General features: G+C 63.1%; 88 protein-coding genes and 4 pseudogenes (2 of these 92 running past the window's edge). 45 read left to right on the top strand and 47 right to left on the bottom strand.

Features of this window, described 5'->3' with window-relative positions; all coding sequences use genetic code 11:
* Positions 1-270, bottom strand: the 5' portion of a protein-coding gene (locus tag ACERK3_07350; protein MFA9478112.1) for a PEP-CTERM sorting domain-containing protein. Its footprint begins 444 nt before the window's first position; only the first 270 of its 714 coding nucleotides appear in the window; it begins with the start codon at positions 268-270; the stop codon falls past the left edge of the window.
* A gap of 149 nt (positions 271-419) precedes the next feature.
* On the bottom strand, positions 420-1,304 hold the full coding sequence (locus ACERK3_07355; protein ID MFA9478113.1) for a metallophosphoesterase: 885 nt from the start codon (positions 1,302-1,304) through the stop codon (positions 420-422).
* 383 nt (positions 1,305-1,687) lie between these two features.
* Here ACERK3_07355 and ACERK3_07360 point away from each other — a divergent pair, with 383 nt between their 5' ends.
* Positions 1,688-2,785 carry a substrate-binding domain-containing protein gene (locus ACERK3_07360; protein MFA9478114.1) on the top strand — a complete coding sequence of 366 codons (1,098 nt, stop codon included), beginning with the start codon at positions 1,688-1,690 and terminating at the stop codon, positions 2,783-2,785.
* Between the two features lie 68 nt (positions 2,786-2,853).
* Entirely contained in the window at positions 2,854-6,024 is a 3,171-nt protein-coding gene (locus ACERK3_07365) for an alpha-mannosidase (protein MFA9478115.1), read from the top strand.
* A 46-nt stretch (positions 6,025-6,070) separates the two neighbouring features.
* Here the strand turns inward: ACERK3_07365 and ACERK3_07370 are convergent, their stop codons facing one another.
* Positions 6,071-7,450, bottom strand: a complete 1,380-nt coding sequence (locus ACERK3_07370) for a glycoside hydrolase family 71/99-like protein (protein ID MFA9478116.1) — start codon at positions 7,448-7,450, stop codon at positions 6,071-6,073.
* Positions 7,451-7,723: 273 nt separating this feature from the next.
* On the opposite strand from ACERK3_07370, the gene ACERK3_07375 reads away from it, so the two are divergent.
* The 4 genes from ACERK3_07375 to ACERK3_07390 all read left to right on the top strand — a co-directional run bounded on the left by ACERK3_07375 (position 7,724) and on the right by ACERK3_07390 (position 13,287).
* Positions 7,724-9,361 carry a metallophosphoesterase gene (locus ACERK3_07375; GenBank protein MFA9478117.1) on the top strand — a complete coding sequence of 546 codons (1,638 nt, stop codon included), beginning with the start codon at positions 7,724-7,726 and terminating at the stop codon, positions 9,359-9,361.
* A gap of 95 nt (positions 9,362-9,456) precedes the next feature.
* Complete coding sequence (locus ACERK3_07380; GenBank protein ID MFA9478118.1) at positions 9,457-10,749, top strand: fibronectin type III domain-containing protein; 1,293 nt, start codon at positions 9,457-9,459, stop codon at positions 10,747-10,749.
* 105 nt (positions 10,750-10,854) lie between these two features.
* Positions 10,855-12,060, top strand: coding sequence for a fibronectin type III domain-containing protein (locus ACERK3_07385; protein MFA9478119.1), 1,206 nt, complete (start codon positions 10,855-10,857; stop codon positions 12,058-12,060).
* A 129-nt stretch (positions 12,061-12,189) separates the two neighbouring features.
* The gene (locus ACERK3_07390) at positions 12,190-13,287 is read left to right on the top strand and encodes a GntR family transcriptional regulator (protein ID MFA9478120.1); all 1,098 of its coding nucleotides are present in this window, start codon (positions 12,190-12,192) and stop codon (positions 13,285-13,287) included.
* Positions 13,288-13,492: 205 nt separating this feature from the next.
* On the opposite strand, the gene ACERK3_07395 is transcribed toward ACERK3_07390, so the two are convergent.
* From ACERK3_07395 to ACERK3_07405, 3 genes are all read right to left on the bottom strand, one after another.
* The gene (locus tag ACERK3_07395) at positions 13,493-14,689 is read right to left on the bottom strand and encodes a metallophosphoesterase (protein MFA9478121.1); all 1,197 of its coding nucleotides are present in this window, start codon (positions 14,687-14,689) and stop codon (positions 13,493-13,495) included.
* A 71-nt stretch (positions 14,690-14,760) separates the two neighbouring features.
* Positions 14,761-15,687, bottom strand: coding sequence for a hypothetical protein (locus tag ACERK3_07400; GenBank protein ID MFA9478122.1), 927 nt, complete (start codon positions 15,685-15,687; stop codon positions 14,761-14,763).
* The gene (locus ACERK3_07405; protein MFA9478123.1) at positions 15,684-16,976 is read right to left on the bottom strand and encodes a fibronectin type III domain-containing protein; all 1,293 of its coding nucleotides are present in this window, start codon (positions 16,974-16,976) and stop codon (positions 15,684-15,686) included. Before ACERK3_07405 ends, ACERK3_07400 begins: the two co-directional genes overlap by 4 nt.
* A 475-nt stretch (positions 16,977-17,451) precedes the next feature.
* Here ACERK3_07405 and ACERK3_07410 point away from each other — a divergent pair, with 475 nt between their 5' ends.
* The 6 genes from ACERK3_07410 (at position 17,452) to ACERK3_07435 (ending at position 24,595) form a co-directional block, all read left to right on the top strand.
* On the top strand, positions 17,452-18,213 hold the full coding sequence (locus tag ACERK3_07410) for a prepilin-type N-terminal cleavage/methylation domain-containing protein (GenBank protein ID MFA9478124.1): 762 nt from the start codon (positions 17,452-17,454) through the stop codon (positions 18,211-18,213).
* Positions 18,214-18,294: 81 nt separating this feature from the next.
* Entirely contained in the window at positions 18,295-18,996 is a 702-nt protein-coding gene (locus ACERK3_07415) for a lamin tail domain-containing protein (GenBank protein MFA9478125.1), read from the top strand.
* 142 nt (positions 18,997-19,138) lie between these two features.
* Positions 19,139-20,038 carry an alkaline phosphatase family protein gene (locus ACERK3_07420; protein MFA9478126.1) on the top strand — a complete coding sequence of 300 codons (900 nt, stop codon included), beginning with the start codon at positions 19,139-19,141 and terminating at the stop codon, positions 20,036-20,038.
* Between the two features lie 134 nt (positions 20,039-20,172).
* Positions 20,173-21,378 (top strand): metallophosphoesterase, encoded by a 1,206-nt coding sequence (locus tag ACERK3_07425; GenBank protein ID MFA9478127.1) that lies wholly within the window; start codon positions 20,173-20,175, stop codon positions 21,376-21,378.
* Between the two features lie 107 nt (positions 21,379-21,485).
* The gene (locus ACERK3_07430; protein ID MFA9478128.1) at positions 21,486-24,155 is read left to right on the top strand and encodes a metallophosphoesterase; all 2,670 of its coding nucleotides are present in this window, start codon (positions 21,486-21,488) and stop codon (positions 24,153-24,155) included.
* Positions 24,156-24,265: 110 nt separating this feature from the next.
* Entirely contained in the window at positions 24,266-24,595 is a 330-nt protein-coding gene (locus ACERK3_07435; GenBank protein ID MFA9478129.1) for a cupin domain-containing protein, read from the top strand.
* A gap of 118 nt (positions 24,596-24,713) precedes the next feature.
* On the opposite strand, the gene ACERK3_07440 is transcribed toward ACERK3_07435, so the two are convergent.
* Positions 24,714-26,126: a sigma-54-dependent transcriptional regulator gene (locus tag ACERK3_07440; GenBank protein MFA9478130.1), complete on the bottom strand. Its 1,413-nt coding sequence runs from the start codon at positions 26,124-26,126 to the stop codon at positions 24,714-24,716.
* Positions 26,119-28,113: an ATP-binding protein gene (locus ACERK3_07445; protein MFA9478131.1), complete on the bottom strand. Its 1,995-nt coding sequence runs from the start codon at positions 28,111-28,113 to the stop codon at positions 26,119-26,121. Before ACERK3_07445 ends, ACERK3_07440 begins: the two co-directional genes overlap by 8 nt.
* Positions 28,114-28,520: 407 nt before the next feature.
* Between ACERK3_07445 and ACERK3_07450 the strand changes: the two genes are divergently transcribed.
* From ACERK3_07450 to ACERK3_07465, 4 genes are all read left to right on the top strand, one after another.
* Complete coding sequence (locus ACERK3_07450) at positions 28,521-28,913, top strand: hypothetical protein (protein ID MFA9478132.1); 393 nt, start codon at positions 28,521-28,523, stop codon at positions 28,911-28,913.
* A 169-nt stretch (positions 28,914-29,082) separates the two neighbouring features.
* Complete coding sequence (locus tag ACERK3_07455) at positions 29,083-30,522, top strand: hypothetical protein (protein ID MFA9478133.1); 1,440 nt, start codon at positions 29,083-29,085, stop codon at positions 30,520-30,522.
* 104 nt (positions 30,523-30,626) lie between these two features.
* Positions 30,627-31,772, top strand: coding sequence for a YceI family protein (locus ACERK3_07460; GenBank protein MFA9478134.1), 1,146 nt, complete (start codon positions 30,627-30,629; stop codon positions 31,770-31,772).
* 139 nt (positions 31,773-31,911) lie between these two features.
* Complete coding sequence (locus ACERK3_07465; protein MFA9478135.1) at positions 31,912-32,697, top strand: YceI family protein; 786 nt, start codon at positions 31,912-31,914, stop codon at positions 32,695-32,697.
* A gap of 95 nt (positions 32,698-32,792) precedes the next feature.
* On the opposite strand, the gene ACERK3_07470 is transcribed toward ACERK3_07465, so the two are convergent.
* A complete protein-coding gene (locus tag ACERK3_07470; protein ID MFA9478136.1) occupies positions 32,793-32,933 on the bottom strand; it encodes a hypothetical protein in 141 nt (46 codons plus the stop codon).
* Positions 32,934-33,131: 198 nt separating this feature from the next.
* Here ACERK3_07470 and ACERK3_07475 point away from each other — a divergent pair, with 198 nt between their 5' ends.
* From ACERK3_07475 to ACERK3_07485, 3 genes are all read left to right on the top strand, one after another.
* Positions 33,132-35,207 carry a heavy metal translocating P-type ATPase gene (locus tag ACERK3_07475; GenBank protein MFA9478137.1) on the top strand — a complete coding sequence of 692 codons (2,076 nt, stop codon included), beginning with the start codon at positions 33,132-33,134 and terminating at the stop codon, positions 35,205-35,207.
* A gap of 90 nt (positions 35,208-35,297) precedes the next feature.
* Positions 35,298-35,732 carry a hypothetical protein gene (locus tag ACERK3_07480; GenBank protein MFA9478138.1) on the top strand — a complete coding sequence of 145 codons (435 nt, stop codon included), beginning with the start codon at positions 35,298-35,300 and terminating at the stop codon, positions 35,730-35,732.
* 132 nt (positions 35,733-35,864) lie between these two features.
* On the top strand, positions 35,865-36,626 hold the full coding sequence (locus tag ACERK3_07485; GenBank protein ID MFA9478139.1) for a hypothetical protein: 762 nt from the start codon (positions 35,865-35,867) through the stop codon (positions 36,624-36,626).
* 199 nt (positions 36,627-36,825) lie between these two features.
* Here ACERK3_07485 and ACERK3_07490 read toward each other — a convergent pair.
* The 6 genes and pseudogenes from ACERK3_07490 to ACERK3_07515 all read right to left on the bottom strand — a co-directional run bounded on the left by ACERK3_07490 (position 36,826) and on the right by ACERK3_07515 (position 42,514).
* A pseudogene (locus ACERK3_07490) lies at positions 36,826-37,485 on the bottom strand (TolC family protein).
* Positions 37,486-37,494: 9 nt separating this feature from the next.
* Positions 37,495-38,040, bottom strand: a complete 546-nt coding sequence (locus ACERK3_07495; protein MFA9478140.1) for a hypothetical protein — start codon at positions 38,038-38,040, stop codon at positions 37,495-37,497.
* A gap of 32 nt (positions 38,041-38,072) precedes the next feature.
* Positions 38,073-39,239: an ABC transporter permease gene (locus ACERK3_07500; GenBank protein MFA9478141.1), complete on the bottom strand. Its 1,167-nt coding sequence runs from the start codon at positions 39,237-39,239 to the stop codon at positions 38,073-38,075.
* A gap of 26 nt (positions 39,240-39,265) precedes the next feature.
* Complete coding sequence (locus tag ACERK3_07505; GenBank protein MFA9478142.1) at positions 39,266-40,420, bottom strand: ABC transporter permease; 1,155 nt, start codon at positions 40,418-40,420, stop codon at positions 39,266-39,268.
* Positions 40,407-41,117, bottom strand: coding sequence for an ABC transporter ATP-binding protein (locus tag ACERK3_07510; GenBank protein MFA9478143.1), 711 nt, complete (start codon positions 41,115-41,117; stop codon positions 40,407-40,409). The genes ACERK3_07505 and ACERK3_07510 overlap by 14 nt, the downstream gene beginning before the upstream one ends.
* The gene (locus ACERK3_07515; protein MFA9478144.1) at positions 41,114-42,514 is read right to left on the bottom strand and encodes an efflux RND transporter periplasmic adaptor subunit; all 1,401 of its coding nucleotides are present in this window, start codon (positions 42,512-42,514) and stop codon (positions 41,114-41,116) included. Before ACERK3_07515 ends, ACERK3_07510 begins: the two co-directional genes overlap by 4 nt.
* 958 nt (positions 42,515-43,472) lie before the next feature.
* Here ACERK3_07515 and ACERK3_07520 point away from each other — a divergent pair.
* Positions 43,473-43,907, top strand: a complete 435-nt coding sequence (locus ACERK3_07520; GenBank protein ID MFA9478145.1) for a hypothetical protein — start codon at positions 43,473-43,475, stop codon at positions 43,905-43,907.
* 191 nt (positions 43,908-44,098) lie between these two features.
* Positions 44,099-45,967 carry an esterase/lipase family protein gene (locus ACERK3_07525; protein MFA9478146.1) on the top strand — a complete coding sequence of 623 codons (1,869 nt, stop codon included), beginning with the start codon at positions 44,099-44,101 and terminating at the stop codon, positions 45,965-45,967.
* 299 nt (positions 45,968-46,266) lie between these two features.
* Here the strand turns inward: ACERK3_07525 and ACERK3_07530 are convergent, their stop codons facing one another.
* The 3 genes from ACERK3_07530 to ACERK3_07540 form a co-directional block, all read right to left on the bottom strand.
* Positions 46,267-48,126, bottom strand: a complete 1,860-nt coding sequence (locus ACERK3_07530) for a hypothetical protein (GenBank protein ID MFA9478147.1) — start codon at positions 48,124-48,126, stop codon at positions 46,267-46,269.
* 51 nt (positions 48,127-48,177) lie between these two features.
* A complete protein-coding gene (locus ACERK3_07535) occupies positions 48,178-48,927 on the bottom strand; it encodes a type II secretion system protein (GenBank protein MFA9478148.1) in 750 nt (249 codons plus the stop codon).
* Between the two features lie 157 nt (positions 48,928-49,084).
* A complete protein-coding gene (locus ACERK3_07540) occupies positions 49,085-49,348 on the bottom strand; it encodes a PEP-CTERM sorting domain-containing protein (GenBank protein ID MFA9478149.1) in 264 nt (87 codons plus the stop codon).
* A gap of 46 nt (positions 49,349-49,394) precedes the next feature.
* On the opposite strand from ACERK3_07540, the pseudogene ACERK3_07545 reads away from it, so the two are divergent.
* Positions 49,395-49,577, top strand: a pseudogene (locus ACERK3_07545) (aminotransferase class I/II-fold pyridoxal phosphate-dependent enzyme).
* Between the two features lie 110 nt (positions 49,578-49,687).
* Here the strand turns inward: ACERK3_07545 and ACERK3_07550 are convergent.
* Positions 49,688-50,323 (bottom strand): hypothetical protein, encoded by a 636-nt coding sequence (locus ACERK3_07550; GenBank protein MFA9478150.1) that lies wholly within the window; start codon positions 50,321-50,323, stop codon positions 49,688-49,690.
* 53 nt (positions 50,324-50,376) lie between these two features.
* On the opposite strand from ACERK3_07550, the pseudogene ACERK3_07555 reads away from it, so the two are divergent.
* A pseudogene (locus tag ACERK3_07555) lies at positions 50,377-50,487 on the top strand (integrase core domain-containing protein).
* 82 nt (positions 50,488-50,569) lie between these two features.
* On the opposite strand, the gene ACERK3_07560 reads toward ACERK3_07555, so the two are convergent.
* The 4 genes from ACERK3_07560 to ACERK3_07575 form a co-directional block, all read right to left on the bottom strand.
* Positions 50,570-52,402: a fibronectin type III domain-containing protein gene (locus tag ACERK3_07560; GenBank protein MFA9478151.1), complete on the bottom strand. Its 1,833-nt coding sequence runs from the start codon at positions 52,400-52,402 to the stop codon at positions 50,570-50,572.
* Between the two features lie 326 nt (positions 52,403-52,728).
* Positions 52,729-53,304, bottom strand: coding sequence for a SprT-like domain-containing protein (locus ACERK3_07565; protein ID MFA9478152.1), 576 nt, complete (start codon positions 53,302-53,304; stop codon positions 52,729-52,731).
* 36 nt (positions 53,305-53,340) lie between these two features.
* The gene (gene zwf, locus ACERK3_07570) at positions 53,341-54,873 is read right to left on the bottom strand and encodes a glucose-6-phosphate dehydrogenase (GenBank protein MFA9478153.1); all 1,533 of its coding nucleotides are present in this window, start codon (positions 54,871-54,873) and stop codon (positions 53,341-53,343) included.
* Between the two features lie 98 nt (positions 54,874-54,971).
* The gene (locus tag ACERK3_07575) at positions 54,972-57,059 is read right to left on the bottom strand and encodes a tRNA uridine-5-carboxymethylaminomethyl(34) synthesis enzyme MnmG (protein MFA9478154.1); all 2,088 of its coding nucleotides are present in this window, start codon (positions 57,057-57,059) and stop codon (positions 54,972-54,974) included.
* A gap of 56 nt (positions 57,060-57,115) precedes the next feature.
* Between ACERK3_07575 and ACERK3_07580 the strand changes: the two genes are divergently transcribed.
* Positions 57,116-58,117 (top strand): magnesium transporter, encoded by a 1,002-nt coding sequence (locus ACERK3_07580; protein ID MFA9478155.1) that lies wholly within the window; start codon positions 57,116-57,118, stop codon positions 58,115-58,117.
* Between the two features lie 31 nt (positions 58,118-58,148).
* On the opposite strand, the gene ACERK3_07585 is transcribed toward ACERK3_07580, so the two are convergent.
* A complete protein-coding gene (locus tag ACERK3_07585; GenBank protein ID MFA9478156.1) occupies positions 58,149-58,448 on the bottom strand; it encodes a Rho termination factor N-terminal domain-containing protein in 300 nt (99 codons plus the stop codon).
* A gap of 251 nt (positions 58,449-58,699) precedes the next feature.
* On the opposite strand from ACERK3_07585, the gene ACERK3_07590 reads away from it, so the two are divergent.
* Positions 58,700-59,845 (top strand): L-threonylcarbamoyladenylate synthase, encoded by a 1,146-nt coding sequence (locus tag ACERK3_07590; GenBank protein MFA9478157.1) that lies wholly within the window; start codon positions 58,700-58,702, stop codon positions 59,843-59,845.
* A 302-nt stretch (positions 59,846-60,147) separates the two neighbouring features.
* A complete protein-coding gene (locus tag ACERK3_07595) occupies positions 60,148-62,193 on the top strand; it encodes a heavy metal translocating P-type ATPase (protein ID MFA9478158.1) in 2,046 nt (681 codons plus the stop codon).
* A 104-nt stretch (positions 62,194-62,297) separates the two neighbouring features.
* Here ACERK3_07595 and ACERK3_07600 read toward each other — a convergent pair.
* A pseudogene (locus ACERK3_07600) lies at positions 62,298-62,639 on the bottom strand (four helix bundle protein).
* 72 nt (positions 62,640-62,711) lie between these two features.
* Positions 62,712-63,788 carry an ABC-2 transporter permease gene (locus tag ACERK3_07605; GenBank protein ID MFA9478159.1) on the bottom strand — a complete coding sequence of 359 codons (1,077 nt, stop codon included), beginning with the start codon at positions 63,786-63,788 and terminating at the stop codon, positions 62,712-62,714.
* Positions 63,789-63,980: 192 nt separating this feature from the next.
* Here ACERK3_07605 and ACERK3_07610 point away from each other — a divergent pair, with 192 nt between their 5' ends.
* The 8 genes from ACERK3_07610 to der all read left to right on the top strand — a co-directional run bounded on the left by ACERK3_07610 (position 63,981) and on the right by der (position 76,495).
* The gene (locus tag ACERK3_07610) at positions 63,981-66,137 is read left to right on the top strand and encodes an SPFH domain-containing protein (GenBank protein MFA9478160.1); all 2,157 of its coding nucleotides are present in this window, start codon (positions 63,981-63,983) and stop codon (positions 66,135-66,137) included.
* Between the two features lie 147 nt (positions 66,138-66,284).
* The gene (hflC, locus tag ACERK3_07615) at positions 66,285-67,319 is read left to right on the top strand and encodes a protease modulator HflC (GenBank protein ID MFA9478161.1); all 1,035 of its coding nucleotides are present in this window, start codon (positions 66,285-66,287) and stop codon (positions 67,317-67,319) included.
* Between the two features lie 108 nt (positions 67,320-67,427).
* Entirely contained in the window at positions 67,428-68,813 is a 1,386-nt protein-coding gene (locus ACERK3_07620; protein MFA9478162.1) for an SPFH domain-containing protein, read from the top strand.
* A 69-nt stretch (positions 68,814-68,882) separates the two neighbouring features.
* A complete protein-coding gene (locus ACERK3_07625) occupies positions 68,883-70,160 on the top strand; it encodes an ABC transporter ATP-binding protein (GenBank protein MFA9478163.1) in 1,278 nt (425 codons plus the stop codon).
* A gap of 57 nt (positions 70,161-70,217) precedes the next feature.
* Positions 70,218-72,041: a hypothetical protein gene (locus tag ACERK3_07630; GenBank protein MFA9478164.1), complete on the top strand. Its 1,824-nt coding sequence runs from the start codon at positions 70,218-70,220 to the stop codon at positions 72,039-72,041.
* A gap of 93 nt (positions 72,042-72,134) precedes the next feature.
* Positions 72,135-74,282, top strand: a complete 2,148-nt coding sequence (locus tag ACERK3_07635; GenBank protein ID MFA9478165.1) for a hypothetical protein — start codon at positions 72,135-72,137, stop codon at positions 74,280-74,282.
* Positions 74,283-74,347: 65 nt separating this feature from the next.
* Entirely contained in the window at positions 74,348-75,094 is a 747-nt protein-coding gene (gene tsaB / locus ACERK3_07640) for a tRNA (adenosine(37)-N6)-threonylcarbamoyltransferase complex dimerization subunit type 1 TsaB (protein MFA9478166.1), read from the top strand.
* 9 nt (positions 75,095-75,103) lie between these two features.
* Positions 75,104-76,495, top strand: coding sequence for a ribosome biogenesis GTPase Der (gene der, locus ACERK3_07645; GenBank protein MFA9478167.1), 1,392 nt, complete (start codon positions 75,104-75,106; stop codon positions 76,493-76,495).
* A 67-nt stretch (positions 76,496-76,562) separates the two neighbouring features.
* Here der and ACERK3_07650 read toward each other — a convergent pair whose 3' ends face one another.
* Positions 76,563-78,251, bottom strand: coding sequence for a UbiD family decarboxylase (locus ACERK3_07650; protein ID MFA9478168.1), 1,689 nt, complete (start codon positions 78,249-78,251; stop codon positions 76,563-76,565).
* Positions 78,252-78,404: 153 nt separating this feature from the next.
* On the opposite strand from ACERK3_07650, the gene ACERK3_07655 reads away from it, so the two are divergent.
* The 4 genes from ACERK3_07655 to ACERK3_07670 all read left to right on the top strand — a co-directional run bounded on the left by ACERK3_07655 (position 78,405) and on the right by ACERK3_07670 (position 81,627).
* Positions 78,405-79,169 (top strand): non-canonical purine NTP pyrophosphatase, encoded by a 765-nt coding sequence (locus ACERK3_07655; protein ID MFA9478169.1) that lies wholly within the window; start codon positions 78,405-78,407, stop codon positions 79,167-79,169.
* Between the two features lie 94 nt (positions 79,170-79,263).
* The gene (locus tag ACERK3_07660; protein MFA9478170.1) at positions 79,264-80,247 is read left to right on the top strand and encodes a hypothetical protein; all 984 of its coding nucleotides are present in this window, start codon (positions 79,264-79,266) and stop codon (positions 80,245-80,247) included.
* A gap of 107 nt (positions 80,248-80,354) precedes the next feature.
* Entirely contained in the window at positions 80,355-81,056 is a 702-nt protein-coding gene (locus ACERK3_07665; GenBank protein MFA9478171.1) for a lamin tail domain-containing protein, read from the top strand.
* A 103-nt stretch (positions 81,057-81,159) separates the two neighbouring features.
* On the top strand, positions 81,160-81,627 hold the full coding sequence (locus tag ACERK3_07670; protein MFA9478172.1) for a hypothetical protein: 468 nt from the start codon (positions 81,160-81,162) through the stop codon (positions 81,625-81,627).
* Between the two features lie 175 nt (positions 81,628-81,802).
* Here the strand turns inward: ACERK3_07670 and ACERK3_07675 are convergent, their stop codons facing one another.
* Complete coding sequence (locus ACERK3_07675) at positions 81,803-82,552, bottom strand: PaaI family thioesterase (GenBank protein MFA9478173.1); 750 nt, start codon at positions 82,550-82,552, stop codon at positions 81,803-81,805.
* An 86-nt stretch (positions 82,553-82,638) separates the two neighbouring features.
* Entirely contained in the window at positions 82,639-83,739 is a 1,101-nt protein-coding gene (dnaN, locus tag ACERK3_07680) for a DNA polymerase III subunit beta (protein MFA9478174.1), read from the bottom strand.
* Positions 83,740-84,078: 339 nt separating this feature from the next.
* Between dnaN and ACERK3_07685 the strand changes: the two genes are divergently transcribed.
* Positions 84,079-87,711: an AsmA-like C-terminal region-containing protein gene (locus ACERK3_07685; GenBank protein ID MFA9478175.1), complete on the top strand. Its 3,633-nt coding sequence runs from the start codon at positions 84,079-84,081 to the stop codon at positions 87,709-87,711.
* Between the two features lie 103 nt (positions 87,712-87,814).
* On the opposite strand, the gene ACERK3_07690 is transcribed toward ACERK3_07685, so the two are convergent.
* Both ACERK3_07690 and pheA read right to left on the bottom strand, forming a co-directional pair.
* Positions 87,815-88,189: a hypothetical protein gene (locus ACERK3_07690; GenBank protein MFA9478176.1), complete on the bottom strand. Its 375-nt coding sequence runs from the start codon at positions 88,187-88,189 to the stop codon at positions 87,815-87,817.
* A gap of 103 nt (positions 88,190-88,292) precedes the next feature.
* Positions 88,293-89,396 carry a prephenate dehydratase gene (gene pheA / locus ACERK3_07695; protein MFA9478177.1) on the bottom strand — a complete coding sequence of 368 codons (1,104 nt, stop codon included), beginning with the start codon at positions 89,394-89,396 and terminating at the stop codon, positions 88,293-88,295.
* Positions 89,397-89,575: 179 nt separating this feature from the next.
* Here pheA and ACERK3_07700 point away from each other — a divergent pair, with 179 nt between their 5' ends.
* The 3 genes from ACERK3_07700 (at position 89,576) to ACERK3_07710 (ending at position 92,239) form a co-directional block, all read left to right on the top strand.
* On the top strand, positions 89,576-90,478 hold the full coding sequence (locus ACERK3_07700) for a hypothetical protein (protein MFA9478178.1): 903 nt from the start codon (positions 89,576-89,578) through the stop codon (positions 90,476-90,478).
* A 132-nt stretch (positions 90,479-90,610) separates the two neighbouring features.
* Positions 90,611-91,378 (top strand): hypothetical protein, encoded by a 768-nt coding sequence (locus ACERK3_07705; protein ID MFA9478179.1) that lies wholly within the window; start codon positions 90,611-90,613, stop codon positions 91,376-91,378.
* 249 nt (positions 91,379-91,627) lie between these two features.
* On the top strand, positions 91,628-92,239 hold the full coding sequence (locus ACERK3_07710; protein ID MFA9478180.1) for a DedA family protein: 612 nt from the start codon (positions 91,628-91,630) through the stop codon (positions 92,237-92,239).
* Positions 92,240-92,401: 162 nt separating this feature from the next.
* Here ACERK3_07710 and ACERK3_07715 read toward each other — a convergent pair whose 3' ends face one another.
* From ACERK3_07715 to ACERK3_07730, 4 genes are all read right to left on the bottom strand, one after another.
* Positions 92,402-93,433 (bottom strand): 3'-5' exoribonuclease YhaM family protein, encoded by a 1,032-nt coding sequence (locus tag ACERK3_07715; protein ID MFA9478181.1) that lies wholly within the window; start codon positions 93,431-93,433, stop codon positions 92,402-92,404.
* A 72-nt stretch (positions 93,434-93,505) separates the two neighbouring features.
* Positions 93,506-94,387 carry an SMP-30/gluconolactonase/LRE family protein gene (locus ACERK3_07720; GenBank protein MFA9478182.1) on the bottom strand — a complete coding sequence of 294 codons (882 nt, stop codon included), beginning with the start codon at positions 94,385-94,387 and terminating at the stop codon, positions 93,506-93,508.
* Positions 94,388-94,573: 186 nt separating this feature from the next.
* Entirely contained in the window at positions 94,574-95,296 is a 723-nt protein-coding gene (locus tag ACERK3_07725; protein ID MFA9478183.1) for a hypothetical protein, read from the bottom strand.
* Between the two features lie 73 nt (positions 95,297-95,369).
* A complete protein-coding gene (locus ACERK3_07730) occupies positions 95,370-96,371 on the bottom strand; it encodes a D-2-hydroxyacid dehydrogenase (protein MFA9478184.1) in 1,002 nt (333 codons plus the stop codon).
* A 134-nt stretch (positions 96,372-96,505) separates the two neighbouring features.
* Here ACERK3_07730 and ACERK3_07735 point away from each other — a divergent pair, with 134 nt between their 5' ends.
* Together ACERK3_07735 and ACERK3_07740 are read left to right on the top strand one after the other, a co-directional pair.
* Positions 96,506-97,177 carry a DedA family protein gene (locus tag ACERK3_07735; protein MFA9478185.1) on the top strand — a complete coding sequence of 224 codons (672 nt, stop codon included), beginning with the start codon at positions 96,506-96,508 and terminating at the stop codon, positions 97,175-97,177.
* Positions 97,164-97,790, top strand: coding sequence for a trans-aconitate 2-methyltransferase (locus ACERK3_07740; GenBank protein MFA9478186.1), 627 nt, complete (start codon positions 97,164-97,166; stop codon positions 97,788-97,790). The genes ACERK3_07735 and ACERK3_07740 overlap by 14 nt, the downstream gene beginning before the upstream one ends.
* Here ACERK3_07740 and ACERK3_07745 read toward each other — a convergent pair.
* Positions 97,787-98,020 (bottom strand): hypothetical protein, encoded by a 234-nt coding sequence (locus ACERK3_07745; protein ID MFA9478187.1) that lies wholly within the window; start codon positions 98,018-98,020, stop codon positions 97,787-97,789. The genes ACERK3_07740 and ACERK3_07745 overlap by 4 nt on opposite strands.
* The gene (recJ, locus tag ACERK3_07750) at positions 98,017-99,852 is read right to left on the bottom strand and encodes a single-stranded-DNA-specific exonuclease RecJ (protein ID MFA9478188.1); all 1,836 of its coding nucleotides are present in this window, start codon (positions 99,850-99,852) and stop codon (positions 98,017-98,019) included. Before recJ ends, ACERK3_07745 begins: the two co-directional genes overlap by 4 nt.
* A gap of 172 nt (positions 99,853-100,024) precedes the next feature.
* On the opposite strand from recJ, the gene ACERK3_07755 reads away from it, so the two are divergent.
* On the top strand, positions 100,025-100,498 hold the full coding sequence (locus tag ACERK3_07755; GenBank protein ID MFA9478189.1) for a type II secretion system protein: 474 nt from the start codon (positions 100,025-100,027) through the stop codon (positions 100,496-100,498).
* A 214-nt stretch (positions 100,499-100,712) separates the two neighbouring features.
* Here the strand turns inward: ACERK3_07755 and xseA are convergent, their stop codons facing one another.
* From xseA to ACERK3_07805, 10 genes are all read right to left on the bottom strand, one after another.
* Positions 100,713-102,275: an exodeoxyribonuclease VII large subunit gene (gene xseA, locus ACERK3_07760; protein MFA9478190.1), complete on the bottom strand. Its 1,563-nt coding sequence runs from the start codon at positions 102,273-102,275 to the stop codon at positions 100,713-100,715.
* Between the two features lie 155 nt (positions 102,276-102,430).
* Entirely contained in the window at positions 102,431-106,738 is a 4,308-nt protein-coding gene (locus ACERK3_07765; protein ID MFA9478191.1) for a tetratricopeptide repeat protein, read from the bottom strand.
* 9 nt (positions 106,739-106,747) lie between these two features.
* On the bottom strand, positions 106,748-108,175 hold the full coding sequence (locus ACERK3_07770; protein MFA9478192.1) for a sugar transferase: 1,428 nt from the start codon (positions 108,173-108,175) through the stop codon (positions 106,748-106,750).
* Positions 108,176-108,214: 39 nt separating this feature from the next.
* Positions 108,215-110,776: a GumC family protein gene (locus ACERK3_07775; protein MFA9478193.1), complete on the bottom strand. Its 2,562-nt coding sequence runs from the start codon at positions 110,774-110,776 to the stop codon at positions 108,215-108,217.
* Entirely contained in the window at positions 110,773-111,462 is a 690-nt protein-coding gene (locus tag ACERK3_07780; GenBank protein MFA9478194.1) for an exosortase C-terminal domain/associated protein EpsI, read from the bottom strand. The genes ACERK3_07775 and ACERK3_07780 overlap by 4 nt, the downstream gene beginning before the upstream one ends.
* 72 nt (positions 111,463-111,534) lie before the next feature.
* Complete coding sequence (locus tag ACERK3_07785; protein MFA9478195.1) at positions 111,535-112,419, bottom strand: exosortase/archaeosortase family protein; 885 nt, start codon at positions 112,417-112,419, stop codon at positions 111,535-111,537.
* Between the two features lie 79 nt (positions 112,420-112,498).
* Complete coding sequence (locus tag ACERK3_07790) at positions 112,499-113,512, bottom strand: hypothetical protein (protein MFA9478196.1); 1,014 nt, start codon at positions 113,510-113,512, stop codon at positions 112,499-112,501.
* A 313-nt stretch (positions 113,513-113,825) separates the two neighbouring features.
* Positions 113,826-114,344: a glycosyltransferase gene (locus ACERK3_07795; protein MFA9478197.1), complete on the bottom strand. Its 519-nt coding sequence runs from the start codon at positions 114,342-114,344 to the stop codon at positions 113,826-113,828.
* Complete coding sequence (locus ACERK3_07800) at positions 114,341-114,859, bottom strand: UDP-N-acetylglucosamine--LPS N-acetylglucosamine transferase (GenBank protein MFA9478198.1); 519 nt, start codon at positions 114,857-114,859, stop codon at positions 114,341-114,343. The genes ACERK3_07795 and ACERK3_07800 overlap by 4 nt, the downstream gene beginning before the upstream one ends.
* Before the next feature lie 57 nt (positions 114,860-114,916).
* Positions 114,917-115,343, bottom strand: the final stretch of a protein-coding gene (locus ACERK3_07805; GenBank protein ID MFA9478199.1) for a glycosyltransferase. It continues 440 nt past the right edge of the window; the window shows 427 of its 867 coding nt (coding positions 441-867); the start codon falls outside the window, past its right edge; it ends in the stop codon at positions 114,917-114,919.

The raw sequence follows: 115,343 nt of genomic DNA on the forward strand, positions 1-115,343 counted from the left end.
CTTGTCCGGAATCGGATCACCCATGTTCCAACTGCTGAGACGGTTCCGATTGTTTGGGACACCCGGATCGTTGGGCGACCCGTCATCGGCAGGACTGCCCCACGAGGTATTCACGTTGTCGAGCACGCCTGCGCCGATGGATGGTTCGAACTGATTATCCAGATCATTGAAATCCCATTGAGCGATCACTTCCGCCCCCTCCGCCGTCGACGCCCCCAGCGCCAGACCAGCTGCGAGTCCCGCGGCCAGAATGCCTTTTCCGATATGCATTGCAAGTTCTCCTCGAAATGTGCGAGCGCCGTGCCCGCAATCCGCCAGGTGCCCAGCCGAGCCTACAACGTGCAGGCGACCGTCGATTGACACCAGAAACATGTGATTCATTCCTCGGCCTCGACAGGCCGACGTCATTCCCAACAAACCTATGTAAGCATTTGATTTTCGTGAGCGACTTTGCCCAACGGGTCAATGGTCAACATCGTCCATCCTTCAGGCTGGCGATCATGGGGCAAGCCGAATGAAATCGCCGGGGCGATGACATGCGGAATACCGTCGTGCTCGAAGGCACGCGGGTTGTGCGTGTGGCCGCAGACGAACAAATCCACGCCTCCTTGTTTCAGCAAACCCAGCATGCGCTGACGCGATTCAGGCTCGATGTTGAAATACGCGTCCTCTTCATCCACCTCCCGCACGAACAGCGGGTAATGCGCCATGAACACCGTAAAGTCATCCGTCGGCCGGGCGAGTTGCTCTTCAAGAAACGCCCACTGTGCCGGCTCGCCTTCGAGCCCCATGCCCATGTACGACGAATTGGCGACCACCAGGCGAACGCCCGGCACGAGTTGCGTCTCATAAAACGATCGGCCGAACACTTCCTCCCACTGCTCCACGCGACGGTCCGACAAGTGCGACGACCGCTCCGGCATCGGCTTGTTGCCGATGTCGTGATTGCCCGGCGTGCACCAGACCTTCTCCACGTTCAGCCAGGAGATGTATTCCTGAAAGTCTTCCACGCCCGCGGCGAAGCCATGTGTCGTGCAGTCACCCGCCATCAGCACCGCATCCACCTCCGCCGCGTTGACCTGCTCGATCACACGTTCAAAGTTGGCGCGAAACGCAGCGTGATCCTCCCGCAGCGACACGTGCGGATCCGCAAGCAGCGCGATCTTCCACCCGTTGCCTTCGGTCGTCTCGACCGACCGCTGAACCGCGGCAACCGGCGAATGCCCCACGAACGCCACTCCAAGCAACGCGCCGGAGAAGCCCTTGAGAAACCCTCGGCGATCAATTTGGAGCGATCTAGCCATACCAAACTCAACAGATGAAGACAGATGAAAGGCACTCAGAACAACCACAGATAAATATACCTACTTGGGCTAAACCTTGTCAACCCTAAACCTCACCCCATTGGCAATCCTGGATCCTGCCTGACACCCCGCCTGCGGCAAAGCGACACATCAGCCCTTTTCATTTTCAACATAAAATATTTATGTCTAGATGTTTACGCTTATAAATGATTCCTCGAAAGCGATCCTCAGAAGGAAACATAATACATCCGCACGTCCTGAAACACCGCACCGTGAAACAAATCACTCTTGTATTTCGCTTCATTTTGGTATAAAAAATTAAATAATGACCTTCACGCGGTCCATCAATGGGCGATCTCCCGTCTCACTTTGAGCGAAAGCCTATGAAATTGACGCAAGTCCAGACGATGCTGGAGCGGCGCATTCGGCTCGGCGACTACCTGCTTAAGGACATGCCGGGCGAACGCGAGCTCGCCGAGGAGGCCGGCGTGTCCCGCATGACCGTCCGCAAGGCTGTGCTCAACCTCATCAACACCGGCATCCTCCAGCGCGATACGAACGGCCGGGTGACGATGAACCGCAAACGAGCGGAGCATCCGGCCCGCATCGCATTCCTTGCCCCCTGCCTCTCGTCAACCGATTTCGAGCGGTGGCGACTCGCCCTTGATGCTCTGGCGAAAGAATTCACCGCCGTGACCCGCACCCTGCTCTATGCCCACTGGGACGACCCGGTCCTGCTGGATGCCATCGAGCGCTTCGATGGCGTCTTCATCCTGCCCATTGCCGAGCCGGTGCCCGGTCGCATCGTCGATCGCCTGTGCGAGGCACGGGAAGCCGTCGTCATCCTCGGCCAAGACATGATTGCCCAAGGCTTGCGGTCCATCCGTCTGCTTCCGCCGGCCGCGACGCACCGATTGTTGGATCTGCTCGCCGAACTTGGTCATCGACGTATTGACTGCTTCAACGTGCAGCATGTTGATCGAAGCATTGAAGAGCGCATCGACCAGTGGAAACTCTGGCGCGCGGCGCATCGCATGCCAGGCCAACTGCTCGGGCAGCCGGTGCAGCAACCTGCCTCGCCCGTGACCGAAGCATTCCAACAAATGCGGGGCATCCTCGATCGTGACGAACTTGAAACAACCGCCCTGCTGTGCACCACCGCATCCTCAGCCATTGGTGCGGTACGAGCCTTGCACAGCCGCGGGTACAAGGTCGGCCACGATGTTTCGATCTGCGTCGTCAACGACGAAAACATCGCCCGCATGTTTTCGCCGTCACTGACATCGTTGGAAATGCATGATCCGACGCCCTATCTGTCACTGTGCCTCACCCAAATGCAGCGCCACCACGACGGCTGGGCGGGCTCGCTGCTGATGCAGCCGACCGATGTCCCACTGTTCATCGGCGAATCCACAGGCCCGCCCGCTCGCAAGCCGATCACCGATTGTGATAATGTAAAGAAAGTGAAAGCCTCGCTATGACAACTATCCCCAAAGACACGATTGCCGCGGAGTCCGCTTCCCCCGCGAGCCTCAACGCAGGATCTCCCATGATCGAATACGCGCCCACGATCGATCAGCATCAAGCCGAGCGTCTGCTCAACGACGTGCTTCGCCCGCAGGTCTTTACCGATCTCATCCCGCTGAATGTTGCGGTTCATCAGTGCGACTCGCCCATCGGCTACGACGCGGCGATCTCGCAAGACTACCGCTCGGTGGACTTGAACTTCAACTGGGGCCCCGTCTGGTCCACCGCGTGGTTTCGGCTGCGCGGTGAAGTGCCACGCACATTCGCCAACCAGGACTTCCGCCTGCTCTTCGACACCGGCACCGAAGCGCTTTGCTGGTGGGACGGCAAGCCCTACCAAGGCGTCGAGCTGCATCGTCAGGATGTCAAGCTGCCCGCCAGCGTTCGTCCGGGCCAATCGCTGGAGGTTTTTATCGAGGCGGCGTGCAACCACATGCTCGGCATCGGTCCGCTCTACGGCGACCCGGGACGCATCGGCGACCTCGCCCGCACGCAGGCCGGCACACTCAAACAGGCTCACCTTGCCTGCTATCACCCCCATCGCGCTGCGATGGTCAATGAGTTTGAGATGTTGCTGGACCTGGCACGCTCGCTGCCGTCGGATACCTCGCGTGCCCGCCAGCTGAACCGCGCGATTCGACAGGTCTGCCAGGCCATCCGCCGTGACCAGTTCGACGTGGCGATCGCCTGCGCCCGGCACATCATCGGCCGCATGCTCGACGTGGCCGGCGAAGCCGACCGCAACACCGCCCACTGCATCGGGCACGCCCATATCGACCTTGCCTGGCTTTGGCCCGTCCGCGAGAGCAAGCGAAAGTGTGCTCGCTCGTTTTCCACCGTGCTGCGCTACATGGAGCGACATCCCGAGTATCGCTTCATCCAAAGCCAGGCCCAGGCCTACGAGTGGGTGCGCGAGCAGTATCCCGACCTCTTCGAGCAGATCAAACAACGCGTCGCCACCGGCCAGTGGGAAGCCGGCGGCGCGATGTGGGTCGAAGCCGACTGCAACGTCATCTCCGGCGAATCGCTCGTTCGGCAGATTCTCAAGGGTACACGCTACTGGCAGCAGCACTTTGACGTCGAGCAACGCTACCTCTGGCTGCCGGACGTGTTCGGCTACTCCGCCGCGCTGCCACAGATCCTCAAGCAGTCGGGCCTGGATGCATTCTTCACGCAAAAAATCAGCTGGAACCAGTTCAACAAATTCCCCCACCACAGCTTCAACTGGGTCGGCATCGATGGTACAAGCATCCCCGCTCACTTTTTCCCGACCGACAACTACAACTCGACCAACACCCCCAAAGAGCTCACCCACGGCGACCGCAACTACAAACAGGCCGGCTCGAGCCCGCACTTTCTACAGGTGTTCGGCTACGGCGACGGCGGCGGCGGCCCCACCGAGCCGATGATCGAACGCATCCGACGCGCTCCCGATACTGCGGGCCTGCCCAAAACCCGCTTCTCCCGCGTTGATGAATTCGTCGACATCCTCGTCGACGATGCGCCGAATCTGCCCGAGTGGGTCGGCGAGCTCTACCTCGAACTTCATCGCGGCACGTACACCACCCAGGCTCGCTGCAAAAAATTCAACCGCCTCGGCGAACGCCTGCTCCAGGATGTCGAATTCGCCCAATGCCTCGGCGGCGACACCGCCGACGAACGCGCCGAGCTTGATCGGTTGTGGAAGCTGCTGCTGCTGAATCAGTTTCACGACATCATCCCCGGCTCATCGATCCAGTGGGTCTACGACGATGCGCTGCGCGACTACAAAGACATTCTCACCTCGGGCAATGAGCTGCTGACCCGGGCGATGCAGCGCATCACGCCGAGCGACGGCGCGGGCGAGGCCGCGACGCAAGCCGATGAAGCCGTGCTTGTACTGAACAGCGGTTCGCATGATCGCGATGCCGTGTTATGCATGCCCACCGACGCGGACTCGGCCGGGCGGTCGTGGCAGATGAACGATGGTGAACATCTCACGACACAGGCGGTCCACGATTTCGACCAGCGCCAACAAATGCTCGTCCAGATGCGTGATGTCGCACCCTTGAGCGCCACGCTGATTGCCCCTTCGTCCAAATCGGCGGCAGACCACGGGACGCCGCCATCGCGCGTGCGCGTAGACGGCCTGACGCTGGAGAACGAGCTGCTCAAGGTGCGATTGAACGACGAAGGCCAGGTCACGTCGCTCATCCACAGGCCCACCGGCCGCGAAGCGATCAAGGCCGACGAGCCCGCCAACCAGCTCATGCTTTACGAAGACTTCCCCGCCGACTGGGACGCGTGGGATATCGACATCGGCTACCTCGGGCAGGGTGGCCCGCTCGATTCGCCGGTGGAATGCGAAATCATTGAGCAAGGCCCCGTCCGCGTCGCAATCGAGTTTCGTCGTGCTATCGGCAAAGCCAGTGAATGCGTCCAGCGCGTGCAGGTGACAGCCGGCCTGCCTTATGTCGAGTTCCACACGCAGGTGAACTGGCGTGAAAGCCATCGCCTGCTGCGCGCCCTGCATCCGGTCGACATCCACGCCGACTACGCCACGTACGAAATTCAGTTCGGCCACGTGCGACGGCCCAACCACTTCAACACCAGTTGGGACTACGCCCGCTTCGAAGTCGCCGCCCAGCGATGGATGGACCTTTCCGAAACCGGCTTCGGGGTGGCATTGCTCAACGACTGCAAGTACGGCCACTCCTGCCATCGACACGTCATGGGCCTCTCCCTGCTGCGCTCCCCGAAATCGCCCGATCCGGAAGCGGACATGGCGGTCCACGAATTCCGCTATGCGTTGATGCCACACGACGGCTTTGACGCCGGCGCGATCGTCGAAGCGGCCGAGCAACTCAACCAGCCGCTGCGCGTCGCACCCGCACAGGCCCCGGCACAGTACTTCCCGCAGGCAGACACGCACCAAAGCCCCGTGGCCAGCTTCGCACATCTCGAGGGCGAGCACGCGCCCGGCGTCGTCATCGACACCGTCAAGCTCGCTGAAGATGGCGATGGCATCGTGCTACGCCTGTACGAAATCCGCGGCGGCCGGGGCGAAGCCAACCTCGTATTCGACCGGCCCGTCTCGCATGTGGAAGAAACGGATCTGCTGGAACGAACGACCCAGACCCACGAAGCCACCGGCCGAGTACGACTCCGCTTTACACCGTTTCAGATTCGCACCGTAAAAGTCCGCCTGCGATAAGGCGAGCGACCACAACCTGAAAATTGCAAATCGCCCTGCGTCACGCTCAGCCCATCAACTCGCGTTGAATCGCTTCCGAGCCGACACGCAGGGGCATCGTCGCGCGATGCTCCGCCTCGCCACGAATCATGCGTGTCGCCTGACCGACAAGCCAGAGGTAGTGATCCGACGGCAGCCCCTTGTATGTGCGAAAGACACTCTCGCCCACCGGCGGATCGTTGGTGACCTTGAAGATCTGCGTGCCCTCATCGATCTCGTCAAACATCGCCTGGTAAACCATCGGCGCCCCCATCTCGCGCAGCGCCGCGTATTGCGACCAGAGAAACTGCCCTCCAAGCCGGGGAATCTGCTGGTCGGACGAGAGGCCCTTGAGATTCACCCAGCTGAAGCCGGGGAACACGACTGGCAGGTATGTCTGCCCGCGACCTTGACAGTAGTTCAGGTCGGGTTGCCAGAACAGTTCCGCATGCTCCGCGACATCGCTCGGATTGCGGAATCGCCCGACCGTCCAAGGTGAAATGATGTCCGCCTTCGCGAGCACGGCAGGCAACGCCCGGTCACTGCTCGCGTCGCGCTCCTGCTCGCGCCAGCCGGTCGGCACGCCGAGCATCAGCGTCACGCCACCATACTGTGGGTCGTTCTTGAAAAACTCGATCAACTCGTCACATTCCGCGACCGAGTACCGCCGACGATCCCCGAACCCCACGCCCCACACCGCCACCACCGGCCGATCGTCGTGATGCAGGTATTGCCGATCATCATCGCGCCGCAGAAAGCCCAGGTCGTCCACCAGATGACGCCAGTCAGCCTTGACGCGCTCCATCTCCCCGGCGCCCATGCCGCTGAGGTCGTACATCACCGCATACGCTCGGCCGTGCCGGTTGGCCGACGCGCGACAATGCTGCAAAACGACGTCATTCGAGTCGCGCCGCGCAATGCCTTCCTCGCCCGGCCGGGCAACCTCGACCACGAAGCGCTGCACGAACACGCCATCAATGCCGTAGTCTTTCATCCAGCGAAAGTGGCGGTCGACGGTCTTGGGATGCTGCGAGCTGAACGCGTACGCCGTCGATCCGTCGGCATGACGGAACGGCGTCGCGAACTTTTCGTCGTCGTCAAATTCCGAAAGGTCAGGCCAGAAGTCAATCGTGCAATGGCCCGGCTCGAATCGGTCGCCTTTTACGTAATGCTGCCACCCCAGCCCGCTGCCATCACCCGGGCTGCGAAACCACCCCTGGTAGCCACACATCACCTTGCCGTGCAGCCCCTTCGGATCAACGCGCGCCCCCGCCGGCGACGCCGAAGTCGTCGCCATGGCCATCGCATCGCCGCCGACACGTGACCCCACAACGCCACCCGCCGCCAGCAACGTCATGGCAGCAGCGGAAACGCGGTGATGAAACTCCCTGCGGGTGATCAAAGACATTCGCAAGTCTCCTTTCGAAGGGCTAAACAAGCAGATTGAACGGGACTGGACGGGTTGACACCAATTTTAAATCTTATACCATGTATGTACAAAAAATAGCAAGTCGTTCTACCTGAAACATTCGATTTTTAGATGAACCCCCTTAAATCAGGGTCGATACAGCGAAACACAGCGGTTGCGGAAGAAACATCCATGCGAATTTAGATTGTTTTGGTATAGAACCACTTTCATTCCGCTTCACCACAGCCCGGTTGACCTCGCGGGAGTCCCATCATGCGATTCATGCTCTTGATCGTCGGCTGGCTGCTGGCCAGTGTTCTTGCAAACCTCAACCCCGCCGCCGCCGAAGAGGCTGAGCCCCGCCCGCAGTTGCGCATCGCCCTGCTCGCCGACCCGCACATCTCCGTGCGACCCGACGCCGCCGAGCATCGCCGCAACTTCGAACGCATCATCGAAAAGGTCAACGCCGAGCAGGTCGACGCCGTGCTCATCGCCGGCGACTTGACCACGCACGGCTTCCGCATGGCCGTCGAAGATTTCCAGGGCTACATCGACCGCCTCGATGCCCCCGTCCACCTCGTGCCGGGCAACCACGACATCGGCAACAAGCCGCTGCCCGATCGCGAAACCAACCTCTCCAATGACCGCCTCGCCCACTACGAGTCCGCCTTCGGTCCATCGTTCTACGAAGCCCGACTCGCTTCCGGCGTCCGCCTCGTCGCCCTCAACAGCCTGCTCATGGGCACCGATCTCCAGCGCGAGCCGGACCAGTGGGCCTTCCTCGAAGAATCGCTCGCCGAGCCCGCCGACAGCTACACCATCGTGATGACCCATCACCCGCCGTTCGTCGAGCAACCCGACGAGCCGAACGACTACTTCAACATCGAACCCGAATCGCGCAGCCGGCTGCTCGCACTGCTTGCCCGGGCCGAGGTCGATCTGCTCGTCGCCGGCCACACCCACCGCCCGCTCGAACACGAGCATGACGGCACCCGCCACATCATCGCCCCTGCGATCTCCTTCGGCCTGCCGCACGACCAGCAACCCGAAGGCTGGACGCTGCTCACCCTCAACGCCGACAACTCGGTCACGCGCGAAGACCGCTTCCTCGCCCCCGAAGAAGCGGAGGTCGACGAAGACTGGCTCGCGAAGCTGGAGACGATCGCCCCCATCGCTGTGATGCCCATGGCCGAGCCGGGCAACCGTGTCGCCCGCTTCTTCCGTGACCGCGGCGTCGAAGAAGTGCTCGCCCCGCTCACCGGCGAACAGATGGTCGACGAAGAACACTTCACACCCGACCGCTATCCCGTCACGCTCTACCTCTCCGGCGAGGCGTTCCGCCGCAGCGTCCATGAGCCGGGCGACGTCGAACGTGCCCTGCTGCGTTACCTGCGGGCCGGCGGCGTGCTGGCCGTACTGCCCTCGCTGCCGTTTCCCTTCTATGCCGACGAGCGAGGCGAAGAGGTGCTCAGCGCCGGGCGATTCGGCCTCATGCTGCTGGCCAGCGGCGAACAGGAAGGCGACGCCTTCGGCTTCGAACGCCCCGAAGAAGACGAGCAGCTCCGCTTCATCGTGCACGATGCCACCCTCCGCGAGCTGGGCCTGCCCGAGTCGCTCGACTACCCCGAGCAGGGCGATCAACGCTGGCGGCCCCAGGTCGAACTGCGCAGCCGCGACGAGTACGAAGCGTTGATCTCGCTCGTGGATGAAGAAGGCCGCGCCCGCGGCGACGGCGCGGTATTCACCGAGCACTTCAACCTGCGCGGCGAACCGACCGGCCGAACGCTCTACGTCGCCTCCGTGCTCACGCACGTTCATCCGCAGCGCGACACGATCATCGAAGGCATCCTCACGTTCCTCGTCCAACGCGTCCGCGCCGATGCCGATGCACCGGCCACCGCGGACGAGTGAACGCACACTGATTTCCGGATGGCGGCCCGTCGCCTTGAATGCCTGGTGCACGTCCGCGCCATCCAAGCACTGTTTCACACATAGGGAACGATGCGATGCTCAAACGACCGATCGAATCAACCGGCGGGCTCGCCCGCTCGCTCACGCTCCTGCTCGCGCTGGTGGCCCTCACCCCGGCTGCCAGAGCCAACGATCCGCTCGCGCTCTATCTCACCTGGCAGCAGGACCCTACCACCACCATGACCGTGCAGTGGCATACGCTCATGGACGTCAGCGCCACGTCGCTGATGTACCGCCCGCTGGGTGAAACCACCTGGCAGACGCAGTCCGGCGCCTACACCCCCTTCCCCGACACGCCCCGACACATCCACGCCGTTGAGATCACCGGCCTCGATCCCAATCGTGACTACGAGTTTCGCCTGCCCGGCTACAGCGACACCTACAAGTTCCGCACCATGCCCGCCGACTCAAGCCAGCCGATCAACTTCGTCGTCGGCGGCGACATCCGACAGAGCCAAAGCCGATACCGCGACATGCACGACCAAGTCGCCAAGCTCGACCCCATGTTCGCCGTAATCGGCGGCGACCTCGCCTACGACGACGGCCGCGCCGACCGCGTCAACAACTGGCACCAGTTCTTCGACGCCTGGCGCGACCGCATGGTCACCCCCGACGGCCGACTCATCCCCATGCTCCCCGTCGCAGGCAACCATGAACTCACCGGCGGCTACACCGACTCAAACGACCCCAACGCCGGCCGAACCTACTTCTTCGACCTCTTCAAATTCCCCGGACAGCCCGGCCCCGTCGCCATGGACTTCGGCAACTACCTCAGCCTCGTCACCCTCGACACCGGCCACTTCGTCCCCGTGCCTGAACAGAACGAATGGCTCGACGAAACACTCGCCGAGCGACGCGAGCGCGACGTCGACCACATCCTCCCCATTTATCACATCCCCGCCTACCCCTCGTCGCGCGATTTCGACCACCGTCGCATCACCGAGGTCCGCGACGAATGGACCCCCATCTTCGACAAGTACGACATCGACATCGCCTTCGAGCACCACGACCATGCTTACAAGCGAACCCCGCGCATCCGTGCCGGCGAAATCGACCCCACCGGCGTGCTCTACATCGGCGACGGCGCATGGGGGGCCTCAACGCGAGATGTCCACGACCCGGACGAAGCATGGTGGCTCGACGAAGCCGCCAGCGTCAACCACGTCATCCACATGACCATCCTCGGCGAATACCGCTTGCTTCAGGTCATCGACATCAACGGCAACATCATTGATGAGTATGGCTTTATCCCGGAGCCCACATCAGCGGCACTGCTGCTCGCCGGTGGGCTGAGCCTGTTCGCCCGTCGACGACGACAGTCGGCTTGAACAAATCCCCCCATCGGTCGACCATCCGCCCCCCGTGCCGGCCGATGGGGGTCTTTTGTCTCACTCGCGCCCCGACGTTTCTGCCTAGATTTGGAGTGCTGCCCGATGAAACATATCCGCGTACTGATCTTCATGCTGATGCTTGCAATGCTCGGCGGGCCTGCTCATGCCGAGCCGTTCGACCCGCCCGCGCTCTACCTCACCTGGCAGCAGGACCCCACCACTACCATGACCGTGCAGTGGCACACGCTTGACGACAGCCGACCAAGCGAACTGGCCTACCGCCAGGCCGACGACCATGACGCCCCTTGGCAGCAGGCGATCGGCGAGCACTGGCCCTTCCCCCACACCGACCGCTTCATCCACGCGGTCGAAATCGTCGACCTCGAGCCGAACACCGACTACCTGTTCCGCTTCACCGACGCCGGCCCTGAGTACCGCTTCCGCACCATGCCCGCCGACGCCAGCGAGCCGGTCGTCTTCGTCGTCGGCGGCGACCTGATGCATCGACGCACGTGGATGGAAATCGTCAACGAGCAGATGGCTGCCCGCGAACCCATGTTCGCTGTACTCGGCGGCGACCTCGCCTACGAAGACGGCCACCCCGACAAGGTCGACCGCCTCTTCGACTTCTTCGAAGCCTGGAAAAATACCGCCGTCACCCCCGACGGTCGAATCATTCCCATGATCCCACTTATCGGCAACCACGAAGTCGACGGCGGCTGGCAACGCGACCGCGCCAAAGCACCGTTTTTCTACGACCTGTTCACCATGCCCGGCTGGCCCGGCTACGCGACCCTCGACTTCGGCGATTACCTCAGCCTTATCATCCTCGACTCCGGCCACATCATCCCCGTCGACGGCGAACAGAGCGACTGGCTCGACCAGCAACTCGCCGAGCGTCGCGAGCGCGGTATCACGCACGTCTTTCCAGTCTACCACGTGCCCGCCTACCCCTCCGTCCGACACTTCTACGACGGCCGAAGCCGCGACGTCCGCAACCACTGGCCACCCATCTTCGACAAGCATGATGTCGATATCGCCTTCGAAAACCACGACCACGCCTACAAACGCACGCACCGCCTCCGCGACGGCCAGGTCGACCCCACCGGCACGCTCTATGTCGGCGATGGCGCCTGGGGCGTTCAGCTTCGACCCGTCAAAACCGGTCCTGAAGAAGAAGTCTGGTACCTCGACGAAGCCCACAGCATCCACCACGTCATCATCGTCACGCTTCATGAGCAGGATCGCTGGCTCGAGGCGATCGACAACGAGGGCAAAACGTTCGATCGCTACCCGCCTGAGGAATGAGCGGGGGCCTCGGCCGTGCTTCGGACTAGACCAGACCGCCAAACAGCCCTTTGTGGTAAAAAAACTTGAATAATAGACCGATATAGGTTATTCTCTGAGGCGTTACACGCTTCTATGAGGGTATCTTAGATGTCCAAGGCCAAGCAGATTGAGCGGATTCTGGAACGCCGTATCCGCCACGGGGACTACCTGCTCAAGGAGTTGCCCGCGGAGCGGGAGCTGGCAGAGGAAATTGGCGTTTCGCGAATGACCGCACGCAAGGCCGTGCAGTTCCTCGTCAAGAAGGGGTTGTTGCAGCGCCAGCCCAACGGTCGGCTGGTCGTCAGCCGCGAAGCGGAGACGCGCCTGCTCCATGTCGCGTTTCTCGTGCCCTCGCTGGTATCCAGCGATGTCGAACAGTGGCGCCTGGCACTTGATCGCCTGGCTGAGAAGTTCAACATGGTCACCCGGACCATTCTCTATGTGCACTGGGACGACCCGGTGCTGCTCGACGCCGCCGAGGGCCTCGACGGCATGTTCCTCATCCCCAACTGCGAGCCGATGCCCGACCGCATCATGGAGCGCCTGCGCACCGCCGGCCGATCGCTGGTCATCCTCGGTCAGGACATGAGCACGCTGGGCCTGCCCTCAATCAACCTCTTCCCCGCCGTCGTCGTACAGCAATTGCTCGACCACCTCGCCGAGCTGGGCCACCGTCACATCGACTGCTTCAACGTCCAGACCGTCGACCCCGTGGTGCGCGCCCGCATCGACCAATGGAACCTTTGGCGTGCCAGCCACCGCATGGCCGGCCGCGTGCTCGGCGAACCGATCGAACCCTACGAACAACCGCTCATGTCCGCCTACAAGCAGATGGGCAAAATCCTTGATGAAGGCAAGCTCCAGGGCACCGGCCTGCTATGCCTCACCGCGCCAGCCGCCATCGGCGCCGCCCGCGCGATGGCCGATCGCAACATCCAGGTCGGCAAAGATATTTCCGTCTGCGTCATCAACGACGAGGGCCTCGCCCGCTTCATGACCCCCTCGCTGACCTCGATCGAAACCCCGGACCCCACGCCCTACCTCTCCGTCTGCCTCGACTGGCTGAGCGGCTCCAACGACCAGTGGGTCGGCTCACTCCTGCTCGAACCCAGCCGACTGCCGCTTTTCGTCGGCAGTTCCACAGGCCCCGCGCCCACCTCTAACCTTTCTGCCGCAAAAGATCGCGACCACGCCGACACCAAGTAATACAGCCTCAAGTCATCACTAGCGCGTGGCCTCACCCCGCCTTCCCTCCCAAGGGGAGGGCGGAGCCATCGTTGCGGGTTACGAACCCGATGTTGATACGAATTGCACTCCTGATACCTCCACGTACCATCGCGACGCGTTTTGTCGTCTCAGGCGGCTCCTCGGCGAGGTGGAGGATGCGGGGTTGCACGGCTCGCGACATCAGTCACGGCCTGGCCAAGTGGACCGCGTCGGCAGGCCTTCGAGCCTTGAGTATGGAAGTCAGGTCCAGCGTTTTCCATTTGCGTCTGCCCAGCCCGTTGTAAAGATCGACCGAAACCTTGCCGCCGTTCACCTGCACCATGCCGTAACCTTCGAGCTGTCCCGTTTCGAACTGATCAATGGCCTGCCTTTCCGCCCTCAGGTGTTCGCCTCGCGTCGGGTCGGTGTCCGACGAGAAGTCCGGCTCGAGCATCTCCATGTCCGGACGATGCTCCACTCCTTTCAGGATCCGGCGAGCCTCATGATCCTTCGATCGAATGATGCTGTTCATTGCCAGTTCCACGAAACGCCCCTGCTGCGTGTGTCGACGCACCAAGCCGTACCGATGCAAGTGACCACTGAGCACGATCGCCTCGTGTTCGCCGAGCATGTTCAGGAACTTCTGTCGATCTTCTTCCTGCCCCGGCTGGCCGTAGACCGCCCAGGCCGCCTGGCCGTGATACGGCACCACCGGCTGATGGACAATGACAAAGAGATGTTCTGCCGACCGTTGCCTCAACGCTTCCTCAAGCCAGGGGTTGATGCGTCCCCGGTCATAGGCGTCAACGAACACGAACATGGCGTTACGGTGTTCCACGATGAAGTTCGACGAATCAAGTCTTTGGTTTATCTGCCGGCTCATGTAAGGCAGTATCTTGTCTTCGTAGGCTTCGCGGGCGCCGGGCCCGGTGATGTCGTGGTTCCCGATGGTCATCAGGTACGGTGCCCCCCACCGGCTTTGCCTGATCCAGTCCAAAGCATCTTCGAACTGTTTCATCTGCAGGTCATAACTGCCACAAAGCCCCTGTACGAAGTCGCCGATGTTGATCACGTAATCGACGGGGTTGGGCGTGCCCGCGATGACCTGGCGAATCTCGGCCCCCAGGTGCGGGTAAAGCTCGGTCGTCACGCGCACGTAACCTTCAATCTGGCGGATGGAGCGGGGTTTTTCGCGCTTGACCCAGTCCATGTCATGATGTTCCCACAGGTCGTAGTGCAGGTCGCCCAGCAGCACGAACGACCACCCCTGCGCACCGGAGGCCTCGGATGCGACCGCTTGCGAAGGCAACCCCCACTGTCCTAAAAGCGCCGCTCCCATCAGAGCCCCCGTCGATTCGGCAAGAAACGCCCGGCGATTGATACTGGTCTGACGCTGATTCATACACATCTTTCTGGTTCGATATTTCCGGCCGGGCATTCGCCGACATCACATCACGTCACGCTGATGTCGCATCACGCCGCTTCGCCCTCCGCTGCACCTGCCCCCTGCACCACTGCCTCGCTCGCCCGCTCGTGAGCCGGACGCCGATACAACCGCACCGCCACCATCACCTGCCACAACGCCAACGGCCCAAGCACGTGCGAGCTGCGCAACAGCACCTCATGCCAGTGCCCCAGCCCCAGCGCCGTCGTCCGCGACAGCGCCGTCACCAGTCCCCAAAACGCCAGCCACCACAGCACATACCGCATCGGCAAAACAAGCACCGCCGCCGCCACCATCAAATCGATCACCCCGATCACGCGCAACATCACTCCCGCCTGGCTTTCGCTCACCCGGACGCCAAGCACGTTGTCCGCCGAGCCGATGATCAGGTCGACAAAGCCCGGGTGAAGTCGATACGCCTCCAACCCGTGCGTCGCGAACAGGCACGCAAGCCCCAGCCGCAGCCCCCACGCCGCAGCCATCGACCGCCGCCGCGCTGACCACCACCGCAACCCGGGCGCGACCACAAGCATCGCCAGCACCAGGGGCGCGACATACCGCATCACATGTGCCGCGACCGTCCACTCCGAAAAGTGATACCCGCCGAACACGTACCCGCACACCGCCTCCGTCATCACCACCGCCGCCACCGGCAGCAGCAGCAACACATGCGGCCGAACCACCGCCGCCACGATCACCACCGCCAGCACCACCGATACCCCCCGCTCCCACGTCGCCACCGTCGCATGCGGGATGCCATGATGCATGAACAGATAGCTGCCCGTCAGCGTGCCCATCTGCTGCCACACCTGCCCCAGCACGCCCACGGCGTAACCCAGCAGCGCCAGCCGAAGCAGCCAGCTCGCCCACGCCAACCGGCGCGCAGCCCGCGCGTCGTCGAGCACACCATGCGAGATGCCCGCATCGGGCGTCGAAGACGCCAAGGTGCTGCTCATCGCGACGCCTCAGCCGTCACCTGCACTTGTGGCTCGACCGTGAAGTCGTCGAGCGTTTCGCCGTCCATGCCGAACGCCTGCACACGAAGCGCATCGTGCTCGAACGTCAGCATGTGCACATGATGCGTCGGCTTCGCAAAGCCCGGCTCCTCAAACCACCATCGACTCGGGTCGGGCTCGCGCTGCGGCACACCCAGACCACCGTCGCCGATGTAGATGATCCCCGCCTCAAAGTCCGGCTGCCCATCGCGAATCGGCACCGTCCGCTTCAGTGCATGGTCATGCGACTCGCACACCAGGTCCACCCGGTACTGCTCGAACAACGGCACAAAGTTTCGCCGACGTGATTCGCCATCGGGAATGCCACGCACGCTCGAATACGCCGGCTTGTGATATTGCGCAAACAGCCACCGATTCGTCGGCCGAAGCTCCGACAACTCATCCGCCAGCCACGTACGCTGGTCGCCGCCGAGGCTGATCTCCGTGTTCAACGTGATCAGTGCAATCTGGCCGGTCAACTGCGTCGTGTAGTAATAGTCCCGCTCGCGACCGGGCCAGTGGAATTTCTCTTCGAACACGATCCCGCGATCATGGTTGCCTCGCGCCGGGATGATCGGCAGAATCCGCCCCTCGGCCGTGACGATCAGCTCATGATCGTCCAGCCACGGTTTGATGTAACGCCACTCCGCCCGCTGGCAGTAGTCACCGCCATGCGCAAACGCAAGAATGTCCGGGTACTGCTCCACCAGCCGAGCGATGCGGCGGTTCATGTTCCGCCGATCTTCATGCACGTAAGGCTCATCGCCCGCGATGCGCGAGTCGCCGCCGAAGATGATCCGCACCCGCCGGGGGTCGTCCGCCGGCGCGGTGATGAAGTGAAACTCCTCCGAAACTTCGCCATCCGTCACCGCCACGAAGTAGTAAACCGTGTCCGGCTCAAGCGTGTCCAGATGCGCGTGATGGTAATAGCCCGGCCCGAATCGCTCCCGGTCCGCACTGCGAAGCGTGTACGCGCCGCTCTCAAGGTCGCCCGCCTCGTAGGCGTAGTCATCCAGTTCGCCATAGCGCGGCTGCGTGTCGTAGTAGAGTCGATGCGCCTCGCCCGGCGCGTGCGTCGTCCACGACACCACCGCCTCATGCTGCGGCTGCTCCATCCACAACACCCGCACGTGCCGCGGCGAAGGATCCGCCTCCGCCGCTGCCGCGGACGTTCCGCCACCCACCCCCACCAGGCTCACCAGCAGACATAACAGAATCACATCGACACGTCCGGCACAAAAAAGCGACATGCAGGGCTCCTTAAAACAGAAAATCACGGCGGATCAACAGCCAAAACGCCTGCTGAGACAGGGCCACCAATAACTTGACCTCAATTCTATACCAATCGAGTATATTATAAAAGGGGTTTTTTACGACGATAATTTTGTTTTAGCTAACAATTAACGGGTTTCTTTCAGAAATTTAAGGGTTGACGGTTACATATCGTTAATGTACATTTTTGGTCGATGAATTCATTTTTGGAATAGGCTTTTCCGCTCAGCCCGCTTCATCAGTTGGCCGGTTCGAAAAAAACATCTTCACAACCGCTCATGCATGAACTGATTTTCCACTGCGTGTTGAACGTCCACGACCGGCCGGTCGACCACGCATCGGCATTGATGCGGAGCGGCCGAGCCCGTGGCACCGCCGTCTGCCCGTGGCGGGCGGTCGTGACAAAATGATCAAACAAGGTCCGCAAACCCCCTACTGGACCAGGAGTTACCGATGCGTCACTGCACAACCGATTCAAATGCCGCATTCACGTTGATCGAGCTTCTCGTTGTCATCTCTATCATTGCCCTGCTGATCGCCATCCTGCTGCCCGCCCTCGGCACAGCCCGCGCCACCGCCCGGACTATCCAGTGCGGCAGCAACGCCAAGCAGATCGTCATGGGCTTTCACATCTACGCCGCAGATCAGCAGGACTGGCTCCCGCCGTTCCTCATGCACCGGCCCGGCACCGGCCCCTCTACCAGCAACAACCCGGCCCATCCCTCCAACGGGCCGGCCTGGTACGAACTGCTCGCCGCCAACGCCCCCTCCTTGGAAAGTGGCGATGGCACGTTCGATGAAGGGATGTGGCACTGCCCCGAAGTCTCCGAAGAGGAAATGACCACGCGCCCCGGCTTCGCCACTTGGGGCGGCGGCTACGGCGCGAACCTCCGGCTTCTCCACTACGCCACCAACGACGGAGCCGCTATGTCCGGCGATGTCAAACGACTAAGCAATTTCCGCCGACCCACCCAGGTTTTCCTCACCGGCGACACCGGACGGCCCCTCTACGCCGACGGCACCAAGCGCTTCCGAACCTGGATGCTCGTCCGCGGTAACACGCCCAACCTCCTCAGTGCCTCGTCCGAAATGGCCGCCACCCGACATCCCAACCTCACCGCCAACATCGGCTACGTCGACGGACACGTGGCCAATATGGGATGGGATGCCATCGTCGAGGACGAAAAAGACATGTGGGCTCGCAATTCCTACTGAGCACCCCCCCTGGACTGTCGGCAAGTCAGACCAGTTCTGAGGTCCGCAAAAATTTCCCCTTTTCGTCAACGAAGGATTATCATGTTTCAACACCTGCACCTGTTTCACCAATTCCGATTGACCGTGGCGGCGGCCGCCTTCGGCCTGGCATCGATGTGCACCGTTTCACTAAGCCATGCCGATGTCATCATCTCCGAGGTCATGTACAACCCCCACGGGAATAATCAATGGGAATATCTGGAATTGTTCAATCGCGGCGATGTCGATCTCGACCTGACCGGCTATGAGCTCCAACGTGGCTCGAATGTGGCGACCATTGACGGGGGCCTGTTGCCCGCCAGCGGCGTAGCTGTGTTGATTCGATCAGACGGTTCGGGGGGGCGAACGCTTGAAGGTTATCAGGCCGCATGGGGCGAGGACATCAACTTTCTGGAGACGACGGATTGGCCCGGGCTGATTCTTGGCGGAGGGACCATCACCATCCGCGACCCGGCAGGGAACACCGTCGTTCAAATGACGTATGGCGTGGAAGATCCCTGGCCTGAAGCCGAAGGAGCTACGGCTGGCGGATGGTCTCTGACCATCGGGGGCGACCCCTTCCGCGAAGACTGGGATGCACCGGACAACTGGGTGCAAAGCGTGGAAGGGGAACTCGGTGCTTGGCGAGCCAACTCGCCCCGCGACAATGACATCGGCAGCCCCGGCTTTGTGATCCCCGAGCCGGCAAGCGCCGCCTTGCTGGGCATGTTCAGCGGCGCACTGCTATTGAGGCGAGCGAGCTAGTGGCAAGGCATATAGGACGACGCGCCTGCGATATGCCCGACGGCCGGGGTGAAGATCGCCTGAGCCTCGTCGCCACCCCGGCAAGGGCGCGTCTAGCGGGGTGGCTCGTATGGGTGCTGTTTCAATGGGAAAGGTAAAACTGATGAAGGCTAGCGTCGGCTTGTTTTTCGCATTGCTCGCCTTGGGGGCGGCAGGACTGGTGCCGGCGACGGCTGAATCGCGGGCGGCACAAGCAGAATATGTGGTCGTGATCGGTCTTGACGGTGCCCGACCGGAGATCATTCAGCAAGGGGCCGGCCCCGTGCTGCACGAACTGATCCAGCAGGGCAGTGTGTCCTGGAACGCCCGCGCGGTGCATCCCACCGTCACTCAGGTCAACTGGGCCTCCATGCTCACCAGCTCACGCCCCGACACCCACAGCATCAACATGCACCCGGTCACCCAGGAACAGTTGGCCGACCTCTCCCTCCAAGTGCCCACCGTCTTCCAGGTCGTCGCCGAGCACGGCGGCCTGGCCTCCGGGTTCCTCGGCCACTGGAAACTCTACCCCGTCGAATCCGACACTCCTGGCACGTACTTCCAACGCAGCCCCTACGAAGCCCACCGCGTCGCGCCCCTCGCCGCCGACCACATCGAAGAAAACCGACCCACGCTCTGCTTCATCTGGATGGGCAACCTCGACGGCCTCGGCCATCGACACGGCTGGCTCTCCGACGAACAGTTCGCCGCCATGCCCGTGATCGACCGCGCCATCGGTCAGATCGTCCAAGCCCTTCGCGATGCAGATATGTGGAACAAAACCCTCCTGATCATCAGCTCCGACCACGGTGGACACGGCCGCGGACACGGCCAGGGCACGGAAGAAGACACCATCATCCCATGGATCGCCGTTGGCCCCGGCGTCCGGCAAGGCCACGTCATCCAAAGCCCCGTTTCCATCATCGACACCGCCGCCACCGCACTCCACGCACTCGGCCTGCCACGTCCCGACGCATGGGACGGCAAGCCCGTTGACGAAATCTTCGAAACAACGAACGACTGATCGAGCCGCACTGCAGAATTGACACAAACGTAGTACACCAAATCCATCCAGGCCGCGGGCGGATGCTGCACGACACGCTTTGCTATCTCCCGTCGGCCCCATTCGTTTCCCCACCATGCCAACACGAAAGGGCCATGACCATGACCAACCCCGCTGATTTAAGCCGACGCGCCTTCCTCAAGGGGTCCACCACCGCCCTGCTCGGTGCCAGCTTCCTCGGCGGCTTGCCGATAACGCGCGCCCACGCCGCCGCGGCCGCCGCTCGCTCCAACGCCGCCTGGTCCTTCGGCCTGTTGGGCGACCTGCACTACGATCTGTGGGAACACCACGACATGGACTGGGTCAAGCGCGAAAAGCCCAACGACATCCGCCAGATCGAAGGCTACGTCCGCTTCACCACCGAAATCCTCCCCCACCTCGGCACGGAACTCCGCGACGTCATCGCCGCCACCCCCAACGACGTCGACTACGTCATTAACATCGGCGACTTCGTCGAAGGTCTCTGCGGCAGCTACGAACTTCAGGTCAAACAGTTCGAGGACGCCCTCGACTGGGTCCGCGAAAGCCAGTGGGGCGCCCCCTACCTCATCACCAAGGGCAACCACGACATCACTGGCCCCGGGGCAGACGAAGCCTTCGACGACTGCATGCTCCCGTTCATGAGTGAACAGGTTGGCCGCCAGCTCGACTCGGCCAACTTCGTCGTCGAACACAAAAACGCCCTGTTCGTCTACCTCGACTGCTACGACCGCCGACAGATCCTCCCCTGGCTCAGCGAAACACTCGAAAAGCACACCGGCCAGCACGAGCACATCTTCGTCGTCACCCACCAGCCCGTCGTGCCCTACCACGCCCGCGCCAACTGGACCGTGTTCGGCCATCCCAACCAGGCCGACGACCGCAAGCAGTTCCTCGACCTCCTTGGCAAGCACCATGTCATCGCCCTCACCGGCCACCTCCACCGCTACGGCTTTGTCCGACGACGCACCGACACCGGCCACTTCATCGAGCTCGCCGTCAACAGCATCGTCCGTTCGCCCGACAGTCGACCGCGACAAGTCTGGGAAGGCGTCAGCGAGTACGGCCCCGACATCGTCACCCTCGAACCACGCTTCTCACCCGACACCGAAGAAATGCGCCGCGAAATCCTCGCCAATGAACAGCCTCACATTGAACACTTCGAATGCGGCAACGTCGAAGGCTATGGCATGGTCCACGTCGACGGCAGTCAGGTTTCAGCCGACCTCTACTACGGCCTCGGCAAGAATCACTGGCGCACACTCGACCTCACTGCCGTTCTCCACGCCAAGGGCCCTACCCCCTTCGACGTGACCACCTGAGCCCCCGCAGCACGGTAGATGTGCAAAGCCCCTCGAAAACGACACTAAATACGTAACTCAATCACGAACCATCAGCGAATCATCAAACTCTGGAGTGACACGTGCCAATGACGACGACACGACTACATGCGAACTTCTGCCTTCTGCTGGCCATGGTGCTCATGGCTCTCACACCGGCGACCGATGCGAACGATCAGCCCCTGCGCATCGCTGTGATGGGCGATCTGCACCTGTCACCCGACGACGACCACCAGCCCTACCGCGACAACCTGGACCGCATCCTCGCCCAGATCAACGACGCAGCAGTCGACCTCGTCCTCGTCGCGGGCGACCTCACGCTCGACGGCCATGATGATCAATATGCGCAGTACAACGCCGCGATCGGTCAGCTCGACGCCAACGTGCTCGCCGTGCCCGGCAACCGTGATGTCGGACACAAGCCGCTGCCCGGCGGCGGCGCGAGCATCACCGCCGATCGCCTCGCCAGCTTCCAAAGTCACGTCGGCGACGCGTTCTTCACCGAACACGTCGCGCCCGACCTGCGCGTCATCGGCGTCAACGCTTCCCTCTTCACCTCCGGCCTCGACGACGAACAATCGCAATGGGACATGCTCGAACGCGAACTCGCCCAGCCCGACGACCGCGTCACCATTCTCCTCACCCACTACCCGCTCTTCCTCGAAGAGCACGACGAACGCGAAACCTACTTCAACCTCGACCGCGATTCACGCGACCGCCTGCTCGGCCTCATCGAGCAGGGCAACGTTGCCGCCGTGCTCTCCGCCCACACCCACCGCACATTCAAACTCACACACGCCAGCGCGACATTCATCAGCATCCCCCCCGTCTCCTTCGGCATGCCGCGCGACGAACAATCGCCCGGCTGGACGCTGCTGACCTTCGACGCCAATGGCCAACTCACCCACGAGCATCAATACCTCGACCCGCTCATGCATCGCTCCGAAGGTGAACGCAGCAGCTTCGGCGACAAGCTCGCCGCCGCTGGCCCCTTCGCCGTGCTGCCCGGACCAGATGAAGGCAACCATGTGCTCACCTTCCTCCGTCGCCACGGCATCGAAGAGAAACTGCACAACCTCACACCCGAACAGGTCATCGACCCCGACGTACTCAACCCCGAGCAGTATCCCGCCGTGTTCTATCTCTCCCCCGAGCAGTACCACGGCACGGCGGAAAAACCCGGCGACATCGAGGCCGCGCTGCAACGCTACATGCAGCAGGGCGGCGTGCTCGTGGTCCTCTGCTCCGGCCCGCTGCCGTTCTACGTCGACGAGCATGGCGAGTCGTCGCGCCGCGTACGCGATCGTCTCTCGCTGATGCTGCTCGGCTCAGGCGAGTCCGTCCACGCCGTCAGCGGCTTTGAAGCGCCCAACGCGGGCGACACCCTCGAACTCGTCGCCATGGCGTCTGCCATGACCGACGCCGACCTGCCGGACACCGTGCCCTTCCCACGCGACGGCGACCAGAGATGGCGACCCATGGTCCCGCTCACCAGCGCCGACCGCTACGATCGCCTGATCACACTCAAAGACCAGCACGGCGAATCGCGCGGCGACGGCGCGGTCTACACCGAACGTCTCGACTTCGACGGCAGCCGACGCACACGCGTGCTCTATGCCGCCTCACTGCTGACGCAGATTCACCCCGAGCGCGATCACATGATCGAAGGCACGCTCCGCTACCTGCTCAAGGTTCTCGACGAACCGGCGACCGAACGGCACATCACCACTCGCGCCACCGCCTCGCGCGAAGCCCCCGTCATCTCCGATCGCGTCCACGTGTTCTACTACAACTGGTACGGCGCCCCGCCCCACCAGGACAGCTACGTGCATTGGCAACAGGGCGGCCACACTCCACCGGAGCAGATCGGCGCTAACTTCTATCCCCTGCTCGGCGCGTACAGCTCTTCCGACCCCGCCGTCCTTCGGCAGCACATGATCTGGATTCGCCAGTCCGGTGCCGGCGTGCTCTCGCTGACATGGTGGGGCCGGGACAGCTATGAAGATCAGCTCACCCAGCCCGTCCTCGACGCCGCTGCCGAAGCCGGCTTGAAGGTCAACTTTCACCACGAACCCTACGAAGGACGAACCGCCGCCAGCACCATCGACGATTTCCGCTACATCATCGACCGCTACGGCGATCATCCCGCCTTCTACCGCGCCAGCGAGCTCGATGATCGCCCCATGTTCTACATCTTCCGCTCGCTCGACAGCGACGCGGCCGATTGGCGTGAAGCGATCGCCGAGATTCGCGGCACCGAATATGACAGTGTCGTACTTGCCCAGACCTCCGACCTGACCGTCGTCGTCGACGGTGATTTCGACGGCGGCTATACGTATGACACCATCCCGCTCTTCGAATCCGAAGAACGCCGACGACTGCTGCTGATTGATGTCGCCGAGCAATTCGAGGAAGAAGGGAAAATTTACGTGCCCTCGATCGGTCCTGGCTACGTCGAAGACCGTGCCGTGCCCGACGGCATCACCCCCGACATGCATGTGCAGACGCGAGATGACAATACTGGCCGAACTTATGAGGCATCATGGCAGGACGTCATTGAAGCCAATGCTCCCTACGTCAGCATCACATCATTCAACGAATGGCATGAAGGCAGCCAGATCGAACCCGCTGTGCCGAAGGCGACCGACACATACACGTACCAGGATTATGGCGACCTCGACCCGCGTTTCTATCTGCACCAGACTGCCAAGTGGGTCAAGCAGTACGAAGCTCACCGCCGCGCGAACGCCGATGAGTAACGCCGCCAAGTATTTTTCCAGTATGGCGGACGCCGCGCTCACCGACAGGGCCGACGGCCCACGCGTCCATTTTGTAAGAGTACTGCTCACCCTCAGGGAGTGATCTGTCCATGCCCAAAACCACGACAAGCGAAAACAAATTCCCCAGTTGGTGCGAGGTGTCTCACTACGGCATCGCCCGCCACGAACCTGGCGCGGAGATCGAACTGCACTTTCACGACTGCAATGAATGCTGGATCATCATCGAAGGCCGAGGCATTGCCACCAGTGAAGGCAAGACGTACGAACTGGGCCCCGGCGACATGCTCATGACCCGAGCCGGCGATGAGCACGCCATGAAGGTCACGGAGAAAATGACGACCGTGTTTCTCTACGGCGTCATGCCCCCGGGCGGACGCATCGGGCATCTGCACCGTGGCGTTGATCAACCTTTGCCGTAGGCAACCGCCCCGTCGATGGATCAGGCGTACGTGGCGCATGAGGCTGAGTTCGTGAGCCGACAATGCGTTCCTTGGATACGCTGCTTGCCGGCATAGATGAGGAGCGACCAACCCCTGCTCAGATCTGCTGGCCGGCATCGTCGAAGCGGAAGTCGGCTGGGTTCAGGTCATGCTTTTTCAAGAGCCGATAGAGCGTGCCGCGCGGCACCTTCGCCTCGCCCACCGCGGCGACCACGTCGCCCTGGTGACGCTGCATCAGTTGCGCCAGGTATTGCCGTTCGAAATCGGTGACGTGCTGATCGCGAAGCTCGAACAGGCCGTGGTCCTTGCCGCACCCGACGTCGCCGGCGGCGATGACGAGTTCCGTCGGCAAGTCATCGGGCCGCAGTTCGCTGTCGCGAGTCATCGCCAAGGCGCGGCGGATCGCGTTCTGCAATTCCCGCACATTGCCCGGCCAGCGGTAGCTGCACAAAACTTCAAGCGCCTCCGGCGTAATGTTGATCTGCTTGTGTCCCATCTCGCCGGCGTGTCGCTGCACAAAATGCCTGGCCAGCAGCGCAATGTCTTCCGCCCGGTCGCGCAGCGGCGGCAGATCGATCCGGGCGACATTGATGCGGTAAAACAGGTCGGCACGGAACCGCTGCTCGGCGATCTCCTGCTCCAGGTTCAGCGAGGTGGCGGCAATGACGCGCACGTCCAGTTCAATTTCCTGCGTGCCACCGACCCGCCGAATGCGCCGCTCCTGCAAGGCTCGCAATAGCTTGGCCTGGAGGTTGATCGGCAACTGCCCGATTTCGTCAAGGAAGAACGTGCCGCCGTCGGCAAATTCCATCAGGCCGAGGCTGCGCGTGTCCGCGCCGGAGAATGCACCGCGCTCGTGGCCGAAGAATTCGCTTTCCAGTAAGGCCTCGGGAATTGCGCCACAGTCGACGGGCACGAAGCGATTATCCTTGCGCCCGCTTTGCTGGTGAATGCTGCGTGCGACCAGTTCCTTGCCCGTTCCGGTTTCGCCGAGGATGAGTACGTCGACATCGTTGGGGGCGACGCGCTGCACGGTGTCGAACACACGTCGCATCGGTTCGCTGCAGCCAATCATGTCGCCGAAGCGGTTGCTTCGTTCAACCTGGCGTTGGAGCAGGTTGTTCTCTTCGCGGAGTCGGCGTTGTTCGAGCAATCGGCGAACGGTGGCGCGCAGGTCGTCGGGCAGGAAGGGCTTGGTGAGATAGTCGGCCGCGCCGAGTTTCATGCTTTCGACCGCTGTCTCGACCGTCGGAAAGGCGGTGAGCATGAGCACGACGAGGTTCGGGTCGTGTCGGCGGGCGATGCGCAGCAAGTCCACGCCATGGATGTCGGGCATGCGGATGTCGGTAATCAGCAGGTCCCAACTTTCCTCGCCGGTCAGCCGTTTCACGGCCTGGTTGCCGTTGGACTCCACAGCCACTTCGACATCGTCCAGCTTCGCCAGCGTATCGGCGCAGACTTCGAGCATGCCCGGCTCATCGTCCACGATGAACACTTTCGCTTTATGCATTGGTGCGATTCTCCCTGTCGGCGTCGATCGGCAGTTCCACGAAGACCTTTGCGCCGTCGCCGGGCTCGCTCTTGAGGTGAATGCGTCCGCCGTGACTGCGGATCAGCCCGGCACAGATGGACAGGCCCAGGCCCGTCCCCTTGCCATCGGTTTTGGTCGTATAGAACGGCTCGAACACCTGTTCTTGAATGGTCTCGGGAATGCCGACACCGGTGTCGGCCACGCTCAACACGAGTTGCGGCGGCGAAGCGTCGGCCGCATCACCGTTGCGCCGTTCGCCGGTGATGGTCAGCCGCCCCCCATCGGGCATCGCGTCCAGTGCGTTCAGCAGCAGATTGAGGAATACCTGCTGGATTTCGCCGGCGTTGGCGTGAACCGTCGGCATCACGTCGGGCAACTGGTCGTCGATCACGATGCTAAGGTTGCGGGCCCGGTGATCTATCGTGTGAATGGCGCTGCGGATCGGCTGGCGGACGTCGATCGGCTGGCGCGTCGCCGGTGAGGGTCGGCAATACGACAATAATCCCTGAGCGATCTGGGCCACGCGGTCCGCCAGTTCCGCGATCTTGGCCAGTTCCTCCCGGACCTTGGTCGGCATTTGCTGGGCATCGTCTTCGATGAGCAGGCGCGCCTTGGCGCTGATAATGGCAATGGGATTGTTCACCTCGTGGGCGACCTGCCCGGCCAGTTCACCCACCGCCGCGAGTTTGCCGGCCCGAATCAGGCGAGACTGGAGTTCATGTTGCTCGGTGACGTCATGAGCCAATGAGACGACATGACTGGGCTGGCCGTCCTTGCCGCTGAGCGGGGCCGTGGTGATCTGGAAAATACGTGGGCCAGCGTCATTTTCGCCCGCCGGGAGCGTGACTTCAATCGTGCGCCGTTGCCCGTCATGGAGAGCTTGCCGTGCGGGGGCGTCGTCGTCACAGCCGCAACGCTTGGCGACCGTGTCGACCGACGTGCCCTGGAACCATGTCCGCCAGCGCTGGTTGGTCCAGTACGGGTCGGCCTGACGGTTGCACACGCACAGGCCGGTCTCGGTGGTTTCCAAAGCTTGTTCCACGAGTTTCCGATGCGCCATCGCCTGCTCGGCGAGGTCGGCCAGTTGCGTTTCATCCTGGCGCATCCGTTCGCCGAGCGTGCTGACGAAGTAGGCGGCGAGGAACAGGATGACCGCGTGAAGACTGACGTGGCTGATCACGTACATCGGCTGATGGGCGGCATGGGGCAGATGTTCCGCTTCGTAGTGCGGGAAAATCTCCAGCGAGTAATGCGGCAAGACGCCGGTGGCTTCGCCGCTTGCCAGCAGCGCGAACAGCACACTGCCGGTGGTGGCCACCGCATAGCAATGCGCCCGACTGAGCACAATGCCGGCGATGATGACGTGAAAGAGCATCAATGGCGAAAGCGGATTCTCCACCCCGCCGGAAAGATGGAGCAGCAGGGTGAGAATGACCAGGTCGCCGTACGCCTGCATCGGCAGAAGGAAACGCGGCAGCGGATTCAGCCGCTGGAGATACATGTAGGCCAGATTCAGAATTGCCGTGACGATGATGACCACAACCAACGGCCACCAGACTTGCTCCGGCAGCAGGTGCAATACCCGAACGACGAGGTAGGCCAACACGATGGCAACGAGCACAGCGATCCATCGCATGACGATGAACCAGCGGGCGAAGTTGCGCTCGCGCTGCTGACGCGTGGGGCGTTCGCCCTGCGTCGACGCCGCTGCATGCGGCGGCCTGACGAGTAAGGATGGCGAGGCTCGCACGATCAGCCAGCCCACCAGCGCCGCCGCGATCAACGCCACCGTTACGCCCCGCACGCGGTGCAGTAGATGCAGCGTGCCCACGTCGAACCCCTGAAGCCAGAAGCGTTCCACGATCTCATAGACGATGAACAGCGCCGCCACGACGCCAGCGGCGACAAACATCGCCCGCCGGTGGCGTGCCTGCAGGCTCTGGTCGAGGGGCGGGGGGTTGGTCATGGACATCATCACGGTTCCACAGATGCGCATTCTCGCATGTGCAGGCAATGCTGGCGAACGGCACGCCGTGGCCTTTGACGGTCGCGCGTCACGGGGGCGTGAACGGCCGGGATCATCTGTCACATCTGCGTGACATCGATAATCCGTGCATTAAACGGCTTTTACGAAATCGGCAGCTTGTTCGCATCATTTCCGTTGTCACATCGGCGCGACAGGCCCGCCACGGCTCCCCTCAGCGCTCCCGCATTTGCGCGAGCGGAAGCAGCGTAAAAACCACATAAAACGCCTTTTTAGTCTTTTTATTTATTTATCGCCACTTCCGGCACTGCAGTTGCATCTTCTACCTCCACATGTGCGGCGACGCTGCTGTCTCCGCCCGGCCGAACGCGAACGAGGAAGCCGTTGCCATGAACCGCCTTCAGATTCTGGTCATCAGCCCAACTCCGTTCGTCGCCGCGTTCTTGACCGAGCACCTGGCGACGGATCGGTTCGCCGTTCAGTCGGTGCGGCCGGGTACGGAGGCGAACGCGATGGGTCGTGCGGCGTCACTGCACGTCGCGGTGGTGGACCGGATCGAACAGCGGCCGGAGGCCGCGCAAAAGGAGATCGCATTGCTCAAGGAAGCCCATCCGCAGGTGCGGATCATCGCGATCAGTTGGAACTCGTCGGCTCGCGATGCGGGCATCGTGGAGCAGGGACTTTTTTACTACTGGACCGGCAAGCCACGCCCTGAGTTGATCGAGCTGGTCGAAGCCGCAGCCGCCGAGCTGCAACGTGAAGGAGGGACGCTCATGAGATGACCGGCGACCTGACATGAGTCGGACCGTGACGTGGGCAAAGACCGGGCTGCGTGGCCACACACGGAGGTTTCACAACATGACAACAGACATTTGATTTCGGCTTGTCCTCGGTTTGATCGCAGCGTGTGCTCGGCGCTCCGAGGCAGGCAACAGAGAAAGGCAAACGACGATGACCCTCACAACCCCAGGCAAATGGACTGCCATGCTCGTCACCGGCGCCCTCGGCGCGGGCCTGCTGGCGACACCGGGGCAGGCACAGGACGACTACGTTCCCCGGGCAGAGCATGAGCAGCTCAGGGCCGACATGGAGACACTGCGTCTTCGTCTGGATGGCGTCGAGCAGCAGGCTGAGCAACCCGCCGCCCCGGCGGAAGCCAGGCAGCGCGATGGTTTCATGCTGGACACCGGCGACTTCAAGCCGGGCTGGGAACGCGTCCGCTACGACGGCTGGATGGAGCACGGCAAGCTCGATGAGATGAGTGTGCAGATCGGCCGCGGTGGCCCGATCGACCTGTACATGGGCCTCCAGACGGCCGGCCGACTGCAATATCTCCAGCAGCGCAACGTCGAGATTAACGGGGTGGGCCAGCGCGGCTCGCTTTCGCCGGGCTTCCAGACTGCCTGGGGCAGCGTCGACTTCCTGGCTGACCTTTACGACGGCGGGCTCGAAGTCTACTTCGACCTCTACCTCAGCAGCCCCACCAGCGCCGACAAGCTCCAGGGCCATGAAGGCTACATGATCATGCGCCACATCCCCGGCACGGAAGGCACGCTGCTGGGCAACTTGTTTGAAGTGGTCAACGTCAAGGCCGGCCAGTTTGAAATCGACTTCGGTGACAATCGGTATCGACGCACGGACAACGCCCGGTCACAGCGGAACATTCTTATCGGCAACCATGTGGTCGATCCCAAGACGACTGAAATCGGCATGGAAGTCTTCAATGCCGAGCCGGACGTGTTCAACTGGCTGGTCGGCTTCGGTAGTGGCTCGGAAACCGGCGGCTTCGACCCCGGTCGCGGCTTCAGCACGCACGGCAAGCTCTGGGCCAACCTCGGCGACCTGCGCGTCGCAGGCTCGGCCTACTACGTCGACCACGCCTCGGACACCGGCGTGCGGTCCAACCTCTTCCGCACCAGTCGCGGCGGCGGCGTCTACCAGGGCGTACTCACCGGTGACTCGCCGGGTCAGGTGTTCGCAGGCGGCGGCCAGAGCGTGCTCGCCTTCCAGGGCGACCTGACCTGGATCCTCAATGACCTCGAACTCTACGGCAACGTTGGCTGGGTCCGTGACGACGCCAACGCCGGCGGCCGCGACGAATGGCTCTACTACGGCGTCGAAGGCGCCTACTACCTCACCCCGCGCATGCATCTCGCCGCACGCTACAGCGGCGCGGCCGCCCAGCGACTCGCCGGCGAGTCCTCCAGCGGCCTCGTGCATCGCGGCCAAATCGGCGGCGGCTACTGGCTCTACGACACCGTGCTGGTCAAGGCCGAGTATGTCCACCAACTCTATGACGGCTTCTCGACAGGCCAGCGCGTCAGCGGCGTCGACGCCTGGAACGACCCGTCGTTCACCGGCTTCATGATGGAAGTCTCCTTCGGCTTCTGATTCACTCCCCTCGCACAAGGGCACAACCCGCGGACGGCCTGCCGGCGGTTCGCGGGATTCGAAACGAAACTTGTTCACACTGTTCAGCAAAGGAAGGTTCAGCCATGACCACGAAAACCATGCAAACGCTAACCGGCAGCATGATCGCCGCCATCGCGCTGGCCGCCACGCCGACGCTCGCCGCGCCGCCGATCCGCTACGAAAGCGACACCGGCCACAGCGTCCTCGTCGAAGGCACGTCCAACGTCCACGACTGGACTGGCACGACCGACCAGGTCCGCGGCTGGATCGAAGTGCCCGGCGACTGGATCGAGCAGGACGGTGAACTCCGTCTCGAACCCGCGTTGCAAGCCGACGACGCCACGCCACGCATCCAGGTGCAGATTCCGACCGGAACGCTGGAAGGCAATCGCCGTGGCCTGGCAAGCAACATGCACTCGGCGTTGAAGGTATCCACCCACCCGAACGTGACCTTCGCACTGGTGTCGCTGGAGAGCGCCACCGCTGCCGACAACGGGACAGCCTGGACAGCCATCGGCGACCTTGAAATCGCAGGCCACAGCCGCCTACTCGCGCTGGACCTGACGATCACACCGCTGACCAACGATCGGCTGCGCATCGACGTGGCCAAGGACCTGCTGATGACCGACTTTGGCATCGACCCACCCCGCGCGATGATGGGCATGGCCCGTGCCGCAGATGAAGTGCAGGTGCAGATCAGCTGGATCGTCAAGCGCCAGACCCCGCAGCCGACCGTGCCAAGCGATGCCGGATCGAGCGAACATCAGCAGGCGATGTCGAGCGTGCTCGACGGTTATGAGCAGGCCCGTGCCGCCCTCGCCGCGGGCGACCAGGCTCAAGCACAAAAGGCGTTGGATGAGTTGGCGCAGGTTGTCGAAGCCTTGGCGGTGCTGGATGCCGAGGCGCTCGACGAAGCCGTGCGGTCGGACTGGAGCATCTCGATCGCTCGCCTTCAGGGAACGGCGGCGAACGCGGCCGAGGCACAATCACTGTCGGCCAGCCGCGCGTCATTCGCCGTACTGTCGCAGGCAGTCGTCGGTGTGTTGAACATCGTCGGGCACGATCAGGACGACGCCCCGTTGGCCTATCGACACGCCGGCCAGAGCGGCCTGGCAGGGTCGATGTGGCTTCAGACAAACGGAGCCGCGCGCTCGCCGTATGCCGCAAGCAACGCGACGCCACAGATCGCTGCCGTCTACGTCGGCCAAGCGAACCCAGCGTCCGAATGAGCCGAGGTATCGCACGGCTCCCCCGTCTTTCCCACGCGAGACGGGGGAGCTTTTACCCTGAGGTGGCACCGTGGCACACGCCCCCAGAACACGATTCCCCTTGTCTCGCCGACTTGTCCTGATGAAGGAGAGCCGACCCATGCAGACCTTAACGCTACTGATCACCGCCGGGATCGTCACCGTCACGCTTAGCACATGCATCTCGACCGGCGTACCCACCCCCGCCGCGACCGAGCCCACCGACGAGCAGGACACGAACGAACAAGTCAGTGAGACAACTTTTGCACTGGCCGAGGGCAGCGCCATCCGTCTGGCGGGCAGCGCGACCATCGGCTCCTGGGATTGCGCCGGTTATCAGGCCGAATCAACTTTCACGCCGGGTGCGAAGATCGACACGTTTCATGAGGTCATCGATCACATTCAGGCACGGCTACGCGACGGCGACGAGGTCGACCCCGACCATGCAGCCGTGACGCTCGATCACGATCCGATCGCGACGATCCAAGTGCGCATTGATTCATTGGGCTGCGGGAACTCAGCCATGGAACGCGACATGCAGGGCGCGCTCAAGGCCGACGATCATCCCGACATTCACTACGAACTTGACCGCGTCGTCGGCGTCACGTGGTCGCTGTCGTCGGAAACGAATCGCCCCGTCCTCCACGTCGCCACGGAAGGCTATGTCTCGCTCGCAGGCGAACGACAAGCCGTTGAAATGGATGTGCGGATCGAGCGCGTTGATGAGCACCGCTTCACCGTGCTCGGCAGCAAGAAACTGGACATGCGGGATTTCGACGTGAAACCTCCCTCCGCATTGTTCGGGCTGATCCGCGCCGACCCTGCCGTGACGGTAATCTTTGACCTGATCGTCGAACCCCAGCGAAGTGATGCTGTCGACAGTTCACAAACGGCCGCGCGGAATTAGCACGCTTCAGTGACCACCGATCGCGATGAGTGAAAATCCATGGCACCCATTAGACAACCCACTCCGCCCACTTCCGCCATCGCATCGATCGTGCGTTACCAGAGCGCCGCCAGTGGGCATCGCGTCAACATTGCTGGCACGTCGCGATGCATCCTGCCGTGGTCCATCATCGGGCACTGCATCATCATCTGCTGACGCTGCTCGTCGTCCGCGTCCATCATCATGTGTTCGCCCATGTGGCGTATCATGCTGGACGACCGGCATCAAGGCAGGAAAAGAAAGGAGTGAACTTGCCTGGATCGTGGCATGCTCTCGCCATCCCCGGGCGTTCTGAAAGGTGACAGGGAGCGACTGCCCTGATTGCGGCGCGTCGAGGCCATAGGGTTGTACGGTGAGCCGTCGTCCCGCCATGCCACTGAACATGAGGGGGCAACATGCCTGAGCATTCCAAGAACGAGCATCATCCGGACGAGCACGCTGAGCACGCGGCGGAACGGCACGCGGGGCATGGCAGCCACGAAGGCCACGATCACAGCGGGCACGACAAGCACGCGGGGCACAGCGTGGCGATGTTCCGCAACAAGTTCTGGGTCTGCCTGGTGCTGACGATCCCGGCGCTGATCTGGGAGCCGATGCTGCAAGACTGGTTTGGCTACACCGCGCCGCAGTTCCCCGGCTCACGTTTCATCCCCGCCATCTTCGGCATGAGCGTCTTTTTCTATGGCGGCTGGGTGTTCCTGCAAGGGGCGTACCGCGAACTGGCGGACCGGCTGCCGGGCATGATGACGCTGATCGCGCTGGCGATCTGCGTCGCCTTTCTCTACAGCCTGGCGGTGGAACTGGGCTACGAAGGCCACGCGCTGTGGTGGGAGCTGGCCACGCTGGTGACGATCATGCTGCTGGGCCATTGGATCGAGATGCGCTCGATCTTCCAGGCCCAGGGGGCGCTGAAGGAACTGGCGAAGCTGCTGCCCGATACGGCCGTGCGGATCAGTGATGACGACCAGACGGAGGAAGTGCCCGTCGATCAACTCAACGACGGCGACATGCTCCTGATTCGGCCCGGGGCGAGCATTCCGGCCGACGGCGAAGTGAAAAGTGGCAAGAGCAGCGTCAACGAGGCGATGATCACCGGTGAATCGAAGCCGGTCACCAAGCACGAAGGCGAGTCAGTCATCGCCGGCACGGTCAACGGGGAAGGCTCGCTGCGCGTCGCCGTCACCGGCACGGGCGACAAGACCGCCCTCGCGGGCATCATGCGCCTGGTCGAGCAGGCGCAAAGCTCCCGTTCGCGGGCACAGGCCCTGGCGGATCGGGCAGCGTTCTACCTGACGTTCGTCGCCATCGCCGCCGGCGTGGCCACATTCATCGCATGGCTGGCGTTCGGGGCGGAATTGGATTTCACGATCACCCGCGTGGTGACGGTGCTGGTGATCGCCTGCCCTCATGCACTGGGTTTGGCCGTGCCGTTGGTGGTCGCAATCTCGACGACGCTCGGAGCCCGAAACGGTTTGCTGGTACGCGACCGTCGCGGCTTGGAAGAAGCAAGGAAGCTCGATGCGGTGGTCTTCGACAAGACCGGAACGCTGACGCTGGGCGAGCACCGGGTGATCGACACCGTCGCTGTGGCGAACGTGGATGCCGACGACACGCTGCGCCTGGCCGCGGCGGTCGAGCGCGACTCGGAACATCCCATCGCCCGCGCCCTGCTGGCCAGCGCCAAGGAGCGTGAACTGACGGTGCCCGGGGCACAGGATTTTCAAGCCATCGCCGGCCATGGCGTGCAGGCGACAGTGGATGGGCGGGAGTTGAAGGTCGGTGGCCCGGCATTGCTGCGCAAGTTCGATGTGCAGCCTGACGAAGCGTTGCGTGAGGCGGCCGATCGCTTCGGCGAGAGCGGGCAGGCGGCGATCTACCTGGTCGAAGGCGAGCAGGCGCTGGCGGTGTTCGCTGTGGCCGATGCGATTCGCGAAGAGTCGTACGAGGCGGTGAAGCGGCTGCACGACAACGGCATCGAGGTGGCGATGCTCACCGGCGACTCCGAAGCCGTGGCGAACGCCGTGGCGAAAGAGCTTGGCATCGACACCGTCTTTGCGCAGGTGCTGCCGGAGCAGAAGGCGGAGAAGATCAAGGAATTGCAGGCCCAGGGCAAACGCGTGGCGATGGTTGGCGACGGCGTGAACGACGCGCCGGCCCTGGTCACCGCCGACATCGGCATCGCCATCGGAGCCGGCACGGACGTGGCGGTGGAGGCCGGCGACGTGGTGCTGGTGCGGAGTGATCCGCGAGATGTGCCGCGCATCGTGGCGCTGAGCCGGGCGAGCTATCGCAAGATGGTGCAGAACCTCTGGTGGGCGGCGGGCTACAACATCGTGGCGATTCCGCTGGCCGCGGGCGTGCTGGCGTGGGCGGGCATCCTGCTGGCCCCGGCCGTGGGCGCAATCCTCATGTCCGCGAGCACGGTGATCGTGGCGATCAACGCCCAGTTGCTGCGACGTGTGGAACTCTGATCGGCCGAGCGCGGTATTGACAAGCTGTGCCGTGGAAGTTGGAATAAAAAGCTCGCCAAGGCAGTTGAACGGTTCAAGCTGATGTCACCCATGCCCACCCGATTGCTGAGTCTTGTGGTTGCCTTCGCCCTGGCGGCGTGGACGCCGATGTGGTGCTGCTGCCTCACGAGCCAGGCGGCGGCGCATGAATCGGCGAGTCACTGCGGGGGGGAGGGATCGGCGAACCATGGCTCGTGTCACGGCCAAGCTTCTACTGAGCCGGTGTCGGATTCGCGTGAGGCGCCTGAGCCGTGCCAGTGCCCGGACGTCGTCAAGCAGCGGCTGCTGGAAGCGGATGGGCAGGCTTGGTTGCTCGGCGGCGGGGCGACATTGCCGACTTCGCTCACGCCGACGTTCAACGCCTGGGCCACGGCGTGCCTCCCACCCGTGACCGAGATCAGCTCGCTTCACACCCGCACGACCTGTCTGCCGTACTCGGACTGCGCGCCCTCCCTTCACAGCATGCAGGTGCTTCTGACCATTTGATTCGTTTTCGTTCGTGTGCCATGCGTTCTATCGCATGGTTGTCGCATGCGCAAGGTGTGACGGCTTTCGAATCCGTCCGTTATCTGCCTTTTTTCATTTTTGAATTGCAACCCTCCACATGGAGTCTTTCCCATGCGTCGATTTCTGATAAACAGTCCTGTTGTTCGTTTGTGCCTGTACCCTGCCGCCGCTTTCGCGGTGGGCCTGGCATTGTCTCCCCTGAGCAGCTTTGCCCAAGCGGAGCAGGCCGAGACGAAAGGCGACCCGTACCCGCTGGCAACCTGCCCGGTAGCGGGCGCTGAATTGGGCTCGATGGGCGACCCTGTCGTCCACGTCCACGAAGGCCGGGAGGTGCGATTCTGCTGTGCGGGCTGTGCCCCCGCATTCGAGGACGATCCGGATCAGTACCTGCAACAGATTGACGAGCAGATCGTCGAGCAGCAGAAAGAGCACTACCCGCTGGAAACCTGCCTGATCTCGGGCCAGGAGCTTGGCTCGATGGGCGATCCGGTCGAACATGTGCTTTACAACCGGCTGGTGCGGCTGTGCTGCGCTGGCTGTGTCTCCGAACTGGAGGAGAACGCCGAGGTTCACCTCGCGAAGCTGGACGAGGCGGTGATAGAAGCTCAAGCGGACGACTATGCGCTGGACTTCTGCCTCGTATCGGACGAACCGCTGGATGCCCACGGCCACACGATCGATCGTGTGATCGCCAACCGGCTCGTCCGCTTGTGCTGCCCCGGCTGCGCGGCCGTGTTGCAGGAGCAGCCGGCGACCGTGCTCGCGGCGCTCGACGCGGGCGAGCCGATCGAAGACGCGCACGAGCATCGCCACGATCACGGCGATGACAACGGTCATGACCATGACCATGGCCATGACGGCCATCACCACTGATCCGCAACTCCGCTGACCTGCCAGGCATGGCGGACCGGGCCTCACCGGTTCGCCATGCCTGCAGGCTCGGCTCCAGCGAGACTTGATTGAAGCACAAATACACCCGTTTACCCATGCTGTCTCCGATTGTGGTGTGCGTGTTCAGTTCGCTGGTCTTCCGTTGCACTTCGAGTTGCAGTTGATGCCGATCGCGTTCGTATCGACGGATGTCCATGACATGGCCGAGACCGAGTTCCGCGCGATCGGTGGCGACCTGTACCAGTCTGTTCGTCAGGGCACGCCTTTCTTCGAAAAGGGCGAGCGTCTGCTGGTGATACACGATCTGCCGATGCAGCCGTTGCACCTTGGCGGTGAGTTCCAATGCGTTGTGACTGACGCGTAGCACGGTGGACTGAAGCTGCGCGTCGGCAGCGGCCTCGCGGGCCGGCCGTTGCCATATGGCCGAGAGCATCTGACTGAGGGACGCGGTGAACTGGCCGATGTTGCCCCCGGGCTCGATGCCCAATGATGCGCCGAGCACCGGGTTGGGCAGCAGGCCGGCCTGGACCCATTCGGCATGCGCTTCACGGATGCGGGCCATGTCTGCAGCGATCATCGGGTTGCGGCGCAGAGCCGTGGCCACCGCGTCCTGGCGCGACAGCAAGCCGGTGTCGGCCCAAGGCGAGGGGGAGATGTCGCCCGCGCCTGCGCCCACCGCCGAGACGCCTGTACGCTGAGCGACCAGGTCGGCCGATGCATCGGTGACGGGTCGGTCGTCCAGCGTCCGACATCCGCTCACCGCCAACAGCGAGGTCATCACCAGCGCGAGGACCGCCGTTCGGCGTATGGCAACACAAAGGTGGAGCAGTATCCCATTCATCGTGTGCAATTATCGCTCCACATAGATGTTCGTCGCGTCGATGATCAGCGCGTCACCGCCAGCCTCCCGGCGGGCGACGCCTTGGACGATGACCTGTGTCAGTGGCTCCAGCCCGCCGGCTTGCAGTGAAGTGCGCAGGGGCTGACCCGTCTCGTCCACTACCTGCACCGACGCGACCTTGCCTTGCAGCTGCTCACGCGGCACGCAGCAGTAGTCCCACGGCGTCGAACACCCCACATCGCCGGCAGCATGGCAGGTCACGGCATTGACGTCGGTCAGCACCATGACTGCGCGGTTGGCCACGAACGGCTCGCGTCGACCACCGATGCGCCCCTGGAGCACCACCTCCTGTCCATCAACGGCCTCGGCAGCGAGCACCGCGATATCCTGCGGCTCGCCTGCGGGCGCATCCGCGAGAAAAAGCGTTGCAGGCAAAGCGGGCGACGCGGGCGTTTCTGCCTCCCGCTCGTTCGCTTCGCCGCAGCCGGACAGCGCCAGGGTGGCAGACAGCGCCACGGTCAGAGTCACAAGAGTCAACAATTGAGGGTTTCGCATGGCAATGTTCCTTTCAATAATGTGGTTGATATTCATACTGCCTTCAGCGCGGTGGTGATGGGAAGACGCAAACAGGCGATCGCCGGCGGCAGCGCACCGACGAGTCCGAGGCCAAGGGCCGTCACCAGCCCGATCGCCAGCACCAGTGAATCGATCTGCAGGCCGACTGTGCCCATGGCGAAGCGCACCGCCAGGCCGTCGAGCGCCAGGAGCGCCACCGCTGCCGCGAGCAACCCGCCGGCCGTGGTGGCCAGCACCGCCTCCTGCACGAGGCTCAGCAGGATGGCTCGGCGTGAAAAGCCCAACGTCTGGAGCGTGGCGAACTCACGCACGCGCGCCGCGAAGGCGGCGTACAGCGTGTTGAGCCCGCCGAACAGCCCGCCGATGCCGATGAGCCCGGCCGTGGCGAGCGTCATGAGTTGGATGGGCCGGTAGAACGTTGCGACTTGCGCGTAGTAGGCCGGCTCGCTCATCGCGACGATCTCCAGGTCCAGCCGGCGGGTGGCGAACAGTTCCACGTCGACCAGTTCCGCTTCGCCGAGTGTGATGATCACGCACGAGAGCGTCTGCCTGCGCGTAGCGGTCTGAAGCACATCCAACGGCACCCACACCTCGGAGTCGATCGCGCTGCCGGGCGAGGCAAGCACGCCCGTGACCGTCCACGGCCGACCGTCAAAGTAAAGCGTTCGGCCCAGCACAGCCTCGCCTTCAGGCAGATCAAGTCGATGCAGGGCATACCGGCCAACGAGAACCTGATCTTGCCCCGCCTCCGGCCAGTGCCCATGCACCAGGCGCACCTGCCGATGCACCAGCAGCGCCTCGGGCGTCACACCACGCAACGCCACCGGCAGCGGACGCTCGTCGTCGGGCTCGTGGTGCAGGCGTGCGTCAAGGTGAATCTCAGGCGACACATAATCGACGCCCGCCGTGCTGCGGAGGCCGGCTACGCTGGAGCCGATCACGCTCACAACCCCGGCGGAAATTTCGCTGCGCTCCACGCTCTCCTCGCTGCCGGCGGCGAGGATGATCACGTTGTCCGGCGAACCGCTGGTCTGAAGGCTGCTGTTCATGCCGCGCACGAACCCCGCCGCCGTGAGCACCAGCAGCACCACCAGCGCACTGCCGCCGACCATCAGCGCCAGTCGCAACGGCGACCGACCCATGTTCCGCACGGCATATTCCCAAGGCAGCCACCGCATCAGCTCATGCTCTCCATTCACATCTATCACACCGCACGGAAACAACTCGCAATCTCCCGCCGCGACGCCTGCCACGCTGGCACCAGCCCTGCCGCGACACCCAGTACCATCGAAATCAGCAGACCCCAGAGCAACGTCGCCGGTGATGCAATGAAGGGAATCGAAAACCCTTCACTGGACAGGGCGAACTGTCCCGCATGCATCACCCACAGCGCCACCCCGCAGCCGATCAGTCCGCCGAGCAAACCCAGCACGAGGCTTTCGACCACGATCAGCCGGGCCACCTGTCCGCCGGTGAATCCCAGCGTCTGAAGCACCGCGTGCTCCTTGATCCGATCCTGAACGCTGAGCACGATGGAGTTGGCGATCAACCCCAGCACTGCGATCAAGCAGCCCCAGCCCACGTAGCGCGTGAAGGCGATGAGCTGTACCGCATCCCCGGCCGCCTGCGCGATGAAACCTTTCTCGCTGCTGGTCGCGGTCGCGGCTTCATCGTGGGCAAAGCGTTCGTCGATCGCCTGTGCGGTGGCGTCCAGCCGTTGCGGATCGTCCACCTGCACGTTGAATTGCGTGACCACGCCAAGCTGATCCGGGCCCACGGCTCGCTGGAGAAAGTCCAGGTGCACATACGCCACATTCAAGTCCTGCGGGTCATCGGAATCGAGGATGCCCGCCACCTGCACCCGAACGCCTGCGGCTTCGAGCGAGTCGCCCACCTGCACGCCGCGCCGCTGCGCCAGCGTTCGTCCCACGATCGCCGCGTCGCGTCGCTGCTGCCACCGGGCCAGTGATCCATCGAGCATCTTCAACGTCACCCCATGCTCATCCGCCCACCGCTCGGCCGGCACGCCGCGGTAGGTCACCACATCCAGGCCAGCCCGGCAGTTGGACACCACCACGCGCATCGGCGTCACGCGTTTCACGCCCGGCATCTGCGCGATGGCCTGGCCGTACCGCTCGGGCAGTCGGCTGGTCGAAGCGCAGAACCGCCCCTGTTGAAAGACGATCAGCGCCGTGTCCTCGGCGGTCTGCCGTGTGGTCGTCTCCAGCCCCTGCTGCATCGTCTGCACCGCCGCGAATAGAAACATCGCAATCGCCACGCCCACGACGGTCAGCCCGCTGCGCGTCGGCCGACGAAGAATCTGCTTGAACACGAACAGCCACAACTCAGGCTTGAGCATGGGCGACCTCCTTCTCCGCCGCACCCGCCTCGACCAGTTGCCCCTTCTCCAAATGCAGCAGCGTCCGGGCGTGCTCGGCACAGTGCGGATCGTGCGTCACCATCACGATCGTCTTGCCCATCTGCTCGTTGAGTTGCTTGAGCAGCGCCATCACGCGCGCCGCCGAGGCCTTGTCCAGATCGCCGGTCGGCTCGTCGGCGACGATGATCGGCGAGTCGGTCACGATCGCCCGGGCGATCGCCACCCGCTGCTCCTGCCCGCCGGAAAGTTGGCGCGGGTAATGGTCGTGACGGTCGGCAATGCCCGCCAGCTCCAATGCAGTGGCCACACGCTGGTGTCGCTCACGTCGGCTCAGCCGATGCAGCAGCAGCGGCAACTCGACGTTCTCGTACGCGGTCAATGTTGGCACGAGGTTGTATAGCTGGAAGATATAACCCACGTTCACGCTGCGCCACCGCGCAAGCTGCGAACGCGAGAGGCTCGCTACGTTCGTGCCGTCAATGATCAGCTTGCCCGACGTTGGTCGATCGATGCCCGCGATCAGGTTCAGCAGCGTGGTCTTGCCGCTGCCTGACGGCCCCATCAGCGCCAGGAACGCGCCCGCCTCGACCGCCAGGTCCAGTTCGTTGAGCGGCACGATGACGTTCTCGCCACGACGATATTCGCGCGTCAGTTTCTCGCAGACGATCAGGCTCATCGGTTTCCTCCTGCGCCTGCACCACTGTTGAACGTTGCCTCGCGAAGGCTCAAACGCTGGCTTTGTTGCAAGTCAGTCGGCGGGTCGACGATCAAGCGGTCGCCCGGGTTGAGGCCACTGCGCACTTCGATCCACGCCCCTTGATGCAGTTCGCCGAGCGTGATCCGCCGTCGCTCGGCCCGCCCATGCTGATTCGCCAGCCAGACGTCGCGCGTCTCGCCCGCCTGCTCGCCCACCACCCGCATCGGCGCGAAGAGGCGCTGCGTCCCGCGCTGCTGCTGAGCATCGCCGTCCTGTCCGGGCGCGAGGAACCGCACCCGTGCCGTCATCTGCGGCTTGAGCTGCGGCGAAGGCTCGTCAATGGTCACCTTGAACTGCAGCGTGTTGCGCCCGAGGTCCGCTTCGTGCAGCACACGGGTGACTCGCCCTTCGAAGACCTGTTCGGGCAACACGTCCACCACCACCTGTGCTTCCTGCCCGACGCCGATGCGACCGGCCTGTGCCTGGGGCACGTCCACACGCACCTGCAGTCGCGCGGGGTCATACAACCGCAACACCGTGGCCCCCTCCGGATCGCCCGCGCGGACGCTGCTGCCGGGCTCGATCTGTCGGCTCAGCACCACGCCCGACACCGGACTGATCACATCCGACCGCGTCATCGCAAGGGCCGCCTGCTCGTGGGCCGCTTCGGCAACCTGCCGCCGGGCACGGGCGATGAGCAACTCGGATTGCAACTCACTACGCCGTCGGTCCAACCGTGCCCGGAGCACAGCCTCCTGTTGACGCGCACCGTCCAAATCCGCCTCCGCCGCACGCAAGCGCGCTTCGAGTAACTCGACCTGCACCGGCGAAACAAGTTCGCGCTCCATCGCCCGTCGCCGAGGGGCCAACTTTGCCTGCAGTTCCGCCACCTTGGCCTCATGCCCGGCGACCCAGGTCGGGACGATGGCCAGTTCCGCTTCCAGTTCAGCCAGCGCCGAGCCTGTCGCCGGCGGTTGCGCTGTCGAGGTTGACGCGCCCAAGGCCAGTTGCGCCGCTTGCAGTTTCGCCTCGGCCTGCGCCACGTCTGCCTCGGCCCGAGTCAGCGCGATGCGGGCATCATCATCCACCAGTCGCGCCACCACCTGGCCCGCTTCGAGTTGTTCGCCCTCCATCGCCAGCACCTCGGCCACGATGCCGTCGCGCAGCGCCGCCACCCGCGTGGCGTACGGCTCCGGCTCCACCCAACCCGGTGCCTGAACCACCACACCGCCACCGCCACCGGATCGCTGCTCCACCGTTACATCACGCACCACCGCGGGCACGACCTCCACGGCCAACGTCGGCCGCAGCGCATCGCGCGCCGCATACCCCAGGCCAAGCCCAAGCAGCAACAGCATCGCCAGCGGCAACAGCACACGCGCCTTCCACCGCTGCGGCGGACGCGGAACGGCTGCACCTGCCGAACTGGAATCGTGCGATTTCGAGAATGTCATCGGGGACGGGGCAGTGTCAGCCATCCGTCGATCTCCACGTCGGCCGGGCCACGACGACCACGAACCGGATCGCGCAACCGCGATTAATGCCATCACATCACAAGCCGGCGGCGCACACAGGCACCGCGCAGCACGCATCCAGATGGGAGATCAAGCTTGGGGCGGTTTGAGAAGGCCAGCCAGGTGGCTGCTGCCGGTCAGGGGAAGCGGACCGGCCAAAGGGTTCCGAGGTGAAGCGTCTGCCTTGATCGACGAAGTCTGGCCCGCCACCGCCAGCGACTTGCTGCACACGGTACACAAATGCACGCAGCGCTCGCATTCGTCCGATGGCAGGTCATCTGAGGACCGATCGCTGGGCGCGTCGTCCGCTGGCTTTTTATCTTCACCTTGTTCCGGGCAGCAGTCGCTCGTGCCGGCCGATGAGAGCGACGAAGCATCAGGCCCCAGCAATCCGCCCGTCAATGGCGCAGCGAGCAAACCTGCCATGACGAGCAGAACCAGGAGAAAGCGAAATGGAGCGTAGCTTCCTGACACGGCGGCCATTGTACGTGTCGGCGTCGAGACACTCAAGGAACACGGCTTTGACTACCAACGCCCGCAACCATGGCGCGTGCCTGTATCCAGTGATGAGCGGTCCTGCTGCGGTAAGACGCGCGTCGTGGACGTGAGCCTTGTGGTCATGTGTGCAGGCGATAGGGTAGATTTGGTTTCCATTGGCGCAACGCTCGGAAGCAGGCGTCATGCGGACGGTGCGACTGGCCGATCACGAGCATGACTGGCATCGCGAGCAAGGCGTGTCGCCGAGTTCGCGATGAGTTGGAAACTGGCCGGTGGAACGGGCCGTACAGGCCTCCGTATCTCGATTGAGAGGAAGTGCATCATGAAGCATCGTCTGGCTTATGTTTCAATGTTGACTGCAATGATGGGATTGCCCTGGCTGGTCGGCTGCGACGGAAACGCCGAAGCTGACAACGCGACGGATTCGGCTCCGACGGGCGAATCGCAGACGTGGCTGGAAGGGGACTCGCAATCGCAACTGGACCAGTTGGCCGCCCAGTTCGGTGGCTTCAGTGCTGCGATGGTCGAGGTGGGCTATCGGTACAACGAGTTGTACTTCGCCGGCGACGAGGCGAACTGGCCGTTGGCGAAGTATCACGTGGAAAAGATTCGCGACGCCATCGAAAAGGGCATCGAGCGTCGACCGGGGCGCGGCGCTTCGGCACGGCCATTTCTCGGCGTCGGTCTCGTTGCAATCACCGCTCACATGGGTGGCGTGATTGTTTATGGTGAAGCATATTTCTCCCCGCCGTGGTGAACGACGGACAGGGCAACGCGCCAGGTGCATTCCGATGTCCTATTCGCTACGCTGAGCCCTTTGACACGAGGGGGAGTCCAAACATACGACGAAGGCGTATTCTCGCACCGCGATATGCCGCAAACACTCTCCCCGGGCCCGCTGACATGAGACCTACGCTGCTGCCCATCTTGCTGATGATGCTTGTTTGCATGCTCGGTTGCAGCGCGCCCCTCGGCGTCGAACGCGTACGGCCGGCGAAGGTGCTGGATGCCGGGCAACGCAGCGCACTGACCTCGGATCAGCTCAGCGACACTTCGGCGCACATCCTCATGACCAACGGCCTTCGGCGCGAGGCGACAGAGCGCAACGCGGCGCTGTTGCGCGATCTCGCCGCTGACGCACACGACGCCGAGTTGCTGCTGACGCTGGCGGAGGTTTCCTACCTGCTTGGCATGCGACCGAATCGCCCCGCGCGTTTCGAGCACATGGCCGTGGCGGCGCTGGCCAGTTGGACGGCGCTGTTCCACCACGAGGCTTCGCTTTCGCTCTACGGTCCGCAGTGGCCGCTGGCCATGCAACTGCACAATGCCAGCCTGGCGGAGCTGTTTCACGTGGCCGGCGAGCTCCCGCGCACGCAAAGCAAACAGACCACGCGTCAGGTCTTCGGCCAGCCGATCGAGATTGACTATGCCTGGCATGCTGAGCCCTGGGCGCCGGACACGTTTGAGTTGCTTAAGCCTATGAACCGCTACCGCCCGCACGGCGTGCGGCATGAGCATCGGCAATACGGCATCGGCGCATCGCTGCTCGCCGACCGCACCATCCCCCGCGCCGGTTCAGACCTGCTCCGCGCCAAGCCGCCGCATCCGCAGTACCAGGCCGTAGGGGTGTCGGGTGTGATGACGGACGTTCAGTTCGCCGCGGATCAGCCTTGGCCGCCGGTGTCGTTTGACATGCAGATGCACAACCCCGGCCGAACGTCCACCGTGCAGATTGCCGGGCGTGATGTGCCACTTGCCGCCAACTTCACAACGCCACTGGTGAAAACACTCGCACGAAACGAGCCTCGCCGACATGCCGGGTTCGGCGGCTTGGTGGCGGGCACGCACTGGGAAGACCTCGCCGGCTTGTACATGTTCGAGCCGTTCGACGCGCAACGCATCCCGGTGGTGTTTGTGCATGGCCTGATCTCCTCATCGCTGGTCTGGGCCGAGTTGTTCAACGACCTCTGGCGTGAGCCGGAGATTCGTAAGACGTACCAGTTCTGGTATTTCATGTACCCCACGGGCTACCCGTTCGCCTATTCCGCAGCAGCGCTTGAGCAGGAGTTGCGTCAGGTGCGCGACATGCACGACCCCCAAGGCAAAGCCACGGCATTGGACCGCATGGTGCTGGTTGGGCACAGCATGGGCGGCCTGATGGCGCGCCGCCTTGCAACCGACGCGGGCGAGGCGGTCTGGAACAGCTTCAGCGTGCTGCCTTACGAGGAAATGGTTCTTCGCGAACAGGACCGTAGGCTGGTGGAGCGCACCATCTTCTTCAAGGCGATGCCGGAGGTGGAACGGGTCATCTTTCTCGCGACACCCCACCAGGGTAGTTCGAACGCCAACCTTCGACTCGGCCGGCTGGGCTCACGCATGATTCGGCTCCCACCGGAAATGGTGCGTTCAGCCGCGCAGATGATTGAGGCGAATGCTGGGCATGCGCGGACACCGGTTGATCCACGACGCCCCGTCTCCACCGGAATCGACTCGCTCTCACCTAACTCGGCATTCATTCAAGCGATGTCCAAGTTGCCGCTCGCTTCCGGCGTGCATGCACATTCAATCATCGGCAGTGAATCGGAAGGGCAAATCGGCGAGCACGCTCAGCACGACTGGTCCGGCACTACCGATGGGCTTGTTCCCTATGCTAGCGCACACCTTCCGCAAGCTGAGTCGGAGTTGGTGATCCCACTATCGGATCATTCAGTGCCCCTGCATCCCGCCGCAATCAAGGAGGTCCTGCGCATCTTACGAGCCCACCAGGCAAGCCAGTCGCAGCCGGCAGTTGGCGCCATACTTGCCCCGGACCCATGACGCGCTACCGTCGGCGGCGACACGGGCCTACGGCAAGGTGCTGGAGTTCGCCGGGATGTGCAGCGAGGCGGACTTTACCACGCTGCTGATCTCCCACATCACCAATGGAGCGAACTTCAAACTTCTATCGATAGCATTGAAGCCAAGGATGGGACGCGTCTCAATACCACCCGGCCGATTCCGGGCTTAGGTCTCACGATTGAGAACCTAACGAAGCCAGCAATCTCCGCCAGACCCAACGGAGGTTCACCACCCGCGCGACGACGCCGAAGGCGAACATCAGCACATACCCATCGACCTCATTCGCTTTGCTCCAAAACCACAAACCCCACTTGACGAGGTCCAACAAACCGGCCGCCTTTTGCGGGTTTCACCCCCTCGGATGCGGCCACGGTCTGGCCCTCTGATTCCGGTATGTGGAATTTCAACGGCTGCTCCTCTTTCAAGTTGAATAGCGTCAGCAGCGTCTTTCCGTTGAGGTGGTGTGCCGTGAAGTGCCACGTCGGGTTGTCCACGCGGATCGTATAGCCCGGGTAGCCGGACACCTCTTCCGATCCTGTGGGCATGTGCGCGGGGGCAAAGCGGTCATCGACCCGCGTCCCTTCGCGATAGAACGATCCATACTTGTCGAACTGGCGCGAGACCTCCGCGACCTTGATCCAGTCACGAGCATCCATCACCTCGGGATAGTATATGACAGCACCGGCCGCGCCCTCTGCGATCATTCCAATGAGATGTTGCGTCAACTGCTCCGCGGTGTTTTTTACGGACGCGCCGGCATAGCGTTTCAGCACCAGGGGGATAAAATCCGCCTCGATCTGCTGCTCTGCCAGTTCACGAACCCATGCCCGTGCCATGAGCAGACTCCGCTTTGCGTTCGCCGGGCCGTAACCGTAATAAAGCTGTGGAAGAATTGCATCGGTATGGCGTGCCAGAGCCGCGGCATCATAGCCATAACCTCGCATGGTTGGCGGATCGCCTGCAAATCCCTGGTTCACACAAAGCTCAAACCGCCCGTCGGGCATCTCGGCGCGAAATCCCTCGGCAAGATGAGCGACGTACTTCGAAGCCACATCGCTGCGAAACGCCACCCATTCGTCATGCGCATGCTGAAATTCAGGCGACGTGATCTTCAGATGAGCACGCCGACCATGCTCTGCGAGCGTCGTTCGAAACGCGTCGAACTGCTCCGGGCTGATATCCGCACGTTCCAAGAAAGCATCGATCGCATCAGGATGGAAGCCGGCCAATTGGGTGGGCTCAAGGTTCAATGAAGCGATACCGTCCTGTCGACGTGCCGTCGCGACGAGTTCCGCTACACCCGGTGTCTCCGATGGCGCGAAACGACGCACCACGCGAAAGTCGTCCACCGGCGCATTGAAGTTGTCGATCGTCTCGCCCGATGGAGCCACGGCTTTGAGTTCAGGATCACTCAGAACACCATGGTGCGATTTCCCGCCGCTGGTAATGCCATTGCTTCGCATCGCCTTATACAGCGTGTCGTCCGCCTCCTGCAAGTAGTTCACGCCTACGGTCTTCAAAAAGTCTGTCATCGCCGCAGCACTGCGCTCATTCTTTCGACTATGAGCGTAAGTCCACAATCCCAGACGCAAGCCTTCAGGCTGGACGCCCGGCTCGTCCAGCACATGCATTTCGACAGGCAGGTTTGCCCGCGTCGTCGCACGCTCATGCTCTAATTCAATGCGGACAAAGGCGTCTGTCGGATCGATCTGCTCCGGAGCCCGCACGAACAGTGTCTGACTCATCCATTCCGATCCCGCTCGATCACCGGGCTCGCCTTGGATTCGGTTACTGGGGATCAGAAACCGCATGCGAACGTGCGGACGACCATCAACGGTCTGTGTAACAGGTTCCTCTTGAAACTGCCAGGACCCGTCACCTCCGAGAAATTCGGTGCCGGGCGGCAGGCTCAACGTTATCGACAGTTCGTGCTCTGAGGCGGATTGCGCGATCTCATCCAACGCCTGAAGTACTACGCTCACCGCCTGCCCATGGTCGGCGACCCAATGAATCGTCTCGTCGTCATCAAGCGACGCGGGCACCACCAATGCTCGCCAAGCCGGCTGGTCGGCGAGAGCAGGCATGCTCGCAGCCGTGAGGAGCAGACTTACAGCAAACGCAAACGCGTAACGGTCCATACAAGAATCCTTTATCTGTAATCGAGGTAACTTGACACAGTCGTCGACAGATCAGTGGCCGAACTGCGGCTCACCCCATGGCGCCCAGCCAACGTGGCCATCTTCGTAAAGCACGTTGGTTCCATCCTCGTGCCACTGCGAATTGACGGTGTTACGGTCGACCGTTCCGTAACCGGAATAGAGCGCCGCGTTCAGCGTCGCGTTGGCAAAAGTAGTCGGAATAATGAGGGTTTGGCCGTTGAATGTGGTTTGGGTGAATGACTCGACCAGAAACCATGTAGCCGTTTTCTGGTAGAAATCAGGTTTGCTGTCCAGGCGCAACGGCTCATCATCCGGCTCACCATTGGCGATACCGTTGTACGCTTGTCGATAGCGATAGCTTTTAGCATAGGAGCCGCCGAGGGACGCCGCATACCAAGGGTTGGGGTCGCCAGGGCACTGCATAACATCTGTATACCCCCATGCGGGCCGGGTCTGAGGAAGGTATTCGTAGCTGTTAACCAGACGAGCCGCGAGTGTGACCGGATTAAAATAAAACATTTGCGGAGAAGTCGCAGTAGCCGCACTGTTGTACGGGGCATATCCATTGAAATCGTTCGCGTAAACATGGATAGCAATGCCGATCTGACGCTGATTGCTTTTGCACGCAGCGATCCGGGCGATACTTCTTGCTTGCTGGAGAGCCGGAAGCAAAATAGCGATTAGCAAAGCTATGATCGATATAACCACGATCAATTCGATGATGGTAAACGCTTTGTCGCGATGCGATCCCGTCGTCTTCGGCAGCCGCTTGTTCATCATGGTTTCCTATCGCACATTCATGACCGGTTTACATCGTTCCAAGAAATGAGCCCGGTTTTCGCCGAGCGCCGTTTCATATGTTGAACACGTGTCGCCTGAACTGGCGTAGACTAATTTTCCAACACCTGCGCCACCACCGCTGGCGGATGTTGACAGGTCATTGTCGTGACCGTCGTCGGGTCATCGCCAAGGCGCCGCCCAGCGTCAGTAACATCGTCGCCGCGGTTGGCTCGGGTATGACACGAAGGTCGTCCACATAGAACATCCGATCACCGCCGGATTCGCTCGTGTTGGCCAGGACCAGGACCGATGCGACTGAGCCCGCATTCGCATTGCGGAAGCCGACCCCGGTCGCTTCGTACTCAAAACCATCGATCTGCCCATCGGAGATATGGAGGCGGTGGCCTGACTGATCTTCCAATCCGGGTCCGCCAGCCGCCCGGCCAGGCGTTCAGCATCCTGGACACCTGGCCGGGCGGCTGGCGGCGCGGATTTACGAGTTGGGTGTGTATGTGGTCGCATTTTCCTATCCGGTCGTACCGATGGGCGCTGCGCGGATTCGCACGCAGATCTCCGCCGGCCACACGCGTGAGCAACTGGATGCGGCCATCGAGGCGTTCGCCCAGGTCAAGCGTGAGATGAACCTTTAGTTGAGGTGACGTTTCAAAGCGTCTTGCCAATGTCCGACGAACAAGCGCTCCGTGATGACAGCAGCGCCCGGCCTTCGGGCGTCGCCGGTGGATCGGCGATGGTAGCCGCGTCATGCATCGCCATGCTCCTTCTGCCGAATCAGACACGCCGAGGCATGCCCCGGGCGCACCTCGCACAACGCCGGCGGTCCGCCCTGATCACACGTGCCTGCCACCGCTTCCGGGCAGCGCGCGTGAAATGCGCAGCCGGGCACCTTGGCGAACGGATCGGGTACCGACCCGCGGGTCACCTCAACGGCCGTAGGTGAACGCCCTGCTCCGAGACGAACTTGATGCGCTGCGGCGGCGCGCTGACATGATCCATGTGCCGGCTGTCGAGCCCGTAGGGGGCGACGAACTCTCACAAGGCCGCCATCACGTACAGGCTCAGCAGCACGATGGCACCGGCCATTGCCAGGTCGCTCGCCGATCAGGCTCGTCACCGGCTCCTGATACTCAAAGCTCATGCCCATGTCCGGCCACTTGAGCACGGGATGCCCCACCCATGAGATCGCGCTCACCCGCACCTCTTCCCCCTGCGCCCAGCCAATCGGCGAGAGCCGACCCAACCAGTTGACATAGCGCACGAGAAACGGGTCGTCGAGCCCGTATTGGGCGCGCAACTGCTCGATCTCGCTTTCATCGGCCGTACCGCCGGCGGCTTCCATCGCCGCGATGTACGAAGACAGGTAGTCCCCCGGGGGCAACGACCCGGTGTGCGTGTGCGTGACCGGTCTGCTGAGTAACGGACGTCGATCGCCTGAACGAGAACTGGTTCCTGTCGATCGCTGATGCCCGAAAGAAGCTAGAGGCCTGGCGAATCGATTACAATCGGCATCGGCCCCACAGCGCGATGGGCAACCTGGCTCCCCAGCGAGTTCGCTTCATTCGCCAGGCTTTTCTCACTTTGACTGGATCAGAAAACGTTAGCGGGTCAAGGACCACCCTGAGCCTTACCGCGCTTTCGGGACGTAATGGTCGATCTCTTCGCCGTGTTCGCTGATGACCGTGTAGTCCTGCGACTGGCCGTCAATCGTGACCAGGATCAGATGGCGAATTGACTCGGCTCGTTCGAGATACCAGGTTTCGTCGACGTCATGAACGTCGCGGACGCCGACGCCCCATGCGCCGTCGCCGATGTAGACGACGCCATCTTCATGCTCCTCGCCATCGCGGATGGGCACGGTGCGCTTGTAGGCATGGTCGTGGTTTTCAAAGGCGACGCGGATGTTGCCCTGCTGCTCGAACAACGGCGACCAATGCTCACGAACTTCCCGTGACGCTCGACCGGTGAACGGACGGGCAGAGGGGTACCCCGGCACGTGATAGACCGGGATCACATGCTGAACGTGCTCACGGTCGGCCAGGACCTGTTCGAGCCACTGCGTCTGCTCGCCGGGGATGGGGTTGGCATGGTTCGTGTCGGGCAGCACGATGGATAGATAGTCGCCGAAGTCCAGCACGCCGTAGCCCGGCTGGCCGGGGAAGGCGAACAGCGCGAAAAAGTATGGCGCGTTGTCGTTTCGCCACTGGTCGAGGTCGCCGTCGTGGGTGTAGTAGTCTTCCGGCTCGTCAAACTCGGGAAAGTTAAAGTAGTAGTTGCCGCCGCGCGGCCGCAGCATTTCGTGGTTGCCGATGCCCACGATGGTCGGGATCACCCGCCCTTCGTCGGTGATCAACGTGTTCATGATCGCATTGAAGTACTCGTACCAGCGGTCGACGCGGTCGGCCCGGCCGTCGGCGTAGGCGAGGTCGCCGCCCCAGACGATGAAGTCCGGATCGAGGCTCGCTGCGACTCGGTTGGTCTGCTCCATCCTTGCCTGGCTGTGGCGGGTGTCGCCGCCGACGGCGATGCGGATCGGGCGGTCCGCTTCCGCGGGCATGGTGCGGAAGGTGTAAAACGAGCTGCTGTTGCCATCGCCCGAGCGGTAAATGCGAAACCGGTAGTCGCTGCCGGGTTCCAGATCGGTCAGCTCGACGGTCTGGATGTGGCGATCCGAATGGGGCATGGGACGGGTGTCGCCGTCGGTGCGTGACAGTTCATCGCTGCCTGCCGGGCCGTACTCGATGGTGACTTCATCGTGCAGCTGCTCCGTGTGCCACTGGATGGTCATCGTCGTGGTGGGGTCGCGCTGCCAGGTGAGGTAGAGCGCCGCCGGCGTCTGCACATCCTTCACAACCTGCAAGCGGGCGCCGAAGCAGATGTCGGAACTGCGGGCAGTGTTGTTGGCGACCATCACGGCCAGGACGTTACGGCCTTCGCGCAGATGCGAGCTGTCGATGTCGAAGACATCCTGCTCCACGCTCGGATTGGTGTAACGCGTGGCCTGCGTGCCGAAACCGACTTCGCCTTCGGGCATCAGTTCGCTTCGGCCGATCTCTTCGCCGTTGAGGTAATAGACCGCCGCGTCGTCGATGATCTGGTCCAACTGGAGTTGAACGCCTTCGAGCGAGCCGCCAAAGTCGAAGCTCTTGCGGAAGTAGTAGGTAACCAGGTTTTCCTGCAGTTCCGTCTGCAGCCCCGGCTCGGGCCAGCGATCCTGTCGGCCCCGCGTGTCATAGCCCAGCAGAGCCGGGCCCGCCTTCCAGTCGCGGTCGTTGTAGTCCGGCGTCTTCCAGGCCGTGCCGAGGTCTTCGTTGCCATCGTGGTATTTCCACGTCGCATCAAAATCGATCAACACCGCCGGATGTTGAGGCGCGTCGGCCCGGAGGGTGGTCGCCAGCAGCAGACACCCGACGATGGCCGCCATCAGTGTGAGCTTCGTCGATACGGGTGGATTCTGCATATGGATGGTGGCTCCTGATTGATGGTTCCGTATGGCGAACAGTTGCTGAGTCATGGACATCTAAGCATTCACATGGCGGGGTCGTCGGCGGACGATCGGCAGGCCTGAGCAGAGGCCAGAGAATCGACGGCGGGCTTTCGGGCTGTTTGTCGGCCGTTCTTACCGTGTTCGCATTCCTTAACGACGCACCCCTTGACGCGGAACTGGCGAAACACCCTCGACAGTGAGGTTCTTTATGATAAATTGCATTCAAATAATACAGTTTCTATACAGATGGTCAACTACTCATTGGTGCTTCGACGAGGCGCTCTCGTCGGTGTAATTGTTCAAACTTGGCTGGTGGGTGCTGAAGTGGGAATCGGCATCGAGGGCGAAGACCGAAGCGGCGCATGCGGCTGAACCGTAGCCACGTCGCAGATGTTCAGTCGACTGATCGTCTCAGGGCCGCAGTGCCTGCAATAAGCCCGCTGCAGCCAACGGCGGCTCGCGCGTCGGTGCCGTGTTGCCAACACGCGCCGACAGCGACCACATACCACCTGGTAGCGGGCGATCGGCGTCCTTACGGTCGCATCGGCCAGTCGCTGTGGCTTCGCGCCGACGCGCCGGCACACCGCCTGCCAATGCGCGTCGTGGCCGTGCTCCAGGCCAGCCAGAGCGTGGGCGATCTCGTGCAGGATCGTGTCGCGGACCTCAGCTTCGCCGTTGAGTTGGACCAGGTGTTGCGAAAGCCGGATGGTCCGGACCACGCCGACCTGCCCGGTGTGGCGGTCAGGTCGGCGTCGGATTTGCGCAAGGCCCAACTGGCGCTTGCCCCGGCTCCAGCGGAAACGCCAACCCTTTTCGATCAGCCCGTGTTCGTTCATCAACGTCAGGGCGAGGCGCTCGGCGTCGTGCAGGTGCATGGCGGGTAGCTTAACAGCCAGCGTTCACCCGAGCGATCACGGGATTCGCCAGTGTCGGCTGTCGCGTGCGAGCATGATGTCCGCCGCCGGCGGGCCCCAACTCCCCGCCGGGTAGGTCGGGATCGTTTCGTCGCGGTTTGCTTCCCATGCGTCGAGCACGGGCTGCACGATCCGCCACGCCTGCTCGATCTCCTCGCGCTGCTTGTATAGCGTCTGGTCGCCGCGCATCGCATCCAGCAGCAGCGTCGCATACGCCTCGGGCGGGTCGGCCTGGAACTGCTCCGCGTAGTCAAAGTCCATCACCACCGACTTGATCTTCATGCCGATGCCGGGCACCTTGCCCTCGAACCGCAGGCGAATCCCCTCGTCCGGCTGCACGTTGATCACGATCTGGTTCGGCGTCAGATCATTCATCCCGCTCACGCCGCGAAACAGGCTGTGCGGCGTCGGCTTGAAATACACCACAATCTCCGTCGTCTTCGCAGGCAGCCGCTTGCCCGACCGCAGGTAGAACGGCACGCCCTGCCAACGCCAGTTGTCTACAAACACCTGTAGCGCCGCATACGTCTCCGTTCGGCTGCCCGCGTCCACGCCTTCCTCTTCCAGAAAGCCGATCGCCGGCTTCCCGCCATGACTGCCCGCGACGTACTGCCCGCGCACCGCCGCCTTGCTCACCACCTCCGGCCGGATCTCCCGCACTGCGGTGAGCACCTTCGTGTTCTCCTGCCGAATGTGGTCCGCCCGCATCGTCACCGGCGGCTCCATCGCCACCAGCGCCATCACGTTCAGAAGGTGGCTTTGAATCATGTCGCGCATCGCCCCGCCGTCCGGCCCATCGTAGTAGCCGCCTCGGCCTTCCACGCCCACTGTCTCCGCAGCGGTGATCTGCACGTGGTCGATATACGTCCGGTTCCAGATCGGCTCGAAGATCGCGTTCGCAAAGCGGAACACCATCAGGTTCTGCACCGTCTCCTTGCCCAGGTAGTGGTCGATGCGGAACACGCTGTCGTCTTCAAACACTCGGCCGAGCACGCGGTTTAAGTGTGCCGCCGACTTCAAATCCCGGCCGAACGGCTTCTCGACAATGATCCGCTGCCACGACTGCTGCTCGCGGTTGATCGAACACCACGCGCGACCTTCCGTGACCATGTCATGCCGACCGATGTTCTCGATGATCGAGTCATACAGCCGCGGCGCGACCGACAGATAAAACAGCGAGTTGTCCCCCGTGTCATGCTCCGCCGCCAGCTCGCACATGCGCGACTTGATCTCGGGAAACGCTTCGCTCTTCGTCGAGTCGCCCGCGTGATAGTGCAGCCGAGGAGCAAACTCTTTCCACGTCTGCTCATCAAAGTGCTTGGAAAACTGCTTCGCGTGCTTCTTGAGGTAATCGCGAAACTGGTCATCGCTGTACGACGTTCGGCTGATGCCCATGACCGCGAAGTTGTTCGTAAGCAGTTTCGCGTGATAAAGGTCATACAGCGCGGGGATGAGTTTGCGCTTCGTCAGGTCGCCGGAGGCGCCGAAGATCACAATAAGACAGTCCGATGCAGCGGTTCGACTGGGCATGGTGGTTCTATATTCGCAACAGGGTTTCGATTCGTGATAAGCCGTCAACAATACCGGCTAAGCGACATGTCGAGCAAATGCACGCCCCGCGAAAACGCCTACCGCCCCACCGCCAGGCTGACCACCATCAGGTCCGCCGGGTTCACCCCCGCCAGCCGACCCGCCTGTCCGAACGTCGTCGGCTTGAACTGATTGAGCACGTCCGCCGCCTCGCTGCGCAAGCCCTTAACGGTCGCATAATCCAAATCCGTCGGCAGCGGCGACGCTTCCTGATCACGCAACTGCTCCACCTCACGCCGCTGACGATCGATGTACCCGGCATATTGCAAGTCCGCCAGCACGCTCGCGAGCGTACGGCGGTCATAGGCGAGCGGTGGCAACGTATCGGCGTCCGTCTCACATTCAGCCCCCCATTTAGCCGCGTCGCTTGCGACGCGGCTAAATGAGCTGAGCGCGGCGTGCAGCGCGTCCACATCCACCCGCGGCCGACGTGCCCACTTCGTCAACGACACGCCGTCCACGCGCTGCCGATCCATGTACCCGCGCAGCGCGTCCATCGCCGACCGCCGTGCTTCGTACACCTGCCAACGCGCATCATCCACCAGCCCCAGCCCGCGACCCATCGGCGTCAGCCGTTCGTCCGAGTTGTCCGCCCGCAACAGCAGCCTGAACTCCGCCCGGCTGGTGAACATGCGATAAGGCTCGCGCGGCGTCTTCGTCACCAGATCGTCCATCAACACACCGATGTACGCCTCGTCACGGCCCAACCGCATCGGCTCCTCATCACGCACAAACCGCACCGCGTTCACGCCCGCAACCAGTCCCTGCCCTGCCGCCTCTTCATAACCTGTCGTGCCATTGATCTGCCCGGCCAGGAACAGCCCCGGCACACGCTTGGTCATCGCCGTCGCATCAATCTGATGTGGCAGCACCATGTCATATTCCACGGCATAGCCATACCGCAGAATCGTCGCCCGCTCACAGCCCGGCATCTGTCGAACGATTCGCTCCTGCACATCACCTGGCAGGCTCGTCGAAATGCCGTTGCAGTAAATCTCGTCCGTGCTCAACGATTCCGGTTCGAGGAACACATGATGCGACGTCCGATCCGCAAAGCGCACGACTTTGTCTTCGATGCTCGGACAGTAGCGCGGGCCCGCCGTGGCGATCTGTCCGTTGTACATCGGCGCACGATCCAGGTTCGCCCGGATCAGTTCATGAATCTCCGCGTTCGTATGCGTGATCCAGCAAGGCCGCTGCTCCAACACCGGAAACCGCCCCGCAACCTTTTCATACGCCACCCCAATGGCAGAGCAGCTTAAGCTGCTCTGCCCACCCACGATCTCCCCAACCCCCGTCATATCACTGAACGGCACCGGCCGATCATCCCCCGGCTGCAATTCAAGCCCCGCCACATCAAGCGTCCGCCCATCAAGTCGTGGCGGCGTCCCCGTCTTCAACCGTCCCAACTCAAACCCAAGCTTCCGCAGCGCATCGCTGATCGTCCCCGCCGCCTTCTCGCCCACTCGGCCGCCGGGCGTCTGCGCCTCGCCCGTATGCATCAGCCCGCGCATGAACGTGCCCGTCGTGAGCACCACCGCCCGCGCGTTCAACCGCGTCGGCGCGAGGATCGGGTCTTCCCCATGAGGCCCGGTGAAATACTCGCCCGAGCAACAACTGTCGCCCCACGACTCACCCGCCTGCCGCTCCCGCCACGGCGTTGTGTTGCACGCCGCGCTCGGCGTATACACCACGCCCGTCATCCGCCCGTCGCGCAGGAAAAACTCATCCACCGTGCCCGCGAGAATGTCCAGATTCTCCCGCGTCGCGAGCAGTCGCTGCACCTCGTCGGCGTAGCGATACTTGTCGCTCTGACACCGCGGCCCGCGCACCGCAGGCCCCTTCGACGCGTTGAGCACGCGAAACTGAATCCCCGTCGCGTCCGCCGCGAGCCCCATCAGCCCGCCCAGCGCATCGACCTCGCGGACGATCTGCCCCTTCGCCAGGCCGCCGATCGCCGGGTTGCAGCTCATCGCTCCGATCTTGCTCGGGTCCATCGTCACCAGCGCCACTCGGCCGTTCCGCACGGGCCTGTCGCGCAGCATATTCGCCGCCGCCCACGCCGCTTCCGCGCCTGCGTGCCCGCCGCCGATGACAATCACGTCGTAGTCTGTCCTGCCTGGCATAGATTCGCCATTATAGGAAACGCAGCCGACGTGTTTCTTCCTATAATCCCCTCGCCATGAGTGGGGCCCCGCCGAGTGATCTGACACGCACGGTTCGCGACTTCGTCGCGCCCGTCGATTCCGTGTTAAAAGCCGACCTCTCCATCGGCGACGCCCTCGCTCAACTGCGACACGGCACCGTCCGCCACGGCGCGATCTACTTCTACGTCGTCGACAAGGACAACAAGCTCGTCGGCGTCATGCCCACCCGACAGCTCCTGCTCGCCAACCCAAAGACTCCCGTCCGCGACCTGATGAGCCCCAACGTCGTCGCGGTACAGGAAACGTTCACTTTGCAGGACGTCCTTGAAGAGTTCGCCATCCACCGCCTGCTCGCCCTGCCTGTTGTCGACGCTGATCAGCACCTGATCGGCTTCGTCGACGCCCGCCTCTACGCCGACGAGGCCTTCGACCTCGCCGAGTCTCAGCACGACGACAACGACCTCGTGCAGGTCATCGGCCTCTCCGTCGAACAGGCCCGACACGGCACGGCCCTCGCCGGCTACCGCCTCCGCATGCCCTGGCTGGTCTGCAACCTCTTCAGCGGCATCGTCTGCGCCATCATCGGCGCTCTGTTTCGCGATGTGCTCGACGCCGTCGTCCTGCTCGCCATGTTCTTCCCGCTCGTGCTCACCCTCAGCGAATCCATCTCCATGCAGGCCATGACCATCGGCCTCCAGTTCATGCACAGCAAAAAGGTCCCCTGGCGGCCCGTCCGCACTCGCCTCAACGTCGAGTGGAAAACCGCCCTCCTGCTCGGCGTCACAGGCGGCAGCGCCGTCGCGGTCGCATCACTTTTCTTCCCCGGCGGTACGACCATGCCCCCGCCCGCCGTCGTGCTCGGCGTCAGCATCCTCCTGGCCATGACCGCCTCCGCCATCGTCGGCCTCGGCACGCCCGTCATCCTCCACGCCGCCAAGCTCGACCCCCGCGTCGCCTCGGGCCCCGTCGTCCTCATGATCGCCGACATCATGACCACCACCGTCTACCTCGCCCTCGCCACGTGGATGCTGCTGTAAAACCGCAACCCACCAAGCACACCAACCAAACTCATCGCTTCTTTCGAATCGCCTCAACCAACTCGTCCTTGTTCATTCGGCTGCGGCCCGCAATCCCCAGCTCCTTCGCCTGGTTGTACAGCTCGTCACGCGAACGCGATTCCAACGACTGATTCGGATTGCCCGTCCCCTCCGTCTTCTCGTTCGGTGTCCGCCCCTCCTCCCGCCGCTGCTTGTTCACCGTACGCCCAGCCACCTCCTTCGCCCGCTCCTCGCTCGAGCCTCGTTCGAGCTCGCTTTCCTTCACATGCTCGTACTGCCGTTCATCCTTATTCCGCCACTTCGAAGGCATAACCTGTTCCTTTCACGATTCTGCCTCAGTGCACTTCCAAACCACCCCGTCGCCCGCCCTCTCCTTAAAAGCTACGGCCGCCACTCGATCGCCGATTCCATCACATCACCATCCCCTCGATTCTACGCCCACCCATCATTTAGCCGCGGTGCTCGCACCGCGCTCTTCGCCCCGCCCCCAAACGCGCCCCACCCCACAGCCAGATCGCAGCGCTTCGCAGCCAACATGCCCACCATGTAAAGTAGCCCGCCATGACTACGGGCCCACCCACGCCTCCGATTGACGAAAAAACGCTCACCCGCGCTGCGGACATTCTCCGTCGTGGCGGGCTCGTCGCCTTCCCCACCGAAACCGTCTATGGCTTGGGCGCCAACGCCCTCGACACCACCGCCGTCGCACGCATCTTCCAGGTCAAAGGCCGCCCCCACTTCGACCCGCTCATCGTCCACGTCCCCTCCCTCGCCGCCGCCCGCCGCCTCACCACCGCCTGGCCCGACACCGCCCAGCAGCTCGCCACCGCCTTCTGGCCCGGCCCGCTGACGCTCGTCCTCCCGAAGTTTCAAGTTTCGAGTTCCGAGTTTCGAGTTCAAGACGCCCAAGGCCCCAACTCAAGACTCGAAACTCAAAACTCGAAACTCGCCCCCCCTGACCTCGTCACCGCGGGCCTGCCCACCGTCGCGGTGCGCGTGCCCGCTCACCCGGTCGCCCTTGCGCTGCTGCGAGCCGTCGATCTGCCCATCGCCGCGCCCAGCGCCAACCGCTTCGGCGGCGTCAGCCCCACCACCGCCGACCACGTCCAAACCGAGCTCGGCGACCAGATCGACCTCATCCTCGACGGCGGCCCCTGCCAGACCGGCGTCGAAAGCACGGTCATCTCCCTCATCGACCCCGACCGCCCACGCCTGCTCCGCCTCGGCGGCCTCACCCTCGAAGCCATCGAACAAACCGTAGGCCCGATCACCCTCGCAACCCCCCAAACCCCCGATCCCCAAGCCGAGCAGCGCGGCCAACAGTCCCCCGGCATGCTCGAACGACATTACGCCCCCCGCACACCCATGCAGGTGGTGGAGAGCATTTCGGATTTCGAATTTCGAATTTCGAATTTTCCCGAAATCACACATCCCAATAAATCACAGCCACTTAAAATCGGACTGATCGTCTTCGGCCGCTCAGCGGATCAGACCAGATCCGAAATTCGAAATCCGAAATCCGAAATTCACCCAACCATTGAACCGCTCTCTCCCGCTGGCGATCTGGTCGAAGCGGCCGCGAACCTCTTCGCCGCGATGCGTCGGCTCGACGCGGCCGGGCTCGATCTCATCATCGCCGAGCGTGTCCCCGACACCGGCCTCGGCCGCGCGATCAACGACCGCCTCCGCCGCGCCGCCACCCGCTGACGTTCAAGGCTTGAGGCTTGAGGCTGAGCGACTTAAGTCGCGCAGCCCTCCCCACACGCCTCACGCCCCAAGCCCCAGCCCCCCTCGCATCCCCCAGTTGGTGTAATTCTCCCGAACCTCGTAGCATGTCGCCCCGTATGGGTTACCGGCTGCTCGTGTTCGCCGGTCGACTCATCATCTTCCGGTCGGCGAGTCAGGTGGCAGCAGCCGGCAAATTTGCCACAATGTACGGGCAACAAGGGATTTCCAGACAGATCCTGTCAATCCACTCGGACCTTTAAGTCAACTGGGAACCGTCAGGCATGGCGCACAACTACATCAAAGACGACCTCCAGGTCGAAGAACAGACAGGTCGCGTTGGCTTTCAGATCATCATCACGCTGCTCGGCGGTACGCTGCTGATATGCGCCCTGATCGCCAGCTTCACCTTTGACTCCCCCGACACCGGCGACATCCTCGCCGGCATCGCCACCGTCCTGCTCGGCGGGCCGCTGGTCTGGGTCGCCCTCAAAGACCTCGCCCAGGGCCACTACCACATGAACGAGCTGGTCGCGCTCGCGGTGGTCGCCGCCTTCGCCGCCGGCTGGTACATCGAGGCCGGCTTCATCGCGTTTTTCATGATCATCGCCGTGCTCATCGAAAACCGCACCGCCCTCGGCGCCCAGGCCTCCATCGAATCGCTCATCCGCATCACGCCCACCAAGGCCTACAAGCTCGACGCCACCGGCAACGAGATCGAAGCCGACGCCCGCGAACTTCAGCCCGGCGACGTCGTCCGCGTCCGCCCCGGCGACAACATCCCCGCCGACGGCCGAGTCAAGCGCGGCAACAGCACCGTCAACCAGGCACCGATCACCGGCGAATCCGTCCCCGTCGAAAAAGAAGAGGGCGACGAAGTCTTCGGCGGCACGATCAACGTCACCGGCGCTATGGACATCGAAGTCACCAAGGCCGGCGAAGACACCACCCTCGGCCGCGTCAAAGACCTCATCCTCGAAGCCGAGCGAACCAAAATCCCGATCATGCGAATGATCGACCGCTACGCCGCCTGGTACACCCCCACCGTGCTCATGCTCGTCGCCATCGTCTGGTTCTTCACCAGCCAGACCGCCGACGTTGACGACGCCGCCCGACGCGCCATCGCCATGCTCGTCATCGCCTGCCCCTGCCCGCTGATCCTCGCCACACCCACCGCCATGGTCGCCGCGCTCTCCGCCGCCGCCCGGCTAGGTGTGCTCATCAAGTCCGTCATCGATCTCGAAGCGGCCCGCAACCTCACCGCGATGGTCTTCGACAAGACCGGCACGCTCACCACCGGCCAGCTCGAAGTCACCCGCCTCTCGCCCGCCGAGGGCGTCGAAGGCGCTGACCTGCTCCGCGCCGCCGCCACCGCCGAGCAAAGCTCGCGACACCCCGTTGCCCGCGCCATCGCCAGCGTCGCACGCAAAGCCCGCCTCAAGCTCGAAGAGCCCACCGAGTTCGAAGAGGTCGCCGGCAAGGGCGTCCGCGCCGTCGTCGGCGGCAAAACGCTGCTCGTCGGCCGAGCCGTGTGGATCAGCGAGTACATCGACGACGACGCCGTCCGCACCGCTGTGCAGACCGCCCAGCAAAGCCCCGAAGCCAACGGCCTCTCGACGCTGTTCGTCCTGCAGGACGGCAAACTCATGGGCTGGGTCGGCCTCGCGGACAACACCCGCCCCGAAGCCGCCAACGCCATCGACCAGCTTCGCGAGCTCGGTCTCAAACGGCTGATCATCGTCACCGGCGACCGCGAGTCCGTCGCCCAGCGCGTCGCCGCCCAGATGCACACCGAGTACAAATCCGAAGTGCTCCCGCATCAGAAACTTGAAATGGTCGACGAGCTCAAATCGCGCGGCCACCGCGTCGCGGTCATCGGCGACGGCGTCAACGACGCCCCCGCCCTCGCCGCCGGCGACATCTCCATTGCCATGGGCGCCGCCGGCAGCGACGTCGCCATTCACTCAGCCAACATTGCGCTGATGAATAACAACCTCAACCGCATCCCCTTCCTGGTCAACCTCAGCCGACAGACCAGCAACGTCGTCAAGCAGAACATGCTCATCGGCGGCGTGACGATCGGCGTGTTCTTCGCCTTGTTCGCCGCCGGCATGGGCGGTCACCAGGCCCCGATCCTTGCGGCCGTGCTGCACGTGGTCAGCTCGATGGCCGTGGTGTTCAACTCCGCTCGCCTCGTCCGTGCGGGCGAAGACATCGAGCAAGCCGAGCACGCCGAGGCCGCCAAAGCCGCCCCCAACCAGCCCGAGCCCCCGCGCCCCACCCAAGCGCCCCCCGCCGACGACGGCGCAGGCGCCCCGGCGATGGCGTGAGTCAGTTTCGAGTTCCGGGTTTCGAGTTTCGAGTTTCGAGTTGGTGATGAGGAGGCTTTTCGGTATTTCGTTCCTCGGTGGGCAGTGTTCCGGAGGTACTGCATAAAGCCGGCGATCATTCGACCCGTTTCGTCCGCCAGTTCCATAAGGTGATTGAACGTGTGTTCGTCGATGTAATGCTGATCAAACGCGACATACAACTGCGACCGCACCTCCGCCGACGAAGCCTTGGCTGTCGAGAGGAACTGCGCGAACTCGTTCGCTCCATCGCGCTCGAATCCTTCAGCGATATTCGACATGATCGAAATGCTTGCCCTGCGAATCTGATCACGCAGTGGGAAATCACGCGCGAAGCCGCCTCGCTTGCTCGCCTCATACACGGCTCGCGTCAACGTACGTACCCGCTGCCAGGCCTCGATGTCCTCCAAGCGTCGAATCGTCGCCATATGACGCCCCCGCAAGTAAAGACCCTCAAACGCCCCTCCCCCAACTCGAAACTAGAAACTAGAAACTCGAAACTACCCGACTTCTCGCGTCTGGAACAACGCCACCGCGACGCCGAGCACAGCGACGATGTACAGCGCCGAGTAGCCACTCACGATGGCGATGTGCTCCACCGTGAAAGGGTTGCCGAGGCTGATCGCGTCCGCCGGCCAGAGGAACTGCAGGTTGGGAGCGATCAGGTAAATGACCTTGGCCATCGCGTAGAGCAACTGATGGCCGAACGATGCGTCGGCCGCGAAGATCGCCGCCAGGCTCTCGGCCGGGCCCAGGCCCAATGGCAGCGACAGGCGATAGTTCGCCCACTGGCTCAGCGAGTTGCTCACCAGCCCGAGGAGAAACGCGCCAACGCACACCAGCAGCGTCATGATCTGGCCCAGCCGGGTCGAGGCGGCGATCGCGATCGCGGTGAGAATCAGCACAGCTTGAAAGATCAGCACCAGGCCGACGAGCACTTGCGTCAGCTCGCCCTCGCGGATGGTGAACTCCGTCAAAGGCGACTGGAGATGCCAGTCCTTGTTCATCACCGCCACGACCATCCAAGCGAAGGTCATCGTCACCACCAGGCAGGAGACGAACGTGGACGTGAACACCCAACGGTAAAGATAATTGCCCCCCGCCGCGACGAGCAACGCCGCCAGTGCACCGAACACGCCGAACGTGATCACGGGCATGTCCAGCGAGTCGGCCGCGGTCTGCAACACGCGATGACGAACCGTCAACGCGAACACCACGCTCAGCAGGTAGAACGCCACCGCGATCGCCGCCGCGACGCCTGCGTACTTACCCACGACGAACAGCGCCCGCGACACGGGCTTGCTGACCACAGTAAGCACCGTGCGGTTTTCCACTTCCTCGGAGAGCACGCTGGTCGCGGTGAACGCCGCCAGGAACAAACCGACCACGAACACCGTACTCAAACCCAGGTCGATCAGCAGCTTGTTGTCGCCGCCGCCGGTTTCGAGCGTGTACGCCGCCAGCGACGGATTCAGCACCAGGCCCAGCGAACCGAGCAGAATGAGAACCACGTAGATCGGCTGACGTATGGATTCGGTAAACGTGTTTTGCGCGATGGCGAGCAGTTGTGCAAACATGATGGCATCATACGTTGTGAAGGGCTTTCGAGTTCCGGGGGATTTGAAGATCGTTGAACGCGATATTGTGAAATAATCACCGGCCGTCGGCAACGCCCAGGCCAAACACCACACGGCCCGGGCCGTTAAGATAGCCGCTTTCCGTCGGCAATTGAAAGTCATCATTCGACTTGCATTCATAAGAGACCGTCCATGAGCCAGGATCAACAAACCTACAGTCGCGCCGCCAACGCAGCCCTGGTCGGCCTTCTCGCTCAGCTCACGCTGGCTATCGGCATGGCCCTGCTCGGCCTCTACGCCGACGCGCCCGCCCTGCACGCCGCCACGTGGTACCTGTTCGGCGGCCTGCCGATCTGGATCACCCTGCTCGTCCTCTATCACCAGCACCGCCTCGAACGCGTCGAGGCCCTCGAAGCCGAGCAGCTCGCCAAAGCCGACGCCCGCACCGCCGCCCTCTTCGAAGAAGCAGGCCAGCAACTCCAACTCGCCCGCAAGCGACTGGAAAACCTCTACCGCTTCGGCCTGCCCACCATCAGCGTCCTCATCGCCACCTACCTGCTCGCCGTCGGCGGCACGCTGCTCTATCTCAACATCCAGGCCTACCAGCGCGGCGAACTGTGGGCCACCGCCATGCGAAGTGACGCCAGCGCCAGCGGCGTCGCCCTCATCGCACTGGTCATCGGCTTCGCCGCCTTCCTCGTCGCCCGCTACGTCGCAGGCATGACGCAGGTCCGCGACTGGCAACTGCTCCGAGGCGGCGCTGCCTACCTCATGGGCAACGCCGTCGCCGCCATCGCCATCACCGCCGCCGGCGGGCTCGCCGTCTTCGGCGGACTCGGCGGCCTCGTCTGGCTCGCCATGATCGTGCCCGGCGTCATGCTCCTGCTCGGCACGGAAATGCTGCTGGGCTTCACACTCGGCATCTACCGCCCCCGACGCGCCGGCGAAGTCACACGCCCCGCATTCGACAGCCGACTGCTCGGTTGGCTCACCCGCCCCGAATCGCTGGGCAAGATCGTCAGCGAAACACTTAACTACCAGTTCGGCTTCGAAATCTCGTCCAGTTGGTTCTACCGCCTGCTCGCCAAGGCCGTCACGCCACTGATCGTCGTCGGCCTGGTCGTGCTCATCGGCATGACCTCCCTGGTCTTCGTCGCGCCGCAACAGGAAGCCGTCATCACAACCTTCGGCAAGTTCGATCGCGTCGTCGAGCCCGGCCTGCGATTCAAGTGGCCCTGGCCCGTCAGCCGCGCCGAAAAATTCGACGCCTACCGCGTGCACCAGGTCGTCGTCGGCTCGAAGCCTTATCTCAGTGACACGTCCATCGCCATCCTCTGGACCAACGAACACGCGCCCGGCGAAGAGGAACAATTCCTCCTCACCGCGCCGACCCGCGTCGATGACCTCGAACTCGGCACCGACTCGCCCGTCGGCGAACTCGTCGGCACGGAAGTCGTCGTCAATTTCCGCATCGGCGACCTCGAACGCTTCGCCCGCAATACGCCCAATCCCCAGCAGCTCTATCTCGCACAACGCCAGATGGAACGCTGGGCCGACGGCAACCGACGCGCCGGCGAACAGCGCATCGACCCGAGCCCCATCGTCACCTCCCTCGCCGAGCGGCGCGTGACGCGGTACTACTCGATGCGAACCATTGACGAGTTGCTCACCGAAGACCGCGCCGTCGCCGGCCGCCTGCTTCGCGAACAGATTCAAAGCGACCTCGACGAACGCGACCTCGGCGTTGAGCTGGTCTATGTCGGTATCGTCGGCGTCCACCCGCCGCAGGAAGGCGACGTCGCCGCCCGCTTCCACGAACAGATCGGCGTGCTGCAACAGAACCAGATCGCCCTCGAAGAAGCCGAGCGCGACGCCATCGCCACCCTCGCCGCCGCCGCCGGCTCGCACGACCGAGCCCGGCAGATCAACGCCGCGATCAGCGACTTCGAAAACCTCCGCCGTCGTGTGCAGCGCATGGAAGGCCGCGACAACGCGGACGAAGACGCCCTCGCCGACGCAAGGCAACAGGTGATCGAGAAAGAAGCCGAGATCGAACAACTGATGAACGAAGCCGGCGGCCGCGCAGCGCAGCTCATCCACGAAGCCCAGGCGTATCGCTGGCAACACGCGCTTGCCGAGGTCGCCCGGGCCGGCCGTTATGCGGCGCAGTACGAAGGCTACCAGTACGCACCGCGATATTTCATGATGCGGCAGTACCTCGACACGCTCGCGGAAGGTCTCGTCGATCGGCGGAAGTTCATCATGACCGCCGAGCAGAAGTCGCCTTCCATGATCCGCATCCAGCTCGACGACGCACAGTCGGGCTTCGACTCGCTCTTAGGCGACTGACAACCACGACAGGCCTCCAAACCGAGGGCTGAGGAGCAACGCGGCGAAGCCCCGGATAGTACGACGGATCACTACAACGGCTCAGTACCCCGAACCATTGACCAAACCAAGCATTCATCGATAACGCACTCGTTCTGGATTTAAGCCATGAAGAACCAACTCGTCTTGTTGATCGGCATCCTCGTGTTCGTCGTCCTGCTGGCGTACATGTTCACCTTCCAGGTGCGCTACGACGAGGTGGCTGTGCTCGCGACCTTCGAGCGCACCGCCGCCCCCGAGCGTGATCCCGAAACGGGCGCCATTCGCGTCGACCCCACCACCGGCGAGCCGACTGATCCGGGCAGCCTGATCTACACGCCGGGTCTGCGCTTCAAAGCGCCTTGGCCGATCCAGAAGGTGTACACCTACCCGCGCAAGATTCAGGTGCTTGAGATTCAGCCCGAGCAGGTGCAGACCGACGACGGGCACGCGATCATCGTGATGAACTATGTCACGTGGCGTATCGCCGACCCGCACCAGTTCTATCAGACGCTTCGCACGATCGAGCAGGCCGAGCAGACCCTTCGCCCGGTGGTGCGTGACGTTCGCGGCTCGAAGTTCGGCGAGTATCGCTTCACCGATCTGGTCAACGTCAACCCGGACCAGGTTCGCCTGGCCGAAATCGAGCAGGCGATGACCGAAGAGCTCCGCGACCGACTGGCCGAGGGCGCGAACTACGGCGTCGCCATCGAACAGGTCGGCATCCGCCGCATCGTGCTCCCCGCCGACACGACCGAGCTTGTGTTCCAGCGCATGCGAACGACGCGCGAGCGTCTCGCCTCGGCAGCGCGTGAAGAGGGCCAGGCCCAGGCGGGCAACATCCGCTCGCAGGCCGAGAGCGCCCGCGAGCGGATTCTCGCCTTCGCTGAGCGTCGCGCTCAAGCGATTCGCGACGAAGGCAACCGCGAAGCCGCCGCCGCGTTTGAAGACTTCTCGGTTGACGAAGATTTCGCGATCTTCCTCCGTCAGATTGAAACGCTGCGTGCGACGTTGGCTCACAACACGACGTTCATGCTCGACGCCGACTCGCTTTCGTTCCTGAACCTGTTCAAGGACGACCCCAGCGGCGAAAGCCGCCCGCCGGAAATGACGCGCGACATGATTGAACAGCAGCAGACCGGCGCCCGACACGATGACGAATAACCTTCGGCGGAGGCGGTGCAGCGTAAGCCGCACCGCCTGACGCGCGTGATGCACGCCCCGGCGCGTGCACCAACTTCTGATCCGCCCTGGCCCCCTTCGGACCAAGCCATGCCTCAGCAGAAGATCAAAAACCCGTTCATGCACACGCACGATGATGACTGCGACCATGATCATCACCACCATCACCACGATGGCGAGGAAGATCTGCAGCAGCTCGACCCGGCTCAGCAGTCGCTGGCCGACGCGTTGCGCGTCAGCTTCAACATCCTCAAGGGCCTCATGGTCCTGCTGCTCATCGCCTACATCTTTTCCGGTGTGTTCTGGGTCGAAGAGCAGGAACGCGCCGTCCGCCTGCGCTTCGGCGCGATGGTCGGCGAGCCGGGCCAGCAGGTGTACGAGCCGGGCTGGCATTTCGGCCTGCCCTACCCGATCGAGCAGGACATCCGCGTGCCCGTCTCGCAGCAGACAATCAACATCCAGCGCGCTTACTGGCATGAGATTTCCGAAGCCGACCTCGGCCGCAGCGCTGAAGAGCTCGCCGGCCGCGCCGGCCCGCTCAACCCCGAACGCGACGGCTCGCTGCTCACCGGCGACGCCAACATCTTTCACGCACGCTTTAACATCAGCTACACCGTGACGGACCCGGCGGCCTTTTTCCAGAACGTCGGCCTCGCTCGGCCGAACGTCGACCGCCTGCCCGACGGCCAACCCGCTGTCCGCTCCATGGATTTCGCCGACGCTCTCGTGCGAAACGTCGCCGAGCAGGGCATCATCCACGCCTTCGCCCGCGCTGAAGCGGACCAGATCTATCGCCAGGTCTTCCCACGCGAGTTCGCTCTCGCCCGTATGCGCGACGTCATGGAACAGATGAACACCGGCATCACCATCGACCGCCTGGACATGACCGACCCGCAACTGCCCCAACCCGTTCGCTCCGCGGCGCAAGCAGTCACCAACGCCGAGAGCGAACGTGCACAACTCGTCGAAGAAGCCCGGCAGGAGCAGGCTCGCATCCTCGGCGAAGTCGCGGGCGCAGCCCACACGCCACTCGTGCAACTGATCAATGACTACGAGCAGGCTCGTACCATCGAAGACATGGACGCCGCAGGCCAGATTCTCGACGAGCTGAACGAAACACTCGACCGCCTCATGCTCAGCGAAGATCGCGGCGCACTTCGCATCGGCGGCGAGGTCGCTCGCGTGATCAACGAAGCCACCACGTACCGCACGACCATCGGCCAGCAGATTCAGGCCGAGGTCAGCCTCTTCCAGGCTTATCTCGAAGACTACCGCCGTACGCCCCGCCTGCTCCAGACACGCCTCTGGCAGGACGCCCGCGAACAGATTCTCTCCGGCGACGTGGAAACGTTCTACCTCATGGGCGGCCAGTTTTACCCCGTGCTCAACCGCGACCCTGCCCTCGCCCGCGAGCGTGAGGAAAGGCGACTTCGTCGACAGGATGTAGAAAGACGCGAACGCCAGCAGCAGCGCTGACGTAGCACGTTCAGCGGCCGCTGCGTTTCAGCGGTGCAATCCGTGCCCGATGGCCGATGGAGCCGACGTATGACCAGCCTCGACACACCCACGCGAACCGCACCCGATGCCGACGTCGACACGCGCGACATGATCATCAAGTGCGCCAAGCTCACCAAGATGTTCCGCGACTTCTGGATGCGGAACCGCGTCAAGGCGGTCAACGCCATCGACATCGAGGTTCTTCGCGGTGAGGTGTTCGGCCTGCTCGGGCCCAACGGCTCGGGTAAATCCACCACCATCAAGATGATCCTCGGCCTGCTGCATCCGACATCGGGACACATCGCCATCTTCGGCAGGCATCCCCGCGATGTCGCCATCAAAAAACAGATCGGCTACCTGCCCGAAGAAAGCTACCTCTACCGCTTCCTCAACGCACGCGAAACGCTCGACTACTACGGCAGGCTGTTTCATCAGAACCGCAGCCAACGCAAGCGACGCATCGAAACCCTGCTCGAAATGGTCGGCCTGGACAAGGTCGCCAATCGCCCGGTCGGCGAATATTCCAAAGGTATGCAGCGGCGCATCGGCCTCGCGCAGGCGCTCATCAACGACCCGCAACTGCTCATCCTCGACGAGCCCACCACCGGCCTCGACCCGATCGGCACGCGACAGATCAAAGACCTCATCCTCGAACTCAAACGCCGCGGCAAGACCATCCTGCTCTGCTCGCACCTGCTCGCCGACGTGGAAGACGTCTGCGACCGCGTGTCGATCATGTTCGGCGGCAAGGTCCGCCGCGAGGGCACGGTCGATGAACTGCTCGTGCAGGAATCGCTGACCAACCTCCAGACCACGCAACTCGACGCGGAAGACGTGCAAGCCATTGAGCAACTACTTGAAAAACGTGGCAAGCACATCGAGCGCGTCGAACAGCCGCGCCAGAAACTCGAAGCCCTGTTCCTTAATATCGTGCACGAAGCGCAGGCCGAGGGCGTAGACACCAGCGGCGCGACCGGCGGCGGCCCGCTTGCCGAGTTCCTCCGCGGCGATGAACAGGAAGTACAGGAAGACGTCGGCGAAGCGCTCATCGATCGGCTGGTCGAAACCAAGCCCGCCGACGCGGGCAAGACAAGCGGGCCCGCGGACGCAACCAAAACGCCGCCCGCCGAGGCTGCCGAGCCAATCGAGCGCGATTCCCTGATTGATGAGCTGGTCTCGCCCGGCGACAAGCCCGAACAGGCCAAGCCGCGCGACGACAGGTCGAGCAGCGAGCCTTCGCCCGTGCCTGAGCCTCAGCCTGAAGAGGACGTGGACGACAGCGTGCTCGATTCACTGCTCGGCGATGAGAAGAAAAAAGACAAGTAACCCATGCGTAAGCGCGGTGCACTTTCCGGTGCGCTGCATTGAGAGTCTCAGACACCCATGCCCAAACGCAACTGGAAAATCTGGCTCGGCCTGCTGCTGACGATCCTTGTCGTGGGCGAAGGCATCGCATGGCTGTTGTGGGCGCAAGGCTGGGCGGAGGTCGGCGCGGTTGTCGCGGGCGCCGGCCGTGTGGTTGCGGCGCTGTGGGTGGTGCGCGGTTTGTGGCTGTGGCGTGACATTCCCTGGGTGCGACAGCAAACGCGCGTGATCATCGGCACGATCGTCGCGCTGCTGCTCGTGCTGTTCGGCATGCAGATGGGTTACGAAGGCCTGGTCTACGCCACCGTCGGCAGCTACCTGATGGCGATTGGTTTCGTGTACGGCCTTGCGCTGATGCGACTCATGCTCTCGCCGGGCCACCCCATCCTCGGCGTCGCGCGAACGCTGCTGGACGAAGCGATCCGCATGAAGGTCGCCATCGTGTTCATCGTCGCGGTCGTGCTGCTCGTGCCCACGCTGCCGTTCGCGCTCGACGCGGGCGAGTTGCTGAAGTATCGCGTGCAGTCGTTTCTCACCTGGTCGCTGATGGCGACCGGCGTGCTGCTGAGCCTGATGACCATCTTCCTCGCGGTGATGACGATCACCAGCGAGGTGAACCATCGACAGATCTTTCTCACCATGACCAAGCCCGTCGGTCGGGCGCAATACCTGGCGGGCAAGTGGCTGGGGATCGCCCTGCTGAACGTGCTGCTGGTCGCGGTCTGCGGCGGGGGCATTTACACCTTCACACAACTGCTCGTGCAGCAGGAGGCGGCGTCCCAGGCCGACCGCCTGGCGGTGGAGCAGGAAGTGCTCTCCGCGCGGGTGCCGTTAACGCCACAGCCACCCGCGGGCACGGACATGAGCTCACTGTATGAACAGCGGCTCGAACGACTCCGCCAGCAAGACCCGATGGAGTACGGCCAGCCCGGCGCGACTGTGCCACCACGCATTCGTAGACAGATCCAACAGCAAGTCATCGCGCAGTGGTACACGGTCGGCCCCCGGCAAAGCCAGACGTATGTGTTTCGTGACGTGCGCGTGCCCGACGCCGAGCAACAGACCGTGCAGTTCCGCCTCAACCCTCGCGCTGCGGGCAACGTGCCGGAAGGCTACGTCTACCTCGACGTGCTGATCAACGGCCGACGGTATCAGCTTCAACCAGGCCAGACCGGCTACCTGCGACTCTCAGAAGATACGTTTCACGTGCTGCGCATTCCGGCACAGCTGATCGAAAATGGTGAGCTGCGCATCACCATCCGCAACCCCGAGATGAACGGCTACGAACAGCCGAGCTTCAGCTTCAACACGGCAGACGGCTTGCAGATTCTCTACCGGGCCGGCGCGTTCGAGGCGAACCTGTTGCGCTCGCTGGCGATGATCTGGCTTCGACTTGGCTTCCTCGCGATGCTCGGGCTCGCGGCGGGTACGTTCATGAGCTTCCCCACCGCGTCGCTGCTGAGCATGATGGTTTACGTCGCGGCGGCGGCGAGCGGCTTCCTGCAGGAGTCGCTGGAGTCGTACGCCGCGTTCCCCGGTGGTGAGATCTCGGCGTGGGAGCAGATCGTGGGCATCCCGGCGGGCATGCTCGCAGCGATCGGCGCGGGAGAGTTCGGCGAGGCGCTGCGCATGCTCATCCGTCTGCTGGGGCAGACATTCATGTTGTTCGTGCCGGCGTTCGGCGATTACAACCCGACGCCGCTGGTATCGGACGGTCTGGCGGTGAGTTGGCGAATGCTCGGCAACGCCGCGTGGCAGGTCGGCCTGGTATGGACGGGCGTGATGGCAATCATCGGCTGGGCAATCTTCCGCCGACGAGAGCTGGCACGGGTCACCGTTTAGTTTTGAGTTTCTGGTTTCGAGTTTCGAGTTCCGCATGATGGGACCGCGACGCGAAACTTGAAACTCGGAACTCGAAACTCGGAACTGATAAAGATGAACCGCGAACGCCTTATTCAACTTCTTTCGCTGACCGTGACGGTGGTCTGCCTCGCCGGGGCGGTGCTGTTGATGCCGACGATCAACAGTCAGCGACGCGACCTTCAGTTGAGCTTTGACATTGAAGTGGGCGATCGTGTCGATGCGCGTTATGCCGTGACCGCCGCGGCGCTGGGCAGCTTCCGCGGGCTGGCGGTGGACATTTTGTGGTATCGGGCGGAACAACTGAAAAACGAGGGCAAGTTCTGGGAGGCGGCGACGCTGGCGGAGTGGATCACCACGTTGCAGCCGCGTTTTCCGCAGGTGTGGTCGTTCCATGCGTGGAACATGGCGTACAACATCTCGGTGCAGACGCATACGCCGGAGGAACGCTGGAACTGGGTAAACAAGGGCATTCGGCTGCTGCGTGAGGAAGGCATTCCGAACAACCCGACGGCAATTCGGCTGTACCGCGAGCTTGGCTGGATCTTCTTTCACAAGATGGGCCAGTACGCCGACGACATGCACTGGTACTACAAGCTGAAGCTGGCAGAGGAATGGCAGGAGGTGCTCGGCACGCCGACGCAGGGGGCGGATGGCGAGCAGGCGGCACGGAATTTTGCGCCGGTGGCGTATTCGGCAGACCGTTATTTTCAGCTTGATCGGCCGTCGCTGGCGATGCGCGAGCAGCTTCGCGCGTTGGCCGAGCAGTTTCCAAGCTATGCCGACGAGCTTCGCGACTTCACGCGCCGAGGCCTGGTGCGATTTTCTGAACGAGCGCCATCGCTTGCCGAGACGATGCGGAGCAACGGCGACCGCCGCGCTGCCGAGCAGCTTGAAGCGCTGGTTGAAACAGCGGGGCGTCGGATGCAGCGAGCGACGCGTGATCCGTTGAACCTGCTTTACGATGATGTGCCTTCGACACGGCCGGTGGTCGAGCAGTTGCGCGCGATCGGCATGGATGCGGACGAGCGAACGCTTCGTCGCGTTGGTCGGCTGGAGATGTATCTGATGTACGTCCCGGCGCAGACGCTGATGGAGCATGGCGGCGAGTTGCTCGGCCTCGACGAGCAGGAATTGCAACTCGTCGGCGTGCTGATGAACGCGGAGCATCGCGAGGGCGTGCAGGCGCTGCTGGCTTACCTGCGGGCGCGGGCGCTCGTGCGGCATTACCACATGGACCCGGTGTTCATGTTGCAACTGATGGAAGATTTCGGGCCGATCGACTGGCGTCACCCGGCGTCGCATGGCGTGTACTGGTCTGCCATGGGCGTCGACCGCATTCGCGACGTGCGCGACCGCAGCAACATCGACATGCTCAACACGAATCGGCAGGTCATCCACGGCTTGCAGGCGTTGATGCGAACCGGCCGAGTGAGCTTCGATCCGCTCGCCGGGCAGGTGGACATCATGCCCGAACCGGCGTTCATCCCCGCGTACGAGCAGGCCATGTTCGACGCGGAGGAACGCTCGCAAGAGTTGGGCCTGGGCAGCACGGGCACGATCGAACACTTCGAAGCCGGCCACGAAAACTTTTTGCTGACCGCGATCGTCTACAGCTATCTCTACGGCGAAGCGGATCAGGCGCGGTATTACTACGATCGCGTTCGCAACCTCTACGGCGACAACCCGCATAATGTGCGCAGCGGCCGATACCAGCAGACGCTCGATGACCTCGTCGTGCAGATGCTCAGCGAAGACGGCGGGCAGCTGCACCAGGCTCGGCAGTTTGTCGACAGCATGATTATCAACGGCCTGACGCGCGGGCTGGCGCAGGGGCGGATGGACGTGTTCAACCGCTTCCTCACCGTCGCGCGCGGCGGGTATGACCGCTATCGAGCGGAGCGGACGTATGCCAACCCCAACGCGCCGGGGCCGCGAATGGGGATGGGGCTGGCGAGTACGTTCCGCGAGACGTTCAACAATACTTACACGAACTTCATGCAGTCGCCGCGGACGTCGCTGATCGAGCGGTCGCGGATATACATGAACACGCCCACAGCGTTGCAGCGTGAGACGTTCCCATACTTCCGCAACGAGGTGTATCAGCAGGCGGAGCAGGCGGGCTTTGATGCGGAGCGAGCGTTCCCGCCGCCGCCTGAGGTGGATGATCGCCAACTGCGTCGCGAGCGTGAGGCGTTGCCGGACACGGTGGAGCGGCAGTAGCGTCGGCAGAGCGGGCGTGGGTGTGCAGTTCGGCGTGTTTTGCGCATCGCAGCTACAATGCCGCGATGCGCGACGGTTCGACTTATAACCTGGCGATCGAAACGGCCAGCCGAGCGGGTTCGCTTGCGCTGGGGCGTGGCGATGCGCTGCTGGCGACGGTCGACCTGCCGGTGCAGCGCCGGCATCGTGTGGGGCTGCTGCCGGGGGTGGCGACGCTTTGTGAGGCGCATGGGGTGACGGCTGAGCAGTTGGGCGAGGTTTATGTTTCGCTGGGGCCGGGCTCGTTTACGGGACTGCGGGTGGCGATGGCCAGCGCGGTGACGTTGAGTGTTGCGAATGCGTCGATGCGGCTCGTGGGCGTGCCGACGCTGGATGTGCTTGCGCGGAACACGCCGAGTGAGTATGCCTCGGTCGCGGTGTGCTTGAACGTGAAGCGTGGGTCGGCATGGTGCGGGGTCTTTGTCCGGCATGATGATGATTGGCAGGCGACCGTTGAGCCGGGGCTGCGGTCGATGGATGAGCTGCTGGCGGTTTCGCCGCGGCCGACGGCAGTGCTGGGCGATCCGCTGCCGACGTTGCCCGACCCGCTGCCAACGGATGTGACGGTGTTGCCGAGCGAGCTGGCGCGGCCGCGTGCCGAGGCGGTGTGGCGGCTCGGTCGGCTATTGGCGCAAGAAGGTCGTTACACTGCATCGACGGCGTTGTTGCCGATATACGCCCGGCCGCCGGAGGCGGTGACGTTGTGGGACCAGCGTCACCGGCCGACGCAGGCGTCGACTGGAATGAACACGAAACTCGAAACCCGAAATTAGAAACGCCTTATGCTTCCTCGCATTGTTATTGTTGGCCGACCGAACGTCGGCAAATCCAGTTTGTTGAACATGCTCGCCGGCCGACGGGTGAGCATTGTCGATCCGACTGCGGGCGTCACGCGCGACCGCATCAGCACGTTGATCGAAATCCCCCCTGCCGAGCGCGGCGGCGTGGTACGTCATGCCGAGTTGATCGACACGGGCGGCTACGGCGTGGAAGACGTGCAGCAACTCACCGCCGAGATCGAGCGGCAGATCGCGCGCGGCCTGGCGGATGCAGACCTGGTGCTGTTTGTCGTCGATGCGCAGAGCGGGTTGATGCCATTGGACCACACGGTGGCGAAGCTGCTGCGCAGCGAGTCGGCACAGGCGGCGGGTCGCAAGGGTGGTCGGCCGGTGCTGATGGTGACGAACAAGGTTGACGCCGAGAAGCATGAAGCCGAAGCGTTCGAGTCGCTGAAACTCGGGTTCGGCGATCCAGTGATGGTGTCGGCCAACACGGGGCATAACAAACATGAGTTGTACGATCGCATTCGCGAACATATCGACTTCGATCATCGTGAAGGCGCAGACAACGAAGCGAGCGATATCGAGACCGGTATCCTGCTGGCGATGGTGGGCAAGCGGAACGCGGGCAAGAGCACGCTGGTCAATGCGCTTGCGGGCGACGAGCGGGTGATCGTGTCGGAACAGGAAGGGACGACGCGCGATTCGGTCGATGTGCGAATTGAAATCGATGGGCAGGTATTGACGGCGATCGACACCGCGGGCGTTCGCAAGCGGAAGAGCCTGGCGGACGACATCGAGTTTTACTCGTATCACCGTTCGCTGCGGAGCATTCGCCGGGCCGACGTGTGCCTGCTGCTGATTGATTCGACGGTGCCGACGAGCCAGGTGGATCGGCAGTTGGTGACGGAGTTGTTGCGGCATCATCGGCCGACGGTGATCGTGGTGAACAAGTGGGATCTTGCGGAGAAACAATACACGCAGGAAGAATATGTCGACTATCTGGATGAGTCGATCAAGGCGATGACGTACGCGCCGATTGCGTTTATCAGCGCCAAGCAAGGCGAGGGTGTGCGGGAAATGCTCGCGATGGCAATGAACCTGTACGAGCAGGCGAGCCATCGCGTGTCGACGAGCGAGATGAACCAGGTGATCGAGCAGGTGATGGAAGAACGCGGACCGAGCAGCAAGGGCGGTAAGCGGGCCAAGATTTATTACGGCACGCAGACCGACGTGCGGCCGCCCACGATTACGTTGTTTGTCAATGATCCGGAACTGTTCGACAACAACTATCAGCGGTTTCTATTGAACCGGTTTCGCGATCTGCTGCCTTTCAGTGAAGTGCCGATTCACTTGCAGTTCCGGCAACGCGGGCGGCATGCGGTGGAGGGGTGATGTGCGTGGGGGGAGCTCACGGATGCCATCCGTGGGCTTTAATGAGGAGGCTTCACATCGGGTGGGGTTAGAGGCCGTAGGTTTGCCAGCGTTTGTTGATGAGGTTTTGGATTTCCTCGGGCATGTTGAGGATGTCGGGGAAGTCGCGGACGGGGTGGCCTTGCACTTCTTCGCCGATGATTTTACGGGTGGCGTCGAAGCCGATTTTGTGGCCAGCGCCGAGTCTTGGTGCGGCGTGATCGAGGATATCGAGGGGGCCATTGACAATTTCGAGATCGCGGCCGGGGTCGCAGTTGGCGCAGAGGTGGAAGAGCACTTCTTCGTGGTCGTGTACGTTTACGTCGTGATCGACGACAACGATCATCTTGGTCCACGCCATTTGCCCAGCGCCCCAGATGGCGTGCATGACGCGGCGGGCCTGGAGGGGGTATTCCTTTTTGATCTTGATGAAGGCGCAGTTGTGGAACGCGCCGAACATGGGCAGGTGATAGTCGATGATGTCGTGGACGATGGTTTTCAGGAGTGGGAGGAAGATACGTTCGGTGGCTTTGCCGAGGTAGTAGTCTTCCTGCGGGGGTTGGCCGACGATAGTGGTGGGATAGATGGCGTCGCGAGCGCGGGTGACAGCGGTGGCGGTGAAGACGGGGTAGCGGTCGGGCAGTGAGTAGAAGCCGGTGTGATCGCCGAAGGGGCCTTCGAAGACTTCGTGTTCGAGGTTGAGGGCTGGGGCGTGGGGTGTGCGGGGGTCGTAGTTGGTGGGGCCGGCGTCGGTGGAGACGTAACCTTCGATGACGATCTCGGCGTTGGCGGGGACGTGCATGTCGATGGTTTTGCACTTGACGAGTTCAATGCCGCGATCGTTAAGGAAGCCTGCGAAGAGCAGTTCGCTGATACCGGGGGGCAAGGGGGCGGTGGCACTGTAGGGGAGGACGCTTTCGCCGCCGAGGACGATAGCGCAGGGCATGGGTTCGCCCTTGGCTTTCCAGGCACGCCAGTGTCTTGCGCCATCGTGGTGCATGTGCCAGTGCATGGCGGTGTGTTTTTCGTCGATGAGTTGGGCGCGGTACATGCCGACGTTGCGTGAGGGGCGTGGCGTGCCTTCGGGTTTGTCGGCGTCGTCGGGGTGAATGGTGTAGATGCCGGCGAAGGTGATGTATCGGCCGAGGCCCTTGGCGGTGCCGGCCTGCTCGGGGGTGAGCGGGTAGCCGACGGCGGTCGGGTCGCCGTCGAGGGGCCAACACTTGATGATCGGCAGGTCAAAGAGGTTGATATCATCGCCGATGGTGATGATGTCGTGGCATCGGCCGCGTTTGGTGTACTTGGGTGAGAACGAGGCGATTTTGGCGAGTTCGAGGCCCTTTTTCATCTTGTTCATCAGGCCGGTGGGCGGCTCGGGCTTGACGAGGGCAGCGACCTTGTCGGCGAGGCCTTCGAAGCCGGCGGCCTCGGAAGCCTGCTCGCAGCCGAGGGCCATCTCCATTCGGCGGTAGCTGCCGAAGGCGTTGATCAGCAGCGGCATGGCGGCGCGGCCTTCGGGGGTCTGGACGTTTTCGAAGAGCAAAGCCTTGCCGCCGAGGTCGGCGTGGTGCGGGTCGAAGGTGCGCGCGTGTTCGCTGGGACGCGCAGCAGGCGACTTGCTGACGCGGTCGGCGATGGCGCTGATCTCAAGCATGGACGAGACCGGCGCGGTGATGCGATGCAGTTCGCCTGCGCGGTCGAGGGCGGTGACGAAATCCGTGAGCGTGGGGTAAGGCATGAGCAGATGATAAGGGTTCGAGGCGTGCGGGGAAAAATGAGGCGGGGTGGTGGTTTCGGGTTTGGGGTCTCTGGTTTCTGGTTGGAAGTGGAAAGCGAGGGTTTTCGAGTGTGCGGGCTGCATGGGGATGGTGCATGGTCTATGCTGTTGGTGATGAATGAAAGCGATCGACGAATACTGCTGGCGACGGGGAATCCGCACAAACTCGACGAACTGCAAGCAATCTTCGATGCTTGTGGCGGGAAGCCCGGGGGCGGGGACGGGGGCGGGGGCAGGGGCGTGAGATTGACGTCGTTACAGGCGTTGGATGTTCAGATTGTCGAGCCGGTGGAGGATGGCGACACGTTCGAAGCGAACGCGATCAAGAAGGCCAGGCATTACGCAAGTGCGACGGGGATGCTTTGCATGGCGGACGACTCGGGGCTTGAGGTTGATGCGCTAAACGGTGAACCAGGTGTACTCAGCGCGCGGTACAGCGGCGCGACGGGCGAACGTGGTGAGGTTGATCTGGCGAACAATCGTCGGTTGTTGAAACGGCTGGGCAATACGCCGCCGGCGGAGCGAACGGCGCGGTTTGTGTGCACGATTGCGATGGTCGCGCCGGCGACGCTGGCGGAGGAGCGGTGGCTGGCGGAGGTGTTGCAGCAGCTTGATCCGTCGGAGGGTGACGGCCGATTGCTGGCGATGGTGCGTGGTACGATTGAGGGCCGTATTCTGCTGCCCAGCGAGGCGGCGGACCGGGACGAGCCGGAGCGTGGACGAGGCGCGAACGGGTTCGGATATGACCCGCTGTTCCTCGTGCCGGAGTTGGGGTGCACGACGGCGGAACTGCCTGCGTCGCAGAAAAACCGGATCAGCCATCGCGGGAATGCGGCACGGGCGATGTATGAAAAGCTGTTGGGCTTGGGGTTGGTTTGAATGGCGGGTTTGTGATTTCTGGTTCGTGGTTACTGGTTGTGGCGGACGTTGTTGGAGTGTCGGGTTTTGGGGTTTACTGGTTGAGGAATGGTGCATGAGCACGCTTGAACTGGAGTGTCCGGGTTGCGACCAGGTGCTTGAACTGGACGCGGGTTTTGCGGGCGGGGTTTGCCGCTGCTCGAACTGCGGGACGTTGATGACGGTGCCGGTGGAGGCGGGACAGACGGCGGAGGTGGTGAAGCAAAGGCAGCGGCCCGCACGGCCGGATCGGCCGATGACACCGGGCGAAGCCGAGGCGGCGGCGAAGGCGGACGAACAGGTCTATACCACGACGTCGGGGCGCGAAGTGCGCGTGGGCAAGACGTCGATCCCGACCGCGCAGCAGAAGAAGCGATTGATGGTGCGGACGGCCACGGCAGTAGGCTTTATCAGCGTGCTGGCGGGCGTGCTTGCGCTGGCGGGGATGGGGGTGTGGATGTTGAGCCAGGCGCAGCGCGAGGCGGGCGAGCGGACGGTGATCGAGGCATTTGAATATTCGCCTGGTGCGAACCCGTATGACCAGCGTCTGGCGAATGTGCTGGGGCTTCCGTTGGCGGAGCGGGTGGTGGTGGTGGTGGATGCGTCGGCGTCGAGCGAGGTGTGGCTGGACGAAGTCAACGCGGCGATCGGCGCGGGACTGACAGAGACAAGTAGCGCGAGCGAGGTGGTGCTGGTTTATACGAATGGGGATGGGTTGCATATGCATCCGTCGCAACCACGGGCGGTGGCACGCTGGCGGGCGGATCAGTTGATCGCGTTTCAGCAAGGGGTGTCGACGGCAGGCGAGGGTTGGCTTGATGAGGCGGTGGCGCGCGGGATGCAGTGGTTGCCGCGGCAGATGGTGTTGGTGGTGGGACGTGAGCCGAGCGAGGGGGAACTGGTGGCGTTGGAGCGAGCGTTCGAGGCGGACGCGGCGGCGAAGCTGGATGTGGTGGCAGTGGACTTCGACTCGGCGGCGCTGGACGACCTGACCGGGACGTACGGGGGACGGTATGTGCCTATGACGCGAGAACAGTTGGTGCGGTGGCGGGAACGGTGAGGGGGGTGGGGGTTTCTGGTTTCTGGTTTCTGGTTTCTGGTTTCTGGTTTCTGGTTTCTGGTTTCTGGTTTCTGGTTTGGGAAAACTTTATTCAGGGGAGGTGGCTGATGCTTGGATGGCGATGGCTGGTGTTGGGGGTGATGGTGCTGGGGGTGGGCGCGGTGGCTTGGGGGGATGAGATTGTCATTACCGAAATCATGTACGACCCGGCGTCGGAGGAACGGTGGCCGGCGAAGACGGAGTGGATTGAAATTTACAATCGCGGCCAGCGGGAGATCTCGCTGGAAGGCTGGTTCCTGGCGAACGAGCGTGGGCAGACACATCCGATACATGGGCGAGTGATGATTCAGCCGCGCGAGGCGGTGGTGTTGATCCCGGGGAACCAGACGGTGAAGGATTTTCGCGCGGCGTGGGGCGAGGGGTATCAGGTCATTCCGCTGGACGGTTGGCATAAGCCGGGGTTGCATCAGTTGACGAACGAGCCGAGCGATAAGACTGGGGTGTTGACACTGCGACGGCCGACGGGCGATGTGGCGGACGAGGTGAATTACGACAATGAGGGTCGTTGGCCGCCGAACAAGCCGGACGGCCCGAGCATTTATCTGTTGCCGCATGCGATTGACACGACATCGAATAATGATGGCTCGAACTGGGCGCGGTCGGAGTCGGGGCGACACGGGGCGCGGCACGCTCGGCCGGACGGTGGATATGACCAGCGGGATGTCGGCTCGCCGGGGGTTGTGGTGACGGTGGAGGATGAGCGGGAGCAGCGCGAGGGCGATGATGGTAATGCGGAGGGGGAGGGATAGCGCGAGGGGGAAGAAAAGGCCTCATTCTATGGCGCAAAATATGGGCAGAAATGACTCCCGAACCCTTTTTGGGGCCTAGGGACAATCGAAGGACGCATTGGCCGTGAATTGGCTTGCTTATGTTGTGGATGTGGAGGCTGAAATGTATTGCAGCAGGCTATTTGCACTCATTATGTATGTTGGAGTAACAATCGGAATGGGGTGTGAACGCGGCTGTCGGCTTGAGGAGCGGATTAGCGATCTTACTCCAGTAGAACAAGTAGGCGATGCTTTTGCATTTCAAACCTCAAATGCGAAGGTGATCGTGGCAGTAGCAAGAGAATGCGGAATCGATCTATGGACTTTGTATGAAGAAGCCCAGACTAAAGGTCACAGCCCCCTAGCGATAGCATTCCTTCTCGTCGTTGGGGAGGACGATCGGTATGTGGAGTTTCTAGAATATAGCGACAATCCGATAAACAACGAAGAAATTCAAATGTTAGCTACATGGATTGAGATGAAATACTTCCCGGGTGATAAATGGTCGACATTTGACCTTCGGCTTCACGATGCTGTAACAGCAAGGCAATAGAGGGGAAGAAAAGGGGCCAGGAGTCTTTGATTGACGCGGGAACAGAAATGTCTCCCCCCTTTTTCGAGCCCCGCCTTTTCGGGGCCGCGGGTGATTGGGGGGGGAGGCCCACGGCGTGACGCCGTGGGCGTCGGGGGTGTGGGCGTCGGGGGCGAGATTGTATTGGGGGTGGCGTTCAGGCGCGGCGGGCGGCGGCTTCGCGTTGCTGTTTTTTGAATTTGCGGAGGCGGTGGCGGGTCTTGGGGGTGACGTGGAAGGTGGCCGTGCAGTGGCCGACGCGTCGTTCGCGTTCGTCGGGCTTGCGGACCATCTGCACGATGGTCATATCGACGGTGATGTTGAACTCATCGCCGGTGGCGACAAACTCTTCGATGTTTTCGCGTGGTTCGACGCGGTAGACGGCGGGGCCGTGGCAGGGTCTGCGGAAGGTGTATTCGAGGTGCTTGCAGACCACGGTGTAGTCGGTGCCACACTTTTTGAAGACGTACATGCCGCCGGCGACTTCGGCGTTGCCGAGCAGCGCGCCGCCGGCCATGGCGTTGTACCAGTTTTTGTTGAACTTCCGGAACGGGAGGATGGCGGAGAAGGTGGACTCATCGCCGGCGGCGAATTTGATGCCGCTGCGGTAGGCGAGGGGGAGCCATATCCAGGAGCAGATGCGGTGCCAGAAGTTGTTTCGCGTGGAGAGGGCGCTGATGCGGGCTTCCAAGCGGTGGGCGAAGCGAGCCCAGAAGCCGTGCGTGGGCTGCTCTTCATCGCGAGAAGCGCGTCTGGCGGTTTGTGGGGGCGTGTTGGCGTCGTCAGGTTCAGGCGCGGGGTGATCGGCGGACTCGGGCGCGGCCGTGGTTGAGTTCGGCTCTTGCACGTCAAGGCTGTCGGCGTTGGAACGGGTTGGCTGTGAGGTTGTCACGTGGCTGGTACTCATCCCCTTTGCCATGCACTTTAGCCTGCCTGCCGCCGCGTCGCTGGTTTGGCGGAAAAAAAAGGCAAGGTTTCCGTGGCGACCCGTGGTTACTGGAGGTTAACGGGCATGACGACGTAGAGGAAGTTTGGTCCTGTTCGGAGGACGCCTGGCTTGTTGGGGGCTTTGAACTCGAATTGCACCTGGCCGGTGTCGATGACCTTGAGCGCGTCGAGCAGGTAGCCGGGGTTGAAACCGATTTCGATGGCGTCGCCCTGATACTGGGGCACGGGTACGCTGACCTCGGCTTCGCCCATCTCCGGGGCTCGGCTGGAGAGGGTGAGGCCGTCATCGCTGAAGGCCATACGGACGCCCTTGGACTCTTCGTTGGTGAGCAGCGCGGCGCGTCGGACAGCGCTGACGAAGACGTCGGTGTCGAGGGTGGCTTTTTTGTCGCCTTCCTTCGGGATGACGTCGTTGTATGGCGGGAAGTTGCCTTCGACCAGGTTGGAGGCGAGCAAGGCCTCGTCGGTCTGGAAGAGGATCTGATTGTCAGCAATTTTGATTTTGACCGTCTGCTCGGCGTCGTCGAATAGACGCAGCAGAAGGTTTAGGGCCTTGGTGGGGACGATGGCGGATCGGCCGGCCTCGTCGCTGGTCTTGCACGTGCCGCGTGCGAGGGCGAGGCGGTGGCCGTCGGTGGCGACCATGGCGAGCTTCTTGCCGTCGCGTTCGAGCAGGACGCCGTTGATGGCGTAGCGGCTGTTCTCGCGCGCGGTGGCGAAGATGGTCATGGCGATGAGGCGATGAAGGTCGGCGGCGGAGATTTCGAAGTCGGGGTCGCCCTTGAATTCGGGGATGGGCGGGAAGTCGGCGGGCGGGTGGCCGAAGATTTTGAACTTCGAATCCTGGCCGGTGATGCGAGCGACGTCCTGGTCGGTCTCGATGGTGAGCGTCGGGTCGGTAGACTCGCGGACGATCTGCTGGAGTTTGTCAGCCGGGACGAGGGCTTCGCCGACCTCCTGCACCTCGACGCGCGGGGTGGAGAGGCGGACAGCGACCTCGAGGTCCGTGCCGGCGAGGGTGAGCAGGTCTTCCGTGGCGGTGAGCTTGACGCAGGCGAGCACGGGTTTAGGTGTGCGCGCAACGACCACCCCCCCTACCAGATTCAGCGACTCGACCAATGCCCCGCGATCGCAGATGACTTTCATGTATCACCTTCGTTTTTAGTATTGCTTAGACGCAAAAGGTAGCGGTTTGAAGGCGTTCGGGCAAGGTGAGGGGGTGAGGGGGGCAGGTTTCTGGTTTGGGGTTTCTGGTTTCTGGTTGGGGAAGCGGGTTGGTGGACGTTGAAAGAGCCTGCATCTGACGATGCATTGCGAGAGGACGAGGGTCGGCCGAATCCGGGGCGGGGTTACGGGAGGTAGTAACGAGCGATATAATGAGGGTTTGTGGAGCTGCACCGGCTCAGATATGCCGATGTGCACCCTTTTTCTGCGATGCGAGAATGGTATTTGGCACGCATCCCGCTGAGATACAGACTTCGATCCGTGCACGGCTGGCGTCGTGGCGCGATGGTTGCCGGGCTGCTCGTGCTGGTGGCGACCGTGGTGGCTGGGGTGTACCTGACGCGGCCGGCGCGGTTGGGGGCGATCACAGCGGAACTGCTGCATCGGGTGACGGGGGCGGCGGTGACGATCGACGGAGCTTACCTGTCGCTGGACGGCGGGCTGCAGTTGGAGGGGGTGCGGTTCGGCGTGCCGAATCTGCCCCCGGAGCTGGCGCGGCTGGGCGATATTGAGTCGGTGCGGGTGACGCCGAACATCTGGGCGCTGGGGCGTGGCGAGCTGCGGCTGCGGTCGATCGTGCTGCTTGAGCCGACGCTTTACCTGACGCGGCATGAGGGCGATGACCTTTACAACTATCAACACCTGCTTCGGCCAAGCGCAGAGCCGGGGCAGCAGTGGTTGATTGATGCGCTGCCTGAAATTTTCGTTCGCGGGGGTCGATTGAGCTTCGCTGAGGTGGGCGAGGCGGGTGTGCGGTCGATGGGGACGATGGGGGTGAATGGTCGGCTGACGCGCGATGTGGAAGAGCCGGCGGTGTATCGGTTCACGCTGCATCAGCATGGCGAGCAGTTGCTGCCGGGCGCGGTGCTGTATGGCAGCCTCGACCTGCTGAAGCAGAGCGTGTCGACGGAGCTGCACGGCTTTCAATTCACACAGCAGCAACAGCAATTGCTGCCCGCACAGCTGCGCGAGTTGTGGCAGCGGCTCGACCCGACGGGTGAGATGCCGCGAGTGACGCTGAACTACAACCAGGCAGGCGAAGGCGAGCTGGACGCGGAACTGCGGATGCAGAATGTGGCGTTGAGTATTCCCGCGCCGGGCGTTGAAGCGCGCATCCGCAACGTGACGGCAATGCTTCGGCTAAGCGGCGATCGGCTTGCAATCGAGTCGCTGACCGGTGAGATCGAAGGGATACCGTACGCGTTGGAAGGCGATATCGGTGCGTTTGATTTGAATGCGCCGATGCGGTTGAAGCTGGTGACGGAGCCGTTTGAGATTGACACGTCGCCGCCGCCTTATCTGGCGGGGTTGCCGGAGATCGTGCATCGGCATTATGCGCGGTACGAGCCGACGGGTTGGTTTCAGACGACGTTCGAGTTGTGGCGTGACGAGCAGGATGGTGCGCTGGCGTATGAGGGGACGATTGACGTGCTGGGGGCGCGTGGGCGGTACGCACGGTTTCCCGTGCCGGCGCATGACCTGCGTGGCCAGGTGCACATTACACAGGACGAGGTCCGGATTGAGAACATCCGCGGCCGAACGCCGACGGGCGGCGAGGTGCGTGTGTCGGGCACGGTGTCGCCGCTGGGCAATGAGCCTGCGGTGGACGTGCTGGTGAGTGTGCGGTCGGGGGCGGTGGATCATCATCTGATGGCGGCACTGTCGGTCCGCGAACGGCAGATTGTTGAGATGTTTTTGAACGAGCCGGCGCGGGCGTCGCTGATTGATACGGGCGTGATTCGCGACGGCGCATCACTGCTGGGGCCAAGCGGTGGGCGTGGTGGTTTGATGGCGTTGCTGGCGGGTGAGGGGGAAGCGGTGCCCGTGTTTAACTTTGGCGGGCTGATGAATGCGGATGTGTATGTGACGCGTGAGGAAGGGCCGATTAACGCGGAGGCGGAGGTGCACCTTTGGCCTGCCAGTGCGGTGCCGGTGCTGTTCGAACATTGGCGTTATCCGGTTTACATGACAGGCGGGAAGGTTGTGATCGGGCCGACGGTGACACGGCTTGAGGATGTGCAGGTGCGGGGGCTGACAGGGGCGCGTGGTCGGCTGGTCGGTGAGATTCATCATACGGCAGGAGAAACCGTGCCGGCGTTGACGATCGAAGACGCGACTGTGCCGATCGATGCCCTGCTGCTGGCGTCCGTGCCTTCGCCACAGGATGAGTTGATAGGACAGCTCGGACTCGCGGGCGAGCTGCGTGCATCGGGCAAGATCATGGACGACGAAGAAGGCAAGACGGACTTCGCGATCACGCTTGAGATGGAAGACGGGCGGGCCACGCCGAACCATGGCGCGTTTACGTTCGAGCAGGTGGCGGGTCGACTGCTGCTACGCCGAGACTCGGCGACGCTGGAGCGGATGGAAGCGCGGCGAGGTGAGGGGCGGGTGACGGGCGAAGGTATGTTGTCATGGGGCGGCGACGAACGGCGGTCGGACCTGGTGTTCGCTGGCGAAGGGCTGGCGGTCGAGCGGGCGTTGATTGATCTGCTTCCGCAAGGGCATGCGGGGCGGGCGCAGGCGAGGGAGCTGTTTGACCGCCACGAGCCTGAGGGCGTGGTGGATGCGGATTTGTACTTCGGCGAGCAGGCGGGGACGAATGCAACGCCGTTGACGGAAGGCGCACCACCGACGCGATTAGTCGTTCGGCCGAGGGCGCTGACGTTGACGGCCGGGGGGGAGACGTTCGCACTGCGCGAGATGACGGGGGCGGTGAGCGTGATGGCGGGACAGGCAGAGCTTGAGGATGTGACGGCGAAGCTGGACGGCGGCGCAGTGTCGGCCTCGGGTGTGGTGATGCTGGATGAAACGGGCGGTGCGGCGCTTCAGCTCAGTGGTGACCTGGATCGGATGAACGGGCCTTGGATGGCGCTGCTGCCCGAGGGGGTGTCGCGGACGATCGAGGCGTTGGAGATGACTGGCCATGTGCGGATCGATCACGCCCGGCTGCTTGCGCGGCCGCGGGCGAGCGAGGGGCCGACGCTTGAGGCGGTGGGTGAGCTGTCGCTGATGGACACGACGTTGTACGCGGGCGTGCCGATCGAAGGGCTGCATGGCAAGCTGGCGTTCGATGTGGCAAGGCTGGCGGGGCAGACGATGCCTCAGTTTGAGTTGGCGTTGGATGCGGTTCGACTGTTCGCCGGCGATCGCGAGGTTCACTCGCTGCGAATGAATGTGCGCAGCGATGAGGCGGCGGAGGCGGTTCGGCTGGAGCAGATCGAGGCGCGGTTGTACGACGGCGTGCTGGTCGGACATGGTGTGTTCGACCTGCAATCGGAGCCGGGCTACCAGGTGGAGCTTGCGTTGCAGGACGTTCGGCTGGAGCCATTTTTAAATGCACCGGAGCGGCGGCGGGAAGCGGACGAGGCGGGCGAGGCCTGGCCGCTGTGGGAACCGACGTCGGCGGGCAATCGCGACGGTCGGCTGAACGCGAGTCTGGTGCTCGGCGGTCGGCTGAACGATGTGGAGAGTCGACGCGGAAGCGGTGCGATCGAGATTCATGAGGCACGGCTGTATCAGCGGCCGGTGTCGATGGCGCTGTTGCAGGCGGTGAACCTGAGCCTGCCGCTGGCCGGTGCGTTTGATCGCGGGACGGGCAGCTTCCTCGTGGAAGGCGAGACGGTTTACTTCGACGACCTGAACCTCGAAGCGCCGAGCCTGGCGATCTATGGGTCGGGCACGATGCATTATCCGACGCGGGAGTTGAACCTGAGCCTGCGTCTCCGCAACCCGGCGGGGCTGGACCTGGGGTTGATCTCGGATGTGTTCAACATGGTGAAGGATCAACTGGTGGGCATTCGTATTACGGGGACGGTGGAGCAGCCGCGGGCGCGCGTTGTGGGGCTGGAAGATATTGGTCGGGCCCGGACGGAGTCGGTTCAACCGGAGTGATTGATGTGGGGGAAACGTGCGTAGGGTGAGCCGGGACCCACGGATGCAATCCGTGGGCTTTGGGGGGAGATGTGGCTAGGTTTTGGGTGCGCGGATGTGTGGGTCAGACGGCGTCGAAGGCGCTTTGGACGAGGCGCTCGGCGCCGCAGTAGATGCAGTGCTGATGTCGGGGGGACATGGTGCGCGAACACTTGGGACACTTGGCGATGGTGCGGGAGGCTTTGCCGTCGGCGACGCCGTCCATCATGTCGATCACGCGAACGCGTTCGAGCAACTCTTCTTCGGTGAGGTTGGTCTTGTCCTGAATGAGAGACCACATGGCCATGCACACGAGCGAGAGACGTTCGAGGCGTTCTTCGAGATGGTAGACGTCCTGCCGGGCGCTGGAGGCGGCGGACTGGGCGCTGGCGGCGCTGCGTGAAGCATGGGCCGAGCTGGATGATTCGCGGTATCCGCCGAACATGGCTGGGTTGATCATGGGATGGTCCTTTCGAGTGAAGAGCTTGAATTCGGGGAACGTGAATTCGGGAGCGTGATCCGGGGCTTCGCTGCGCTTAGCCCCCGGCTTTGGATCGCTCGATTTAGAGGACTTCTTTGGCGCGGGGGAACGAGCCGAGGACAGTCAGTTGCAGGCAGTGCTTGCGAGCTTCTTCGATGGCGTGGCGGACCTTTTCTTCTTCGATGTGGCCGACGAGATCGACGAAGAAGTAGTATTCCCAGTTGACGCGTTTGCTGGGGCGTTTGTCGATGTGGGTCATGTTCAGGCCGAAGTCTCGGAAAACGTCGAGGACGTTGACGAGGGCGCCTGCGGCGTGTTCGGTGGTGAACATGACGCTGGTCTTGTCATCGCCTGTGGGCTTGGAGGCCTGGCGTGCGATGACGAAGAAGCGGGTGGTGTTCTGGGGGTTGTCCTCGATGTTGGCGAACTGGACTTTCACGTCGTACAGCTCGCCGGCGAGGCTGGAGGCGATGGCGGCGGCGTTGGGTTCGGTGGCGGCAAGCTCGGCGGCTTTGCTGGTGGAGGCGACAGGGACTTTCTCAGCCTGCTGGAGCTGGACGCTGAGCCACTTGCGGCATTGGGCGATGGCTTCAGGCTTGGAGTAGATGCGTGTGATCTGGTCCGGCTGAGCGTTGGAGAGCAGGTTGTGGTGGATGTTGATGAGGACTTCGGCGCAAACCTGGACCTCGGCGTTGAGGAAGGCGTCGAGGGTTTCGCCGATGCCGCCGATGGCGGAGTTTTCGATGGGGACGAGGCCGTAGTCGATGTGGCCGCGCAGGATTTCTTCGAAGACGGCGGGGATGTCGTCAACGTTGTCGTACTCGACGGACGAGCCGAACTTGCGTCGTGCGGCGAGGTGGCTGAAGCTGCCCGCGGGCCCGAGGTAGCCGACGCGGAGGGGTCGTTCGAGTGCGAAGCTGCCGGACATGAGCTCGCGCCAGATGGCTTCGAGGCAGGCGTCGGGCAGTGGGCCGGTGTTGTATTGGCGGATTTGTTCGAGGACGGCTTTTTCGCGTTCGGGGGCGTAGATGGGGGCCGCCGCGCCGCCGCGCTTGACGTGGCCGACTTCGACGACGACCTTGGCGCGAGCGTTGAGCAGTTCGACAATCTGACGGTCGAGTTCGTCGATACGCTTGCGGAGGGGCGCGAGGGCCTCGTCGGTGGATTTTGTCGAGCCTTGGGTCATTGCGGCGGCATTGTAACGGGGTTGGGTGCAGTTTGGCGATACAGTGGGTAAATATGAGGCGGGTTTGGTTGGGTTTCTGGTTTTTGGTTTCTCGTTTCTGGTTGGGGCGGGGCGTATCCGGGGTGGTTCCGGGGGCAGGCCGGGGGTGCTTCGGATGTTTATAGCAGGAGGTATCGGCGATGGAAAATGATGTGATACAGGCTGTTTTGATGGTGCTGCCGACGATTGGGCTGCTGGCGGTGGCGCTGGTGGGGCTGGTGTTGTGGCTGATGGGCAAGCGGATTGCGCGGACGGCTTGCGCGGTCGGCGGGCTGGTGCTCGGTGGTGTGGCGGGGTTCGTGCTCGGGGAGACGATGTCGGACCAGGGGGCGATTGTGCTGCCCTTGGTGATCGGAGCAGCGCTGGCGGGCGGGTTGCTGGCGGGGCTGCTGTTCCGGGTGTGGGTGGCGTTGTGCGGCGCGGTGCTGCTGGCGTTGGTCGCGCCGGCGGCGGTGCTGGTGTGGCAGGGTACGCCTGCGGAGCCGGTGGCGGCGGAGACGCGGGAGGTGGCGGTGGAGGACCGTCCGGAGGAGGCACAGCCTCGCGACTTGCCGACGTCGGTGACGGACGCGGTAAGGCGAACGCTGGACGGGGAGCGGCCGTTCGCGACGCGGGAGCCGGACGAGCCGGCGGCAGCGGAGGCGGAAGCCGACGCGGACGAAGCGGATGTGGAGCAGGTCCTGGAAGCGGCGGTCGCGGTGGCGCGACAGTGGTATGACAATCAGTTGACACTGGTGCGGCAGTGGTGGTCAGACCTCGGGCCGGCGACGCAGCGGACGATTTATGTCACTGCGGCGATCGGCGCGGGCGTGGGGCTGTTGCTGGGATTGCTGCTGCCGTTCGTGGCGGCGTCGTTCGAGTCGGCATTGGTGGGCTCGCTGCTATTGCTGCTGGCAGGACGAGAGTTGACAGCGATGCACGCGGAGGGGGCGTCGGCGTGGTTTCCACAGTCGCCGCGGATGGTCATCGTGTGGCTGGGTCTGATAACAATTTTGGGTTTTGCGATTCAGTGGACACTTTTCGCGCGGCGGACCGATAGGTGAAAGCGGATAAGGGAAGGTTTCTGGTTTCTCGTCTCTGGTTTCTGGTTGGGCGTGTGGGCCTTTCTTGAAAACCCAGAAAAGAGAAACCACTTACCCGAAACCTCTCCCCCACTACACCTGGAGCGATTCGCCATGATGACGTTGCTTGCGGAAACGAGTTCTTCGGAAGCCGGCGCGGGAATGACTGCGACGGAGACGGCGGACCATCTGTTTCAGACGATCATCGGCATGTTTTCGCGAGCGGACACGCTGGCGCAGCCGACGGAACTGGTGGCGCATCTTCAGACGCTTGGTGCGATCTGGGCGGTGATTTTTCTGGTCGCGGGCATGGTCTGCCTATTGCGTGGCTACCAGTTTTACAAGCCGGTGACGATCCTGCTGGCGCTGCTGGTGGGGATGGTGGCCGGCTATGCACTGGGGCTTCGAATCGAGGCGCCATACATCGTGGCGGGCTGCCTGGGGCTGCTGCTGGCGGTGTGTGCCCTGCCGTTGATGAAGTACGCGGTGGCGTTGTTCGGCGGGCTGGCGGGCGCGTTTATCGGTGCCAACCTTTGGACGGGACTTGCGGCGGCATTTAATCAGGGCGCGGGGATGACGCTGCCGAGCGAGGCGTACTGGATCGGGGCGCTGGTGGGCCTGATCGTGTGCGGAATGCTGGCGTTCGTGCTGTATAACCTCTCGATCGTGCTGTTCACGTCAGTGAGCGGCGCGACGATCGCGGTGCTGGGGGCGATCGCGTTGCTGTTGAGCTTTGAAGGCGTTCGCGGGCCGGTGGCAGACGGACTGACGGCGAGCCAGTTGATCGTGCCGATGCTGGTGGTCGTGCCGGCGGTCATGGGGCTGATCATTCAAGAGACATGGGGCGGAGCGGCGAAAGCGGAAGGCGCGGGCGGGGAGTGAGGCGCGTTCCTGGTTTCGGGTTGGGGAACCCACGGACGCAATCCGTGGGCTTTAACGGGGCGGCGGTGAGAGAGATTTTCAGGCGCTTGGGTAACGTCGGGCCACGATGGTGGGCCGACGTTTTTGTTATGGTATTCGCGATGACGGCGCAGCTGGCGACAGGGATGTGAGTTGGCTGCCGGTGGGCATGAGGCCTGTTGATCGAACCCACTGCGACGCGCGGCCGTAGGCATCCCGATACGAAGCGCGATGCAGGAATTTCTGACCAATTCTACGTATGTCGGGCTGGTGCTGGTGCTGCTGGGCACGGGCGTGGGCCTGCCGATTCCCGAAGACCTGCCGCTGCTGCTGGCGGGGTATCTTTGCGGCGAGGATGTGATACGGCTTGAGGTGGCGATCCCGCTGGCGTTCACGGCGGTGCTGGGGTCGGACTGCCTGTTGTATTACTTCGGCTGGCGGAACGGGCGACACTTCGAGGACCTGGGTTGGGTGCGTCGGCTGGGCGTGAAGCCGGAGCGAATGGAAAAGGCGCGGTCGGCGTTTCAGCGGCACGGGGGCAAGACGCTGTTCGGGGCGCGGTTTCTGCCGGGCGTGCGGGCGGGCGTGTTCTTTGCAGCGGGCGCGTATCGCGTGCCATTCTGGAAGCTGCTGGTGTTTGACGGTAGTGCGGCACTGCTGAGCGTGCCGACGTTTATTCTGCTGGGTTGGTGGTTCGCTGAGTCGCTAGACCGGGTGCAGCAGAGCACGCGCGTGGTGCAGGTGGGCGCTGTGGCGATCGTACTGCTGCTGTTGGCGACGTACCTGGGGTATCGGTGGCTGTATGGGAACAACGGCAAGTCGCCGGAGGCGGGGTCGGGGTGAAGAGGTTGGGAGTTGCGAGTTTCTAGTTGCGGGGAACCCACGGATGCCAACCGTGGGCTTTAATGGGGCTGGGGATTGCGCGTTTGATGCGCCTATCGATCAATCTGACGTTCTGAGCGTCAACCAGAAACAAGAAATCAGCACCCAGGAACCCGGAACTGCCTATTCCGCCTCGGCGGGGAGGGTTGTGGGGTCGGGGCGGTAGAAGCGGGTGTTGCCCAGTGCCCAGAGCTTTTCGGTGAAGTGGCCGCCGAGGTCATTCTCGGCTTCGGCTTCGGTGGGCTCGGAGCGGGCGGCGGTGAGGGCCATGTTCATTTTGGCATCGAGGTTGTCGATGAGCGACACGGCGAGGGCCTCGGGTGTGGCGGGGATTTTCAGTGCGCCGAACTCGGGTTGGCCGTGGTGCGAAAGGATGATGTGGTGGAGGACGCGGAGGATGGGGGCGGGGATGGTGATGGGGTCTTCTTCGAGTTGCTGACAGGCGCGGGCTTTTTCTTCGAGCCAGATGGAGCCGCGGGCGATGTGGCCGACGAGTTGGCCGTCGGTGGAGTAGCCGAAGCCTTGCTCCCAGGTTTGTTCGCTGCACTTGCCCAGGTCGTGGATGAACAGGCCGACGAGGACGATGTCGCGGTTGAGGTTGGTATAGAGCGGGAGGATTTTGTCAGCAAGGCGCATGACGGAGAGGGTGTGTTCGAGCAGGCCGCCGAGGTAGGCGTGGTGTAGGCTCATGGCGGCGGGCGCCTGGCAGAACTTTTCCATGAGTTCGCCGTCTTCGAGGTAGCGGTTGGCGAGGCATTGGAGGGCGGGGTTTTCGATTGAGCCAAGCATGTCGACGAGGTCTGCGAACATCTGGTCGACGTCGTGTTCGGTGCAGGGCAGCAGGTCGCGAAGTTCGTCGGCGGTGGGCGTGTAGGCCTGCACGTTGCGGAGGATAATCTGCATCTCACCCTGGTAGGGTTGCGTTTCGCCTTCGAGGTAGACGAAGCCGTCGGTGGGCAATGTGTTGTAGAGCTCTTCGGTGGCGTTCCACATGCGTGCGGGCTTGCGGGCAGTGCGGTCGCCGACGAGGCAGCGAAGGTATGGCTTGCCCGTACGGGTCATGCCCAACTGACAGTTGTGGATCGCGAAGACGCCCTGGACGAGTTGGGCGGGAGCCATGTCGCGAAGGTAGATGCGTTGGGTGGTGGTGGTCATGGTGATGCTTTCGGGAGGACCCACGGATGCCATCCGTGGGCTTTGTGGGTCTTTGTTTGTTGGGTGAGTCAGTCAGACGCCGATGCGGGAGAAGAATTCGTGTCGGCCGGGCACAGGGGCACGGAAGTGCAGCAGCGCGCCGGCGTGTTCGCCTGCCTCGGCTTTGTCGCTGCCGAGTGCGGTGGTGACGTAGACGTCCTGGAGATCATCGCCTGCGAAGGTGAGGCTGGTGACGTTGCGTGCGGGCAATTCGATTTTCTGTTTGAGCTGGCCGGTGGCGGTGTTGTAGCGGTAGATGCCGTGGCCGCCGAAGTGAGCGGACCAGATGTCGCCGTACTCGTCGACGATCATGCCGTCGGGGAGGCCGTGGGCTTCGTCGGTCTGAATGGCGGGGCGCTGATTGGTGATGTTGCCGGTGCGGCGGTCGTAGTCGAAAAGGTAGATGGTGCGGGCTTTGGAGTCGGTGAAATAAAGGCCTGTTTCGTCGAGGGTGAAGCCCATGCCGTTGGCGATGCCGACGTTTTCGACGACGAGGTGATGCGTGCCGTCGGGGTCGAGGCGGTAGAGTCGGCCGAGGCGGTCTTCGGTGGGCATCGTGCCGCAGAAGACACGGCCTTCGGGGTCGGCCATGACATCATTGAAACGGGTGGTGGCTTCGTCGGGGATTTCTTCGATGACGGTCTGGCGCTCTTCACCATCGCGCCAGATGACGACGTTGCCTTTATCGCGGAACAGCAGCAGCGCTCCGTCGGGCTGGAAGGTGAAGCCGCCGACGGGGCGGTCTTCGTAGATTTTTTCGTGCTTGTGAGCGGCCGGGTCGTAACGGAACAGTCGGCCGGTGGGGATGTCGGTCCAGTAAAGCTGTTTCTCCAACGGATGCCAGAGCGGGTTCTCGCCGGTCTTGCAGGCGTAGTTGGCAATGACGCTGATCGGGGCAGTCGCGTTGTCGGACATGGGCACTCACCTCTCCTGTTGATTCACGACGCGGGCGACGCGAGGTCGGCACCGGTTACAGGCCCGCCAGCATAGCGGATCAGTGGCGGGGTGTTAATGGGGGTGGGCCGGGATGGGCCGGGATGGGCGTGGGGGCCCGGGGATTGCCATCCCCGGGCTTATGGAGGCACTTTTACTGGACGGGAGTTACTGGAGGTGGGCGGTGATGGCAGTGGCGAGTGACTCGGCGGCGCGGCGGGTGTCGCGCTGGAGACGGGTGAGCATCGACAGGCGGTGCGGGTTGCGGGCAAGCCAGGCGATGGCGGCGGTGGTACGCGGTCGGCCACGCGCGTCGACCCAGTTGATCATCTCCGGCGGGAGGGCCACGTCGACCGGATCGCTGATGGCGCGGAAGGCGGCGAAGGTGATCGGCTGACCAAGGTCGGTGGTGAGCTCGGCAACCCGCCTGGCGAGCCCGTGGGTTTCCATGTCGACCATGTCGGCGTGGTGGGTTTCGTGGAAGCGACGCTTTTCGTCGACATCGGCAACCATGCGGTCGAGGGTGAGGAGCGTGGCGTCGCCTGCGGGGTTGAGCTCGATGGTGTCGTGTGATTCGTTGAGCACGCGAGCGATGATCGCAACGTCGCCGGCTTGCCATTGGGGCGTGAGGCCGCCTGCGAAGCCGAGGTTGATGACGGCGGTCAAGGCGTGATGGGCATAAGCGTCTTTCAGTACGGCAAGGGCTCGCGCGACGCCGACGCCGGTGACGCCGGCGATGATGTGCCGCCTCCCTGCCGAACCCGTGGCGTATTGCTTGTTGCGCCACCGTAAGCCGAGGCGTTCGATGGTGGGCAACAACTCGGGACGCGTCGCGGCGAGGAGGAGCGTGGTGGGCTCGGTTGGTGGTGTTGGCGGTGTGCGGGGGGACATTGGGGGATAGGTGGTTGGGGGGACCCGGGGATGCCATCCCCGGGCTTTATTCATTGGGACTTAATTGAGGAACTTATTGATTGACGACGTTAGTGGGCGTGCCATTGAGGAAGGCTTGCAGGTTGGTGGCGGCGGTGTGCATGAGGCGGAGGCGGGCTTCGCGCGAAGCCCAGGCGATGTGGGGCGTGATGATGCAGTGCGGGGCGTTGAGCAAAGGGTGGTCGTCTGCGGCGGGCTCGTGGCTAAGCACGTCGAGGCCTGCGCCGGCGAGTCGGCCTTCGTTGAGCACGGCGGCGAGGGCGGGCTCGTCGATGAGCGGACCGCGCCCGGTGTTGATGAGGTATGCATTGGGCTTCATGCTGCGCAGACGGTCGTCGTCGAGCAGATGATGCGTTTCCGGGGTGAGCGGACAGTGCAGGGTGAGCACGTCGGCGGTGGCGATGAGTTCGTCGATGGTATGAAAGGTGACGTCGACGCCTGCGAGGCCCGGGCGTGGGGCGTCGGGCGTGCGTGAGGCGGCGGCGATGTTCATGCCCATTACGTGTCCGATATGGGCGACGCGCTGGCCGATCGCACCGAGGCCGACGATGCCCAGCGTCTTGCCGGCTAGCTCGGTGAGCGGTGCGACAGTGAAGCTGAAGTCGCCGCTGCGTTGCCACTGGCCTGCGTGGACAGCGGCGTCGTGCGCGGCGACGTGGTTCACCATCTCCAGCAGCAATGCGAAAACGTGTTGCGCGACTGAGTCCGTGCTGTAGCCGGGAATGTTGGTAACGGTGATATCGCGCTGGCGTGCGGCGGCGAGGTCAACGACGTTCGTTCCGGTCGCGAGCACGCCAACGTAGCGAAGGTTTTCCATCGCAGCGAGCGTGTTTTCGGTCAGCGGGGTTTTGTTGGTGAGAACAATGGAGGCATCGCGGGCGCGGGCGATGATCTGGTCGTCGGGTGTGCGGTCGTGAACGGTGAGTTCGCCGAGTTGGGCGATGGCGTCCCAGGCGGGCTCGCCGTGGCCTGCCGGGTGGTTGGGTTTGGCGGTGGTAAGGGTGTAGCCGTCGAGGACGATGATGCGTTCAGACATGGTTGGCTCCTTGGGGGGCGATGGTAGCAAAGTCGCGAGGGGAGGTGTTCGGGGGGGGAGCGAGTGAGGGCGACGGGGCTGAAGCGTTCTGTCGTAGCACCGACGCGGTCGCTTGTCGGTACAATCGCCGGTCCATGGAAGAATGGCTCGCCGAACTTGCGGGCGTGACGCCTTACCTCGTGATCTTCGGCATCCTGCTGGTCTCGGGGTTCGGCTTGCCCATTCCCGAGGACATCGTGCTGATCCTCGCGGGCTATCTCTCGGGCAGTGGCATCACCGATCCGTGGATCATGTTCCCCGGCGCGTTCATCACCATCCTCGGCTCGGACCTGATCGTCTACACGCTCGGCCGCCGGTACGGGCACCATGTGCCCAAGCTGCCGGTGCTCCGACGGTTTCTCAACGATGCACGCCTGGTCCGCACGGAACGCAAGCTGCACGAGCATGGGGGCAAGTTCATCTTCATGGCCCGGTTCCTGCCGGGCCTGCGGACGGCGGCATTTTTCACGGCGGGCACGTTCAAAATTCCCGCCTGGAAATTTCTGCTCTATGATGGGTCGGCGGCGGCGATCAGCGTGCCGTTGATCCTGGGCCTCTCGTATGCCTTCTCGCACCAGATCGACCGGGTGTACGAGTGGGTCGCGGAAGGCCAACTCGCCGTTGCCGGGCTGGTCGTGCTGATCATCGCCGTTGCGTTCGGCGTGCGGTGGTGGATGCGACGACGACGCCGGGCGCACGTGCAGGCCCGCCGCGCAACCGGCTGGGCGATCCGCCGCCGAAAGAATGCGAACCATGAGTCAAACTGAAGCCGATGCTTATATGCAGCCGTACCGTGAAGCGCATGAAGACCACGGTTCGGACTTCGCCGTCACACTTTGGGCCAGCCCGAAAACACAAAAGCGGCGGTTCGAAGTGTTCACGCAGATGTGCTTTCTCGCAGGCAAGCGCGTGCTCGACGCGGGCTGCTCGCGCGGCGACTTCGCCGAGTACCTGATCAAGCACGACGTGCCATTCGGAAAGTACATCGGCATAGACGGCCTGTCCGAGGTGATCGACTACGCCGAGCAACGCCAGATGCCGCAATGCGAGTTTCATCACGGCGATTTCGTCACGCATCCCGAGTTGCTCCGCACGGGAAAGCCGCAGGTGATTGCGATCTCCGGCACGCTGAACACGATGAGTGACAAGCTTTCGTTGCGCGTGCTCGACGATGCATGGCAGGCGGCGGGTGAAACGTTGATCTTCAACTTTCTCTCGGATCGCTGCGGGCCGAAAGCCCCTGCGCAACTGCCGCCCGCGCGTCGACTGGACACAGCCGCGATCTTCGAATGGGCGCTGCAACACACATGGGACGTGCAGTTCCGACAGGACTACTTCCAGCACGGCCACGACGCGACAATCCTCATGCGCAAAGGCTAGTTCGCGTGTTCATGGTTGTGCTGCGGTTGCGAAAGGTCGCGAATGATTTCGGCACGCCAGACATCGAGACACACGCTTAACGACCAACCTGCGACGACCGCGCTGGCGATCGCCATCATCGCGTAGCCGAACACCAGGCTCGCCGCGGAAGATGCAGCCATCAACATGGTCAGGCTCAAACAGACGAACTTCACGATCTGCGGCCACTCGCCGAGCAATTGCCTCATCATGACATATCCTCTGCCAAGGTTGCCGTCGCCGGTGTGCGACGCTTCGGCCGCAGGTCCTGCACGTGCAGGTCCAGGGTGCGTCGGCCCTGCCACTGGCCCAGCTTCGCTTCAAACACCACGTCCAGTTCCACGCCGCCGGGCAACTGCTCGGCCACGTCGCCGAAGTTGAACGCCACCGCCCGCATCACGCTACCGCCCTGCCGTAGACGCAGTTGCAGGTGTTGCCCCTGCCTCCCCATCGGCCGCGCGGGACCGTCAAGCGTCACGTCACGCACCAGCAGCTTCGGACGCGGGTTGTCTCGACCAAACGGGCCGAGCTCCTGCAACTGCTCGAACAAAGCAAGCGTACAGTCGCCCAGCGACAGCGCCGCGTCAACTGTGAGCACAGGCGTGAGCTGCTCGACCGTGAGTTTTTCGTTGACATGCGTCACCAGCGCATCGCGGAAGGCGCCGATCGCCTCGGCACGCAGCGCCAGCCCCGCCGCCATCGCATGTCCGCCGAAGCGGGTCAGGTGCTCACGACATGCGGTCAGCGCTTCGTGAATGGAAACGCCGTCGACGCTGCGTGCCGAGCCGTGGGCGATGCCTTCCTCGTCAATGTTGAGCACGATAACCGGCCGACTGAACTGCTCGACCAGCCGACTGGCGACGATACCCACCACGCCCGGATGCCAGTCTTCGCCGGCGACGACAATGGCCCGGCGGTCTGCCGCGTCGTAGCCCGCCTCGCGCACTTGAGCTGCGGCCTGTTCTGCAATAGTTCGCTCGGTCGCTCGCCGACGGTCATTTTCACTGTTGAGAAACACGGCCAGCTCGCGGGCTTCGTCGCCGACCGCTTCGGTGAGCAGGCGGGCGGCCTCGCGTGCGTGCCCCATTCGGCCACAGGCGTTGAGCCGCGGGCCGAGCACGAAGCCGACGTGGTAGCTGTCGATCCGCTCGTCACGCAACTGCGCCGCGTCGATCATCGCATCCAGACCGGCAAAGCCGGTGTTCTTGATGCGTGCCAGGCCGAAGCGCGTGAGCACACGATTCTCGCCTCGCAACGGCACGACGTCGGCCACCGTGCCCAATGCCACCAGCGTCAGCAGGTTCACCAGCAGATCACGAAAGCCCGCCGGCAGCCGATCGCTGCCACAGATCTCCCGCGCGACCTGCCAGGCAAGCTTGAACGCCACACCTGCCCCGCAAAGGTCCGCCGCGCCGACGGCGACCGCCCCACCCGCGTCGGCCAACCCCGGATGCACCAGCGCGTGAGCATTGGGCAAATCGGCCGGGTCGAATGTGTGGTGGTCTGTGATGATCAGGTCCAGCCCCAGCTCGCGAGCGAGGTCGGCCGGGCCGGTGGCGGTGATGCCACAGTCGACGGTGACGACGAGCGGTTGCGGCGATAGCTCGGCGAAGCTGCGGATCGCGTCTTCGTTCAGGCCGTACCCTTCGTCAACGCGATGCGGAATGTAGATACTGACGTCGGCGTCGGCGAGCCTGAGGGTGTGCCATAGCACGCTCGCAGCAGTGACGCCGTCGACATCGTAATCGCCGTAGATCACGATGGGCTGACCGTCAGCGACGGCGCGGGCGATGCGGCGGGCAGCTTCGGGCACGCCGGGCAACTCGGCGGGGTCAGCCAGGTCATTAAGCGTGGGCTTGAGAAAGGCGCGGGCAGCGTCGGACGTGTCGACACCGCGGGCGAGCAACAATTCGGCAATCAGCGGCGACATACCCAGCTTGCCAGCAAAGTCGACAGCCTGCTCGCGTCGAAGCTGCGGGTCGTCGCTCTGGAAACTGCCGGAAGATCGGCTGCGCCAGCGTTTTCGCATCCCTGCGTCGGTCATCCCGTCATCATAGCCGAAAGCTTGCCACTCGCGCCGGCTGGCTAGGCAATACGACCAGTACAACCCGCGCAAAACGCACGATTGTTCCGGGCGTTGCAGATTGCAGGTAAACCGCCGACCTCCGTCAACCGATAACACCCGCAAGCAACGATCCGTTCCAAGGAATCACGTCATGCAAATCTGCTCGCTTCGTCCCACTCCCGCTCGGACTCCGCTGCGCTGCCGCGGCGCGGGCTTTTCGCTTGTGGAAATTCTCATCGTCGTGTTGCTATTGTCAATACTTGCCGCAATGGTGATCCCGCAGTTCATCGGCGCTGCCGAGCAGACGCGCGACAATGCACTGGCCACCAACCTCTCGCGCGTGCGCCAGCAGATCGAGCTATACCGCCATCACCACGACGGCAATTTCCCTGAACTGGCCAACTTCACCGAACAGTTGACCAAATCCAGCAACGCTCTCGGCCAGACCGCCGCCGTCGACACGCCCGGCTACAGCTTCGGCCCCTACCTCAGCAGCATCCCCCGCAACCCATACACCGCCGGCAACATCGTCGGCGATGGCGAAGTCGGCACCAGCGACTGGTACTACAACGAAAACACCGGTGATTTCCACGCCAATCACGACGAAGACGCCCGCGAGTTGTAAGCACACCACCCTCGCCACCCCAAACAACCCCACCGCGTTCGCATCACGACGCGTCCAACCACGCGTCGAGACACCGAAGCCCGGACGTCGCACAACGCCCGGGCTTCTCTTTTGCGCTCATCGCATTTACAACCCCAGGGTTATCGATCAATGCCAAAGCCCACGGATTGCATCCGTGGGTACCCACCCACCCGACACCGACGGAAAATCGACATCACGAGCCAAACAGCGTCGGCTGGTCCGCCCCACTGCCAGCCGCCTTTCGCCTGCCCGACCGCTTCGCTCGCCCCCCCTTTGACGGCTCCGGTGACGGAAACGGCTTCGACGACTGATCTGCCGACGGCGGCGCATCCGTCGGCTTCGACGCACCCGCATCGCTCGCCTGCCCCACCGTCGACCGCACCTGCCCGTCGCTGAGCATCGTCGTCAGCGCATCGCCCGCCTTCACGTCGGCCACACGACGAAGCACCTGGCCGTCCGGCCCGAGCGTATAGCTGTACCCACGATCGAGCACACGCCGCGGGCTTACCGCTTCGAGGTGGCGAACCGTCGATTGCAACCGCTGCCGTTGCTCACGCGCCAGCCTCGCGGCAGCCGTGTGCAGGTGTGACTCGGTCGCGCTGACACGGTCGGCCTGCTGGTGCAGTTGGCGTGGCAGCGCCGCACGCAGCCGATCATCAAGATGCGCAAGCCGCTGACGCGCGGGTGCCGTACGATGCGGCAACGCCCGGGCGAGTTGCAACTGCCGCTCATCCAGCCGTCGCCTCGCACGTTCGACCAGTTCGGCGGGCCTGCGAAAGATCGCTCGGCTGGCACACGCCGTGACACGCTGCTGCCCGTCGCGCAGCCGCCGTCGCAGTTCCTGCGACAGCCTGCCCGCCCAATGCCCCAACGCCTGCTCCAACGCCGCCTGCTCGGGCACAAGCCGCATCGCGGCCTGCGTGGGCGTTGCGCAGCGCAAGTCGGCCACCAGTTCCGCAACGGTCGTGTCGGTTTCATGGCCGATCGCCGCGACGATCGGCAGCTTGCAGTGATACACCGCGTCGGCGACAGCGCGTTCGTTGAACGCCCACAGATCTTCGATCGACCCACCACCGCGTGTCAGCAGCACCGCGTCGATGCCCAGCTGACCGCCCTGCTCGCTGAGCGTGCGCAGTGCCGCCGCGATTTCCGGCGCCGCCGCTTCGCCCTGCACTTTCACGTCGTACAGCATCAACTGACAGCCGGGCCATCGCTTGCTTGCCGTGTTGATCACATCCTGCAGCGCCGCTGCGGACCGCGACGTCACCACCGCGATGCGTTGTGCGAATGTTGGCATCACTCGCTTGTGTGCATCATCAAAGTAGCCTTGCTCGCGAAGCTCGTCGATGAGTTGGCGCAGCCGCAGTTCGAGCGCCCCCTGCCCCACTGGCTCGATCTGATCGACGTAAAGCTGCACCTGCCCGGCCTGGTTGAAAAAATCAACTCGACCGGTCGCGACCACCTCCAGCCCATCCGCCATCGGAAAGCGAACCCGCCGCGCACTCGACGCGAAACAGACGCAGCGAATCGTCGCCTGCTCATCCTTCAAGCTGAAAAACCAGTGAGTACGACTCGAAAAATTGCTCACCTCGCCGACCACGCGCACCTTCCGCGGCAGGCCGTCGGTCAACGCCGTCTTGATCAGGCTCGCGAGCGCCCCCACGCGCACCGGCTGATCACCGCTGTCGGCTTTGCTCGGCGCAGCAGGCGTCGCGGGTGTGCGGACGTGGTCGGGGTTGAACGGCAGTCTTCCCATAACTGATGATGTTCGCCCCCCGTCGCCCGCGCGTCAATCCGAGGCTCGCAATGGCAAGGGCGCCGTCTCACCACTCTCCTGCGCCCCAATAAAAAAGGGCCGTGTCTTTCGACACGACCCTGCTTGATAATCTTGAATGTCGCCGGCTCAACACATCATTGCGCGTCCGTGCTTCGCCGTTGTTCCTGCCATTGTGAGCGGGCCGCATCCAGGTCCTCGCGAACCTCGTCCGGCAGGCCGTCCGTTTCAGGGAACTGATCGTCAATGTTCGCAAGCACCTCGCCCGCCGCGTCGTGCTGGTCCTGGCTCAACAGCAACTTCGCGAGCGCGACATGCCAGCGGACGTTTCCGCCGTCGAACTCGACAGCCTGTTGCATGTTTTCCATCGCCTCGGCATGATCGCCGCGCGTCTGCAGCGCCTGCGCCAGCGTGTGGCGGAACGGTGCGTGTTGCGGTGCAGCCGAAACCGCACTGCGGGCCAGCGTCACCGCTTCATCCAGCGATTCGCCGCGCTGATACAGGATCACCGCCAGGTTGTTCGCCGCGATCGGCAGGTTACGCTCGATCGCCAGCGCCTCGCGATAGCCCTGCTCGGCCAGGTCGCGATTGCCCGCCGCATCTTCCAGCACCGCCAGCCCCATGACCGCCTCGGCCATCGGCGGATCAAGTTCCGTTAACGGCATCAACGTCCGCCGCACCGCCTCACGATGCTCGCCCGACTGTGTCCGGTCGAGCAACGTCCAGTAGCCCTGCGCCAACTGGAACCGCTCATCCCGCGCATCGTTGGCAACCACTTCGTTCAAGCGATCCAGCCAGCGCGTCGCCGTCGCATCATCTTCCAGTACAAGCACCGCCAGTTGCAACCACAGCCCCCGCCACTGTGACGACTTTTCGAGTAGCGGATCAAGCATACGCTCGGCCCGCTCCACCTCGCCAAGCTGCAACTTCGCTCGCGCGGCACGCACGATCAACGGCGCGTTCGCTTCCGGGTCTGCCTTCGCTTCGTCCAGGTAAGGTTCGATCTGCCTCAGCGCCGCCGCCGAGTCGCCCATGTGTAGCTGTGCCTCGGCAATAAAGCCGTCCGCATCCGCCATCGCCACACCGCCGCGTGCCGACGCTTCCTGCGCGATCTCCATTGCCTGCTCCCAATCGCCCGCGGCCGACAGCGCCTCGGCCATCATCCACGCTGGCTCCGCTGAGCCGGGCATCAATCGCATCATCCGCTGTGCCAATTCGATCGCCTGCTCATGCGAGCCGTCCACCATATGCAACCGATACGCCGTCGCCTGCAACGCCACCAGCGACTCATGCTCGTCGGCAAGCGTCTGCAACGTCGGCAGCGCGTCGCTCGGTGTCGCCGCTGACGCCATCGCACGCACCGCCTGCATCGCCACTTCATGATTCGCAGCGCTGTTCAACAACGTCGTCAACAATGGCAAGGCCACGTCATGCGCTGCCGCCGCACGCAACACGTCCAGCTCCGACACCAGCCGTGCAAGCAGCGTGTCCTGCGTCGTTTCGCTCGCTTGTTTGAGCATCGCCAAGGCTTCGTCCACGTCGCCGGCCGTCAGCGTGTAACTGATATGACGTCGCCACGCCAGCGCGTTGTCCGGCGATGCGTCCACCGCACGCCGATACGCCTCACGCGCCGCGCTCGTCTCACCCACCGCTGCATAATGTCCTCCACGAATCAGATCCGCCACACCCGGCGCCAGTTCCAGATCATCCAGGTGCCCGATCGCCGACGCCGCTCGGTCCTGCTGCCCCGTCGCACTGAAAAACTGCGTCGCCTGCTCCACCACCGCCTGGGTCGGCTGCTGAAGCAGACGGTCGTACATCTGCCCCGCTTCGTTCACCCGGCCGGCCTGCGCGTAAAGCTGCGCCAAAGTCATATCATGCTGCACCGATGTCCCGTGATAAGGCTCAAGCAGTGCAATCGCGCGGTCCAGTTCGCCCTGCCCGACAAGCATCGACGCCGCCTGCAGCCGTCGTTCCGGTTGCATCTGCCCACCAAGCTGATGCACTGCCTCCATGTGCATGCGTGCCTGCGTTTCGTCGCCGCGGGCCTGCAACAGTCGCGCCAGTTGCAGGCGAACGTCCGCACGCTCCGGGTGCAACTGCGCCACACGCGTCATTTGGTTGATCGCTGCCGATGCGTTACCTGTCTGTTCGTGATGGTGCGCCATCAACAACCGGGCCTGCACATGCTGCGCCGACGCGTCAATGACATACTGCAGCAGGTCGGCGACGTCGCTATCCGATCGCTCACCCTCCGGTGCCCCCATCAGCCACCGCGCCCGCGCCACCCGCCAGCTCAGCGCCTCGTCGCCTGCCATCGAGCGCACTCGGTCGATGACTTTGTCCATCAACTCACGATCCTGCCACGCCAGATTCGAGCTGAGCACACGCTGGTGCACGCCCGCATCCTGTGGATAGTCGTCGACAAGCTCAACCCATGCCGCCAGCGCCCGCGCGTCGCCTAGTTGATCAAGCAGCCGAGCTTTCAGCAGCCGCCAGCTACGCTTCTCATCGCCCTCGGTTGTGTCGACCTGCTGGTTGATCACCGCCAGCGCCTGACCGCCCTGGCCGGCCTCGACCATCGCCTGTACCTGCTGTATTCGCGCAGCATTGCTCGTCGAGCCCTCGGCCAGGTCCATTCGATCCAGCAGTTGCCGCTCCAGTTCCGGCGCGTCCGCCGAGGCCATCGCCTCCGCCAATTGCACCATCACCGCCGACGGCAGATTCGCATCGGCCTCCAGCGCCGCCGCCACACGCTCGCGTGCCGCCTCCAGTTCACCACTGGCCGTCAGCACACGCACCTGCAACGACAGCGATCGCGGCTCGAATGGTATCGCAGCCTGAATCTGGCTTAACAACCGACGCAGGTCCGCCGTCTGCTGCGACGTCAACGAATCCCACTGCATCTCGATCGACTCGGCCAACACCAACGCCGCTCGAATGTCGTTGGGCGCTCGACGCAACGCCAGTTGCGCCACACCCACCGCCTCACGCGACCGCCCCGTCTGCGCTAACACCTGCGCCGCTTCCAGCAGGGGCAGGTTCCAACTCGGCGCTGCCTGCGCGGCACGCTGCCACGCAGCAATCGCCAAGTCCAGTTCACCAACCTGCTGATACGCTCGTGCAAGCCAGTGCTGGTAGAACGGATTCCGCTCGCCACCTTCGTCCGATCGCCGAATCACTTCAATCAACTCGCGTGGCGACGGCTGCTCCATCCCATACACTGCCGACAACACCGACGACCACTCGATCGCCGTCGAATCATTCACCCGCGACCGCAACTCCTCTACCAACGCCTTGGCCTTCTCAGGTTCGCCCAACTCGAACCGAGTCATCGCCAGAAACGCAAGCACCACTGAATCCGCGCGGTTGGCAGTCGCTTCCAACGGCTCAAAATGCTTCAGCAACGCGTCCCACTGCTGACTCAACGCAAGCCGCTGTGCCATCACCCGCCGAAACATCAGCCCGTCCATCTGCGGCGCGACGCGCTGCATCGCATCAAGCGTCTCGGCGAACATCTGCTGGCGATCCAGCTCGTTGAGCACGTCCATCACCGCGACCTCGTCCATCTCGCTCAGGTCGGCCGACGCCGCGTCAGCCATCGCCGCTCGCGCCGCCGACATGTCGCCAAAGCGACGCAATGTCCTGGCTTCCAGAGCCGCGAACCCCGGATGGTCTGGGTACGCTTCGCGCAGCCGACGAACATGCGCACGCTGCGCCTGCGACGAGCGGTTCAACTCGTGCAACAGTTCCACCGTCAACCGCTGCATTTCATAATCCTCAGGCCGCCGTTCGTTAAACAGCTCGGCAATCGGCAACGCCTCGGCATAACGCGACTGCTGGTACGACGCCATCGCTCGTCCGCGCAACACCTCGGTCACAATGCCTTCCGAACGGATGTATTCGCCATGCTCGTCCTGTTCCAGGCTTTCTTCCGCCAGCGTGTCGATCCGGTCATACATCCGCAGGCGCACCATCGCCTCCATCTTGGTGCGCAGCGCCTCCGCGTCGTCCGGGTCATCCGCAAGCATCAGCCGCGCCAGGTCGATCGCTTCATTGGAAAAACCGATTCGCCCGTACACTTCCAGCAATTGCCTGCGGACCTCATGCCGATCAGGGTCCAACTCCAACGCACGTCGTAGCGATCGCGCGCCGTGCACCAGATGCCGACCGTCCGGCTCTTCAACCCTCAGCCGAGCCTGCGCGTAGTGGTAAGTCGCTTCCGCATCGCTCGTATGATGCTGAAGGTATCGGCCGAGCTGGTGCATCGCAGTGTGATAGTCGCCCTCGTCCATCGCCACCATGCCCACTTCGCGCGCCTGAATCACGTCTTCGCGAATCTGGGCCATACGCACGGTGTAAATGGTCGCCCCCAGCGCGATCACTGTCGCTACCGAGCCGATCAGAATGAAGAGTCGTCGCTTGGTTTTCGCTCGAATTGCCATAGGGTCGTATCACTTGTTCGGAAATAGGATGATCATGACGGTTTTAATAATGATCTTCATGTCGAGTGTCATCGACGCGTTCTCGACGTACTCCAGGTCGTAACGAATCCACTCCTGGAAGTCTTCACCCTCGCGGCGGGTCCGCATGACCTGCCACAAGCCCGTGATGCCGGGGCGGATGCTCAATCGCGCTTCACGCCAGGCCGGGCAATACTGGTTTTCCGCGTGCGGGCTGGGGCGCGGGCCCACGACCGACATCTGTCCGACGAGCACGTTCAGCAGCTGTGGCAATTCGTCGAGGTGGGTCTTGCGCAGGAATCGGCCGACCTTCGTGACGCGCGGATCGTTTTCCATGAAAAACTGCGGGCCGTCGACCTGGTTGACCGCTGCAAGCTGGGCTTTGATCTGCTCGGCATCGTTTCGCATGGAGCGGAACTTGAGGCAGGGAAACTCCCGGCCGCCGAGCGTCTCACGCATGTGGGCAAAGAAGAACGGTCGGCCGTCTTCAAGCCAGATCGCCAGCATGATCAAGGGGAACAAAGGCAAGACCATCAACAACGCCGCAAGCGCGAACGCGATGTCGAACGCACGCTTGGTCAATCGGTTCATCGAAGAACTCAGCGGCTGACGCAGCGGCGTCTCAAGCGCCTGATGCGGCTCAAGCTCGTTCCATCGCACGCGATCGGTCGTCGGCCGCTGCTCGGGATCGTCCCACAGCACCGCCGGCCCGACAACACTGGCATCGGGTTCGAGCAGACGCCCCGCACCAACCCACACGGGCCCGACGAAGCGAACACGATCGGTTAGCCCCGCGTCGGGGTCGGCCCACGTGCCGGCCTGGTGATACACCGCCCGCTCGACCGTGGCGTCGGGACGCTTCCACACCGTCACCAGTTGCCGAACGAAGTCCATCACCTCATCGGGGGAGTCGCGGTCGTAAGTCTTGCCGGTGATCGCCATCGCGGTTCGGCGGCGGCGCGTCACCCGGCGACGCAGCTCGCGCCAGCCGGCGATAGCGTCGCTGGCCGACTGCCAGATACGGGCGATTTCGGAATTCGGTGTGAGCACGACACGGCCGAGCCGTGAGTCGGCCCCGCCATAGTCGCGCTCGAAAGCGACAAACCGGCCGGCCTCGTCGGTCACCGCACGTTCGTGGTAGCCGCTCTCACGCTGGTCCTGAATGCGGACCCAAAGCGCATCGGGCTTCAGCCAACTCAGCTCTTCGACCAGCGGGCCGAGCGCAAAGTTGGCCAGCAGCCGCGGGGCCATCAGTAAAAACAGCTCCGCGTCTTCCACGATCTCCGACGGCTCACCGACGCGCACCACCTGCACGCCGCGCGCAGCCCAGAAGCGATCGTGCAGTTCCGTCGGCGTAAGCCCCCAGACGGTGGGGTGCGCATTGGCAGGCGCACTGTCTGTTTTCAAGTCAGCGATCATGTCAGTTCCCTGGCCCCCGCCCCCCTGGCGGTACGCGGATCAGCTCGGCCGATCCTTCGTACGTGGTTTTTCCTGTCCGCCGGCGGTCAGCGCATCAACGACTGGCCCGTAACGATGGTGACCATTGGCTGCGCCGTTGGCGCTGGCGGAGGCGGCCTTCCCATTGCTATTTTCGGCAGATCCGCGATCGCTCATCACTGAATAGTTGTTAATACTGTCATCCGGGTCGGCCCGATTGAACACAACGCCCGCCAACGATGCGCCAATCGACTCCAGGAACGTCACCGAACGCTCCACGTGCGGCCGCTGGTCGCCGCGGGAGACCACGAACACCACGGCGTCGGCCATGGCTGCGACGGAAGAGCTCTCCATCGAGCCCGGCACGGGGCCGGTGTCGACAAGAATGATCTCAAAATAACGACGCGCTTCGTCGATTACGCGATTGAGCGCCTTGGGCGACAGCCGTTTGAGGTCGGCAACCGTCGCTCCGCCGATCGGGAGGATGGCGAGGTTTTCCGTGCCGGTTTCATCGACACAGTCAGCCAGGGTATCGCCCTGCATCGCATCGAGCAGCCCCATGGCGGAGTGCTCCTGAAACGCGAGGGCCTGGGTGAGCTGCTCTTCAGTGACAACACCTTGGGCAATGAGTGCTTCGCCCAGCCGTCGGCCGGTGACTTCCGCGGCATGGAGGCCTTCGTCGAGCTGTTCACGGTCGACGAGACCCTGCTGAAGGAGAATCTGCCCGATGCGTCGGCGAATGAGGGTTCGCATGCGTTTGGTCAGGCCGCCGCTGGTCAGGTCCGCGTCGATCAACAGCGTGCGGTTGCCCGCGTTGGCAAACGACATGCCCAGCGCGATGCTGAGGCTGGTCTTGCCCGAGCCCGCGGCGGGCGAGGAGATGGTATAGACGCTGCCGTTCGGCCGGTCGTAACTCATCTCGATGGTATGCAGCTGGCCGCGCTGGTCGCGCATCATGACAGGCGTTCTGCGCGACTTGTCGCTGAGCTGCATGAGGGTGCGAATGTGGTGCACAGAGTGAGCCACGAGGCTCGCGTGCTCCGGGTCGGTCAGGTCGTCTGGCAGTTCCGGCAGCACGCCGAGCAGTGGCAGGTGGCCGATGCTGCGGGTGGCGTCGTCAATGTTGCGGACGCGCCGGTCGATCAAACCGATGCCGAGGATCAGCGCAAAGCCGAACGCACCGCCGCCGGCCAACCCCGCGCCGGTCATTTGAACGCGGTTACGAGCATTGACCGGCCGAAGGGACGTGTCGATGTCGTTCTCGTCGGCCATGACGTCGATACGGCCGGCCATGGCCGACTCAACTTCCAGCGTTTCGTAGCGGAAGCGTGCTTCCTGAAGGCGATCAGAAAGACGTTGACGTTCGGCCTTGAGCTGGTCGATCTCAAGTCGGCGTCGACCGAGGGCGAGCATCTCTTCATGCGCGTCGGCGTGCATCTCTTCAAGGCGCTCGACCTGGCGTTGCAGTTGCGAAAGCCGTTGGGCCGGCGCGTTGTTTCCGCCAGCAACGCCTCCAACGCCGGCGATGCCACCACCACCGCCACCCATCTCACCAGGGATCACGCCGCCGGTACGGAAGGCCTGAAGACGTTGTTCAAGCGAGTCGGTTGTGACTTCCAGGCGATCGCCCCAGGCGCGAACTTCGCGATGCTGCTCACCAAAATTGCGGCGCAGCAACTTCAACCGTTCCTCAATCGCTTCGCGCTCGGCGAGCAGGCTGGCGATACGGTCGTCGTAGGCGGCGGCCTCTTCGAGGGTCAGTGCATTCATGTCGGCGAGGCCTTCACCATCGCCGTTCTCCTGCTGGGCGCGCAGATGGCTGAGCGACATCTGTGCCTGCTGGAGCGTGCCTTCCAGACGCTGGACCTGGCTGAGCTGAAACTGGTACATCTGTTCGAGCGCGTCCGAACCATACTCTTGAGCGATCGACTGGATGCGCCGACTGACACGAGAGATTTCGTTATTGAGGTGCTGTCGACGTTCCTCAAGCGCGGTCATCGTCTGTCGTCGGCTGGTTCGGTCCCGTTCGACGTGAATGCGCTGGTATGCCTGGAGGACCGAGCGGACGGCGACCTTGGAGGCCTCGCGGTCGGGATCGCGATAGCGGACCGTAATAAACTCGTTGCCGCGCGGCTGCATGATATTCAGGTTGCGACGGAAATCCTGCACGGCCTCTTCGTCGGTGCCTCGGCCAAACTGTCGCCAGCCGGGATCATCAATCGCGTTTCGCAGCACGCGTGTGTGCTGCATCAGCGCCGCCTGCGTGCCGACGAATCCGCCGAAGTTGCTCAACGGCTGGTTCAGCTCGGTTTCGTAGATCAGGCGGTCCTGCGCCGGGCGGATGTGAACCATGCCGGTGCTTTCGTAGACCGGCTCGATGCTGAACCACGCAACGGACGCGCCGATAGCAGCGCCGACGACCGCGAGGCCGACGGCCCACAGGTAGCGTCCGCGCAGCAACTGATGGAGCCGTTGCAGCGGCGACACTTCTTCCTCTTCGTGGTCGTCGTGCACCATGCCTGGATCGTAGGAACGTGGCGCGGGCAAGTTGTGATGTTCTTCAACAGGGTACTGATCGTTCATCGCTGAACTCCGGTTCGGATCGCCTGCATCGCGGGTTCGGCCGCGGCCGCGAATTGTTCGACAATCTGGTCTCGTTCGGACTTGGCATAGCTGCCCGAGAAAATGAACTGCATTTGTGCAGCCCCATAGACGCGGAACTGGCGGTCGGCGGCGATGCGGTTCACGTCGCGCATCGACTGACCAAACGTTCCGTCGGGCAGGATAATCAGGTTGGTGACAAACAGTTGCGAGGTTGAACCGGGCATGAGTTGTTCGAACTCATAGCCGACGCCTTCGATGGCCACCGCCTCGGTTTCGGACGTAAGGTCGGTCAGCGCCCAGGCATTGTTGTGACGTTGACGCAGGTCCCAGCCGGCGGCGGGGTAACAGTTCGGCGGGTAGTGGCCGACCATGTCACGGGCGTCGCGGCAGTGAATGACGATGAACTGAAACGCCTGGCCGGTCTGGCTGTTGCGGTACCGTCGGCTGAGGATTTCGTTCGGACGCAGCAGCGCGACGGCCGCCATGGGTAATTCCACCTCGGTCGACCGCCAATCGCCGAACTGTTCGGGAATGGCGCGGATGGCCTCGGCGACTTCGGCGTGGTACTCCTCCACGTCATCAGGCTGAGGCCAACTGTGCTTCTCGATGGTCAGCCCGGCGATCAGCGCCACAGCCAGGATTGGAGCCAAAATTGCTTTGATCATATTTCGTCGCCTCCCCTCGGGATGAGCACCATGCCCGGATCCACCATCTCGACCTACGCTGGTTTCGAGCGGTCAGTTTGTCGCCAGCGTGTAACGCGTCACCGGCACGAGCGCCCATCGCAGCGCGGCGATGATGCCCATCAACAGCAGTAGGCTTACCCCGAGCATGATCCATCCGCTGACGTCGTGAAAGGTGTCACCGATGCTGACGTCGGCGTAGCCATATATCCAGACGGTGGGGATCAGGCGGATCACGTTGCAAAGCACAGCCGAGACTGGGCTGGCGACAATCAGGATCGCCCGCACGTAGCTACGCAGCGGCAAGCTGAATGCGAGGGTGTACGAGACGAGGGTCAAGGCAAAGACCATGCGCAGGCCGTTGCAGGCCTCGGCGATGGCGACCTCCACCCCGTTGATCGTCAGCACGTTCCCTGCACGGTCGATGGGCATGGCCATCACCAGCAACACCTGCTCGGTGATGATCGCGGTGGCGGTTTGCAGGGGCATGGCCAACTGCTGCCGAACAATACCGGGAATCGGTACGAGGAAAACCAAGGCAATGAGCGCCGGCGCAAATGCCCGCGCGGTGGGCAGGCCCAGGCAGGACAACGCTGCACCGAGCACGACCAGCACCACGCCACCATGCCAGATGCTCTGAAACATGTACGCATCGCCGACCGAGTGTGCCAGCCAGCCGACCGCGACGATCAGCGGGCCGACCCACAACCCCGTCGGAGCGCAGTAACGCAGTCGCTTGCGGCGGACATACATCAGCCAGAGCACCACAATGGGCACAAGGAATATATGGCTGGACTCTTCATCGCGTACTGCGATGTTGTAAATGTCCTGCCATACGTCCCACGTGGCGAACAGCGCAATGCCCGCCATGACGGCCGCGCCCAGCAGATGCCAGACCGTCCAGCCATTGCGGAGCATTGATCGCGGAATCAAATTCATCAACTCACTCTCCCCTGTCCTGCCCTGCACCGCTCGAAGTTCTCTGCCTCTACGCTTCGCTCGCGTGTAACTTGCCGTTTCATTTCTTCGCCTGCACCACGCAATCAACCATGGTCCGGTTCGCTGCCACCACCCCGCCGGGCCCCACCACGCCGCGTACGAGCACGGCCCCGTCGCCGACGCGTCCGCCATCGAGCACGATCGAGTCGTGGATGCGGGCGCTGTCGCCCACTTCCGCGCCGGGTTCGATCAGGGCGAACGTCGACTGCCAGTCTTCCACGAAGGGGCTGGCGGCCTCGTCCGCATTTTTGGCCGAGCGGTACAGCGTCTGAAGCGCGGTGATGTAGTTCGCCAGCGTCCGCACGGGCAGGCCCGTCGGCCGATCGCGATGCAACACACGCACGTCATGCTCGCGGGCAATGCCAGGCAGCGCCTGTTCTTTCAAGTCGATAAAACCCACCGCCGGCAGTCGCTTGAGAACGTCGCATCGGATCAGCATCACCCCGCTGGGCGTGCCGTCACGATGCGATACGAGACTCACCGCCGCCTGCGGCTCCGCGAGCGCTTTCACCAGGTCCGCCAAGGGCTCAAGCAAGACCTGTGCCGCGTTCGCGACCAGCAGATATTGATCGTCGTCAAAGTCCTGGGCGATGTCGCGCAGCACCCCGCCGCTGCCGCGGTAGGCCGACGTGTCAACCTCTACATCCACGGCCACCCGATTGAGCTTCTTCGGCACGGTCGGCCGATGTACGCCCTCGTTGATCCGCACACGCAACTCGCAACGCTCGACGTTTATCAACGCCCCCAACGTCGCAACCTGCTCACACCAGCCCGCCAACATGCTCTGCCCGGCACGAATGGGCAAGTCCAGCATCGAACGCTGAATCGCCTCGCCCAATTCCGAAACGCGCATTGTCCCGGCCAGCAGCACCACGCCACGCACACGCGATAGCACCGCGTCGGCGGTCGCGAGCGACGCGACCGGCGCGGGCGACGCGCCGTTCGACGCCGCACCTGACGCACCAGACCCCACAGGCGTCGGCGGCGTCGGCTTCGTGTTGTGCATTCGTTGGTGCACGCTGGTTACATTCATCGGTCAAATCCCACTTCCTGTTTCCTCTGCCTTCCCCCGTTCGAGCACCTAAATATTCATACCGCCCGTCCAACCGTTGCAATCGGCCGCGCCGGACGAGCCATCGTCACCTGGATACATCATGGCCCACCCCGACCGCTTCCTTGCCTCCGCCATCCCGTGGCCATCCGCTGCGGCATCCCCGCATATTCATCTACCGATATGCATCAGGCGATGTTTCGGATTTCGATGACTCGGCTCCATATCAACCTCACATCTCGCAGTCTGGGCTAAACAGGTAGCTTAGGCAATTTCCAGCCGCCGCACCTTCCGGTTATCGGACGGGCACGGCCGCGGTCGGCTCCGGCCCGGGCTGGTTGCCGGCGATAAATGTCCGAATTGCATTGATTAACATCGGCGATGCCGTCGCCTCAACACGCTCTCCCGCTTCCAGCGACTCCACAGCATCCAGATGCGCAGCGATCTCGCTCTCATCCTTCGCGATGGTCACGCCCTGCCGGTCGGCGAAACGCTCGGCAGTGGCGAGTTGATGGTCGTTGCGATGCTCGTTCATCGCCGCCCGGCGCGGCATGACGAGGATCGGCTTGCCCAACTCCATGGCCGAGAGAATCGTGCCCAACCCCGCGTGAGCGACAACCAGCGACGCCGAGGCGAACGTGGCCTGAAACTCGGCAGGCGGCAGCGACGCCACCGTCCGGATCGCCTTCGCCGGGTATGCCGACTCGCCCACCTGCGCCAGCACATCATCTCGCTGTCGCTCGGCGGCCCACTGGTCCACCGCCTCGACAAGCCGGTCGAAAGGCAGCTGTGTTCCAACTGTCACAAAAATCATGCCACGCTCCCGTAGTAATACGGCCCGCCCTGCTGGGCTAGATGTTCCCATTGCGTCAGCCATAAGTCCGCATGGGGGCCCACTTTCAAGCCGGAGAGCGAAAGTTTTTCCGCATTTGCCAGACTATCCACCCATATCGTCCGCGCCCGAATCAGCTTACCGAAGCGAATCGCAAAGTAGCCCGGCGCAGCGCCGGTCGAGATCACCACGTCCGGCCGTTCGCGGAAAACGATCCACGCCATCTGCCACGCCAGCCGCACCAAGCTCAGCTTCGTGTCCATATTTGCGTCCGTCACCGTCCGAAACCGCTTGCAACGCACCTCGTCGCCATAGCCTGCGTGCGTGGTCACGACTGTCACCTCATGGCCGTCGAACGCCTGCCACAGCCGCTTCAACTGCACCCAGTGCCCGCCGCCCGACGCCACAGCCAGGACGCGCCGCGTCCGCGTGGCTTCCGCGCCACGCTCGCCCGGCGTCGACACCGGCGCTTCGGCAACAATCACTTGTTCGTTCATATCCCGCTCCGTAAGCCGCCAACGATCGAACGATCCGTCCACGACAATCGATCGCAATCAAGGCGTCGGCGTTGTCGCCGGCGACTGTCGCGATGACTCGTCCCGTTCCCATACATACCCCGCCGCCGACATCTGTCGACGCGCCCGCCGGCGCGACATCCACGCCACCCAAACGTACACCGGCACGCAAGGCCACAGCCAGATGTCACGCATTACATCGCGCAGACCCCCGCCGTAGTTCTTTGCCGCCGCCTCACGCTGCGCCAGTTCCGGGTAGCGCTGCTGAAGCTGATATATCCCATATCGGCTACGCGTCTTGATTCGCAGCAAATCGCCCAACGTCGCCGGCGCCGTCACTTTCGAAACCGCCCCCGGCACAGCGGGCCTTTCGTGCTCGGCGAACAACAGCCGAACGTACCCGTCGTCCGCGATCACATCCGGAAACTTGTCGAACCGGCTTCGGCCGACTTCGCTCATCGCGTAC

This window comes from Phycisphaerales bacterium AB-hyl4 (assembly GCA_041821185.1).
GTDB classification, from domain to species: domain Bacteria; phylum Planctomycetota; class Phycisphaerae; order Phycisphaerales; family Phycisphaeraceae; genus Natronomicrosphaera; species Natronomicrosphaera hydrolytica.

What these genes read in the sequence shown, in the direction of transcription:
- ACERK3_07355 (MFA9478113.1), bottom strand. Translation starts at nt 1,304, where the DNA reads ATGGCTAGATCGCTCCAAATTGATCGCCGAGGGTTTCTCAAGGGCTTC.
- ACERK3_07360 (MFA9478114.1), top strand. Translation starts at nt 1,688, where the DNA reads ATGAAATTGACGCAAGTCCAGACGATGCTGGAGCGGCGCATTCGGCTC.
- ACERK3_07365 (MFA9478115.1), top strand. Translation starts at nt 2,854, where the DNA reads ATGATCGAATACGCGCCCACGATCGATCAGCATCAAGCCGAGCGTCTG.
- ACERK3_07370 (MFA9478116.1), bottom strand. Translation starts at nt 7,450, where the DNA reads ATGTCTTTGATCACCCGCAGGGAGTTTCATCACCGCGTTTCCGCTGCT.
- ACERK3_07375 (MFA9478117.1), top strand. Translation starts at nt 7,724, where the DNA reads ATGCGATTCATGCTCTTGATCGTCGGCTGGCTGCTGGCCAGTGTTCTT.
- ACERK3_07380 (MFA9478118.1), top strand. Translation starts at nt 9,457, where the DNA reads ATGCTCAAACGACCGATCGAATCAACCGGCGGGCTCGCCCGCTCGCTC.
- ACERK3_07385 (MFA9478119.1), top strand. Translation starts at nt 10,855, where the DNA reads ATGAAACATATCCGCGTACTGATCTTCATGCTGATGCTTGCAATGCTC.
- ACERK3_07390 (MFA9478120.1), top strand. Translation starts at nt 12,190, where the DNA reads ATGTCCAAGGCCAAGCAGATTGAGCGGATTCTGGAACGCCGTATCCGC.
- ACERK3_07395 (MFA9478121.1), bottom strand. Translation starts at nt 14,689, where the DNA reads ATGAATCAGCGTCAGACCAGTATCAATCGCCGGGCGTTTCTTGCCGAA.
- ACERK3_07400 (MFA9478122.1), bottom strand. Translation starts at nt 15,687, where the DNA reads ATGAGCAGCACCTTGGCGTCTTCGACGCCCGATGCGGGCATCTCGCAT.
- ACERK3_07405 (MFA9478123.1), bottom strand. Translation starts at nt 16,976, where the DNA reads ATGTCGCTTTTTTGTGCCGGACGTGTCGATGTGATTCTGTTATGTCTG.
- ACERK3_07410 (MFA9478124.1), top strand. Translation starts at nt 17,452, where the DNA reads ATGCGTCACTGCACAACCGATTCAAATGCCGCATTCACGTTGATCGAG.
- ACERK3_07415 (MFA9478125.1), top strand. Translation starts at nt 18,295, where the DNA reads ATGTTTCAACACCTGCACCTGTTTCACCAATTCCGATTGACCGTGGCG.
- ACERK3_07420 (MFA9478126.1), top strand. Translation starts at nt 19,139, where the DNA reads ATGAAGGCTAGCGTCGGCTTGTTTTTCGCATTGCTCGCCTTGGGGGCG.
- ACERK3_07425 (MFA9478127.1), top strand. Translation starts at nt 20,173, where the DNA reads ATGACCATGACCAACCCCGCTGATTTAAGCCGACGCGCCTTCCTCAAG.
- ACERK3_07430 (MFA9478128.1), top strand. Translation starts at nt 21,486, where the DNA reads ATGACGACGACACGACTACATGCGAACTTCTGCCTTCTGCTGGCCATG.
- ACERK3_07435 (MFA9478129.1), top strand. Translation starts at nt 24,266, where the DNA reads ATGCCCAAAACCACGACAAGCGAAAACAAATTCCCCAGTTGGTGCGAG.
- ACERK3_07440 (MFA9478130.1), bottom strand. Translation starts at nt 26,126, where the DNA reads ATGCATAAAGCGAAAGTGTTCATCGTGGACGATGAGCCGGGCATGCTC.
- ACERK3_07445 (MFA9478131.1), bottom strand. Translation starts at nt 28,113, where the DNA reads ATGACCAACCCCCCGCCCCTCGACCAGAGCCTGCAGGCACGCCACCGG.
- ACERK3_07450 (MFA9478132.1), top strand. Translation starts at nt 28,521, where the DNA reads ATGAACCGCCTTCAGATTCTGGTCATCAGCCCAACTCCGTTCGTCGCC.
- ACERK3_07455 (MFA9478133.1), top strand. Translation starts at nt 29,083, where the DNA reads ATGACCCTCACAACCCCAGGCAAATGGACTGCCATGCTCGTCACCGGC.
- ACERK3_07460 (MFA9478134.1), top strand. Translation starts at nt 30,627, where the DNA reads ATGACCACGAAAACCATGCAAACGCTAACCGGCAGCATGATCGCCGCC.
- ACERK3_07465 (MFA9478135.1), top strand. Translation starts at nt 31,912, where the DNA reads ATGCAGACCTTAACGCTACTGATCACCGCCGGGATCGTCACCGTCACG.
- ACERK3_07470 (MFA9478136.1), bottom strand. Translation starts at nt 32,933, where the DNA reads ATGGGCGAACACATGATGATGGACGCGGACGACGAGCAGCGTCAGCAG.
- ACERK3_07475 (MFA9478137.1), top strand. Translation starts at nt 33,132, where the DNA reads ATGCCTGAGCATTCCAAGAACGAGCATCATCCGGACGAGCACGCTGAG.
- ACERK3_07480 (MFA9478138.1), top strand. Translation starts at nt 35,298, where the DNA reads ATGCCCACCCGATTGCTGAGTCTTGTGGTTGCCTTCGCCCTGGCGGCG.
- ACERK3_07485 (MFA9478139.1), top strand. Translation starts at nt 35,865, where the DNA reads ATGCGTCGATTTCTGATAAACAGTCCTGTTGTTCGTTTGTGCCTGTAC.
- ACERK3_07495 (MFA9478140.1), bottom strand. Translation starts at nt 38,040, where the DNA reads ATGCGAAACCCTCAATTGTTGACTCTTGTGACTCTGACCGTGGCGCTG.
- ACERK3_07500 (MFA9478141.1), bottom strand. Translation starts at nt 39,239, where the DNA reads ATGCGGTGGCTGCCTTGGGAATATGCCGTGCGGAACATGGGTCGGTCG.
- ACERK3_07505 (MFA9478142.1), bottom strand. Translation starts at nt 40,420, where the DNA reads ATGCTCAAGCCTGAGTTGTGGCTGTTCGTGTTCAAGCAGATTCTTCGT.
- ACERK3_07510 (MFA9478143.1), bottom strand. Translation starts at nt 41,117, where the DNA reads ATGAGCCTGATCGTCTGCGAGAAACTGACGCGCGAATATCGTCGTGGC.
- ACERK3_07520 (MFA9478145.1), top strand. Translation starts at nt 43,473, where the DNA reads ATGAAGCATCGTCTGGCTTATGTTTCAATGTTGACTGCAATGATGGGA.
- ACERK3_07525 (MFA9478146.1), top strand. Translation starts at nt 44,099, where the DNA reads ATGCTCGGTTGCAGCGCGCCCCTCGGCGTCGAACGCGTACGGCCGGCG.
- ACERK3_07530 (MFA9478147.1), bottom strand. Translation starts at nt 48,126, where the DNA reads ATGGACCGTTACGCGTTTGCGTTTGCTGTAAGTCTGCTCCTCACGGCT.
- ACERK3_07535 (MFA9478148.1), bottom strand. Translation starts at nt 48,927, where the DNA reads ATGATGAACAAGCGGCTGCCGAAGACGACGGGATCGCATCGCGACAAA.
- ACERK3_07560 (MFA9478151.1), bottom strand. Translation starts at nt 52,402, where the DNA reads ATGCAGAATCCACCCGTATCGACGAAGCTCACACTGATGGCGGCCATC.
- ACERK3_07565 (MFA9478152.1), bottom strand. Translation starts at nt 53,304, where the DNA reads ATGCACCTGCACGACGCCGAGCGCCTCGCCCTGACGTTGATGAACGAA.
- zwf (MFA9478153.1), bottom strand. Translation starts at nt 54,873, where the DNA reads ATGCCCAGTCGAACCGCTGCATCGGACTGTCTTATTGTGATCTTCGGC.
- ACERK3_07575 (MFA9478154.1), bottom strand. Translation starts at nt 57,059, where the DNA reads ATGCCAGGCAGGACAGACTACGACGTGATTGTCATCGGCGGCGGGCAC.
- ACERK3_07580 (MFA9478155.1), top strand. Translation starts at nt 57,116, where the DNA reads ATGAGTGGGGCCCCGCCGAGTGATCTGACACGCACGGTTCGCGACTTC.
- ACERK3_07585 (MFA9478156.1), bottom strand. Translation starts at nt 58,448, where the DNA reads ATGCCTTCGAAGTGGCGGAATAAGGATGAACGGCAGTACGAGCATGTG.
- ACERK3_07590 (MFA9478157.1), top strand. Translation starts at nt 58,700, where the DNA reads ATGACTACGGGCCCACCCACGCCTCCGATTGACGAAAAAACGCTCACC.
- ACERK3_07595 (MFA9478158.1), top strand. Translation starts at nt 60,148, where the DNA reads ATGGCGCACAACTACATCAAAGACGACCTCCAGGTCGAAGAACAGACA.
- ACERK3_07605 (MFA9478159.1), bottom strand. Translation starts at nt 63,788, where the DNA reads ATGTTTGCACAACTGCTCGCCATCGCGCAAAACACGTTTACCGAATCC.
- ACERK3_07610 (MFA9478160.1), top strand. Translation starts at nt 63,981, where the DNA reads ATGAGCCAGGATCAACAAACCTACAGTCGCGCCGCCAACGCAGCCCTG.
- hflC (MFA9478161.1), top strand. Translation starts at nt 66,285, where the DNA reads ATGAAGAACCAACTCGTCTTGTTGATCGGCATCCTCGTGTTCGTCGTC.
- ACERK3_07620 (MFA9478162.1), top strand. Translation starts at nt 67,428, where the DNA reads ATGCCTCAGCAGAAGATCAAAAACCCGTTCATGCACACGCACGATGAT.
- ACERK3_07625 (MFA9478163.1), top strand. Translation starts at nt 68,883, where the DNA reads ATGACCAGCCTCGACACACCCACGCGAACCGCACCCGATGCCGACGTC.
- ACERK3_07630 (MFA9478164.1), top strand. Translation starts at nt 70,218, where the DNA reads ATGCCCAAACGCAACTGGAAAATCTGGCTCGGCCTGCTGCTGACGATC.
- ACERK3_07635 (MFA9478165.1), top strand. Translation starts at nt 72,135, where the DNA reads ATGAACCGCGAACGCCTTATTCAACTTCTTTCGCTGACCGTGACGGTG.
- tsaB (MFA9478166.1), top strand. Translation starts at nt 74,348, where the DNA reads ATGCGCGACGGTTCGACTTATAACCTGGCGATCGAAACGGCCAGCCGA.
- der (MFA9478167.1), top strand. Translation starts at nt 75,104, where the DNA reads ATGCTTCCTCGCATTGTTATTGTTGGCCGACCGAACGTCGGCAAATCC.
- ACERK3_07650 (MFA9478168.1), bottom strand. Translation starts at nt 78,251, where the DNA reads ATGCCTTACCCCACGCTCACGGATTTCGTCACCGCCCTCGACCGCGCA.
- ACERK3_07655 (MFA9478169.1), top strand. Translation starts at nt 78,405, where the DNA reads ATGAATGAAAGCGATCGACGAATACTGCTGGCGACGGGGAATCCGCAC.
- ACERK3_07660 (MFA9478170.1), top strand. Translation starts at nt 79,264, where the DNA reads ATGAGCACGCTTGAACTGGAGTGTCCGGGTTGCGACCAGGTGCTTGAA.
- ACERK3_07665 (MFA9478171.1), top strand. Translation starts at nt 80,355, where the DNA reads ATGCTTGGATGGCGATGGCTGGTGTTGGGGGTGATGGTGCTGGGGGTG.
- ACERK3_07675 (MFA9478173.1), bottom strand. Translation starts at nt 82,552, where the DNA reads ATGAGTACCAGCCACGTGACAACCTCACAGCCAACCCGTTCCAACGCC.
- dnaN (MFA9478174.1), bottom strand. Translation starts at nt 83,739, where the DNA reads ATGAAAGTCATCTGCGATCGCGGGGCATTGGTCGAGTCGCTGAATCTG.
- ACERK3_07690 (MFA9478176.1), bottom strand. Translation starts at nt 88,189, where the DNA reads ATGATCAACCCAGCCATGTTCGGCGGATACCGCGAATCATCCAGCTCG.
- pheA (MFA9478177.1), bottom strand. Translation starts at nt 89,396, where the DNA reads ATGACCCAAGGCTCGACAAAATCCACCGACGAGGCCCTCGCGCCCCTC.
- ACERK3_07700 (MFA9478178.1), top strand. Translation starts at nt 89,576, where the DNA reads ATGGAAAATGATGTGATACAGGCTGTTTTGATGGTGCTGCCGACGATT.
- ACERK3_07705 (MFA9478179.1), top strand. Translation starts at nt 90,611, where the DNA reads ATGATGACGTTGCTTGCGGAAACGAGTTCTTCGGAAGCCGGCGCGGGA.
- ACERK3_07710 (MFA9478180.1), top strand. Translation starts at nt 91,628, where the DNA reads ATGCAGGAATTTCTGACCAATTCTACGTATGTCGGGCTGGTGCTGGTG.
- ACERK3_07715 (MFA9478181.1), bottom strand. Translation starts at nt 93,433, where the DNA reads ATGACCACCACCACCCAACGCATCTACCTTCGCGACATGGCTCCCGCC.
- ACERK3_07720 (MFA9478182.1), bottom strand. Translation starts at nt 94,387, where the DNA reads ATGTCCGACAACGCGACTGCCCCGATCAGCGTCATTGCCAACTACGCC.
- ACERK3_07725 (MFA9478183.1), bottom strand. Translation starts at nt 95,296, where the DNA reads ATGTCCCCCCGCACACCGCCAACACCACCAACCGAGCCCACCACGCTC.
- ACERK3_07730 (MFA9478184.1), bottom strand. Translation starts at nt 96,371, where the DNA reads ATGTCTGAACGCATCATCGTCCTCGACGGCTACACCCTTACCACCGCC.
- ACERK3_07735 (MFA9478185.1), top strand. Translation starts at nt 96,506, where the DNA reads ATGGAAGAATGGCTCGCCGAACTTGCGGGCGTGACGCCTTACCTCGTG.
- ACERK3_07740 (MFA9478186.1), top strand. Translation starts at nt 97,164, where the DNA reads ATGAGTCAAACTGAAGCCGATGCTTATATGCAGCCGTACCGTGAAGCG.
- ACERK3_07745 (MFA9478187.1), bottom strand. Translation starts at nt 98,020, where the DNA reads ATGATGAGGCAATTGCTCGGCGAGTGGCCGCAGATCGTGAAGTTCGTC.
- recJ (MFA9478188.1), bottom strand. Translation starts at nt 99,852, where the DNA reads ATGACCGACGCAGGGATGCGAAAACGCTGGCGCAGCCGATCTTCCGGC.
- ACERK3_07755 (MFA9478189.1), top strand. Translation starts at nt 100,025, where the DNA reads ATGCAAATCTGCTCGCTTCGTCCCACTCCCGCTCGGACTCCGCTGCGC.
- xseA (MFA9478190.1), bottom strand. Translation starts at nt 102,275, where the DNA reads ATGGGAAGACTGCCGTTCAACCCCGACCACGTCCGCACACCCGCGACG.
- ACERK3_07765 (MFA9478191.1), bottom strand. Translation starts at nt 106,738, where the DNA reads ATGGCAATTCGAGCGAAAACCAAGCGACGACTCTTCATTCTGATCGGC.
- ACERK3_07770 (MFA9478192.1), bottom strand. Translation starts at nt 108,175, where the DNA reads ATGATCGCTGACTTGAAAACAGACAGTGCGCCTGCCAATGCGCACCCC.
- ACERK3_07775 (MFA9478193.1), bottom strand. Translation starts at nt 110,776, where the DNA reads ATGAACGATCAGTACCCTGTTGAAGAACATCACAACTTGCCCGCGCCA.
- ACERK3_07780 (MFA9478194.1), bottom strand. Translation starts at nt 111,462, where the DNA reads ATGATCAAAGCAATTTTGGCTCCAATCCTGGCTGTGGCGCTGATCGCC.
- ACERK3_07785 (MFA9478195.1), bottom strand. Translation starts at nt 112,419, where the DNA reads ATGAATTTGATTCCGCGATCAATGCTCCGCAATGGCTGGACGGTCTGG.
- ACERK3_07790 (MFA9478196.1), bottom strand. Translation starts at nt 113,512, where the DNA reads ATGAATGTAACCAGCGTGCACCAACGAATGCACAACACGAAGCCGACG.
- ACERK3_07795 (MFA9478197.1), bottom strand. Translation starts at nt 114,344, where the DNA reads ATGATTTTTGTGACAGTTGGAACACAGCTGCCTTTCGACCGGCTTGTC.
- ACERK3_07800 (MFA9478198.1), bottom strand. Translation starts at nt 114,859, where the DNA reads ATGAACGAACAAGTGATTGTTGCCGAAGCGCCGGTGTCGACGCCGGGC.